This is a genomic window from Labilibaculum sp. (assembly GCF_041595635.1).
Taxonomy (GTDB): Bacteria; Bacteroidota; Bacteroidia; order Bacteroidales; family Marinifilaceae; genus Labilibaculum.
The window spans coordinates 1-115,343 of sequence record NZ_JBFHJW010000002.1 but is presented as its reverse complement, the minus strand read 5'-3'; the positions used below and the strand labels follow the sequence as shown (position 1 = coordinate 115,343).

Sequence of the window (115,343 nt, the reverse complement as noted above, 5' to 3'; positions counted from 1 at the left end):
CAGGATGATTTACTCGAGCAATTAATTCGTTGCGTGAAACAATTGTATTTTTTACAATTTCCATTACTTCATCTTTGTTTTCAGGATGTAAATAATTGTAATTGTAACAATCTGAAATTACCTCAAAACAAAGGTAATCGATATCTTTTTTTAAGCGTCTTCTACTTGCCATATTTAGATGTTTTTATAAATAAGTTGCAATACAGAAAGAATCTGTTATTGGTTAGCAAATATAAGAAAGACTTATTAATAAATAGGAATATTTGATCAATAATAATTAGGACTTTATCCGATATCAATGTTGTGCAAATTCTCTAAGGTTACTCATTAAAAATTTTCGAGCTTGAAAAATACGACTTTTAATTGTACCAATAGGCAAATCTAAATGTTCAGCAATCTCACGATATTTAAATCCATCTAAATACATCTTAAAAGGCTCCCTCATTGAGGTATGCAGTTTATTAAATTCCTCAACTATTTCATTGTAAGTATGTAATGATATAGGATTGTCTCCTCTGCTGTTGGCTATGGCATTTTGATTTTTTGTTTCGTGTAAGATCCATTCCCTCTGCTTCAACTTTCGTCTGTAAGCATTAATAAATATATTTTTCATGATGGTAAAAGTCCAGGCTTTAAGATTGGAATGGGTAAAATTAGCACTATATGTAATCGCTTTTAATAGTGTATCCTGGCATAAATCCATGGCATCCTCCTGATTGGCTGTTAATCGAAGAGCATAAAGCTTCAATTGAGGATTTAAGCTTACTATATTTGTTTTGAATTCAATTGCTGTCATGGTATCTTGTTTTGTGATTGTTTAACAAATTTACCAAAAGACTAAACAAATGTCAAGTCGTAAAATTTTTCAATACATTGAATAAGCTTGTATTCTAAATAACAAAAACTCATTAAAGCATTGCTACAAAGACTTTAATGTATTTTCAATAGATAGAAATAAAATAAGATTTTCAGGTATTTATTTTAATATACTCCTAAAATCAGAAATATTTGATACTAGTTTGAAATTATTAGGAATAGAAAGGTTTTCTTGTTTCAGCTGCGATCCCGTAACGAATAATTTAATTTCATTAAATTCAGTAGCTAAAGATCTTAAATAACCGCTTAAATCGCTTAAGCTAATTGGAGAGATAAAAGAGGTAAATAAGTAATCTGGCTTGTATTCTTCTACCACGTTTTTTAAATCAGTAAGAGGAAGATCTTGGCCAAGGTATAATGTTTTAGCTCCATTTTTTTTCGCTATGTAATTATAAAATAAAATACTAACTTCATGTAATTCTCCCTGTTTTAAGAAAAAGACAATTTTTTTTGAAGAATTGTGCCTTGGGCCGGATACTGAGTCAATGGCGGTAAATAGTTTTTGTCGGATTAAATTGGAAATGAAATGTTCCTGTGCAGGACTTATGGTTCCCACTTGCCACAGAATTCCTATGCGTTGAAAAAAAGGAAAAAGAATTTGAATTGTAGTATTTTCCATTCCTTTCTCTAGTATGCATTTGTTCAAAACGGACTCAAAAAGATTCTCATCAAAATTAATGCTTGCCAATATCAACTTATCAATACTTGTGTTTTTTATATCCATCATCTTAGAAACCTCCAAAACTTTAGTTTCTATATCGATACTTTTCATTTCTGCTAATGTGGAAATTTTTATTCCAGAAGCATTTAGCATTGATATGTTTAGTAGCCTTCTAAGGTCTTGATCGGAATAATAGCGAATATTCGTTTCGGTACGTTGGGGTTCAATAATTGCATACCTTCTCTCCCATATTCGAATTGTATGTGCTTTTATTCCTGTAATTTGTTCAAGATCTTTAATAGAATATCTACTCATTTGTTTATCAGTTAGATGAAAGAGAATAGTGCATAATGCAAAAGTAAATCTAAATAAATTATATAAAACCTGCAGAAAGACTGCAGGTTTTATTGCTTTTTTAGTCTGGTATAAGGACTTTATTAATTACATGAACAACTCCATTCACTCCTTGAACATCAGCTGCAATAATATTTGTGTCATCATTAATTATTACATCTGATCCATCTATAGTAACAACAAGATCTGCGTCAGCATTAAGGGTTTCTACTGTACCCGCAGTAACATCTGTTGATCTTATATTACCCGAAACAACATGGTATAGTAATATATTCTTTAAGTCGTCAGCATCAATGTCATCAATACCAGAAACGCCTAAATCGGTAAATAATTCTTCAAAAGCGGTATCGGTTGGAGCCAAAACAGTAAATGGTCCATCTGCCCTAAGATCATCTTCTAAACCCGCTCTTACTATTGCTGCTGTTACATGAGTAAATGATGGATTTGCAATTCCTAAATCAACCACAGTTGGAGGAACTAATCCTTCATCAATAATATGAATAACTCCGTTTGAAGCCTCAACATCTGGGGTTGTGACATTGCTAGATCCATTAAGTAGGACACCGGATTCTGTATCAATTAATAATTGAATTCCAAAATCAGTTTGGGGAAATAAACTTAGCGTTTCAACATAACCAGAATTTAGATCCGTAGACATTTCTATGCTTCCCAAAACATGATATAGTAATATTTGGGTTCCTTCTCCTTCCGAAAGATCAGAAAAATGGTTTATTCCAAGATTGGAAAACAGGATTTCAAATGCATCATTCGTAGGTGCAAAAACAGTAAATGTTCCATCTGAATCGAGTGTTTCATCCAAATCCATTGAAATGAGGAATTCCATTAGAATAGTAAAATCACTGTTAGCCGAAACGATGTCATAAATTGATTGAGGTTCCTCTTCATCTGAAGGTACAATCACTTTATCAATAACATGAACAACTCCATTTTTACCTTGTACATCAGTAGCTATAACATTGGAACTCCCGTTTAAAACTACACCTGATCCTTCGGTGTCGATATCTAAATCAAAATCTTGGTTTAAAGTAGCTACCGTACCTGTGCTAACATCGGCAGCTCTAACATTTCCCGACACAACATGCGCAAGAAGTATTGGTGACAGGATTTCTGCACTCAAATCATCAATCCCACTAACTCCCAATTCAGTAAAAAGAGTTTCAAAAGCTTCATCAGTAGGTGCAAATACAGTAAAAGGGCCGTCAGCTATGAGGGCATCTACCAAATCTGCTTTTACTACTGCAGCTACTAAATTTTCAAACAAAGAATTTGCAATTGCTATATCAACAACTGTAGGTGGAAGCAGAACCTGATCGATTGTGTGAATCACACCATTGGAAGCCAAAGCATCAGCAGAACTAACATTAGTTGCACCATTCAATTCAACCCCTGAATCTACATTTACTAGAATTTGAATAGAATAATCTCCTGGATCGTAGGTACTCAAACTTTCAACATATGAGTTGGATAAATCTGCAGAAATTGCCTCAAATCCAAGTACATGATACAAAAGTATGGGTGTTAAATCATCAGCACTAAGATCTTCAATACCCGTAATATTTAGTGTCGTAAATAGGGCTTCAAATGCGTCATTTGTAGGAGCAAAAACTGTAAATGGACCGGTTCCATTAAGGGTAGTTACTAAATCAGCTTTGCTAAGAGCTTCCTCTAAAATGGAAAAATCGTCAGTATCTACTACTATATCTACTATGGTTTCTTCCATAGTTTCAATTTGCACATCGTCATCGTCATCATCTTCTTTACAGGCGACTGTAAATACGAAAAGAAAGAGCATGAAAAATACTCCTAAATGTAATTTATAATTCCTGGATTTCATAACATTTGTTTTAATGGTTCAATGAAGAAACAAATGACAATCATTTTTGTTCATCTATTTTTACAAAAAAATAAACACAAATAGGAAACCAAAGGAATATTGCTCTAAATATGGGTTTTTTCAACTAAAACTTCAGGTACTGGATCTAATTTACCTTCACTCACAGCAACAATGGAAGCAACAGTTGCATCACCTGTAACATTTACTACGGTTCTCAGCATATCTAAAGGCCTATCAATACCTAATATTAGTGCCAAACCTTCTACAGGAATTCCAACAGATGTCAAAACAATAATTAACATTACAATACTTCCTCCTGGTACACCTGGAGATCCAATTGAAGCAATAGTAGCAGTTACTACAATAATTAACTGATCGTAAATATCTAAATCGACGCCAAAAACCTGTGCAATAAAAACTGCAGCAATTGCCTGATAACAGCTTGTTCCGTCCATATTTATGGTTACACCTACGGGAAGAACGAAACTAGCCACCTCGTTTGATACTCCTATTTTATTTTCAACACTCTCCATTGTAACAGGGAGCGTTGCAGCACTTGAACTAGTAGAAAATGCTAATAATTGGGCTGGAGAGATCGCTTTATAAAAATTGGAATATTTTATTGGTGTGAAGAATTTTAAAAAGAGTGGATAAATCACAAATATCATGATCAAAAGACCTGAAATTACGGTCAAGGCATATAGCCCTAGAGCTGAAAACAAATCCATATCACCCGAAAAATCAACAATTAATCCAGTAATTAAGGCAAATACACCGTAAGGTGCAAATAGCATAATAAGATCAATTATCTTTAAGATTATTGCATCTATCCCATTAAAAAATTCTCTAACGACTTTAATTTTTTTCTCTTCCAGAATAACCATTGCGATACCAAATAAAATAGCAAAGAAAATAATCTGTAGCATTTTGGAATTATCGGTAGCTGCTTCAAAGAAATTTGAGGGAACTACATCAACAAGAAATTTAAGAGGAGATTCATTCTTAAGTTCAGAGGCAAGATTCTTATTTAAATCAACGGTTGAATTGAATTTTTCTTGCAATTCAAGTTTTTTATGATCGGGAAATGTATTGCCAGGCTCAATAAAATTGACTAGAAATAAACCGAAGCTAACAGCAATAACTGTAGAAATTACATAAAGAGAAATGGTTTTGATACCAATTCGTGAAAGTTTTGAAATATTGGATAAACTAGAAATTCCTTTTACTAATGAGGTGAAAATTAAAGGAACTGCAATTAATTTTAGAAGATTCAAGAAAATAACACCCCAAGGTTTGATCCAATCGTTACTGATCTCAGAGAGGTTAAAATAAACAGCAAACAATCCTGCTAAAATTCCAAGGCCCATTCCTAATAGTATTTTCACATAGAGAGGTGTTTTTTTCCACATAACAAAGCTTTTTTTGGGGTAAGATGCAAATATAATGGATAAGACTAAAAAAACAAAGCCCAAAAGCAAGGGCTTTTGGGCTCAAATAATGTTTTTAAGAAATTAGCAACCACAGCTACCACATCCTCCGTCGCCACAAGAACCTTCTGAGTCGCCACAAGATCCACTACCGCAACTTCCCTGAGGAGCATAAGCAGCTTGTTTTTCTTCATCAGTAGCATCTCTAACTTCGGTAACCTCTCCATTGAAATAAAGAGTATCACCGGCAAGTGGATGATTAAAATCCATTTTAATGATTTCTTCGGACACTTCAAGAACAATTCCGTTCATTCTACGACCAGAATTATCTTGCATAGGTACAACATTTCCAACAGCAATAACTTCAGAATCGAATTCACCATTTACTTCAAAAATATTTTTTGGAAGATCAATTACAGCTTCTTCTGATGCCTGACCATATGCCTCTTCAGTCTCTAATTTGAAATCGAAAGAATCTCCAACTTTAAGACCCATCAATTTTTCTTCAAACTTTTCTAGCATTTGTCCAGCACCACATAAATAAGTAAGTGGAGTTTCAGCAACTGCTTTTTCAATAATTTCTCCCGAAAGATCAGTTTTTAATTCATAAGTAACCGAAACAACTTTATCTTTTGAAATTGTCATAATATCCTCTATTTTTAATAATTATTTGCTTAAAATTAATCCTAATATTAGAATTTTTGTACAAAGAAAGTACATTTATTTATTTATTCAAATAAAAAAAGGAGTTGATAATCTATAATACCCTTTTAGTTATTTGTAGTTCATTGGATTTAAAGCATCTGTACGCCAGTTATATAAAAAGGATTTAACTTTTTCAAAATCATAGGTACTGCCATTCTCCAGGTAACCAGTTGACTGAGTGTGTATCCTTTCTCCATTATCATTCAATACAAGCATTACAGGAAAACCAAAACGTTGAGGATAACCAAGTTCTGCCAAAACATCCAAATTCTTATTTTCCTTGCTATAATTCACTTCAATAAAAACAAAATTATCTTCTAAAAGTTTTGTTAATTCAGCTTCGGCATGCAAATACTTATGCATTTTGATACACCACGGACACCAGTTCCCTCCAACTTGAATAAGTACCTGTTTCCTCTCTTTTTTTGCTTTACTTACTGCATTTGTAATCTGATCTTTTGCATTAAGTGAAGGATCGTAAATTTTTTGTGCTGATAAGGTTAAACTTAATGAAAATAGTAAACCAAATAAAATAATAATTGTTTTTTGTTTCATGATTTTGTTTTAAATGATGGGCAATTTAATTTAAAAAAAAGAAAATAAAGAACAGAAATGCCATGTTAACGAACAAATAACATTTTAAATTACAACTTGCCATATATGTTTTAAAGTATCATGATAAAATCACTGTTTTAAAAGATAAATTATAGTTTTAAGGCTTTTGTAATAGAATCATTATTTTTGATTTTTGTATATTCAATTGTGATTTCTACGGGGTGCTATTTTTGACTACCATATAGTATATTTGAAATTTAAAATGTTTTTTGCCCATTGTTTATTTCGTAATACTATAGGCAACTGTAATTTTATGGCTAATGGGATGCTGAAATGTTTGATTCGATTAGAAAAAAATATAATAGGATCAAGACAGAATACATGCGTTAGTTATTATGCTGTGCAACAAGGATATGTAGTTTTTTATCTTTTAAGATAGTGTAATTATCCCCAACTGCGAATAGTATATGCAAATATAATTAACACCTCTATTCTCTATTAAATTGGGGTGAAGTTCCATTTGCATTCAGAAAGTAAGTAGAGAATATTATCTCTTCTACTGCTTAAAGATTATATTATACTTTCAGAGTAAGTTTTGATTTTATTTGTATCAACACAATAAAATAATGGATCAAAAATTGAATAAATACAAACTGGAATTACAATTTTTAAAAGAATCTGGCAATTTACGGTCTTTAAAAAATATTTCGGCTGGTGACTATAAAGTTAATCTTTCTTCAAATGATTATTTAGGAGTTAGTAAAAAAAACATTCCACGTCCAAAAGGAATTAATTTTGGTTCTGGGTCATCTCGTTTACTTACTGGAAATTTTAAGGAATACGAACAACTAGAAGTAGAGTTGGAAAATTTATATGGTTCTTCTGCCCTATTTTTTAATTCAGGTTACCATGCAAATATTGGAATTTTACCCGCTTTAACGGGAAAAAATGACTTAATCCTTTCGGATAAACTGAATCATGCCAGCATTATTGATGGAATCCGCTTAACAAATGCCGACTACATAAGTTTTAAGCATGTCGATTACGACCATCTAATTGATATTCTAGAAGAAAAGAGAAATGATTACGATCAGATTTTCATTGTTAGTGAATCAATTTTCAGCATGGATGGTGACCAAGCTGACCTGGGAAAACTCATCGAAATTAAAAAGCGATTCGATTGTTTTTTATACATCGACGAAGCCCATGCTTTGGGTGTAAGAGGTTTAAAAGGCCTTGGATTGTCGGAAGAAAAAAAATGCCTTGCGGATATTGATTTACTAGTTGGAACCTTTGGTAAATCGATGAATTCGATTGGAGCCTATGTAATTTGCAATTCAATTATTAAGGAGTTTTTAATTAATAAAATGCGATCCTTAATTTTCACAACAGCATTGCCTCCTATTGTTGTTAGCTGGAACCATATTATGTTGCGTACAATTGTTAAAATGAGACTGGAACGAGAGCATTTGCATTCTATATCCAACCAATTACGAAGTGAATTTAAAAAGCACAATATCAATATAATAGGGGATTCTAATATCATTCCTGTAATTGTTGGAGATAGTCAAAAATGCGTTAATTTGGCTGAGTTTTTACAAAAAAAAGGTTTCTTAGTATTTCCCATAAGACCTCCAGCAGTACCTAAAGACTCAGCTAGATTGCGACTCTCTATTTGTGCACATATGGATTGGGAAGATATTAAAGATCTACCGATACTCATAAGAAATTATTGTGATGAAAACTAAATAAGAAACGTATTGTTGATGCATTGCGAGTGAAGTGACTATGCTCCATTTTATATGTTACGATAATTACCTTTCACCATTTTTTAGTTTCTCAAAATTTGAAGTGCCAAATTTTCGCTGCTTAGTTTTAAATACTCATAAAAAGCCAAATTATCATTTAGGGAATAAACTAGAATTAATCCTGACAATAGTGAATTTATTCTGAATAATTTCTTCACTAATTTTTTGTGCTATTTACAGAAATAAGTTTTAAATGATCTTTTAATTTAGATTCAAACTTAAAAATTGGCGAATTGGTAAATTTTCTATTTTAATGATTTTTTTATGCATTGTGTTTGTTTCCACTTTTTCTAAAACCTAATGAGATTTAAGTCGATCAGAATAAAGTAAGCTTGGCAATGAGCAAGGACTACATAAAATATTCAATTCTCAGACACTTAAAACATTAAAAACAAACATCAAACATACACAAAATCAGTTAATTGTAACAATATGATCCTTTCTTCCAAAAATAATTATCTAGAATAATTGTTTAGTAGCTTTCCCCTTTTTAAAGATTATGCATAGATTTTTGTAAATACAGACTTAAAGATCCTCTTATACTTGTTAATTCGGAGTTTTTTCTCTTTTTTTGTATTCGTTTATTTGTAATGATTCCACATTGCGTAAAATGGTTTTATAAATATTTTTCGTTTTGATGGAACAATAAAATAGAATACATAGAATTAAAATGAAATCACACAAAGTTATTGAAATAAGAAACCTTACTGATTCCACTTATGTGATCAGAATGGAAAAAAACAATTTTACTTTTAAAACAGGACAATACATTACCTTAGGATTTTCTGGAAGTATTGATCGAAGAGAATACTCTATATACAGTTCGGAACAGGATGAATACCTAGAGGTTCTAATTAAAGAAGTAGAAAATGGCTTGGTATCAAAAAAACTAAAAAGATGTAAAAATGGAGATTTTCTGGATGTAGATGGACCATTTGGCCACTTTTCTTTGGAAGACTCAGAAATTGCAAAGAAAAAATTTCTATTTATTGCTACTGGTACAGGTATCTCTCCCATTCATAGTTTTGTAAATAGTCATCCTGAAATGGATTATAAAGTTCTTCATGGAGTACGTTTGCAAGAAGAGGCTTATGAAAAAGAAAGCTATCCAACTGGCAAATATATTTTATGTACTTCTCGGGAAAAAACTGGCGATTTTAAGGGACGCGTTACCGAATATCTTCTTAAAAATCCTATCCCTTCAGATACTGTTTGTTATTTGTGTGGTAATTGCCATATGATTTATGAAGCTTACGATATTCTTGAAAAACAGGGTATTTCACTAGGTCCAATTCACACTGAAGTATACTTTTAAGGAAAAAAAATGAAATATCATCTTGTATCACTAGGTTGCCAAATGAATGCCTCTGACGGTGAAAGAGTTCGCTCAGTGATCGAAAACATGGGCTATCAATGGACAGATAATGAGGACGAAGCAAATCTCATTGGTATTTTGGCATGCTCGGTTCGTCAAAATGCCATCGATAAAGTCTACTGTAAAATTCATAAATGGAATCTTTGGAAAAATAAACGCAACCTAATTACTTTTGTTTCTGGTTGCATTCTTCCATCCGATTTGGATAAATTTCTCAAATTATTTGATATTATCTTTCAAATGAAAGATTTACCCAATCTGCCAGAAATGATTCAACAATATGGAATTACTACGGCTGTTGGTTTACAGCAGGGGTTTGATGCTCATAACGAGAATATCTCTGAATTTTGGAATGTAAAACCAGATTACAGCACTAAATTTGAGGCTTTTGTTCCCATTCAAAATGGCTGTGATAAGTTCTGTTCCTTTTGTGCAGTTCCTTATACGCGAGGAAGAGAAGTATCTCGTCCCTCCGCTGATATTATTCAGGAGGTCAAAAGTTTAGTAAATCGTGGTTTTAAATCCATAACTTTATTAGGTCAAAATGTGAATTCATACGGACTTGATAAAAAAGGAGATGAGATCGACTTTCCAGAATTATTACGGAAAATTGGTCAATTAGGATTAGAGATGAAAAGTGAATTCTGGTTGTATTTTACATCTCCGCATCCACGAGATATGACTGATGAAGTAATAGAGGTAATTGCTCAATATAAATGTCTTGCTAAGCAAATTCATCTTCCTTTGCAATCGGGTGATGAAAAGGTACTTATCCATATGAATCGTAAACATGGCTTAGAAAAGTACAGACAAATTGTTCAAACAATAAAACGTCTAATTCCTGAAGCAACATTATTTACCGATATAATTGTCGGTTTTACTGGTGAAAATGAAGAGCAGTTTGAGAATACTCGGAAAGCAATGAATGAATTCAAGTATAATATGGCATATATTGCCATGTATTCTCCCCGACCTGGAGCTTTAAGTCACCGATGGTTTGATGATATTCCTCGGGATGTAAAAAAAGAAAGACATCATATTTTGACTGAGGATCTAAAAGTTCATTCCAAAAATTACAATTTGAGTATGGTCGATAAATCCTTTCGGGTTTTGGTGAAAAGCCAAGCCAGACACGATGGATATCTTACCGGACTAACCGAAGGAAGAATAAATGTAAGGTTCTTATCGACGAACGAAAGTCTAATTGGTGAATTTGTTGATGTGAAAATAACATCTGCATCTGATTTTTCAGTTGAAGGTGATCTGATAACTTGTAAAGAATATATTTCGTGAAAAAAGTAGCTTTTAAAACTCTAGGTTGTAGACTTAATCAATATGAAACAGATGCTCTGGCCTCACAATTCCAAAACAAAGGATATCAGCTTGTTCCTTTCAGCGAATCAGCAGATGTTTATGTCATAAACTCTTGCACTGTAACACACCAAAGTGATCATAAGTCAAGAAATTTCATCAATCAGGCAAATCGTAGGAACAAAGATTCGGTTCTTGTTGTAACTGGATGCATGGCAAATAATGCCAAAGAAGAATTAGAAAATCAGGATGAAATCAACTATGTTGTTGAGAATGATCAGAAAACTTCTGTTTTTTCATTGGTGGAAGCTCATTTTGATGGTGAAATTATACATCCTTCAAAATTGAATGTTGATCTGTTTTCTTATGGAGCTACTGATAAGGGGTTTCATACCCGAAGCATGATTAAAATACAGGATGGTTGTGATAATTTTTGTACATTCTGTATCATTCCATCCGTGAGAGGTAGAGCTAAAAGTCGCCCCATAAATGATATTCTCACAAATATTCGTGAGGTAATTGCTCAGGGAGCTAAGGAAATTGTTATTACTGGGGTTAATATTGGCAGGTATGAATTTGAAAACTACAAATTTGATGATCTTGTTGAACAAATTCTTGATTTAGAAGGTAATTTTCGATTGCGTATCTCCTCTATAGAGCCTGATGGCTTTGGCGACAAATTTATTAGTTTACTAAAACATCCTAAAATGACTCCACATTTACATCTTTGTTTACAAAGTGGATCAGAGTCAGTTTTACTTCAAATGAGAAGGATGTATACTGCTAAAAAATTCAAGGCTACGGTTGATAAAATTAGAAGTCAAAATCCTGATTTTAATATTACTACAGATGTTATCATAGGTTTTCCTAATGAGCAGAATGAAGACTTTTTAGCAACTTGTGAACTAAGTAAAAAAATTAAGTTTGGCCATATTCATGCCTTTAAATATTCTATTCGAAAAGGAACAAGAGGAGAAAGAATGATTAATCAGGTAAATGAGCAAACTAAAAACAAAAGAAGCGAAATTCTTCGCAATTTATCCGAAGAAATGAAAATTGAATATCGAAAAAGCTTTATTGGGAAACATCAGTCAGTTTTAGTTGAAAAATCTAAAGAAAATATTAATTATGGTTATGGTGAACACTATATTCCTGTAGAGTTTTTAGGTGAAAATATCAAAAGAAACCAATTTTATAAAGTTAAAATAACGGGAGTACAGGATGACCCCGATCCTGCATTAAAAGGTATTTTAATTTCCGAATAAAAATTTTCGTCTGGAATATTTCCTTATCTACAGCAGTTTTCCTCCAAAAAATACAACTTTCTTTTTCTTCATCATCCTTTGCTGTTTTTGCGCATTGTGCTTTAAGAAACAATTTATAAAGTCACCTATTTAGGTGGCTTTTTTTTATGTTAATTTTTTAGCCAGCCAAAAGTCTGTTTGTTCAGAACTAATATGTTACCTATAGTTAGAAGACTAGTTATTTTTCTCGCAATACAATTCATTTCTATTTTGTTATATATGATTAACGATCATAATATCAACTGTCACAAAAAAAATCAATAACGGGAATAAAATCCATAAAATATCTTATTTTTAATTGTATTTAAACAATACTTTACGAAGCACTAGCATCGAACTTTACTTATGAATGAATTATTTATTTGGTTTGGCATTGCATTTTGTTTGTCGCAGTCGGCAATGTTCTCAGGACTTAATTTGGCATTTTTTAGTCTAACTCGTCTTCGGCTCGAAATTGAAGCTGAATCATCGAGTGCTAAGGGAGCCAAACAAGTATTGGCCATGAGAAAAGACTCTAACTTTCTACTGACTACCATTTTATGGGGAAATGTGGCCATAAATGTTTTACTCACTTTGCTATCCGATTCGGTAATGGCAGGTCTGGTTTCCTTTGCTTTTTCAACAGGGATAATTACTTTATTTGGAGAAATTATTCCGCAAGCTTACTTCTCTCGAAACGCTCTTAGAATGGCATCCATCCTATCCTCTGCTTTAAAATTTTATCAATTTCTTCTTTATCCTGTTGCCAAACCCAGTGCTCTTATGTTGGATAGTTGGTTGGGCAAAGAATCGGTGCAATACTTTGCCGAGAGCAACATCAAGTTATTTATTAAAAAACACATGGAAGGTTCGGGTAGTGAGATTGATCATGTAGAAGGAACTGGTGCTATTAATTTTTTTTCTATGGATGATGTTGTTATTACTCAAGAAGGTGAAGCTGTTAATCCATTAAGTATTATAAAATTAAAAACTCAGCTAAATCGTATTGTTTTCCCTAAATTTAGCACTACGACTGAAGATCCTTTTCTGAAATTAATCAATAAATCAGGTGAAAAATGGATTATTTTTACCGATGAAAATGATTTGCCAAAATTGGTTTTAGATGCCGATGGCTTTATTCGAGCTGTACTTTTCTCTTCAGCTAATGCAGATATCAAAAATTACTGCCATGTACCTATCGTACTTACTAATTACTTATCAAATCTTGGAAAAGTAATAATGAAGCTAAAAACAAAAATGGATATTACCTCAGATGATCCATTGGACAAGGATATTGTACTATTCTGGCAGAAAGAAAATAAACGCATCATTACAGGAGCGGATATATTAGGTCGCTTGTTAAAAGGAATTGGAAGTATAAACGATTAAAACGAAAATATGGCTCGATTTATTAAAAAATCTAAACACGAAATAGGTATCTCACCTGATGATCTATTATTTCGAGGAGAGCAAAAAATTGATAAGGTTTTGTTACGCGTTATCGATTTTGATTCGAGAAATATGGAAGAGAATGCTATTGAAACGGTTAACGAAGTATTAAAATATCAAGAAAAAGAAACTGTTACCTGGTTTAATATCGATGGAATTCACAATACTGAAATTATGTCTGAAATTACCAAAGGTTTTCAGTTTGATCCTTTAGTGATGGCAAGTGTAATGAATACTCAATCAAGACCAATGGTTCAAGATTATGATAATTGTATTTACATCTCCATTAAAATGTTGCAGCACGATGATGCAACAGATCTAATTCAGGTTGAGAATTTAAGCTTAATTCTTACTAGTACTGTTCTAATTACATTTCAGGAAAAAAGAGGAGATGTTTTTGAACCTGTTCGCGAAAGAATCAGGAAACACAAAAAACGAATTCGTACATCAGGAACCGATTATTTAGCTTTTGCTCTGCTTGATATTGTCATCGATAATTACATCTATATTATTAGCGTATTGGGTGAAAAAATCGAAAATCTGGAAGAAAATTTATTGGCAGATCCTAAACAATCTATTATTGAAGAAATTAACACTTATAAAAGAGAATTAAATTTTCTTCGGAAAAATGTGAAACCTGCAAAAGAAATGATTCTGAATCTCTCAAAAATGGAATCTGATCTGATCAGTGACTCAACAGATGTACATTTTAGGGAATTATTGGATAATATTAATCAGGCAAGTGAATCCTCGGACAGTTATCGAGAAATTCTCTCCGACCAGCTAAATATATATCATACCACAATTAGTAGTAAGCTGAATGATATCATGAAATTTTTAACTATTTTCTCTGTTATTTTTATTCCTCTTACTTTTATTGCTGGTATATATGGAACTAATTTTGACGTTGTTCCTGAACTCCACTATGAATATAGTTATTTTATTATGTGGATTGTTATGATTTTAGTAGCGATAGGGATGCTCTTTTATTTCCGCAAGCGAAAATGGTTTTAACTACAATCATACTGTACGCAGGTTTGCAATACTAACTTCTCTCCTATTTGAGAGTTGAATTTAGTCTGCAGAGTATAATCTTTTTATAATTAGCCTTTTGCATTCTATTAGAAATGCATTATTTTATTAAAAATAAAAAGCTTCTATGACTTTACCATTGATATTTTATTTTTTTATAAACATATTCCAATGAAAATCGAAATGTACAATGACTAAAATTGTTAATGTTTTCATGCTATTGTTAATTGCATCAATAATAAATAAAGGCTTTACAGGATGTGAGACGCAAAACTTAAAAATTGATAATTCAAGTGTACGTGAACTTGATATTAACAAATATTTAGGCAATTGGTTTGAAATTGCTCGTTACGATAATCGCTTTGAACGTGGACTTGTTGGTGTTAAAGCAAATTATTTGTTGCGTGATGATGGTAAAATAAGTGTGATAAATACTGCATATAAAGATAGTTTGAATGGTGAATACTCACAAGCAATAGGAAAAGCCAAAATTCCTGATCCTGAGAACGAACCTGGGAAATTAAAAGTTTCTTTCTTTTTGTTTTTTTATGGTGATTACTATGTTATGGAATTGGATAAAGATTACCAATGGGCTGTAGTTGGTAGTAGTTCAGATAAATATCTCTGGATTTTAAGCAGAAAGGCACACATGGAAGAAGAACTATACCAGAATTTGCTCTCTCGACTGCAGAAACGAAACTATGATATTTCAAAACTCATAAGAATAGAACAGTACGAATAGCTATAAAATTATTTAAGAGTGTAAATGAATATTTGATGACCTGTTTATTGAGGTATTATGGTTCATTAATCAAAATTTATTCTATTGAAAAGAGTGAATTTTGTATTAACATATTTTTAAAACTTAAATTAAGTTATAATGAATAAAATTACCATCCCTTTTATTAACGGAAAATTTCTTTACTACGCATTTATTGCTGGAGGAAACCAAATACTTAAAAATCAGGCTGCCATAAACAAAATTAATTTTTTTCCTGTTAATGATAAGGATACTGGAACAAATTTAGCATCAACCATTCGTTCGGTAATTGACAATACCACTCCTCATAAATCTTATAAAAAAACAGTAAATAATATTGCTGATGCAGCTTTACTCGGTGCGAGAGGAAATTCAGGAGTAATTTTTGCTCAATTTCTACATGGATTGAGCCGTGAGACCCAAAATCATTCTGTTATTACTTTATTTGAATTTGCTGGTAGTGTAAAAAGATCGATCCCATATATTTACGAAGCTATTGCCAATCCAGTTGAAGGGACAATGCTCACCGTAATTAAGGAATGGTCTCAATTTCTGACCAGTAAAAAAGATTCCGTTCACGATTTTAAAAAGGTAATAATAGATTCATTAGCAGTGCTTGAGAAATCTTTGGCTGAAACCGTTTTCACACTAAAGGTGGTTAATAAATCAGGTTTCGTAGATGCTGGAGCTAAAGGATTTGTTCTGTTTATTAAAGGAATTATTGATTTTGTAAAAGACACAAATATTCGCCATCTGGCGGTAGAATCGCAACAAAACCTCACTCTTATTCATTCCGACGATATGAACAACGAACCAATTCTTCATCGTTTTTGTACCGAAGCAATAATAAAACAGCTTACTATAAGCAAATTGGAACTTCAGAAGATACTGTGTAAAAGTGGTGATTCGGTGGTAATAGCAGGTTCACAAAGCATTTGTCGTATGCATTTACACACAAATTATCCCGCTAAACTTTTTCATGAATTAAAAGACATTGGAACAATTAGTTACCAAAAAGTTGACGATATGCTTCGTCAGCAGCAAGCGATTATTCATCGAAAATGGAACATTGCAATCCTTACCGATTCTACTTGTGATTTGTCAAAAGATTTACTGGATCATTATCAAATTCATATGGTTCCTATTAATTTAAACTTTGGTCAAAACCACTTTTTGGATAAGGTAACGATTCAACCCAATCAGTTTTATGATATGCTGGAAAGTGAAAGTGAGTTTCCTAAAACCTCACAAATTAACGAACAAATTTTTACTAATGTGTATTCACATCTCGCTACTCATTACGATGCCGTTATTGCGCTTCATCTCACTAGTCAGTTTAGTGGTACCTTTTCCAATAGCAAAAAAGCTGCAGCACGTGTTTCTTACGAATTTAATAAACCTATACATGTAATCGACACAAAAAACTTATCGGGAGCTCTTGGCTTAATAGTGCTTAAAGCAGCTCAATATGTCGAATCTGCTAAAAGCTTTGAATCAATTATAAAATCCATTACAAAAGATATAGAAAACACTAAAATATTTGTAAGCGTTAAGGATTTAAAATACATGATTAAAGGTGGCCGGGTTTCCAAACCAAAGGGTTTTATTGCAAATATGTTTGGTTTAAATCCTGTAATTTCGATGGACAAATATGGTAAATCCCTTTTGTTTGGTAAGACATTTAGTCAAAAAGCTAGTTTGAATAAAATCTACAAACACATTAAAAAAATAAGTAAAGGGAAAAAAATTTGGAACTACATTATTCTGCATGCCCACAATCCTGATGGCGCCGTAAATGTAGAAACCGAAATGTTCAAAACAACTGGGATAAAAGCCATTTCGGTGGTCGATATATCTCCAGTAATCGGGATGCATGCTGGTAATGGTTCACTGGCAATAGCATTAATGTATAACTCTTAATTCTATTCGATATGTCGGTACTATTTTTACAGGCTTCGCTCATCATATTCATTCTTGTCACCTTACTTTGGATCTATAGTATTTCCATAAAAAATGTAAGTATTATAGATCTATTTTGGGGATTAGGATTTGTAATAGTTGCTAGTTTTTACTCTCTAATGTGCGAAGAATTAAACGGACGAATAATACTTGTATGGGTTTTAGTAAGTGTCTGGGGATTACGACTTTCAATCTATCTTGCATGGCGAAATATCGGAAAAGGAGAAGATTTTAGGTATCAGGAATTCAGACGAAACTATGGACCCAAACGTTATTGGTGGTTCAGTTATTTTCAGGTTTTTCTGCTGCAAGGAGCATTAATTATGCTGGTATCTCTACCTTTATTAGGAGTTACGGAAAACTCTAAATCAGCCAATATAGGCTTGATCGATTACCTTGGAATTTTAATATGGCTCGTCGGTTTTGCTTTTGAAGCAGGTGGAGATTACCAGCTGGCAGTATTTAAAAAAGATCCCAGAAACAAGGGTAAAGTCCTAACTACAGGATTTTTGAGATATACTCGTCATCCTAATTATTTTGGTGATGCTGCAGTTTGGTGGGCTTATGCTTTATTTAGTATAGCTGCTGGCAGCTATTGGCAAATAATTGGTTCATTATTGATGACAATACTAATTGTTAAAGTTTCTGGTGTAGACTTGCTTGAAAAAAGCTTACAAAATAAGAAGCCATCTTATCAAGAATATATTAACAAAACCAGTTCGTTTATTCCGTGGTTTCCTAAAAAATGATGCAATGGAATATATTACCAATAATATTTGGTTACTACTCTTTGTTAATTGGGGTTTACCATTGGGTTACTATAGAAGTAATTTTCGAAAAATAGTCTATCAAACAGATAATTGGCTGATTAATTTTAAACCCGTTTTTCGAAAAGAATTGAAAGGGCTTTTTGGCAATTTATACCCCAATAATCCCAAGTATAAAAAATATAGAAACTTCTATTTAGTTTATTTATTAATCTATTCATTCTTGCTTATAGCATACTTAAGTATGAATTCAAAATCAAATAGCATGAAGAAACTAGAGCTTGGAGATACAATCCCATCCTTTGAACTCAAGGATCAGAAAGGTAATTTGTTTTCAATTGATTCAATACTAGGGAAAAAAAATCTAGTTATTTATTTTTATCCCAAAGATGATAGTCCTGGCTGCACCAAAGAGGCTTGTTCCTTTCGGGATCAATTGGCAGTATTTTCCGATTCGGATGCTGAAATAATAGGAATAAGTGGACAATCTGTAGAGAGTCATCGGAAATTTGCAGAAAAACATCACCTTAACTACACTTTACTAAGCGATACCAATAATAATGTTCGTAAGCTATTTGGAGTTCCTACTAGTTTATTTGGCTTACTACCTGGTCGGGTTACTTACGTTGTTAATAAAAACGCCAAAGTGATTTTTATGTTTAATTCGCAAATTCAGGCCGGGAAGCATGTGAAGGAAGCGTTACGAATTCTAACGGAATTACCATGAATATTATCTTACAAATAATATTATTGATACTAGGCTACTTACTAGGCTCAATTCCTGTTGGTTTTCTGCTAACTAAATATTACACCGGAAAAAATATTCTTAACTTTGGTAGCGGAAATGTAGGATCTACAAATGTAAAACGAATTGCGGGCAAAAAATTATCTATAATTACTCAAATATTAGATATGATGAAAGGTGCAATACCTGTCTCACTTTACTTTTATTTGAGTGATGTTAGCCAAACAGATGAAGATATTTATGTATACATGCTTGCTATCTCTTGTATAATTGGGCATAATTTTAGTGTTTTTTTAAAATTTAGAGGTGGAAAAGGTGTGAATACCACCTTAGGTGCATCTGTATTAATAGCACCCTTACCTGTGTTCATCTCAGTAGGTATTTATTTTATCGTTAAGTGGCTCTTCCAATATGTATCGCTTGGGTCTATTTTTCTTGCCGTAAGCTTACCCATCAGTGAATTTTTACTTCATAGCAGTAGTTTTATTTTATACTACTTACTCATGTGTAGCCTTTTAATTTTGCTTATGCATCGCTCCAATATAATTCGGCTACTCCACAATCAGGAACTTCCAGGCTAAAGTAAAAATACTGCATTCAACTCAAAAATATTCCTTAACTATCTATTGGCACTTAGAATAAACCTTCCATAACTCCTATTGGTAAATATTTTTCACATAGAATTATGTCTTACACCAAATCTGTGAGAATATATTTACATTGTAAGTTATTTTTATTTAGACAGGTAGAACATCATTCGATCTTACATTATTGTAGAATATATATACTATTTCTACAATAATGCAATTTATTCATCACCACACACACCATAACATACTCATAATCAGAATTAAACACTTTAGGCATTCAATTTGTTTGTTGCAAACTATCTTATTTTGAGTTACAAACTAATAAATGAATTATGAAAGTATTGATACCTGTAGTTGATTGTGAGGATAATAAAAACATAATTTGTGAAAATTTTGATGATGCAAAATACTATTGTACTTATGATAGTTTGAACAAAACCTATGAATGGGAACCTGTTAACTCCTTCGCAAATAAAATTGGCAATATTAGTTTTGCCTTAAAACGTAAAGGTATTTTATCTGTTATTATAAGAAAGATGCCGATAATGGCTGTCCATCTATTCACCGAAATGGGAATTAGCTTGTATCCGGCAGAAGGAAAATATCTGTACTTAAATATTGAATTATTAAACAAGAATAAACTACCTACTCTATCCACTCAAGATGGAAAAAATTCTGAGTCTGAAATTGAAAACTGCAAGAGTGCATGTTCGTCTTGCAATTCGGGATGTTAACAAATTCAAAACTAAATTACTAATACTATAAAAAGTGAAAATATGAGCGCAAGAAAACTAAATTGGAATCGGTGGATGCAAGATGGAGATCAATTTTTAAAGGGAGCAACTCCCAAAGGCAAGAAAAGTTTACTCGGTAATACAATTCGATACAATATGTTATCGATGTCTTTAGAAGGGTACATTATGGCGATGCTTGATTTTCATCAAAACTTACCTGAAAACCATACATATAGCGATCTTATTTATGGCTTGGAAGGAATTATGCCTGTTGATAAAAATCTAAAAGAGCGTATTTTAAAGTACGAGAATATCCAATCGATCTGTTCTTTAGAAAAGTACCACCGTAGTGAACCCAGCGATGATGAGCTGAATGATTTATTTGGTGCCATTCAGGAAATCAGTAAAATGGCACACCAAACTTGTATGGTAAGTGAATAACATTACGAGCGCACACAACATTGTAAATGTCACGAAATGAACTACTAAAACAGAAAAATAATTCTGATTAGTAAGTGATATATTTATGGCTTAGAAAATGCTGAGCAGATAGAGAATTTTGAGGTGCCAACTATAAACAACCAGCAGAAATGCAATAATCTATCTTTAAACAATATCTTTTAAAGTATAAATTTGGCCCTTAAATTCTATATGAGCTCCTTGTTCTTTCCCTAAAAAGGCTTGTACAATTTCTGATTTCATCGACACAAAATAATATTTATTACCGTACAGGGTGTGTTGGCCAAGGGAAGCCATAACATAAAAACGAATTTTATCGCAAATTACCAGAGCCCCCAGACCTACTTTATGAGACTTATTTTCAGGACGCAAGCTATCAATGGCTTTCTTTAATTTTAGATTGTTTTGCATTTGTCTGCCTACTTTCTCCTGTTCGAGGTGTATCATTGCACGTCCGGTTTCATGTTTATCTCCTGCGGTACTTTTACTTTCACTACCTACCGATTCTTTTAAATCTGCCAATGCTTTTTTATTCTCTTCAATTTTAAATGCAATACTCTCACAAGCTAATTGATAGAGTTCCTTTTTTAGCTGTATATGTTCACTCATGTATATTATTATTGCTGAATGGCTAAAAATAGTGATTAGATTCTTATTTTATATTGATCTTCACAAGTAAAATAAGTATTCCATAAAAATCAATTCAAATAACAAAAGCAAATATTAGCTCTTTAGTTTGTGAAATTAGACTCTTAATCTCTAATAACATTTTTTATGCTCCAACATAAATTTTTAGTTAATTGACTTTCTAACAAAAAACGGTTTTATTCTCCTTTTTGGATCAATAAAACCGTTTTATACTATTCTGAAAAATATTTTTACGCCTGATTTTTCAAGCAGCACTGTTTGTATTTTTTACCCGATCCGCATGGACATGGATCATTTCTATTGATCTTTCCATCTTGAGAAATAGGGGAATTTGTTGAAGCAAAAATGTGCTCTAAATTCTCATAATGATTTTTCCACTCCGAATCCCGCATTTCACAAAATGCGCTTCCTTTTTGAAAGTCAATCTCCTTTCCTTCCATTGCATCAATATAATACTGAAGTTCAATGGCAGTATGTTTTCCTTTAAAATTTGGCAATAACTCTTTGAATTTTGCAAGTGTATCTTTTCTCATTAAATCGCCCAATATTCGAATGTAGTGATCTAGCCAATGAAAATTTTCTTTTTCTAAAATGGAATGAATGTGTTCAAATTTTTCCTCTTTTGCATAATACAAAGCTTCGAAACAAAAAAGATAAGGCGTTTTATTCTCTTTTTTTATATTCTCCTCTATGAAATACAATACTTTATCAATAAAGGCATTGGGGTATTTTTTTGCAAGTAGTCCAACCAAATACACCGCTTGTTCATTCATCAAATCCCAATCTTCCTCTGTCGTGAACAGTTCCAGTAAAGGTTCAAAAAGATCTTCAGACAAGTGTTTCTCCGCTACTACAGCATACCATAAAGGAGCTGGCAGCATTACACGGTACTCTTCGGAATAGTAAATTTTACCATTGTAAGCATTTTTCAACGCGAATGCCAATTTTTTAGTTAGTTCTTCACTCTCCTCCTGATTCCTTAAAAAATCAATAGCTTCATAGGGAATTCCTTTTACCTGTGTATCCAGGATTTTATATGCTTGTTCTTTAGATTGTATCATAAGTTCTGTATTATTTTGGCAAAGATATAGAATATTCATTCTTATGGAATAGAAATAGGCTTCTTTACAACAGATATACACATAAAAAAAGCCCTGAATTTGCATTCAGGGCTAAAATCCAAAACTAAAACTAAAATGGATTAATTTTCCACTTTAAAAACTTTCTTTAATATATCATCAAGCAAACACCATTTTGTAATGGATGATTGTAGTAAATTAAGACCTACAAAAGCGGTTAATAACAGCCAATTTATATTTACATAAAAAGCTAATAAAATACTTACTAACACCATTGTGCCTACAATTGCTCTAAAAATTCTTTCTCTCATTTTAAAAATGATTTATAGTTTAAATAAATTTATCAACATCCAGCATATAGGCATGGATCGGACTACAACAATCAATCGTATTATTGAATTCAGAGATTTGATTCATTAGTATCAATGCTTTATCTTCCGATAGAAAAGAAAAAGTTGCTGTTGAATCGTAGTATTCTTTATTGGAAGCAAACCAGTTCGAATTGCCTCCATTTTTATCTGCCTTTTTAGTATATCCTTTCACATCAAATTCACTATAAGCACTAATATTAGCAATCTGATAGATTTTTTTTAAATTATCATAAAAGGAACTCACGCAAAAAATGATTACAACTTTCATAAATTAAGGGCTTTAAATTCGTTTAATACAATTATTCTTTGTCCTCACTAACTATTGTTTCCTGTTCTTTTGTTGCATATTTCTTTTTCTCAGTCATGTAGTAAATTAAAGGAACAATAACCAAGGTTAGAAATGTAGAAGCTATAGATCCTCCCATTAGAGATATGGCTAATCCCTGAAAAATTGGATCGAATAAAATCACCACAGCTCCAATTACTACGGTTCCTGCTGTAAGCAAAATAGGTGTTGTTCGAACAGCGCCTGCTTCAATAACCGCTTCTTTTAACGCTACCCCTTCATCCAAACGAAGATTGATAAAATCAATTAAGAGAATGGCATTCCGGACCATTATTCCAGCAAGGGCAATTAGTCCGATCATTGATGTTGCAGTAAAGAAAGCTCCCAATAGCCAATGACCAATCAAAATTCCAACCAATGATAAAGGAATGGATATCATCATTACAAAAGGTACTTTGAAATTCTGAAACCAACCAATAATCAGCATATAAATTACCAGTAAAACAACTGCAAAAGCGGTTCCTAAATCGCGGAAAACTTCATAGGTTATTTGCCATTCTCCATCCCATTTTAAGCTATAATCGTTTTCAAAAAAAGGTTGCTGGGTGTATTCTTCAGTTAACTGATACCCTTCGGGAACTTCAACATCACTAAGGTTATCAGCTATGTTCATGATCGCATAAACAGGACTTTCTAATTGACCTGCAACATCAGCAGTAACATAAACTACACGTTTCTGATTTTTGCGATAGATGCTTTTATCCTTTATTTTTTCATGTATAGAAACAATATCCCCTAATGGAATTAACTCTCCACTTTGGCTCAAAATATTAATTCTTTTCAAGTCGGATAAGCTACTTCTGTCTTGCTCCTGCAATCTCAAATCAATACCTACCTGGTTGTGTTCCGACTCCTGATATAGTTGGCTAACTTCGTTTCCTTGCAAAGCCATATTTAACGTATATACCACTTGTTGAGTTGAGACTCCTGCCAACATCGCTTTTTCCTTATTCACAGTAAACTGGAATTCGGTTTGATCGTCTTCTACCAACCAATCTACATCGACTACATCATCTGTTTTATTAAATATAGATTTTACCTGAGAGGCAATTTTTTGCTGCTCTTTTTGATCTGGTCCATAAATTTCAGCAACTAGGGTCGACATTACAGGTGGTCCTGGTGGAACTTCAACAACTTTAACATTAGCATTAAATTTTTCACCTATTTTCTGCAGTCCTGGTCTCATCTCTTTAGCAATATCATGACTTTGTTCGTCGCGATCGTTTTTATGGGTTAAATTCACCTGTATATCAGCTACATTTGAACCCCTTCGCAAATCATAATGACGAACCAAGCCATTAAAGTTCATCGGAGCTGCAGTACCTACATAGGATTGATAGTTAACCACATTTTCTTGTTCTGAAATATATGCAGCCAATTCTTTTGTAACCACGGCAGTGCGCTCAAGTGTAGTTCCTTCTGGCATATCAATAATAACCTGAAATTCATTCTTATTATCGAATGGAAGCATTTTAACAGCTACTTGCTTGAAGTAAATCAAAGTTGTAGATGCAAGTAAAAGAAAACTGATAATTCCAATAAATCCCCATCTTTTCCACCTTGATTCGAGCATTGGTAGAATTGTAGCTTTGTACAATTTGTAAACCATGGAATCTTCTAATCGAAAGGCTTTCTCGGTTGAGTCATCTTTTTCCTTGAAGCGCAGCAATCGATAAGCCAAATAAGGAGTAATAGTTAGAGCTACTAAAAGAGAAAATATCATGGCAATGGAGGCACCAATTGGCATAGGACTCATATAAGGTCCCATTAATCCGGAAACGAAAACCATTGGCAAAACTGCTGCGATTACAGTAAATGTTGCCAAAATGGTTGGATTTCCCACCTCGTCGATAGACCGTAATGCCGCTTGCATAAATGGCAATTGCTTCATTTTAAAGTGCCTATGCATATTTTCTGCAATAATTATGGAATCATCGACTACAATTCCAGTTACAAAAACCAAAGCAAACAAGGTGATACGATTCAATGTATAGTCGAGGAAATAGTAGCTAAACATGGTCAAAGCGAAGGTAATTGGTACGGATAGAAACACTACCAAACCACCTCGCCATCCCATGGCCAACATTACCACAAAGGTTACGGCTATTATTGCACCCAACAGATGCATTAGCAATTCAGATACTTTATCTGAAGCAGTTTCACCATAATTCCGAGTCACCTCTACCTGAACATCTGAAGGAATAAGATCCTTTTTTAAAACACTCACTTTGGTTAAAATTTGTTCGGCAACTTTCATGGCATCCGCTCCCCGGCGTTTTGCTATGGAAAGAGTAACCGCAGGGTACTCACCTTTTGAGCTCTCTTTGGCATCATTAATTTGACCATAGCCAAAGCTTACATATTGTGAAGGTATTTCTGGTCCATCTATTACTTGTGCTAATTGTTTTAAATAAATAGGACTGCCTTTGTAAACACCTACAACTAAATTTTCAACATCTTCTGAATTTTCAAGAAAACGCCCCGTTTCTACTAAATATTCGGTATCGTGATTATTAAACGAACCTGAACCAACTTGTTGATTCGCAATTTTAATTTGTTGAGATATGCTTAAAGCATCTATATTGTAGCTGGCCATTTTTTCACGATTCAAGACTACTCGTAGCTGACGTGATCGACCACCAATTACTTTTGTTTCTGAAACATCAGTAACTTTTTCAATTTCGTTATTTACTTCCTGAGCTAACCTTTCTAGCTGAAAATCATCATAGTTTTTACTCCAAAAAGTCAGGCCTAAAACGGGAACATCATCAATAGCACGAGTTTTAATTAGCGGCATAGAAGTACCTTTCGGCATTTGATCCATATGCTTCATAATTTCGTTGTACATTTTCACCAAAGATCTTTCTATATCTTCGCCAACATAAAATTGTACAATAAGCATTGCTTGACCTGGCATAGATGTGGAGTACACATACTCTACACCGGGAATGTTCGCCACCACCTTTTCGAGTGGTTGCATTACTCTGGATTCTATTTCAGAAGGGCTCGCTCCTGGATATCTTAAAAATATATCTGCAATTGGAACATCAATCTGTGGCTCCTCTTCTCTTGGTGTTAAATAAGCACTATACATACCTATTACCATAAAGGCAACCATCAAGAGCGGAGTTAATTTAGAATTTATAAATAGTTTGGCTATGTGGCCTGCAAATCCTGTTTTCATGTGTCTATTTTTTGAATGTAACGACCCGCTGTAATTATTGAATTGTTAATTTAGCTCCATCCCAAATTTTCCCCTGATAGGAAATGATGTATTTTTCACCATCACTTAAGCCTGATAAAACTTCCACCTGATTGCCAATGGTTTTTCCCAATCGAAGCCAACGCAACATTGCTGTTCCACTCTCGCTTACAGTATAGATCCCGGTTAATTGACCTTTATGAACTAAAACTTTTTCAGGTATCATAATCGATGGCATTGCCCCTTTTTCAATCAAAACATTGGCATACATTCCACTAAATAGATTACTTTGTTGCTCCTTACTTGGCTGCAAAACAATTTTAGCCTCGAATTGATTTCCAGTGTATTGCGAAGATGGGTTGACTTCCGATACCAGACCTTTTATTTTCACATCTCCCATAGCACTAATCTGAACAAAAACAGGATCATTCTTTTTGATCTTTCCGATTTCGTTCTCAGGAATTCGAGCCATCACCTTAAATTCACCTTTCTTTTCGATGGCGAGCAATGGCATGCCTGGAGATGCTAAATCTCCTTCATTCATATATTTACGAGTAATTACACCATTATAAGGGGCTTTAATGCTTGTGTAGCGAAGCATTTCATCAACTTCAACTTCCATTGCCTGCACTGCTTCTAATCTGGCTTTTGCCATATTATATTGTGTTGTTATATCGTCCATCTCTTTTTGAGAAGCACTCTTTTGATCGAATAAAACTACATATCGATCGTAATCTTTCTTACTATTCTTGTAGGCTACTTCAGCTTCTATTTGATTCGCTTTTACTTGTGCTTTTTTTGCAAGAATGTCTTTAGCATGAATTTCAACCAAAATTTGACCTTCTTTTACTTTTTGGCCTGTTTCTACATTAATTTTGGCAATTTGTCCCATTAATCGTGTGCTCAAGTTAGAATGAGTTTCCGATTCCAGTTTACCTGAGAAACTTAATAATTCAGCTTTGTTTGTCATTTTAGCGACTCCTACACTAACTATGATATCTGCCTTTTTTGTCTCTTTTGCCTTATTTGCATCTCCACAGGATTCTAATCCTATTATTCCCAATGCAGTAATTGCTATGATTGATAAAATCCTTAATTTCATTTCGTAGATTCTTTAGTATGATTGTTTATTGTAATTCTTTTTCGAGCAGTAATTCCAATTGAAAAACGGCAACATGATAATTGAACAAACTATTGATGTAATCGAGATTCTTTGACATGGAAACCGCTTCTGAATAAAGCAAGTCTGTAGTTTTTTCCAATCCTTGTTTGTATCTATTGCTTCTAATTCTATGTACTTCTTCGGCTTGCTCTTTAGCTAGTTTACTCAATTCAATTTTATCGTATGCTACTTTTAAATTTCGTTTTGCCGATTGAATTTCCATATTGTTTCGAGAAAGATATTCACCAAAGTCCAATTCAGAAATTTTCAATTCAGCTTTTGCTTTCTGTACCTTAGCAATGTTCTTATAACCACTAAACAAATTCCATGATAAACTAGCTCCTATTAGATAGTTATTTGCTGAGGTTCCCAATAGTTGATCATCATTCCATTCGTAAGCACCAAAGGCATTTAAGCGAGGGAGAAACTGCATCTTCTGAGATTTTAACATATTTTCTCTTGCTTCCACACCTTTTTTATAGGCATTTATATCAGAACGATTTTCAATTTTAAATTCCTGATCTATTCCGTTAAGTAAGCTGGGTTTATTCTCTAAATTATCAGTAGGAACAATAGCAACATTAATTTCTAAACCTAGCAAGTAAGCTAAATATTCTCCGGCACTTTTTTGCTGATTACTTGCATCTGCTAACTGATTATCGATTTCCAATACACGAACTTTTGCAGATAATAAATCAGCATCCTTAATAAAACCTTGTTTCAAATTATTTTCGCTCACTTCCAAAGCTGAAAGCGCAGCTTCTTTTGAGGAATGAAGAACTGAGATTGCTTCTTTTGCTAATTCAAGTTGATAGTATGCCTTTTTCACCTCAAATTTTGTATACTTTATGGTCCTTTCCGTTTTGAAATCGACTGCTTTCATTGAAGCATTAGCCGCTTTCCTTCCATATATTCCATCCAAATTAAATAAAGGTTGCTGCACCTCTATTTTGGTGTTAAAATTTCGTGTTTGATCAGGATCGTTTAGTACTGAAGGATTAAAATCTGCCTCAGTTGTAATTTCCTGTTTTAGTTTAAATCCAAAGCTACTTAAGGGATCTGTTGTCGCCACTCCCGTATGAGAAAGACTCACATTTGGTAAAAAAACAGAATTTGTTTGTCTATAGTCTGCTTTTGCGGCGCGGGCTTGCGCTTTCGCTTTGTTAATCTCCCAATTGTTCTCTGATGCTTTCAGTAAAGCTTCTTTCAAACTTAATTTCATTTCTTCAGTTTGTGCTTGCCCATTCACCAAATTGGCTAACAACAATAAAAAAATGAGATAAATTTTAAGGTTTCGCATATTTCCTAATTCTTTAATTTCGGTTCAAATCTAAGCAAGAATATTTATATATCCAAATATCTATATGTATATGGTAGTCATTATTTGTATCTATTAACTTTGATTTTATTTATAGTCATTGAAATTTAGAGAATTAGGCTGTTAAAAACAAGAGGTATTTAAAATAATATGATCCTTGCCCAGGAATAAAAGGATTCAATAAAAAAGGCTTTCCTGATCTGGAAAGCCTTTTTAAATTAGGACTTGTAAGTCTTTTTACTTTGTAATTAATTTACGTAACATATTTAATGCATTTACCGAAGCAACATGAATATTACGTTCTCTATTTGGATACAAATTAAACAACTTAGAAACAACTTCATTTGGACCTGCTACTGCAATCCAAACTGTACCCACTGGTTTTTCTTGCGTTCCTCCATCAGGTCCAGCAATTCCAGATGTAGCAATGGCATAATCCGTAGCTAAAACCTTTTTGGCTCCTAAAGCCATTTGTTCTACAACTTTCTGACTAACGGCTCCGTACTCTTCCAAATCCTGATGTTTTACCTTTAAAAGATTCTCTTTTACTTCATTGGAATAAGCAACTACAGCCCCTTTAAAATAAGCTGAACTCCCAGAATGAGACGTAATTAAATGAGCAATGTTACCACCAGTGCAACTTTCTGCAGTCCCTACTGTTTTAGATTGAGCGCATAAAAGTTTGGCAACAGTTAATTCAATAGGTTCATCATCGTAACCAAATATATTTTCTGGAAGTATATTTCTTAGTTTAATTAACTGTTCCTCAATAATACTTTCCAATTCCTTTTTATCACTACCCGTTGTACTCATCCTCAAACGAACAAGACCAGGAGAAGGTAAATAAGCTAATTTTACGCAAGAGGGCAAATTAGTCTCCCATTCTGATAACATTTCGGCCAATACAGATTCCCCTATCCCATCTGTCATGATCGTTTTGTGCAAAATGATAGGAGTAGAAAAATAGTTCGGTAATTCATTTAAAATCTCGTCTCGCATAATTCCTTTCATTTCGAAGGGAACTCCAGGCATAGAAATAACTATTTTTCCGTCTTTTTCAAACCACATGCAAGGAGCTGTACCATAGTTATTGGGAATTATTTTTGCTCCATTGGGTACCAGTGCTTGATCGCAATTAAAACGATTCATTGGAATTCCCCGTTGTGCCAATCGCTTTTCAACTTTGGCATAGATTAAATCATCCTGAACAAGAGACATTTCAAAGAGATCGCTTAACGTTTTTTTTGTAATGTCGTCATTTGTAGGACCTAATCCACCGGTAATAAGCACCAATGAAACTCTATTCATTGCTTGTTGCAACGAACTTACAATATCTTCTTTTTGATCGGAAATACTGGTAATTTTTCCAACATGAATACCAATATTGTTTAATTCTTTGGCCATCCATGCCGAATTGGTATCTACAATTTGACCAATTAGAATTTCATCGCCAATAGTAATTATTTCTGCTTGCATTGTATTATTTTATTAATTGTAAGGCTTTTAACCTTTGTATTAGACTGGGATGTGAATAGTAAAAAAACACATAAAATGGATGTGGAGTAAGGTTGCTAAGGGAAGTAACCGACAATTTTTTTAAAGCTTCGCCCAAGGCCTGTGCATTATAATTATTTGCTGCATATGCATCTGCCTCATACTCATTCTTCCGCGATAGGGCATTCATACCCAAGGACAAAAAAGTTGATATAGGGCTATATAGCATTCCAAATGCAACGAGTCCGATATGAAAAGATTGAACACGTGCACCTAAGGCTTCGGAAAGTATCGGATTGTCAACTAATAAAGAAAACACATAAAACATTAATCCACTTTGCAATAAGGAAAGAAGCAAGCCACTTCGAGTATGTTTTTTTTGGTAGTGGCCAATTTCATGTGCTAAAACAGCAACAATTTGTTCATTACTTAAATCGGCAATCAATGTATCAAATAAAACGATTCTTTTTTTTGATCCAAGACCGCTAAAATAAGCATTGCCTTTTGTCGATCTTTTCGATCCATCCATTACATAAACATTATCGAGCTTAAAATTTACCTTGTCTGCAAATTTCTGAATATCCGCTTTTAAATCTCCCTCTTCCAAAGGAATTTGCTTATTGAATAATGGCACTAAAAATGAAGAATAAAACATCGTCATAAAAATCATGAATATGGCCATAACCAACCATGCCATCCACCAAAAGTTAGTGGTTGTCTGCAGGTAAATCCAAATGAGTACCGCTACTATTCCACCACCAATTACTATTCCCAATAAAGCTCCTTTTACTTGATCTAAAATAAATGTTTTTACACTCGTTTTGTTGAATCCATATTTTTCTTCAATCACAAATGTAGAATAGTATGAAAATGGTAAGGAAAGCAAATTTGAGAAAAACAGAATAAGGCCAAAAAAAGCCAAGGCAATTGTTATTGGATGTTCGAAATAATCACGAACAAAATCATCAACCCATCCAAAACCTCCAAAATAAATCATAAAAAAGCTAAGAGTAAAGGCGATTGAGGAAGAAAGTAAAGATGGCATAAACTTATCCTTCTGATAGTTTTGCGACTGCTGATATTTTTCTTGATCGTATATATTTTTTACGCTTTCAGGTAAAATTGGCGACCATTTTTTACGGTTTAAAGATTCTAAAAATCGTTCTAAAACAAAATCGAAACTGATGATAACTAATATGACAGTTAATACTACTGTTGCGGTCATTTAAAATGAATTATATTTTTGTAAATACAAAATTAAAAAACCCTGATAGAATAAACTCTTCAGGGTGATATATTTTACATGGAAATTATTATTCTCCAAAAAAGAGGTCTAATTTCTCCTTATTTTTAGTTCTAACCTGGAGTTCCAGTGAATATTTCTCAATTTTCTCATATTCCGCCGGTAATTTTGTTAAGCTATAATAGTTTTTAATTGATTCTTGCAGCCATTTATTTGCCTGCACAAAATCATCTTTAATTTCATAGGCTACAGCCAAATTGTAACATGCCCTTGCTGCTAATTTTAAATTCTTCTCACTTGTCATCTCTGTCCATAAATTAATAGGAGTTTCCCAATTATTTTGATCTAAATAATATTGGGAAATGGACAAACGATCATCTCCTGAAGAAAATAAAAATCGAGATAAGTCTATCCATTCGGGAGCTAAAGAAATTGCGTATTGATTCCCGATTTCATAAGAAACATCTGTAAAAACATCCTTCCTTTTTGGCAATGTATTATCCACCAATTCTTTATAACTCGTGGATGAAACTTCTGAATAAACACTATCAATCAAAAGTTTTTCATCCAAATAAGTTTTTGTTAACGGATCGTATATTCTCCAAACGGCCAAATAATTAACATCAGTAATTCCATAATGCAGAATGTCTTCAAAAACAGTATACTTAGAGTATAATAATATATCTTCTAGACAAACAACTACGTCAGATCCAGTGCTGCTACAAATACTATCAACCTGCTCCCACGGCATAGGAGTGTATTTTCTGTTGCCCGCCATTTCATTTTCACTAAGCTGAATGTATGTAAGAGAATCCATGGCAAAATACTCCGATAAATTCTCCGAAAAACCTTTGTAACAATTGTAAGAGGTAATTGCAGAATAGTTCATTGTATCTTTCACTACAACATCATTTACTAAATAATATTGACTCATAGTATCGCTTTTGAAGCTGAGATTTCGATCGACAAAAGCCATGGTTTTAACATCTGAAGGGACAATTACATTAGGCGCATTAAGTCCTTGAAATTCGTACAATAAAAGCGTTTGGCAAGATGAAAATAAAATTCCAAAAATCGGAATTATCAAGCGTAAATATATTTTCATAGCTATTTATTTTTCGTTATTCTCTATTAAATGCTCAGCCAATATTTTCTCAAGAACCATTCCAAAATTGCCATCATCATTATAGAAATCATAATGAATAGAACATCAATAAAACTCCCATATTTTTCTTCCTCAATCAAGAGTTGATTAGCATATTCATTTTGTCTAATTGCTTGTGCTATTTTAGAAATGTTTACACTTTTAAAAACTTCACCACCAGTTAAATTAGAAATTTGAGAAAGCACTTTTGAATCAGCCTGCAAGTTTCTTGCTTCTACATTGTTAAAGTTAACAATAAATTCTCCTGTTTTTTTGATATTCTTCTCCAAATTTTCTGTTTCGGCAACAAAAGAATATCTACCCTTTGGTAAGTTACTGATTATTAGTTGATATTTACCTTGTTGTTTGTTAAAGGAATAATGAAACGATTTCCCATCCTGATTTGTCAGAACAAGTGAAAGATCAGTATTATTTACCAATTCATAGGTCTGATTATACAATTCTGCATCAATTGCTATTCTATCTCCTTCTAGAATATTTTTTTTGTATGTTACCAACAATTGATCTTTTTCAATTTTTAGTGATAGATATTGAAGCGTTTTATTAATTAGATCATTAAACACTTTAGGAGAATCATCTATTTTTGATAAATGCAATTTCCATCGCCATATTCCCTCCCCAAAAATCCATGCTATCTTTTGATTGTCATAATAAGAAAAAGCGATTTGAGCCTGTTTTGTGGGGGTCGATTTTATTTCTTTATAGCCAAGAATATGGTATTCTGAATTGAATTGGAACTTAGCTAAGGGTGAAAGAAAAGGTGGCAAGGTATTTAAAAGCTCCTGCTGCGATTGTGAAATCTCAAATAAATCAAATGTATTGGCCCAAATAATTGATGATTCTGAAAACAAACCATCATTTTCTATTGTTTCTATTCCTAGTTTTAAATTTGAAAGTGTAGAAAGATCCGAATCTCCTCCAATCAGCATTAATATTGGTATTTTTTTACGCCTAATTTTTTGAAACAAAGCTGAATATGAATTCTGCGAGGAAGGAATTTGTGAAAAAATAAGCAAATCGTATTTTTCCAAGTCAGGCTCTTTATTTTTAAGATTAACCAGATCTAGAGTGAAATTAATATTTTTGTTGATGGCTGATTGAATGGCCGCAATATCAGGATGATACTGATCAAAACAAATAGCTATTTTTCGTTGTGTATCTAATATATCAACTACAAATTCATCTTGATTATTGAATTTGGAGTGTTCTGTTTTATCACATGAAAGAACAACTTTAAACTTTTGCAAACCGGGCTTTTCACTCGCGATAAAATAATCCTTTTCGATAAAAAACGAATTCGTTTTCAATTGAATTTCATCACTGATAAGTAGCTTAGAATCATTGTAAATTTTTAATTGTACTAACTCGTTGGCTAAATTGGTAGCTTTCACTCCAATTCGAATTGGTAATTTACTCCCAAGAAATGCTATTTCATTGGATTTAAGCGAAGAAATCAACACATCTTGAAGTTCTGTAGTATCTCCTAATTGTAAGGTGTGTATGGGAACATTTAAATTTTGTACTGCATATCTTGGCTGCATTCCTTTGTTAAACAAACCATCACTAGCCAGCAAAACTTGCACATTATTTGAATAAGCATAATTATTCTTTAGAAAATCGAAAAGTTCCGAAAAATTGGTATTTGATTCTGAATAATTGAAAAAAGACAATTCCTTTACTTCACTACCAAAGCTTATGTTTCGAACGTCAAAACTAGCTTTTAATTCATCGAGTAATTTTTCTATAATAAAGGGATACTCGTTCTTTAAAAACAATGAATCTTTACCATATAACAATGACTTAGAGTTATCTTGAGCAAAAACCAAAATTGGTCTTTCAATTTTAGTTGATGTGAATTTGAATTTTGGACTAAGCAGTAAAAAAAGAAGAAGAAATATGGATGAAGCACGCAAAACTGCCAACAAATAAATTTTAGGCAAAGCAAGATCCTTATGGTATGGTTTTTTGAAAAAATAGATTCCAAAAGCAAAGAGAAAGGAAATAAATGCGAAAAGAATCGCCCACCATAATGAGTATTCGGTAACCAAGTTGATGTTCAAATTTATAATTTTTAGATTTTTAACAAAGTTATAATGATTGATTTAAATTCAGGAATCTAAAGGCCAAATTCTTAATTCCATAAGCTAATTATAGTTACAATTTCATCTAAAATTAATATTTAAATTTATTTAACACTTGTTTAGACCAATTAACGTGAATGCTGCCTACATTTGTAATGTACAAAAGGAAGAAGTAGTTTTTTCATATATAGATTAAGGTTTAAAGTGAATAGAAAAGTCGGTTGGTTACCGACTTTTTTTGTTATATACTTTCCAGCTATAATGAAAAATAGAGTTTGCAATCTATTTTGGATCAGATATCAAATCCTGGCCTTATAAATTCTCTTGAATCAGGAAATTTTTTTTCAACAAGTGAACGTAATCCTGAGAGTAATAACAATAAAGGTAACATACTATCTTCAGCCTCGGGGAATTCATGCATGAATACGGTCCAGGCCTCAATTGACTTATCGATAGACAATAATGCCACTTTACCCGAAGCAATACTATCATGTTGATAAAACTCATTACCCGTTTCTTCACTTTGTGCTTTACTTCTTAAAGATCGAAATAATTTACTGGGAATAATAAACTGGTACCAGCGAATTATTTCGTAGATGTTAAAAATATCTTGTTCCTCCTTACTCATCTCCTCTTCGTCTGTATAATCTAGTAATTCTTTTAAACTACCACTTCCGACATACAGAAGCCCTTCAAACTCAACAAACCACTTATCTACCATGTCAGAATAAGAATCTGCTTGAGTCATCAGTGAGCTTTTAAAAATCAAATCATCCTTTGCCTCTTCTGCCTTAGAATCAAAATCCTCTGATTTTTCAGGCATTTCCATTCCCAAATCTTTAGCTGCTTGCTTTAATAACTCCATACTTATCTGGAACATCTCGTCGAGATTATCCATAGCCTCTTCGGCTTCAGAATTAGCAGATTCCAAATCAGGAACTCCTTCTTCCATCATTTTATAGTTCAAACAATTATTAGTAAAATCACATCTTTCGCACCAGCCATCACAGTAATTATAAATTCCTGGAATTAAATAAGGATTTTGGATCAAGGCATAAAGCAAATCTTTATTCATAGTTTAATAGAGTTCGGTAATAATTTTCTAAAATCTTAAATTATCAATTTTAGTGGATAAAATGCTATTTTCAGGGGATTAATTGCGATTTTATTTCTACTCTTTATTAACATTACAAGCAAAAAATATGCTACTTAAAAAGCATTTTTCTCTCTAAAAGAAATGAATATTAATATATCGAATATGATGTATTTTGTCTGAATATACAAATCTGAGATATGTATATCGATAATTATTTACTTAAGAGATGGTTCTACTTAAAAAATTAATCGTTTCGAGACAAAAAAGGAAAGGTACCTTTTCAGATACCTCTACTCTTATTTTTTATTCATTATAGTCTATCTTCCCCAGTCAGATTTTTTCACTTTATCCACAAGATATTTTACATTTTCAACTGGAATGGTTGGCAGTAAACCATGTCCTAAATTAAAAATCCATTTGGGATCTTTACGGCCATAATTCAAAAAGTACTCAAATTCCTGATCGATAGCCTGTGGAGTTGCTTCTAAAATACGAGGATCAAAATTACCTTGAATAATCATTTCTTGTCCTACAATGGCTCTAACTTCATGCAATGGCATTTGCCAATCAACACTAACACAATCACATAAATCGTAATTCACCATATTAATTCCTGTCCCCAAACCTTTAGGCAAATAAATGGTTTTCACCCCTGTTTTACGAACAGCAGTTAAGATAGCCTTTACCGACGGTAAAAATACTTCTTTGTACAATTCAACAGGAATTAAACCAGCGTGAGTTTCGAACAGTTGAAATGCTTTGACTCCATGTTCTACTTGCTTAAGAGCATAATGAATACTCATCTCAGTAATCTTGGCAACCACTTTTTTCATCAAAGCTTTGTCTCGGTAAATAGCAGGAACAAAGTCGGGAAAATTCTGATTCCGACTAAATCCCTGATACATATAACAAAGTGTTGTTAATGGACCACCACAAAATCCAATCAATGGAATATTAACTGGTTTGGTATCCAAAATACAATCAATAGCTTTGTAAATATGATCTAGTTTCTCAGGTTTCTCAATTAAAAAAGACAATGGATCCGAAACATCCTTTAAGGCAGTAGCAAAACTTGGACCTTTTCCTTCAAAGCTCAATTCCATTCCCAAAGCTTCAGGAATCACTAATATATCTGAAAAGAGAATAGCGGCATCAACACCCAGATCGTGAATGGGCAATAAAGTAACCTTTGCTGCCAAATCTGGAGTTTCCATCATTTGTTTGAAACCATATTCCTCTCTCAATTTCATGTAGGAAGGAAGTATTCGACCTGCTTGTCTCATGAACCACACAGGAGGTCTCTCCCGTGTAATTCCGTTAATCGTATCTAAAAAAATGGATTGACTCATATGTTAACTATCAATGAATTGTCGTTTAAAATTGAATATCACTTTACTAAGCTCATTCTTTTAAATAAAAATAAATTCTCTTACAATTTACCATTTAAAATATCGGCAACTTCTTTTGCATGATAAGTAATAATAATGTCTGCTCCTGCTCTCCTAATGGAGGTCATGATCTCCATCATTACGCGATTTCCATCAATCCAATCGTTGGCTTCAGCAGCTTTCACCATAGAAAACTCACCACTTACATTATAAGCAACTACTGGAACATTAAATTCATTTTTCACCCTATAAATCACATCAAGGTAACTTAATGCTGGCTTAACCATCACAAGATCGGCACCTTCAGCTATATCCATTTCTACTTCGCGAAGGGCTTCGTCACTATTTCTAGGATCCATTTGATAAGTAGAACGATTTCCGAATTTAGGCGCACTTTCTGCAGCATCTCTAAACGGACCATAAAAACCCGATGCATATTTTGCAGAGTAAGCCATAATAGGCATTTTCTCGAAACAATTCTCGTCAAGGGCTTTTCTCATGTATCCAATACGACCATCCATCATATCGCTAGGTGCAACCATATCAACTCCCGCATGGGCTAATGATACCGCTTGTGCAGCTAGTGTAACCAAAGTCTGATCATTATCAACATCACCATCAACAATAGTTCCACAGTGGCCATGTGTTGTATATTCGCAATTACAAACATCAGCAATAACGAACATTTCGGGATGTGTAGCCTTTATGGCTCTAGTTGCATCCTGAACAATACCATGATCGTGTGTGGCTACGGTTCCGTCTTCATCTTTCGATTCTGGAATACCAAAAAGCATGATCGATTTCACACCCGATTCCAATAATTCACCACATTTTTTCACCAATAAATCAATTGATAACTGATCATTTCCAGGCATGCTTTTTATTGCATTTTTAACATTTTCTCCTGGACATACAAAAAGAGGCATAATTAAATTATCTACAGAAAGTGATGTTTCGGCAACCATATCCCGAACTACTTTGCTGTAACGTAATCTTCTCAATCGTGTCTCTGGAAAAAGAGGTCTTAAATTCATAATGCTTATTTTTTATATCAGATGTGAAATGATTAATGTCTATTTTCTGCCTAAATGGAATCAACAAAAAATAGTATCGATCGCAACACTTCTATGTTAGTAGAAATATATTTTTTTGAATACTAAAAACACAAAACAAACTCGAATCACTAGTCTTCTATTTACATAGATAAATTTAAATATAGAAATTAATTCCTTTGTCTTTGCATTGATTTTTCATTTGAATTGCAAGTTCTTTAGATTTCTCAAGCGATTCATCAACAGAAGTTTCGATTTCTTCAACAATAAATTGATTGGTTTTTAAATCACCCACAATGGCAATCATCGTAAGTACATGATTACTGACAACGGCATGTGCAGCCAGAGGAAACTTGCAACCGCCTTCTATTTCGGCCATAAATTCGCGTTCGGCCAGAATAGCTTGCTCTGTTTCAGGATGGTTTACTCGTTTGATTATTTCGAGGGTTTCAGCATCAGCACTACGACATTCAATTGCTATTGCTCCTTGTCCTATCGCTGGAATGCATAAATCCACATCCAAAAGTAAATTCTCATCAAATTCCTTATTCAAACGGTTCATCCCTGCAGCTGCTAATATAATGGCATCGTATTCACCATCGTGCAACTTTTGAATGCGACTATCAATGTTCCCTCTAATTTCTTTAAACTCTATATCTTCACGAATATTAGCCATTTGTACTCTTCTTCGTGGGCTTCCTGTACCTAAAATAAAACCTTTAGGCATTTCATCGATACCAAGGCCTTCACGAGTTAAAAAAACATCGCGACTATCTTCTCTTTCGGGGAATGCACCTAAACGTAACCCACTAGGTTGAGCGCTTGGCACATCTTTTAAACTGTGCACTGCAATATCGGCTTCATTTGCCAATAAAGCATGTTCCAATTCCTTTACAAACAAACCAGTTCCTCCAAATTCGGTTAAAGAACGATTCAATACACGATCCCCTTTTGTGCTAAATTTCTTGACTTCAAATTCCACATCAGGATTTGCTTTCTGAAGTAATTCAACGGTTTGAATGGTTTGTGTATAGGCTAACAAGCTAGGTCGAGTTGCGACTACTATTTTCTTTTTAGAAGGCATGATTGGTTCTTTTCTAAGGGTGTAACTTCTGAAAGTTAAACTAAAAAAGCCATATAAAACAAGGTTTATATAGCTTTTATCGAAAGCTTACAAAGCTTTACGAATCCATATCTTTAAATATCATTTCCAATGTTTCCATCGGAGTGGATTGTTGTTTGTGATGATCTTTTAGGTGATTGATGCAGGCACGAGCAATTTTATTCACAATATTATTGGTGATATGTTCTACCTTTTTCAACTCATCTTCCGACAATTTATTTTTATGATACTCCAATTCTTTCTTTTGTACTTTGTGCAAATTTTCTTTCAAAGCGACAATAACAGGAGATAAATATTTTACTTCCAACCAGCTATAAAACTCACCAATTGAAGCTTTAATAATCTCTTCAGCCATTGGAATGCATTCTTTTCGTTGCTCTATTGCCCCAGAAATGTGTTTAGATAATTCATCAACAGTTATCACTAAAACATTGTCTAATTTATCAATTTGAGAATCAACATTACGTGGCACCGAAAGATCCAAAATTAGTTTACAACTTTTGTTTCCTTCTAAATTTTCCAACAAAAGTGTTGGTTTAGAAGCTCCTGTAGCAACAATAATAACTTCCGACTTAGCTACTTCTTCACTTAATTTATCAAGCGTTTGATATTTTATATTGAATTTTTTAGCCAGGGTTTCAGCTTTTTCAACCGTTCTATTGATTAAAGTTAAAGAACGATTACTCATATGCTTAACTAAATTTCCACAAGTATCTTTTCCTATATCTCCAGTTCCATACAATAAAAAATTACATGATTCTAATGTTGAAACTTTATCCTTAATGTACTGAACCGCCGCATGAGAAACTGAAGCAGCACCCTTACTAATATCTGTACTATTTTTAATTTTTTTACTAGCCTGAAATGCAAATGAGAAAAGACGATTTAAGAATGGATTCTCCAATCCCATTTCGGAGGATAAATGTACCGCATTTTTAACCTGACCAACAATCTGAAAATCACCAATAATTTGCGAATCGAGGCCTGAGGTAACTTTATATAAGTGATTAATACATTCATTTCCAAACAAAGTATAACCGTTACTGTTAAAATCGTCACGATTCCCTTCGCAATATTTTAAAAACAAGTCAACAACAAAGTCAGATTCACTTGTATGGGCGTATATTTCTGTTCGATTACAAGTTGATAAAACAACCAAACCATCGATTTGATTTTCTTTTGCTTCATTCAAGAGACTTTCCTGTTGTTCGGCGGTTAATGAAAATTTCCCTCGAACATCAAGAGCTGACTTTTTGTAACTTATTCCTAAAACAAATAATTTTTGTAAATTTTCTCGTATTTGTGATGACATAAAACGAAATTTATTTTGAAGCTCACTTAGACTTCTTCTTAAAGTGTTTGTATATTCATTGCCAAAGATAAATGTAATTATTCAGAATTCCTTGTGTTTCCCATACTTTGCGAATGTTTTACCTTTCCTTTTGTGTATCTGCAGATAAGTAATAATCACTATAAAGATTTTAATATCTTTAATGCCATAATGATTAAACTACTTACGCTATACATCATTACTAAAAATATTTAATTGTTTAAATTAAATATTAATTTACTCACCGATATATTTAGATAGAATTGTATGAATAAAACGTTATATAATCGAGATAAGACCATAAGCATTCTGGGTTGTGGATGGCTGGGCTTTCCATTAGCAAACACTCTTACAAAAAATGGTTATTATGTGAAAGGCTCTACTCCTTCTGCTGACAAACTAAAGATTTTAAGTAATGCAGGAATTTCTCCCTTTAAAATTTTTCTGAACCCCGAAATTAATAATGATTTTGATCCTCTCTTTTTTGATTCGGAAATTATCGTGATCAACTTTCCACCACAACGAAGGGACGATATTGAAGAATTTCATTCTGAACAATTTAAATCATTACTAAAGCAATTGAAAAATTCTTCCTTAAAAAAAGTACTTTTTATAAGTTCAACTTCGGTTTATGCTAATTTAAACAGAATTGTTGATGAGAAAGACAATCAAACACCTGATAAAAACAGCGGAAAGGCACTGAGAAAAGTAGAGAATATGCTTTTAAAACAAACAAATTTCCAGACTAGTATAATTCGCTTTGGTGGATTAATTGGCTACGATCGTAAACCTGGCAGATTTTTCTCTCAAATAAAAAATGCAATAGACGGCAGTACGCCAGTAAATTTAATTCATCAAGATGATTGCATTGCTATTATTATGCATCTGATAAGTAATGACTTGTGGGGAAACGTTTATAATGCTTGTTGTCCTGAACATCCAAGTAGAGAAAAATTTTATTTGGAAGCCGCGAAAATTGGAGGTTTCGAAGCACCTAAGTTTGTTAATGGCAAAAGTTCGTTTAAAATAATTAGTTCAGCCAAATTAGAGGCCACAAATTATAAATTCAAATTCACCAATCCGATTGAAGCATTGAATTCTTAAACTCAAAATGAATACTTTAGTACAACTTTCTGTTTGTCAATTTTTTTTCACCATCAGTGGAATGTATTTTTTCAATTTATCTTTTTTTATTAATTTTCCTTAAATTTTTTAAAGAGATTAAAATATTTTATCTCATAAATTAAGATAATCATCCTAAATTTAAACCTTGTAATCAATTAGCTGATAGCTGGTTCGTTGATTTTTAACACTTTAGAATCAACAAAATGTGGCATCTGAAATGATCTATCTATTAATTAAACAAACCATAAAAGACTACGTTGTCTGGAAGAATTCCTATGATCAGTTCTTGGAATACCGGCGAATTGGAGGTGAACTTTCTTGTGAAATCTACCAACCCATTAGTAATCGAGACGAACACATTATTCTTTCGAGATGGAAAAGTGAAGAAAGCGCACTTGAATTTCTAGAATCCCAATCATTTGAAATGATTAAAGAGTTGGAAGAAGAAGAACCTATTTCTATTGAATTTCTACCTCAAAAAGCTGTTTAGTTATTCTTCTCAGATTAAATCTTCAACTCGTACAATTAAATCAGAATTTATACTGCTTATTAATTTTTTAGTAAGAACAGCAAATTCATTAATAAAACTTGATTCAAACACATTTTTTTCAATTTCATCCAAATCATCTTTTATTCCATAAAAATCGCTTTGTAAACCATTAAAATTACGATACAGTTCAATAGCCTGTACTTCGTTTAAACAGCTGGAAAATTGCAAATTTATAGGTGAAAATCTTTTTACTTCTTCAGGGAAAATTTTCACAATTTCTTCTCCAACTACGTTTAGATATGAATTTAAAACATCCATAATAATTTCCAATTCAACTGGCTCTGGCAATCCAATACAATCCTCTATATCGGCACAAAAATTCTGATAATGCGCACTCATTAAGGTAAGGTATTCTTCTATTTTTTCTATTTGGAGAGCATCCACCTTTGGTTGAATTCTGTAAAATTCAATGATCTCCAAATATTTTTCATACTTCTCTGTTATTTTAGGCCTCAACTTGCAATAAATTTAAATTACTCTTCAACTCCTTTTAAGGATAAATATGTTGTTTCAAAAAATTGTGGTCCCAGTTTACTTAAAACATTACTTGCATTTTGAGAATTGCCTTCGATACTTAAAATTGCATATCCTTTCTGTCCTCTGTGTCCTAATTTTAGGTCTATAACATTAATATTTTGAGAAGCTAAAGCAGAAAGTAAAATCAGTAAAATTCCCGAAGTATTGTTATGAATAGATAGAATCATTTGTTTGCTTATTGCGACAGGCAAATTCACACCATCAACTTCGAGCACGTAATTTTTCCCTTTTCGCAAAAGTGGCATTTCCAGATTATCACCAATTCGAATTTCGATAAAACTATCGCCTCCTGTTCCCTTCACAAACTCAACAGCTTCATGAATGGAATCATCATCACCCGAAAGGGTTAAAAACGCAGTTGCAGTACCATCGTTATTTGAATTTAAGTAGGCTGTTTCAACGTTAATTTCCTCTGAGGCGAGTGAATTAAAAATCATCGACAATACTCCAGGTTCATCTTTATGATGAGAAAACAAACCTTTTACTTTTTCTTTTGGATGCTGTGGAATTGAATTGCTAATGGTTATGGATTTATTTCCTTTACGAATACGAATAGCTTCAAATTCTCCTAATGAAGTGGAATTTTTGTGATGCTCGAGAAATGTTCTAAATGTTCCTCCAAATGAAAATTTGGGAATGCGACGTTGTTTGCTATCCTCAAAACGAAGATTTAACATTTCAATTCCTAAATTCATTACTTTATACTCCTCTTCTTTGTAGGATTGATTGCGTAAAGGACGTTTTTCGGGAATGCATTTTGAGAAACTCAAGTAGTGCTTGTAGCCTGCATCATGAGCATATTGAATGCCTGTTTTGTGATGATTTCCAAGATTTTGAATAGTGTGCGTATCGGTTCCAAGCGCAATTGAAATATCGAGTTGTTTGGCTCTTTTTAAAATAGATATATCAGGATAAATACCACAACCTTTGTTGATTCCAGCCAAATTTACATCCAATGCAAGATTGTATTCACTAATCATCTCCAAGAGAAAACGCATTCTACGAGCCAAAAGATGATCGGAATGATCTAATTCTAACAATGGTTTTGGAATTGGTGCAAAAAGTTTAGGCAAATCAATATGACCAACTACCTGAATCATATCCCAGGTAGAATCAACCATTTCGATCATTTCCTCGATATAGCCAAGCCAATAATTTTCCAATCCACCTCTTATTTTTATTAGCTCTTCGGTTTCTTCTATGGATCCATCGTAAGGAATTCCCTCGCGTGAGAAATGCAAGGAACCAACTACATAATCTGCATCTTGAGCTTGAAACACTTTGGAACGGTTCCATTGCATGCCCAAATCAGGGCCTAACCATTCTAATTCAATTCCAAATCTAATGCTAATTTTATCGCTGTATTTAGATTTGAGCTTTTCAATTTGCTTAGGATAGTTAAAGTAGGCATTATCTCCTCGTATGAATTTTACACCCAAACGTTTTTCGGCTGCATATCGATATCTGGTTAGCCTTGGTGTATGTATTATAAATGCAATATTAGGATGCCCTTTTGCAATGGCCAATTCGGTTATTTTATCGAGTTCATCAACTCCATGTTTTACATGATCGTTACCTGTTCCTGTGTGGATTCCATGAGTCTCCCATATAAAGTACTCTGGAGTTTCAATTTTATCTAGTGGCATTTTTATCTATTCTTAGTTAACAGTCTAGTAAAAGTAAACATTTGCACAGAAAATAGAACAAAAAACCTTTTAATAATAAAAAAACCGCCTTCCACAAAGGAGGGCGGTGTGATCAAAGTTCCCACTACAAAACTTCGATCTACCAAACAAGATCTTTATATAGCTAAAATAATTATTGTAGTAGCATGCCACTAATTTGTTTAATACTCACTTCCGATTCTTTGGCATCGTAACGAGCTGCGGATTTGTTATATTGAGCTTCCAACAAATTCTGCTGAGCTTCACGAAATTCTGTAGAAGTGAGCTGCCCAAGTTGATAGTACTCTTTAGATTGTTTAAAATTGAGAGTTGCAGCCTCCAGAGCATCTTCCTGCAAAGACAACATCTTTAAATTATAAGTATAGTTTGCATAGGCATTTACAATATCTCTTTCGAGTTCCAACATTTTATTCTGATATTCCAACTCTGAATTAAGTTTTTCAATTTTCGCATTTGCAATTTCAAGCTTTTTCGTTTTTCCATCAAAAATCGTATAGCTAATTCCTAGTTGTCCGGTTAGCATTCCTTTCGAATTGGTCCCTGAAATATCCTTATCGTAATAGTAATAGGATGAAGATAAATCGACAGACGGTAACTGGCTTTTCTTTGCTTTCTTTACTGATAATTCATCTTCACGCAATTGATTTGCCTGAATTAAGTAATCAGCATTTTCAACCAATGCTTTTTTCTTGAGTTCATCTAATTCGAAAACCTCAAAATCAGAAGCATCAAGAATCAGTTGGATTTCTGTTTCGGCACTTCGTCCCAATAAAACATTCATTTCACGAACCGATTCTTCATAATTTTGTTTTGCTTGCAAGTAACTTGTACTATCCTCGTTAAAATCTACCTTAGAGTTTAACACGTCTAATGAATTAGCACCACCAAACTCAAACTTAGCTTCGATTCGTTGTAAGCGTTCTTTTGAAATCAAAAAGTTCTCCTTAGCCACTTCTTCATTTTCAAAGTCTTCGCTTAGCTGATAGAATCCGTTAATTACATTAGCAATGGTATTCTCGATATTGTATCGAGCTGTTAATAAACCCCGTTCTTTCTGTAGATTTAAAATTTTATAGCTATAGGTACCACCAAATCCATCAAATAAAGTATAGGAGAAATCCATGGTTCCATAAGAGGAAAATTCATCTGAACTGTGTTCACTATATGCTGTATTAGCTGTTCCACTAAGGCTTGGCAATAGTCCAGCATTCCCTTTGGTTGCACTGTTCACACTTGTTTGCGCATCGTTTTTTGCAACTTTTATATCTAAATTATTCTGCAATGCAATTTCAATGGAAGACTCTAGCGTTAGAGCATCCTGAGCCACTACTTCGGCAATAAATGTGAAAAAAATGGCAGTTAATATGATTATTCGATTCTTCATTATCGGTATCTCTTTTTATCTAAAATATATCACTATTTATCGAGTTCTTTAACGGCTGTTTCTACACTCTCTCTTGATGGCATAACTCCCGAAATCAACCATTTAAATTTGCATTTTAAAGAATTTACGCTTACCAATAAAATAGGCAATAGTAACAAATTCAAGAAAGTAGCCAGAGCTAATCCATAAGCCATTGAAATAGCCATAGGAATTACCATTTTGGCTTCGGGTTGATTGGAAACAATTAATGGCGCAATACCTACAATTGTTGTTAGCGAAGTTAAAACGATGGGTCTGAATCGGGAAACACAAGCATCGTAAATGGCAATCATAAAATCTTTACCCGTCCTCAATTGATCATTAAATGTACTAATGAGAACAATTGAATCGTTCACCATGACCCCCATCAGAGCAACCATTCCCAAATACGATGGCATATCTAAAGCAGTATTATGAATCCAATGTCCCCAACCTACACCAATAAATCCAAGAGGGACCAGAGTGAAAATAAGTAAAGTCTGCGAAAAGGATCGAAAAGTAAAAATCACAATAGCAAATAGAAGTACCAGAATAACTGGAGCAATTAGAATTCCAGAGTCTTTTGCTTTTTGCAGATTCTCTTCATGACCTCCGTAACGGAATCGTAAACCTGCATATTTAGCTTTTAACTCGGGTAAAATATGGTCTGAAATTTCGCTGTTAATTACTGACATATTCACTGTTTCGTTGGCGGCATCTGCTTCTACAGTAATTTCTCTCTGCCCGTCTAAATGGTTGATTTGAACCAAATTTCTTTGATAAATTAGATCAGCAACATCTTTTAGGTAAAACTCTCCTCCATCATCGGTTCTGATTCTCATATTTTCAAGATTACCAATTGACGAACGTTCATTTTTCGGGTAGCGAACCCACACTTTCACCACATCAATTCCTCTTTGCAAACGCTGTACTTCTTTCCCATAAAAACCTGCTCTAACCTGGCTTGAAAGACTACTCATGGTTAAACCCAACTTATAAGCACTCTTCTTTAGCTTCAATTTCACTTCGCGCATTCCAAGTTCATCGTTATCCTGGACATTCATCAAGCCTTCCATTTTAGAGAGTCTTTGTTTGAATTCATTTTTTGCCAGATACAGATCCTCCAGGTTACTACTCTGCAAAGATACAGAAACAGCTTTTCCAAAATGACTCTCCTGCGTATAGCTAAGTAGTTGTGCTTGTGGAATTTCACCCACCTTATCTCTTATCAGATTACTGTATTCTGTAGATAAAAAATCTCTTTTCTGTGTTCCCAACAGGTACACCGTTAAGGTTCCTACATTCGAGGCAGTAATATTTAGTTCGGTACTTATAAGCACAGGTTCACCTGTCAGACTTTTATTCTGAAAATCTTTTCCTGCTTCAATCGCTGCATCTTCAATTCGCTGCATATAAAGTAAGGTTTCAGATTCAGGTGTACCAGCGGGCATTTCGAGTTCCACATCTATGTAATCATTATTGTCAACCGAACTATCTCCCGTTCGAATAATTCCTCCTCTTAGTGCACCTATGGTCATAGCAAATAACCCAATTGTAAAACCAACGGTTACCAATTTGTTATTCAAGCAAAATCGAATTAAAGGTTCGTAGGTCCATCTTCTTAAATAGGTAACAGCCTTTAATGATATTTTCTCAATTTTAGATTCTTTTTTATCCGCCCGAAGCGCTTTCGAATGTACTACGTGAGCCGGTAAAATTAGGAATGCTTCAACCAAAGAAAAAACCAAGGCAAAAATCACCACGAAAGCCAGTTCTACAAAAAACTCACCAATAACACCATCAATAAAGAAAAAAGCAGTAAAAGCCACAATAGTTGTAAGTACAGCCGAAAATACGGCAGGCATTACTTCTAAGGTTCCATCAATACCTGCTTGCAGAGCCGATTTCCCTTTTTCGTAGTGCTGAAATATATTTTCACAGATAACAATTCCATCATCCACCAAAATACCAATAACGATAATCATCCCAAACAAAGAAATTCTGTTTAGTGTAAGTCCGTACATTCCTGCGATCATGAACATTCCCATAAACGAAATGGGAATACCAATAGCAACCCAAAAAGAGAGACGATGATTTAGGAAAAGAGACAAAAACAGTAAAACCAGCAAGAAACCTACGATTCCATTATTGGCTAAAATATTTTGCATTACTTTTATTGAGGAAGAATTATCCTGAAGCACATCTAACTTCACCACATCGTGTTCCTTGTTGTATTTTGAAGCGTAATCATTTATGGTTTCGGATATAAAAAGAATATCCTCACGAGAAGTTTGTGTAATGGATATTTTAACGGCAGGATTTCCATTGATATAAATCCGATTCGGCTCTTCGTCCCACTTGTCGTTTACAACAGCCAAATCGCTTAGATAAACAGTCCCTCCATTTTCCTGTGATCGAACTACAATATCTTTAAAACCTTCGGCATAATATTGCTTCTCACGAACACGGATTTTTAACTCTTCGTTCTCTCCGCGAATCGTTCCTCCTGTTTGCTCGATATTTGCAGCAGCCACAGCTGAGTAAATCTCATCGATGCTGATATTGTATGCTTTTAGTGCATCCTCGTTAACGCTCACTTCTATTTCTTCATCGGGGAAACCATACAAATCGACTTGTGAAATACCATTAATTGCACGTAAATCATTTTCGATTGCGCGTGCATAGGTTTTCAAATCCTTTAAATCAATATCACCACTTAAGGCCATAGAAGTGGCTAGAATCGTAAATTCACTTTTAGCCACACTAATATTCTCTACATCAGCTGGAAATGAACTAATTCCATCCACCGCATTTTTCACATCCTGTAGGGCAACATTGGGATCGTATCCTGATTCTAAATCTACCATAATAGAACATGCACTCTCAGTAGATGATGAAGTAACCTTCTCTACTCCGCTAATTCCTTTTAGGTTGTCTTCTATTTTTAGCGCAACACCTTTTTCCACCTCCTCGGGTGAAGCTCCAGGATAAGAAGCTGTAATGGTAAGCATTCCTGGATCAATTTGTGGCATTACCGAAGAATTTAGCGAATACAATCCAAAAATTCCCAGTAAAACAAATACTCCTGCCAGAAGATTCCCCGCAAAAGGGTATTTTACAAAATAATTTATTAATGATCTCATTTCCTTTTATTTCTAATGGTTACCAAACGAATCTAACTATTCGAATAGAATCGTTCAATTTACTGTTCGCGGGTTGTTACCGAAATACCTTTATGCATTCCTGTAGTTTTCAAAACAAGTAATGCGTTATCTTCTAAACCCTCTAGAATTACCGAATCTGTTTTCTTTTGAACTATAACAACTTTTTGTTGGTTAACAATTCCATCAGTTACAGTATAAACATATTCAGAATTCACAAGTAACTTTCGAGGAATTTCTACCCCAACAACTTCTTTTAAAAGCTGTATGTCAGCACTTAGAAACATACCCTCCTTTAAATCGTTGCCTGTAACGGCGATGTACACATCTACCATTTGTGTTTCATCATCAACCTTATTACTAATTCTGCGAACAACTCCCGACCATTTTCCATTAGTAGATTCTGAGTAAAGAGTTACTTTATTTCCCTTTTTAATTCCCGAAAGGTTATTTAAGTCGACACCTACAACTAAATCGTAAGCATTCGTATTGGCAAACTCTCCTAATTTTTGACCAGCAATTACCAATGTTCCTGCTTTAATATCCGATTCAATTACTTCACCTGAAAATGGAGCAACAATTTGATATTTAGAAAGTTCTTTCTCTTGACTTTTTATGGTGTAATAATCGGTATAGATATCTTTCCCGGCCAAATAATACTTTTCCTTTTCATTTTGTGCTGCCGGTATGGGAGCTAGTTCCTTTTCAACATCAAATTCTTTTAAATAGTTTTCCCATGTTGCATAACTTTCAGGATAATCAAACTTCAAATCAGGCAAAATTGTTGCGATTTCATTCATAAAACTACTACGTAACGATAATACTTCAGACCTGAATTCTTCATCATTAAGAGACAGAAGAGTTTCACCTCCTGAAAATCGTACTCCCTCCAAAAATTGTTTTGGGGAAGGCATTAAAATTCCAGTCACCTCGGTATATACATCAACTTTATCGCGGGCTTCCAAATTTCCTACTACTGAAAGCTCTAAATCTATCTTACCGTTTTTTATAGTTTGAACAGGAACAATTATTTCCTTGGCTACTAACTCCCTTTCCTGGGGTGCCTTTTTCATTCCTGCAAATACAAATGCAAGTACTGTTGTTGCAATAATTACAAGAATTCCTAAAAGGATACTTTTTCTTTTCAACATGAGCTTTCAATTTTTAAAATCCTTGCAATAGTAAGCTCTCAGAAAATAAAAAATAAATTTTATCGATGAACAAGCTTTCTTTGTCGATATGATAAGAGAAATTGTAGTTATCTTTGTTTACACAAAAAAAGACAAGTGTTTACAGATAATGCTCACCTATTTATCGAAAATATTGTATTCCAAATAAGTATTTTTTGTTTGTTTGCATCATAAACAATAATTACATGAATTTACAAGAGAGACTACATCAAATCTTTTCTGTTAGATGGATACAACATTTCTCCTTTTGGACTGTTTTCCTTCTTTTAGAATCCGGGCGTTTTGCAAATTTAGATGCAAAACTTATTCCTAAAGAGCTCTTATTGGAAGGAATAAGCCTCTTTTTTATTATTTTTTTAGTTTATCTTAACCTTCGTGTTTTAATACCCAAATATTGGAATACTGGAAATTATAGCAAATATATTCTAAGCATTATTTTTGTTGAAGTAGCTACTATTAGTACTTTGAGCTTTATTCTTTATAAATATCCAGAAGCTGGATTCAAACGATTCACCGACTTGGGTCTTTGGAAAATAATGATGATGAATACTTTTAAAACAAATATTTTTGTTTTATCGAGTTCACTTTTCCATTTTGTTAAGGAATGGATTGCTTTAAAAGATGAAAACCTTAAATATACGGCAAATGCACAAGAACAGTTGGCTGCCGAATTGAGTGTATTAAAAGCTCAGGTCAACCCTCATTTTCTATTCAATACATTGAATAATATTTATTCAATGAGTTTGTACGATTCCGTAAAAACACCGGAAATGATATTAAAACTTTCACAACTGCTCAGCTATATGCTTTACGAATGTAAAGATGAAAGGGTCAGACTTGAAAAAGAAATTCATTTTATTAAAAATTATATTGAATTAGAAGCCGTTCGAGTAGAAGATGTAGCGAAAATTAATTTGCAGATAAAAGGAGAAGATCCAGGACATAAAATTCCGCCTCTTCTATTTATTCCCTTAATAGAGAATGCATTTAAACATGGAATTTCTGAAAAACAAGAAACATCAGAAATCCGAATTAGCATGAAAATAGCGGAACATTCAATAGAAATGGAAATTAATAATCCTTTGGATCCTGTATCGGAAAAATACATGAATAGTAAACACAATGGTTTGGGTATTGAAAATGTGAAAAAGCGTTTGCAACTGTTGTTTCCAAAACAGCATACCTTTAGAATCACTCAAACCGAAAATCAGTACACAACACAACTAAGTCTGTCCGTATGAAAATAAATTGCATAATTGTAGACGATGAAATTCACGCTAGAAAAGTTCTTGAGAAATACATTCAGGATTTGCCTCATATTAATTTAGTGAAATCGTGCAAAAATGCTCTGGAAGCCATGGAAGTGCTCGGAAGCCATTCTATTGATGCGATGTTTCTGGATATTAACATGCCTAAGCTTAGTGGATTAAATTTTTTGGAAAACCTAAAAAATCCACCCATAGTGGTTATTACAACAGCTTATCGTGAATATGCAGTTGATGCTTACGATCTTGATGTAATTGATTACCTTCACAAACCCATTCCTTTCCCTCGTTTTATTAAAGCAATTTCAAAAATTGAAGAAAAATTACAAATAACTGATAAAACGCCTGCTGCCCTTCCTGGAGAAGAAAATAAAACTACCGAAAACTTTATTTTTATTAAATCTGATAAAAAAACAATTAAGCTCAACTTTGAGGATATTAAATACATAGAAGGCTTGGGCGACTACATTAAAATGCATACTGAAACTAAAACCTTAGTAAGTAAGCTAACCGTTAAAAAAATGGAAGAATTACTACCTCAAGATCAATTCATCCGAGTTCATCGATCTTTCATTATTTCTTTAAAACGAATTGATTCTATCGAAGGCAATCAGGTTGAAATTGACAATCAAAAAATTCCTATCGGTCAAATGTATCGACAATCATTCATGGATCTTATCAATAAATTTCTTAAAAAATAAGACTTTAGTCCATTTAGTTTAGAAACTTCCCTCCTCTATCGTTTGCACAAAAAAGTTTGCAATTTTTAACATTTTTTAGTTCGGTTTAAACCGAACTAATCGTATGTTTGTTGCGGAAAAATTTATGGAAATGATGAATCTGACTCAATTAGAAGAACAAAAAAAAATATTGGTAGAACGATTTGGCCTATTTATGGAGAAGCAGGAAAATCTTTCTCCTATTGGTGGTAGAATATTCGCGACTCTTTTCATGAATAAAGAAAAAGGAGTGACATTTGACGATTTAGTTCATTTTTTAAGCGCGAGTAAAAGTACAATCTCGACCAATCTGCAAAATCTCACTAAATCGAATATGATTGTATATCACACCAAACCTGGCGATCGTAAGAAGTACTATACCTTATCTCCGAGTGGATTTTTGGCTCGAATAGAAGAGAAAATTACAGATTACAAAACAGAGCATACCTTGGTTACGCAAATATTGGATCATCAGAAGTTAACCCATGAACTTACGAATGAAAAGGAAGAACAATATGAAGGTAATCAGGAGAATCCCTATTTAGATTATTTATCAAATACAGTCTCAATTTTAGAACAGCTTCGCGATGAGATAAAAGGGAAATGTTCACTTGTTCCTTAAAAAAAGCAAGCTATACTAATTCTTGCAGCAAAGCAGAATATTCAAACACACAAATATTTGTTTGTTATAAACTAAAAAAACTATACACAATAATAAATACATTTATTTTGATCATGAAAAGAAATTTCATTTTAGCAAGTATGATACTTAGCATACTCGCATTATCTTCTTGCAATAATTCACAACATCAGCAAGCAGCGCAAGGTCCAATGCCTTTCCCTGTAGAATCTGCAACGAAGTCGAATGTTACAGTATACAACGAATATGCTGCTAATATAGAAGGGGAACAAAACATCGAGATTCGCGCCAAAGTTGATGGTTTTGTAGATAAGATTTACATTGACGAAGGTGCTGAAGTTAAGAAAGGACAAATGTTATTTAAACTAAGTTCTCAAACTCTAAATCAGCAGGTTAACGCTGCAAAAGCAAATATCGAAGTTGCAAAAGCTCAGCTTGTATCTGCTCAGGTAGAAGTTGACAAAATTACACCACTCGTTCAGAAAAATATTATTAGTGCTGTTCAATTACAAACTGCAGAAAGTAGCTTGAATGCGGCTAAAGCTCAGTTAATTGCATCGCAAGCTAATTATATGAATGCAAAAGAAAATTTAGACTATACTTTTATAAAAAGTCCGGTAGATGGTATTATTGGAAGCATTCCATACAGAATAGGAAGTTTAGTGGGTCGTTCGGAAGCTCAGCCTTTAACAACTGTTTCCAATATCAGTAATGTATATGCCTACTTTACTTTAAACGAGAAGCAATTGCTTCAATTCAATCGACAATTAAACGGGAATAGTATTGCCAGCAAAATTAAGGAATTACCCGAAGTTGAATTAATTCTTGCCGATGGATCTACCTACGATCATAAAGGAAAAATTGAAACGATTAACGGAATGGTGAATCCAAGAACCGGAAGTATTAGCTATCGCGCTATCTTTCCTAATCCTGCCAACCTATTAAGAAGTGGTAGTAGTGGTAAAGTAAAAATGCCTTCTATCGAAAATAATATCATCATGGTTCCTCAAAAAGCTACCTATGAAATGCAAGGAAAGAAATTTGTATATCTGGTTAACAAAGAAAATAAGGTTCAGGCTAAAGAAGTCTCAATTAGCACTTCTATCGATGAAAAATTCATTGTTCAAAATGGCTTAAACGAAGGAGAAACCTTTGTTACCGATGGATTAATAAAACTACGTGAAGGAATGCTTATTCAACCTATGAATCAAAAGCACAGTCCAGAAGGAAACGCAGCCTTTTCTAAAAAATAATCACAATTTACTAATTGATTAATTAACAAGAATATACATGTTAAGAAGATTTATTGAACGGCCGGTATTATCGACTGTAATATCCATTCTCATTGTAATTTTGGGAGTTCTTGGACTCACATCTTTACCCAGAGAGCAGTTTCCTGAAATTGCACCTCCTACAGTTCAAATTACAGCGAACTACCCGGGAGCAAATGCTGAAACCATCCTAAAAAGTGTTGTTGTTCCTATTGAAGAAGCCGTTAATGGTGTTGAGAACATGACTTACATGTCGTCAACTGCGAGTAATGATGGAACAGCCACAATTAGTGTTTATTTTGAACTGGGAACTAATGCAGATATTGCTGCAGTAAACGTTCAGAATAGAGTTGCAACGGTAAACAGCAAGTTGCCACAACAGGTAACTCAATCGGGGGTTACCACTAAAAAAGTTCAAAATAGTGTTTTGATGTTTTTCTCTCTTTTTACTGAGAATGAAGATTACGATGCCATATTTGTTGAAAACTACGCAAGAATAAATCTAATTCCAATGATCAAAAGGATTAACGGAGTTGGCGATGCTAGTGTTTTTGGTTCTAAAGATTATTCCATGCGTATCTGGCTGAAACCTGATAAAATGGCAGCCTACGGCATAACACCGCAGGATGTTGTTAATGCTTTGAATGAGCAAAATCTGGAAGCTTCACCTGGTAAATTTGGAGCAAATTCTGATCAATCGTTCGAATATGTAATTCGTTACAAAGGAAAACTATCTACCAAAACAGAGTACGATAACATCATTTTGCGATCAGAAGGAAACAGTTCGTTTTTGCGCTTAAAAGATGTTGCCAAAATTGAATTAGGTGCCTTTAATTATTCAACACAAAATATCACAAACGGTCATCCATCTGCTGCAGTTGCAATCTATCAAACTTCAGGTTCAAATGCTCAGGATATTATTCGTGAAATTCAAGAATCACTAGAATCGGCGAAAAAGGATTTTCCTAAGGGTATCGACTATGTAATACCGTTTAATACAAATGATTTTCTCGATGCATCTATTAGTAAAGTACTTACAACTCTAATTGAAGCATTTTTATTGGTGTTTTTAGTTGTTTTTCTGTTCTTGCAAGATTTTCGATCAACGCTTATTCCTGCTATTGCAGTGCCTGTAGCAATTGTTGGTACTTTCTTCTTCTTGAATCTGTTTGGCTTCTCCATTAACATGTTAACCTTATTTGCTCTGGTTCTGGCCATTGGTATTGTGGTTGATGATGCGATTGTAGTTGTGGAAGCAGTTCATGCCAAGCTCGATAATGGTGCGAAGAGTGCTAAAAAAGCTACCATATCCGCCATGAGCGAAATTACCGGTGCAATTATCTCAATTACCCTGGTAATGTCGGCGGTGTTTATTCCGGTTTCCTTTTTGAAAGGACCCACAGGAGCATTTTATCAGCAATTTGCAATTACATTGGCAGTAGCTATTGTTATATCAGCAATTAACGCCTTAACCTTAAGTCCGGCTTTGTGTGCCTTGCTATTAAAACCTCACAATCCTAGCGAAGAACACAAAAAAGGTCTGGCAAACCGTTTCTATACCTCCTTTAATACAGGATTCGATGCAATAACCGAACGTTACACTAATTCTGTACGTTTCTTGATTCGCAAAAAATGGTTGTCAGGTCTTATTCTGGTCGTATTTATTGCTTTGGCAGGATGGTTCTTTAAAACAACTCCTACCGGATTTATTCCGAATGAAGATCAGGGGATTATATTCTGTGATATCACCCTACCTCCTGGAAGCACATTAGATAGAACCGCAAAAGTTGCTCAAAAGGTAGAAGACGTAATAAACCAGATTGATGTTGTAAAAGAGAAAATGTTTGTTGTCGGTTTCAGTATGTTGAGTGGCACAAATGGCGGTTCGAAAGCTTTTGCAGTTATCAAATTAAAAGATTGGAAAGAACGAAAAGAAGATCACCAAAAGGTGAAAGCAATTATTGGTCAGCTATTTGGCAGAACTGCAGGAATTAGTGAAGCACGAATTCTTTTCTTCGCTCCTCCTACTGTTCGTGGTTTTGGTAACTCCGATGGATTTGAAATGCGTTTGCAAGACAAATCAAATGGTGAGTTTAGCGATTTAATGGCGAAAAGTGGTCAGTTTCTTGGAGCCTTGAACCAGCGTCCTGAAATTAAATATGCAATTACCTCTTTCAATACCGGATTTCCTCAGTACGAAATGGAAGTAAATGTGGAAAAAGTAAAAGAAGCAGGCATATCAGTAAGCAGTCTGTTTTCAACTTTACAGGGATATTACGGTAGTTGGTATGCTGCCGATTTTAACCGATTCGGAAAGCAATATCGTGTGATGATACAAGCAGCACCAGAAGATCGTGAAACCATCGAATCGATGAACAATGTGTTTATTAAAAATGCTCAAAACGAATTGGTGTCAGTCAGTCAGTTTGTGAACATGAAAAAGGTAAATGGTCCTGATGTTGTAAACCGATTTAACCTATTTAATTCGGCAACAATTAATGGCAATGTAAATCCTGGTTACAGCACTGGTGATGCAATTAAAGCTATTCAAGAAGTTGCTGCACAAACATTACCTTCGAATTATGGATATGAGTTTTCAGGAATGACACGGGAGGAACAAAAAGCAGGAAACCAGGCAATATTGGTTTTTGCCTTGAGTCTGATATTCGTTTACTTCTTGTTAGCTGCACAGTACGAATCGTATGTTCTGCCTTTCTCCATTATTCTATCTCTTCCTATCGGGATATTTGGAGCCATTTTCTTTGTGAAATTAATTGGCTTAGAGAACAATATTTATTTTCAGGTTGCCCTGATCATGCTTATTGGTTTACTGGCAAAAAATGCAATTCTGATTGTCGAATTTGCCTTGCAACGTCGACGTCATGGTATGGAATTGATGCAAGCAGCTGCTGAAGGAGCAAAAGCACGTTTACGTCCTATCTTAATGACTTCATTCGCCTTTATTCTTGGAATAGTTCCCTTGATGTTAGCAAATGGTGCTGGTGCTGTAGGTAACCGCTCTATTGGAACAGGTGCTGTTGGAGGAATGTTAATAGGAACGTTATTTGGAATCTTTATAATTCCTGCCTTCTTTGTGATTTTCCAATCAATCCAGGAGAAAATTACAGGAGCTCCGAAACTAATTGATAATGAATCGGATATTGCTGAATAAAACACGATAAAAATGAAAAATAGAAAAATAATATACGGAATTGTCTCTCTTGCTTTTGCAGCTACGAGTCTTCCATCTTGTTTCGTGGCTAAAAAATATCAACGCCCCGAAATAGAGATTCAAGATCAATATCGAGATGTGAATACAAACGATTCTTCTACATTAGCCGCAATGCCGTGGGAGGAATTGTTTACAGATACGAACCTAACAAGCCTTATTAACGAAGCTCTGGATAACAATCTTGATCTTTTAATGGCTGTTGAACGTGTGAATGCTGCTGAAGCATATTACAAACAAGGAAAAGCTGGTTACTTGCCAACTTTAGCCATCGCGGGAAGCGGACAGCGTGTAGAATATGGAGACAATACACTAAGCGGTGTTTCTAATAGCTACGATGGAGGAATCTATCACCAATATGACTTGTCAGCTAGTGTTACCTGGGAGGCTGATATTTGGGGAAAAATAAGAAGCAATAAAAGAGCTTCTCAGGCTACCTATCTTAAAAGTGAGGCCTCGCGACGTGCGGTTCAGAGTACTCTTGTGGCCACTATGGCATCTGCCTATTTTCAGCTTGTTGCTCTGGATGCTCAAGCTAAAGTTACTAGTCAAACTGTAACCAACCGAAAAGAAGGTCTGGAGACGATGATTAGTTTAAAAAATGCAGGTCGAGTAACCCAAGCTGCAGTTAAACAAACAGAAGCTCAACTGTATACAACAGAAATTCTTCTTATTGATATTAAAGAGAATATTAACCTGTTGGAAAATACCATTTCTTTGCTTTTAGGGAGAAATTCGGGAACTATTAAGAGATCTAGTCTTGATGATCAAGCATTAAATGTAGAATTGTCAACTGGTTTTCCTTCGCAGTTGCTCAGAAATCGTCCGGATGTAATTCTTGCAGAATACAACTTCAGGAATGCTTTCGAGCTTACAAACGTAGCAAAAAGCAGCTTCTACCCTACTTTAAGCATGAGTGCTTCAGGTGGATTTCAGACTTTAGATTTCGACAATTGGTTCAATAGTAATGCGCTAATTAGTAATGCCATTGCTAATTTAACGCAGCCTATCTTCAATAAAAGAAGCATACGTACACAGTACGAAGTTGCTAAAGCGAATCAGGAAGAAGCAAAATACAACTTAAAAAAGGCTTTGCTATCAGCTAGCAAGGAAGTTTCCGACGCTTTGTATAGTTATAAAACACAGCAAGAGCGATACAAAATTCGCCAGAAAGAACTCGATGCATTAAGCAAAGCAGTTGAATATTCTGAGGAATTATTGAATAATGGCTATCAGAATACAACCTATATTGAGGTGTTAACGGCGCGTACCAATGCACTTTCTTCAGAAATCAGTACCATTAATACAAAGTATCAACAATTAAATTCTATTGTTGAACTCTATCTTTCTCTTGGTGGTGGATGGAAATAAAACAATGTAAAGAGATTCCAGAAGCATTTTCATGATCCAGTAAGGACTCTTTATGGTACTACTAACTAACAGCATATTTCTTAAAAAGAAGTATGCTGTTTTTTTGAAAACACAAAGCCTCTTAAAACATCAATAATAAATTTGAAGATCACTAATTCTAGACATTGATTTCTCACACTAATATCTTTGCAATACAATTTAATGAATCAAAAAAAATTGAGTTTGATAAATATATCAAACTCAATTCAATCAATAACTAATTACTATTTCTTATCCCAATTACCTAAATCATACTTCTGTTTACCGATTAATGAAACACTAAAATCGGCATATGTGTTCCAATAAATAATTTTCGCGACATCCTACCAAAAAACAATCGCTCTAATAAGTTATGCTTTCTGGCCAGAATGGCTATCATGCCTATCTCTTTTTCTTCCACATATTTTTCTATGCCTTTCATTTTTTCTTCCATTGGTATAATCGCACAGCTAACATTTGATTCTCCAAGTGTTTTTTTAAGGTATTTTCTCAATATTTCCATTTGATATTCATCCATTTCGTTGTCTTCCCCCAGATCATCGAAATGTACACAATGAATATTCATATCATAAGGTTTTGTTATGTATTTCAGATTAGCAATAGCTTTAAAATCTGCCTTATCGAAATTCGTCGCATACATTATGTTTTCGATCTTTTCAAGATCCACATGTTCTCCCTGATCTGAGAGTATAAGAACAGGAACTTCCGACTCCTCAATTACGTTGGAAACAACACTTCCCAAAAGATTCTTTGTACCCGCAGTTTCCCCTCTGCTACCCATAATTATTAAATCAGGCTGATAGGAATTGCAAATATTTAAAATCTCGGAAGAGACAGTCCCACCACGTAAGACATAGTCAACTTCAATTCCTTCAACTTTCTCTACTTCCAATTTATTGCGCAAATCGTAATACAATTCTTTCAGTTTTGCTTTTGCATTCTTTTCTACTTCTGAGAGCACCTCAACAACAGTAGCATTATAGGTGTAGCTATCTGAAAATGGCACTGTTTCTATTGCAGACGCAAAATAGGTATGGAATAGTAAGATATCGGCATTAAATTTTTTTGCTATACTCATTGCATATTCACAAAGGCGAGGTGAAAAATCCGAAAAATCGACAGGAACCAATATCCGATTCACTTCAATTTTTTGCAATGGAAATGCCTTTTCAAAATCTTCCTGAGCATAACTTAACTCCAATTCCTCAATAATTTGCATGGCTTGTGATAAATCCTGCGCATTAATTCTTACTTTTACACCTCCTCCAACTACAGATTGAATTAAATTGAGATTTTTAAGAAAACATTCTATTCCTTCAGATTCTAAACGAGACTTAAGTAATTGTGCTCGGGAATAGCTATAAGTTGCTAATGTGATTAATTTATCCTTCATGGCTATAAGTTTTAATAGTAGGTAGAGATAAGATACAAAAAAAAGGAATAGTTATCAAGGAGGTACTATACACCTATTCACTTCGATAAGTGTTTATCTGTAATATTAAATTATCGCTTAAGCTTCAATAAATCGCAAGTATTCTTGAAATATCAAAAAAGAATAGTTAATTTTGCGGCTCAATAAAAATCAGTTACTTACTAAGTAATTAATTAAACAATTAAAGTTATGTTGAATCATTATGAAACCGTTTTCATTGTAACTCCCGTTTTATCTGAGGCTCAGGTAAAGGAAGCGGTAGAAAAATTTAAGGCCCTTATCACCGATAATGGTGGTGAGATGGTTAATGAGGAGAACTGGGGACTGCGCAAGCTGGCTTATCCAATTCAGAAAAAAAGCACTGGTTTTTACCAATTGCTTCAATTTGATGCTCCAGGCGATCTAATCGAAAAATTGGAATTAAATTACCGACGTGATGAAAAAGTCATTCGTTTTTTAACTTTCAAACTCGATAAGCACGCTTTTGAGTATTCAATTAAACGAAAAGGAAAACTTAAATCTAAAGAGGAGAAGTAAGCTATGGCACAAAATCAATCAGAAATCAGATATTTGACACCTCCGTCAGTTGAGATTAAAAAGAAAAAGTATTGTCGTTTCAAAAAGAACAAGATTAAATTCATCGATTACAAAGATCCTGAGTTTTTGAAGAAATTTTTGAATGAGCAAGGAAAAATTTTACCTCGTCGTATCACTGGTACATCTTTGAAATATCAAAGAAAGGTAGCTACTGCTGTTAAACGTGCTCGTCACATTGCATTGTTACCATACGTAACTGACATGATGAAATAATCTTTAAATTGGAGGAAACGAAATGGAAGTAATCTTACAACAAGATATTCATAGTTTAGGATATAAGAATGACATCGTAGTTGTGAAAAACGGGTACGGCAGAAATTATTTGATTCCTAAAGGGATAGCTGTTTTGGCAACAGAATCAGCTAAGAAAATGAATGCCGAAAATATGAGACAAAGAGCTCATAAAGAAGAAAAAATTAAGAACGAAGCTTTAGAAGTTGCTAAAAAACTTGAAGGTGTTATTTTGAGTGTAGGTGCTAAAACTAGTACTACCGGTAAAATTTTCGGTTCTGTTAACAACATTCAAATTGCTGAAGCATTAACTGCTCAGGGATTCGAAATTGACAGAAAAGTGATTGCAATTAAAGACGCTGTTAAAGAGATCGGTAAATACACCGCAACTATTAAACTTCATAAAGAAGTTAAAGTTGATATCGAATTTAACGTTGTTTCTGAATAATCGCTTCGATAATAAATTAATTTAAGTTTATAACAGACAAACTTAAAGCTTTTCAAACAAACAGATTAAAACCACTCCGATTAACGCTTGGAGTGGTTTTTTTATTCCTGAGGTTTTCCAAAAACCTGAGTCCAATAATTTCCCACTCTTGCGACTCCCATTTCGGTAAATGCTGAATTCATAATATTAGCACAATGTCCCTCGCTAGTTAACCAGCCAGCCATAACACTTTCTTCGGAAGTATATCCCCAAGCAATATTCTCGGCGGCAGCTAGATAAGAGTAATCAACATCAGCCAATCGATTTGTCAATGCATCACCATTGGAAGATGTATGACTAAAAAAATCATTCTCCATCATATCTTGACTATGAGCCAAAGCAGCAGCCTCTAGTTTTTCATTCGCGACAAGTTCATTTACCGGAGGATAATAAGTACTCCCACAAGTCGTTCCTGTTGTTCTGGCATCATTTACAAGCTCCAATAAAGTTTGAACATCAATATTATTTTCTTGAGTAACATCCTCAAAGTCAATTTCATTACTAAAACAAGAAATCATTAACCCAGGTACTAGGATTAGATAAGTTCTTAAAAACCACTTTTTCATATCAAATTGTTTACGAATAACTATCGAGACATAAGCGTAAGTTTGCTTGAATGAAAAAGATATGTATTTTTCCTCGTAATTTGTCTCTAAATAACTTATTTAGAATGATTGTCTATTTTCTGAGAAAAGCATAATATTATTTTCAACTTAAAGGATTATATGTAATTTTAGGTTATCTAAATGCTTATTTGCATTATATTTATTGTCTATGAGAATATTCTACCTTTTACTTCTATTCATCTCAATTTCCTTTTCTTTCTTTGGTCAAAGAGATAATACTTATCTCCCATCCAAAAGAAATTTTAAGATGAAATACGTTACCTATGACTCCAAAAATCGGAAAGAGTATTCCGAAGTATGGCAGTTAGTTGGTAAATCAAGAACAGGGGAAGGTATACAGTATAATATCGAATCAGAAATTACAACGCGAAAACACAATACTTTCTATCAGTATTTTCGGCTAGTGAGTAACGATTCCATATTTTTTGTTGGTTCAGAACGATATCTTGATCCTATCAAGTTAGATTCTTACCAGAAAATGGTCATCAAAATTTCATCGGATAGTGTTGCTGTTCCTATTCACCCCAAAGCAGGACAAATGTTACCTGAAGCGACCTGTGAGGCTAGTATCTTGCGAGGTACAGGTTCCGTTCTAATGTCGATGAATGTTGTTTTAATGAATAGAAAAGTGGATGGAATTGAAAAATTAAAAACTCCTGCAGGAAACTTTACTTGCTTTAAAATATCAGCAGAAAAATTAACTTATGGAGGAATTTCAAAAAGCAAAACCAAAATTTACGAATGGTATGCTGTTAATGTGGGCTTGGTTCGAATGGAAGAATATAACAGCAAGAGAAAATTAATCTCTTATAAAGTTCTTGAATCCATAGCCGAAGATTTTTTCTTGCCATAAATACTCGAATATCTGCAGATAATACTTTCAATCCCTACATTTTTCTTGAATCAGAAATGAATTTCAAAACTTATTTCATTCCTGCTTTTATTCAATTATTTTTGACTTTTCTTACTAATCATGAAAGCAATTTCTGAATTAGAAAATTTTGAAGCAGCTGTTCTTTGCTGGTTAAAGATTTATTTTGATTTAAAAGAAGAAGTATAAATATGAATAAAAAATCTCAATTTTTGATTGCAGCTCCTTCGAGCGGATCAGGAAAAACTACTATCACTCAAGGATTACTCCGCTACCTTAAAAACAAAGGACTTAACGTTCAACCTTTTAAATGTGGACCTGATTATCTGGACACCAAACATCATACTTGGGCTGCTGGAAATGTATCGATTAATTTAGACACATTTATGAGTAGCAAAGAACATGTCAAGGAGATCTATTCTAAGTACTCCAGCTCGGCTGACGTATCCTTAGTTGAAGGTGTTATGGGCCTATTCGACGGCGCTAAAAAAATGGAGGGAAGTTCAGCTCAAATTGCTGAATTAATTGATATTCCTGTTATTCTGGTTGTAAATGCAAAAGCAACAGCCTACTCTGTAGCTCCTTTGCTTTATGGATTTAAAAATTTTTACTCCGGAATTAATCTTGCTGGAGTTATTTTCAATTTTGTAGGCAGCGAATCACATTATCAGTTCTTAAAGGATGCTTGCGAAGATGTAGGCATTACACCTTTAGGATACGTTCCTAAAAATGAAAACATTCACTTACCTTCCAGACATTTGGGTTTGCAGATTTCCGATTCTTCGGAATACGATGAAGTAATTGAAAAAATTGCAAAACACATTTCAAAAACTGTCGACATTGATGAACTACTGCACCTAACAAAATGTCCAGTTAAAAAAAACAAAACCTACGAAGGTAAAGAACGAGGAAAACTGAAAATTTCTGTTGCCAAGGATGAAGCATTCAACTTCACCTATCATGAAAACTTAACAGCTCTTGAAAAGCTGGGTGAAATTACTTTTTTTTCCCCACTGAAAGATCAACAGCTACCTGCTACCGATCTTTTATACCTTGCAGGAGGTTATCCCGAACTTTACCTTCAAGAATTAAGTGCAAATAAGAACATGCGCGAAGCTATTGATAAGTATTGTTCAAATGGGGGGCGTGTTTTGGCTGAATGCGGGGGAATGATGTACTTGAGCACTAGTATTATTGATTCCGATTCAAATGAATTTCCAATGGTAGGCTATTTGAATCAAAAAGCCAGCATGGAAAACATGAAATTAAAATTGGGGTATCGTAAAATTTGTATCGATAATAAAATCTGTTTTGGGCATGAATTTCATTATTCGAAACTCCTCCATCCAGAAACAGAATTTTCGATTGGTGAGATCTATTCCGCACGTGATAAAAAACAGGATACACTACTCTTTCGAAAAGGCAATACCATTGCTTCTTACATCCATTTTTATTGGGGCGAAAAAAACATTTTGAATATTTTACTTGAAAACACTAGTGAAGGTACGACCAAACAAGTCTGACAGCTTGACCGTAATAACTGTTCCCAAACAAGTTTAGATGATTAAGGATATGATACAGCAGGTAAATGTTTTCGCGGTTATCATATCCTTGTGGTAGTGGTTTTTCTTTCTGATAAGCTCGATAAAAGTCTTCATTAAATCCACCAAAAAGTTTGGTCATAGCCAGATCTGATTCTCTGTGACCATAGTAAACAGCGGGATCAATTAAGCAAGGATTTGAGTCTTTATCGCAAAGAAAGTTACCTCGCCATAAATCGCCATGTAATAGAGAAGGTTTTTCTTCGCTTCCTTCTAATATTTCTTCTATTCTTCCTTCTAAAATCAAAAAACCATTCTTTAATTCGTTTCCAACTAAACCATTTTTTTCTGCTAGTTTGTACTGATAAAGAAGACGCTTATTGTAGTAAAAATCGCACCAATTTTCAGCTTGCATTTTACTAGATTTGTTTATTTGTGGAGTGGCTCCAATGTAGTTATCTTCTTTAAATCCAAATTTGATAGCTGTGTTTTTGTGAAGGTTTGCCATTTGAACTCCAAAACGACGAAAAAAATCCTTATCTAATCTTCCTTCCTCAATAAATTCGAGCAATAATATTTCTGAATCAACATATAAAACATCGGGAACACGTATGCAACCAGTTTTTCGAATTTCATTTAATCCATTCACCTCTTTAGCAAACATATCTTCAGTATAGGCTTCTGTTTTTAAAAAGGCGTATTGGCCACTTTCAAAACGGATTTGATTGGTTGTAGCTATACTACCGCCAACAATAGATTTAAAACCTGTAATTTTTTGTCCAATTACATCCTCTATTCTAGTAAAAACTGCCTCTTGCCTCATTGTAGTTCTTTAAGTAAACCTTCACATGCGTCTTCCAGAATATCAAGTACTAATTCAAATCCTTCATCTCCTCCATAATATGGATCAGGTACTGAATCATAATTTGAATGCCTAGTACAATAGTTGGTCATCAGTTTTAGTTTTTGCAAATCTGTCTTATTTCTGGCCAATGCTCTGAGATCAATTAAATTTTGAGCATCCATTCCAATAATCAGGTCAAAAGCATCAAAATCCTTTTCGGGATCGAACTGCCTAGCAATGCTTTCTAACTTATAATTTCGCTTCGCTGCATGCTTTCTCATACGATTATCAGCCAAATCTCCAATATGCCAGCCAGAAGTTCCAGCTGAATCGCACACCATAGCACTTTCTAATTGATTTATGCTAATATATTCTTTCATAACAGCCTCGGCACTTGGCGAGCGGCAGATATTTCCCAAACAAACAAAAAGTATTTTCTTTTTCACTAATTCTAATTAATTTCTTAGTTTACAAGCAAACAGACAAACCTCTTAAGTGACTATTCAACAAGTAATTACTGATGATCACATCTGTGTAAAAACACAAGCTAAGTTCCAAAAAATATTGTTCCGCTTACTTTTATAGTTTTTAGTTTAAAACATTCTTATTCACTTAAGATACTCGATAAAGTAGAAAAATCAAAATCCATCGATTGCACAATTTTTTATATCGTAAATAACAATTTATTAACAGAAATATTAAGACACCAAACTCCTAATTAGTTTTTTTTTTATAGCTTTGTGAAACAAACTTCAAAAATGGATAGAGAATCATTACATAACACAAACAACAATAAAATCCGAATTTATTCGGATGCATTGGTTATGCACTCCCATATATCTCGAACTCCCATTTATTATCCAGATGCTATTACGATTAAGCATAATAACAATCAAATTTGTTGTTGTTGTTTGTGTAGTTGTTGTTGCTAGGTAAAAAAACCTAGCACAGTAATCAAAACATTACACAAAAGTTCACTTATAGCTAATAAGTTATCTTATGCGTATTCATCATTTTTAAATCAAAAAATCAATGTCTTATTTGTCAAAAGTTATGGAAGAATTGCAAGCTTCCAGGAAAAATTCAGAATACGATATGCCAAGTAGGGATCTTGCTCAGCGATTTGTAGAAGAAGCCATGAACACCCTTTTTCCCATCAGAGCTCGTAGATCTAACAGTAGTTGTGAACAGGAAGCTTTACTATATCAATTGGAATCCTTGCTTAAATTACTACTTCTTCCAGTAAAAGATGAGTTGAATGCACCACTTGAGAAAATCACTCACGACTTTATGAAAACTCTCCCAAAAATCTACAGAGATCTTTTGTTGGATGCAAATGCAATACAAAATTTTGATCCTGCAGCACGCAGTATCGGTGAAGTAATTATTGCTTATCCAGGTTTCTTTGCCATTTTGGTTTATCGCTTGAGTAATGTGCTTTATCATCTTGATGTGCCCATTATTCCGAGGTTAATGAGTGAGTATGCACATACAAAAACAGGTATTGATATTCATGCCGGAGCCACTATCGGAAAATCTTTTTTTATAGATCACGGAACTGGTGTTGTAATTGGAGAATCGGCAATCATTAAAAACAACGTAAAAATCTATCAAGGAGTAACCCTGGGAGCTTTGCAAGTTAAAAAGAGTCTTGCGAAGAAAAAGCGACATCCTACCGTTGAAGACAATGTAATTATTTACTCAAGTGCGACTATTTTAGGAGGAGATACTATTATTGGAAGGAACAGCATTATTGGTGGTAACGTGTGGTTAACTTCTAGTGTAGAATCCGATAGTATTGTATATCACAAACATGAAACCAGGGTTAGAACGAACCTTGATGAAAGCAAAATCATAAATTTTCAAATATAAAAATCATTCACGTATGAAATTAAACAACATTCTAGAAGGAATTGGCAATACTCCTACTGTAAAATTAAACAAGATATTTGGTGCAAACTCTAATGTATGGATGAAACTTGAAAGAACCAATCCAGGAGGTAGTATTAAAGATAGAATTGCTCTTTCGATGGTTGAAACTGCCGAAAAAGACGGATCTCTAAAAAAAGGATCAGTTATCATTGAACCAACATCGGGTAATACTGGAGTTGGATTGGCAATGGTTGCTGCAGTAAAAGGCTACAAAATTATTTTGGTAATGCCAGAATCAATGTCAGTGGAAAGAAGAAGTTTAATGGCGGCTTATGGTGCCGAATTTGTTCTAACCCCACGTGAATTGGGAATGAAAGGAGCAATTCAGAAAGCAGAAGAACTTATTGCCTGTAATAAAGATTCTTGGATGCCTTCTCAATTCGAAAATGAGGCTAACATTGAGATACATAGAACTACAACAGCAAAAGAAATTATCGCTGATTTTCCAAATGGTCTCGATTTTTTGATTACTGGTGTTGGAACTGGAGGGCACATCAGCGGTGTAGCAGAAATATTAAAAGCTAAATTTCCTAAACTACAAGTATTTGCTGTAGAACCAGAATCGTCTCCCGTAATTGCCGGTGGAGCACCTGGCCCTCACCCATTGCAGGGTATTGGAGCAGGATTTATTCCAACTAATTTAAACACCAAAATTTTAGATGGAGCTATTCCTGTAGGAAAAGATGAAGCCTTTGCGAAAGTAAAAGATTTGGCTAGTAAAGAAGGAATTCTTGCTGGTATTTCTACTGGAGCCTCTCTTGCGGCAGTAGAAAAAAAACTTGCTGAAGTAGAAAAAGCAAGTATTCTAACTTTTAACTACGATACCGGAGAACGTTACCTATCGGTAGAGGGATTATTCTAAATAAAAGGCCCCAAATGTTGTATTTAATTCATTTGGGGCTTTTTTTTTACTTCATACAAAGTCTATATTCTTATTCCTAAAACTGTAATATCATCTATTTGCTCGGTTCCATTCATCCAAATTTCCATTGTTTTTTCTAATATGGATTTTTGCTCTTCTACTGGTTTTTCATGGATATCCAAAAGTAGATCTCTGAATTTTCGACTTGTGAATTTTTTATCTTCCACTCCTCCAAATTGATCTGAATAACCATCAGTATACAAATAAAGCATATCGTTTGTTTTCAAATCAATTTTACGACTGCTAAAATCAACCATTCTCTGATGATAAATTCCTATGGGCATTCGATCCGCTTTAAGCATAATTATTTTGCCATTTCGAACTACCAAAAGAGGATTAAAAGCTCCTGAGAAGTGCAATTCACGCTTATCTGTATCCATTACAATAAGTGATATATCCATGCCATCACTTGGAGTGGCGTCCCCATAACTTTGACGAAGAGAAATGATAATGTCCTGTCGAAGCTGATTCAAAATTTCATGAGAAGAAGTTATTCTTTTATGAATAACAATTTCATTGAGCAGGGTAACTCCCAGCATACTCATAAAAGCTCCAGGCACCCCATGACCAGTACAATCAGCTAATGCGAGAACTATTTTATTATCCATTTTAGTTGCCCAATAAAAATCCCCACTAACTATTGCTTTGGGTTTATTTATGATAAAACTTTTATTGAGAATTTTCTCCAGATATTTAACTGGGGGAATTACTGCAGCCTGAATTCTACTTGCATATTTTATGCTATCTGTAATATCTTTATTCGCACTTTCAATCAAATCCCTTTGTTTTTCAATCTCCTCTTTTTGTTTAACCACTTCTTGTGTTCTTTTTAGAACCTTTTCCTCAAGGATTCGATTTTCTTTTTTTAATATTTTTTCTCTGCCTTTAATATAAAATACAATCAGAATTATAAGTAAAACTAATACCAGTAAATAAAACCAAGTTTGTTTCCAAAATGGTGTTTGGATATAAATCCTCAAATTCAAAGGATATTCATTGGTAATACCATCACCATTCGAAGCTTCGAGAAGAAAATCAAAACTACCATCACTTACTCCGTAATAGGTAACTTGCTTATTCGTTGAAAATTGCGTCCAATCTTCATCATAACCATCTAATATGTACCTATACTTAACCAATTCTGGTTCTTTAAAATAGATGCCAACGAATTCGATTTTAATTTTATATCTACCTGGCGATAAGACAATTTTATCGCTTAGTGCAATTTCTTGTTCGTTAATTTGTATGGATTTAATTTTAGGCACAGGAGCTATACTTGCTTTTATTTCCAGGGAAGGATTAAACTTAAGCAAGCCACTATTCATTCCGAACCACAAGTTATTATCCAAATCGACAAAACTCGAATTCACTTGAAATTCATCACTTTTACTAATACCAATGTTCTCTTGCAGAGGTTTAATGAAAAAAGTATCGGCATTAATTCGACTTATTCCACCACGATGTGCTACCCATATTCTATTTTGATTATCAGCGATTAAAGAGTAGCAGTAATCAGATAAAAGACCATCCTTGGAGCTCAAATTAACAATTGAATCTTTTTGATAGAGGAAAACGCCATTTCCTAATGTTCCAACCCAAATACGTCCCTCATTATCTTCATCAATACTACGAATGTTAATAAAATTATTATCGTCTGATAAAAACAAGTTTGTAACTTTTCCATTTTCCAGTAATACCAATGAACTACTAAGAGTCGACATCCATATTCGATCTTTGGAATCGATAAAAATATGATTCACACAATTATGAGGTAAGCCTCCCTTGCTAATTGTATACCAATTCTTTTTTCCTGTAGTTAGGTTGTAATTGCAAGCTCCTTTTTTTGTGGCAATCCAAAGTTGATCGTTTTTCCCATTTATTGAATTAATAGAATTTTCTAATATTCCATCAGCTATAAGTTCGCGTTCAATTCTATTGGTACTGATGTTCAATCGATATAAACCATTCTTTTCTGTACCAATCCATAAATCATTCTCCTTTTGATATAAGGAGGTAATTTTATCGAATGGTAAACCTTGACAACTATCGTAAAATCGAAGTTCTTTATTGTTATCAACACTTTTTCTAAGTAAACCCTTATCGGTTCCGAACCATTCATATTCAGCATTTTTTGATATGGCTGAGATTGTTGATCCATAAGATGCATCGGGAGAATAAAAAGTGTAGGCTGGATCGATCAATCTGCTCAAGCCTTTTCCATAAACACTAATCCAGATATTTCCTTCTGAATCTTCAAAGCAAAGTTTACTGTTGTCACTCTCAAGTCCGTTTTCTGTACTAAAGGTGGTCATAAAATGGTATCCTAGTGAATCTTTTGCAAGTTTATGAACTCCTTGCCCAAAGGTAGAAACCCATAAGTTAAGATTTCTGTCTTCAAATACATTTTGGATGGATTCCATTTGCAATCCACCTCTTACTTTAATTTGGGAAACAGAATAAGCATTTTCCTTTACTGTGAGGTGGTAAATATTTTTGTTTTCACTGAGTATTAAAAAAGCATTGCCACTTCTTTCTTTCACTATTTGATTGATCCTATTTTGGCCTATTTCAGAAATTGTATTTTGAACAACTATCTGATTATCAACCACAGTACAATACTTAACCCCTTCATTAGATCCTAATAAGAGATCTTTTTCGTTGACAAATTGAAATGAGTTAACAGAAAATGGACCTTCTGAAAAAATCAGCGGCTCTATTCTTTTATTTTCGATGACTCTTAATAATCCTTTGCGCTGGTTAGACAACCAAATTTGCCCATTACTATTCTGATGAAGATCGGTGATGCTACTTTTATCTTCTGCCTTGGATCTTACTATATGAAAGCCATTTTTATCCTTAAAAGTTAAGCTTCCGTTCATATGGCCAAACCAATCTGCTCTTGGAGTATTTAAATTGCAAGAAATAAAATTACCTGCAAGAGAATCCATGGTATTATAATTAATGAAATTTGCTCCATCAAAACAGGACAAGCCATCTCCTGTTCCAACCCATAGATAACCTTCTGAGTTTTGACTAATTGAATAAATATAAGCCTGAGGTAAACCATTATCAACTCCATAGTTAATAAAATGATTATTTTGAGCCATAAGGGTTTGACTCAAAATCATTAGAAATATCAATATTTGCAATCTATTTTTATTCAATTTTCTCATTCAATCGAAATATAAACATTTTACTAAAAAATTCTAATCTGCTTTAAAAATCAAAAATCTAATTTTCAATAGGCAGTGTAAAATAAAAACAAGCACCTTCTCCCACAACAGATTCAACACCAATTTCACCTCCAAGTAAATTAACCATACTTTTAGAAATCGCAAGCCCTAGGCCAGCTCCTCTATATAATTTGGTTCTTACTTCTCTATGTTCTTTTCTAAATCGCTCAAAAATTACATTTTTTTCACTTTCTGAAATTCCAATTCCTGTATCTTTCACATAGAATTTAACAAAACCATCTTTCACACTTTCAATGCCAAAGTCTATGCTTCCTTTTTCTGTAAATTTAATTGCATTACTAATTAAATTAGATAGAATTTGTTTAACTCGAAGTGGATCTGAATAGATGACCAAATCGATATCTTTTTCAAGATAATTCAATTGAACCGTAGTATTATTTAATTCAGCCATTTTTTTTGAATGTACCGTGAATAGTTCACTTAAAAATGTATGTGGATTACATTCTATATGTTTTATTTTAAGCAAGCCAGCTTCTATACTGGAAATATCCATAATATCATCTATTAAACTTAATAGATCATCTGTATTCGATCTGAGAATAGATAAATAGCGTTCCTTTGAATTTGTCGGTATTTCCGGTTCCTGAAGCATGGTAGAAAAACCAACTATTGCATTTAAAGGAGTTCGTATTTCATGTGACATATTTGATAGAAAAGCTGTTTTTAATCGATCTGATTCTTCGGCCTTATCCTTTGCTTTTATAAGCTCTTTTTCGGTTCTTTTACGCTCTTTAATCACTTCTTCCTTGGCAATAACTTCTCTGGTTTTATCATCGAGATTTTGAATGAGCTTTCGTTGAATTCTTTTTAAATTTTGTTCTCTAAGAACAATAAAAATATAAATAACAAGCAAAAAGCAGAATAAAGATAAAAGTTGAAACCATTTTTTTTGCCAAATAGGATATTTGATCTTTATTTTAAAATCTAAAACTTGAAGCGACTCTACTCCAATTCCATTTACAGCCTGTAAATGGAATACATAATTGCCAGATGAGAGGTGTTTATACTCAACAGATCTACCATTATCGGGTTTAGACCAGTCGTGCTCATAGCCTTCCAAAAAGTACTGATATTTAATTTTTTCAGGCTCATTCATGCTTATGCCCTTGAATCCAAGCTTAATTTTATATTGTCCTGCTGGAAGTATCAGATCATTTGTGTAATCATATTCTTCTCCATCCACTTGCAAGAAAGAAACTTCAAGACTTGGAGCAACTTCGTTATTTGCCTCTTTCGAAATATCATAAGAGTAAACACCCTGATTGGAACCAAAGTATAATACATTATTACTTCCTTTGGCAGTAGAATTCTTATTAAACTCGGTAGACGAAAGAATACCCGCATTTTTCTGCATTGTATTGATGTAGTAATCTGCAAGTCTTATTTGGCTAATTCCTCCTCGATGTGTTACCCACAATCGCTTTCCATCGCTATTCATCGAATAACAATAATCAGAAAGTAAACCATGTTGATAATTGATATTTAAGGTGGAATCTTCATTCACTAAATAAACTCCATTCCCTTGAGTTCCGACCCAAATGGATCCTTTCGGATCTTCTACCATAGAAGTAATATTTAACAACTTACTTTTGGCTGCTAAGCTAAAATGTATTAATTCATCATTTTTAATATATGATAATGTATTACTAAGAGTTCCTATCCAGATTCGGTTTTGTTGGTCTTTTAAAAGGTAGTTTACTGAATTATGGGGCAAACCTTCCTCCTGCATAGTAAACCACTTTTTATTGTTGGTTTCAGGTGAAAACCTGCACAGTCCCTTTTGTGTAGCAATCCAAACAAACTCATTATCTGTGATAATTGAATTAATTGATTTTTCAAGGTTCCCAAGTCGTAAAAATTGAGCCTTTATTTTTCCCGTCTGATAATTTAAACGAAAGATACCTGATCTTTCGGTACCAATCCATAATTCTTTTCCTTTCCAATCGGAAAGGGCATTTATTTTTTCATTCTCCAAATTACCATTAACATCGTAAACCTTTACTACTTTATTCGAATGCAGATCAACTTTCAACAATTCTTTAGCAGTACCTATCCATTTATATTCATTAACAATGCAAATGGAATGAATCGAGTTACTATATTTTTCTTCATCAAAAGACAAAAAAGAATTTGCCAAAGGTACCAAGCGACTTAATCCTTCGCCGTACTTACCAATCCAAATGTTTCCTTCCCTATCTTCAAAAATAGTTTTAATAGCATTTGTATGTAAGCCATTTTGCTCGTCGTATTTTTCAATTTTAATAGACTTATTATTCGAAAAAATCAATTTTAAAAGTCCACTATTCAGTGATGTTATCCATAAAGAACCACTCTTATCTTCATACAACTTTTGAGCTTTCGATATTTCTTTTGCCTCGGGTATTTTACGAACTGTAAATTTAGACTCGCTCTGTTCCAAACGAAATAATCCATCATTCTCGGTAAGAATGTAAAAACATTCTTTTGATTTGGATTGAAGAATATCAACAATTTTATTTTTTGGAATTTCAGAAATTTCAGAAACTAGTTTAATTCGATTATCAGAGCTAATAGCACACAAACAAAGGCCGTTTGATGTTCCTACCAACAATCGATTATCATCAATAAATTTGAAAGTAAAAACAGGTTGTAATAAGGTATTAGAATATAATTCTGCTTTTGATTTTTCATTTTTAAATTTGATAAATTCCTTATTCTGACTGGCTACCCAAATGTTAGAGTTTACATCTTTTTCGAGATCGACAATACTGCTGTTTGTGTTGCTATAGTAGGTAAAGTTTTTTCCATCGTAAAAACTTACCTTTCCATTTAAATGTCCAAACCACAAACCATTCTTGGTATTAAGGCTTGAAGTAATAAAATTACCGCCTAAAGAGTCTTGTTCCGAAAAATTCTGAAAAGAATATCCATCATACTTAGAAAGGCCATTTCCAGTGCCGATCCATAAATTTCCCAAAGAATCTTGTGAAATTGTATATACATAATTTTGTGCGAGACCATCATCTAACTTAAAATTGATAAAACGATTATCTTGTGCAAAGCCTTGCCATGAAATTAGTAAAATAAGGAAGACTAATAAAATACGATTCATATGTTTCTTTTCCATGTGTGTAATAATTATCAATTCGTCCTTTTATTACTAATTGCCTTCATTTTTATTTTAGGACTATACACAGGAACGCCTCCAATAGGTATCGAAAAGAAAGGTAGCGCTTCGCCATATTGATTTTTAATTGAAATCACAACATTATTATTTTTAATCAAAACCGTACGTTTTTTGATAAATTGAATTTCTAAGGATGAGTTCTTTTCTCGCTCACTAATTGGAAATTTATTCCGGATCCATTGATCCTCACTCGATAAATCACATAACATACCATTTTTTTGAACCGAATTAATTCGAATATATCCATCATTGTCCCAATCGAAATTAGTGATTTCCACCGAAATGGTTTTGTCATCTACAAAAGGGTATATTTGGGAAATATCGTTTATGTCGTTAGAAAGGCGGAATGTATATTCGTAAGTAAAAATATTTCCTCCTTCTACTTCTTTATTCTCATTCGCACTTGTACTCAAAAAAAGCCGATATAGGTTTCCATCATCACCCGACTTGCCATCTATAATTACTTTAAAAACCCTACCTCCAAATTTTTCTATATACTCACCTTCAAAAGGATTAAAAGGGCCAAAAGTATACCAAGCATCATCGTACTTGGGATCATTATCAAAATTCATTGAAGCTAAAAGATTACCACTATCGTAATTACCAATTGGATCAATATTTTGTGCATCTTTATTCGACCAACACTCAAAACCTCCATAAACAGAAAAATTAACCACAGTATTAAAATCTCCCTGCTGTTCATCATTCTTCCCTCCTATTTCTGGATCATATACACGAATATAAACAGGCTCTGTTTGATTTTCAGGAATGAGAAAAAAATAGACTTCACTAAAATCGTCATCACCCCACGAAGTTTCTGCATCAGCACCAAAAGTGACTAAATTTTCAATATTTTCTTCTGCGGCAGGAACCGACTGAGCGTTTATAATCTTTACGTTACAAAGTGCAATACAAAGTAAGAGAGAAAAAAAGTATAGTTTTTGTTGAAGCATCCGTAATTGTTTTTATAAGTTTATTCGTTAATAAGCATAAATTCAAACCTGTTGTCATTTTTTGGATCTAATTTATTTTTAATTTCATAGACTGCCGTTCGTAAACGATATTTTTCAATTCCATGATTAATTAAATAATCGGCAACCGTTTCAGTAGCTTTTGACGCCAAATCAAAGCTTATGTTATTCTCGGAAATTACATGTAAACCAATTTTTAATTCGATAACAGGATTTACAACTAATATTTTTAATAGTTCATTTAATATTGGAGTTACAGATTTAGAAATGCTGTGATCTCCTATATCATTAAAGGGAAATTCAAACTGACTGGACAACAATTGTAATTTATTTTCAATAAGCTTGATCTTCGCATTGTTTTTTTTGTTTATCAGGCTTTGAGTTTGTAAAGCCAGAGCTTTAGCAGGATTACTATTTAAGTCGTCATCCACTTGTACATCCTTATCGGTTACTGATCTAACAAATTGTTTGTTTTTTTCAAAAGATTCTGAAAAAACCAATTGTAAATCCTCCAATCTATTATTTATATTAAGATTTTGTATTACTAGAATTGGTGGAACTACAAAATCTGCTTCCAGTTTTTGTTTGGGTATAAAACGATCATCATCAGTTGTGTTGTTCCCAAATTGGGATGACTCATTTCCTGAATTCATAGATTCCAAGCTATCAGTATTTCTAACTATTTTGATCTTCTTTTCAACACAAGTCTTTTGTTTATACCCAAGGCTATCTTTTTCACTTACAACGCCTAAGGTAATCGTATATTCTCCTTTTTTATGATAGGCATGATTTATCTTAATACCTTCATCAAGCATTCCATCACCAAAGTCCCAATAGTATTTCTCTACATTGAAAAATGGCAAATTTGTTTTAGACGCATCAAAACTTATTTCATTTTTAAGTACAGCTTCATCAACGCAATTGATGTAAGCTTGTTCGTAATCAAGTAGTTCAAATTCATAGTTTGTTTGTTTCATGAACACCTGATCAGTTTGCTTATCGATAATATTTAGCTCTACTCTATAAGTTCCCGGGCCATCAAAGCAATGCTCTGCTTCTTTCCCTCTAACTCTAGTACCATCTCCAAAGATCCATTCGTAGTAGCTTTTTGAAGTATCTACAGGAATGTAATATTCATCATAAAATAGAAAACAATATTCATTTTCCTTGATACTATCGCAATTTGCAAACTGGGGAATTGAGGTATGAAAATCATATATATTATCATTACCCTCTCTGTTGCTAGAAAAATAACCAGTTTCAAAATTAGCATCTGTAATTAAAGCAAAATCATCATACTCCGAATTAATTGGTGCATTAATATGAATAATATTACCCCATTCATCATTCTGTTTACTACTAGAAAATACATCTAATCCACCCATAGTATTGTGACCATTTGATGCAAAGAACAATTCTCCAGAAACTGATATATAGGGAAAACTTTCATTTTTTTCTGTGTTGATTTTACTTCCTAAATTGTGTGGAGAGCTCCAACCTTTATCAAGCTTCATACACACATATAGATCCAAACCACCATAGCCCCCTGGCATATCAGATGCAAAATACAAGAAAGATCCATCCTCACTTAAAGCTGGAGAAGTAAGATTATACTCCATACTATTGAATGCAAAAGGCTCCGGATCACTCCAAAAATCACCTTGTAATTTAGAAGTAAACAATCCCAACTTATTTCTTTCATCTTTAACATCTCTTTTTTTGTTATCAACTTTGGTATTTCTAGAAAAAATAACAAGAGAATCACTACTTTTGAAACTAGCGGGACCATCATTAAAATTTGTCACAAGTTCCTCCGCAAAAATAACTGGACTTTTACCCAAACTATCCCCTTTTGTAGGAATGTAAAACATATTAAATAACTCTTTATCCTGATCTGTGGAATAGGTCACAAAAAGATCAGTTCTTTTGTTCGAACAGAATACAAGTCCTTCCTGACAATAAACAGGAGAATATTCATCATCTTGTTCAGAACAAAAGGATGCTAAACTGACTTCATAATTTGCATTTTGAGCAATTACAAACTGAGAAGAAATCAAGAAAAAAAACACAAATAGTATTCCAATTAAAAACCTAATCATTAATCCTTATATTATGTATTAAAAAGTTCTGGGACTCTGAACTCTAATGGTATATTTAAAATCATATCGAATCATTAGTTCATGTGAGTCAATATTGTTTTGGTTTAGCATACTCGATCCAAAATCTGCTGAATAACCAAAGCTAAATTGCTTATTAACCTGCACTTGCAACATTCCTTTAAACACTTCTTGTTCACTATCATAAGCTGTCCCTATCGAATATTTATCCCTATAAATTACTCTACCTGACAGTATAAAATCCAAATTACTTTCCTTTTGATATTTTACCATTATACTAGGAACCACTTTAAATTCATTCTGTAAATCAAAAGCATAAGTACCACTAGCCACATAAGTATAATTGGAAATTTCATTTCGAACAGTATATTTATCCCTAAGAGAATTATAGGCATAGGATAGCATATAGGGAAGCGAAAATCCAATTTGATATATTTTTGTTGAAAAATAGGCCCCTAAACTAACCTGTGGAATCAAATAAGTAGGTGAATTAGTCTGCAATAAATCATCATAAGAATCGTTGGCCTGCAATTCGGTCCAAGCAGTATTAACCAGTAAAAATCCACCGCCAATACCCATTGCTAAATCGCCTTTTCTCATCCTAATTTTATACGAGTAATTGCCAATAACATTTGTTTCATTACTCACTCCAATTTGATTATTAATAACAAATAAACCCAAGCCCATATTCTGTTTGCGCAAAGGAGAATGAGTAGAAAATGTTAATATTTTAGGAGAGCCTTCTATTCCTACCCACTGATCTTTATAAATAAGATTCGCACTTAATGCATCTCCACTTCCTGCTAGCGCAGGATTTATCGCTATCGGATTGAATATATACTGATTATTTATTTGAGATTCTTGCCCAAACAAATAGAAAGGAATAAGAAAATATAATATAGTAATAAGTGCTTTTCCCATTCTATCGTTTTATAACAATGTATCCTTTAAATACTTTATTTTCATTTGTTCGAAGAACGTAGAAGTACGTATCTGTTGTTAATTTATTTCCATCTCGATCAAGTCCATTCCAATCATTATTATAATTTAAATCCGTATAAATTTCAACTCCATTTCTATTAAAAATAGACAATTCTATTCCATCAAGATTGTCCGAACCTCTAATTACAAAATATTCGTTTTTATCATCCCCATTAGGTGTAATTACCGTAGGAATAAATAATTTATCAACACTTACAATAATTTCATCAGAATCAGTGCAAGATTGATTTGTCTCCGTCCAAATAAAGATATTTTCACCAAGACCTAGTTGATCAATAAAAGTATTGGGCGAATAGGCATCATAAATATAAGCCGATCCACTATCTAAACTCCATTCACCACTTCCCTCTGTCGATAAAACTGCATTTATCTCTATTTGTTCTGCGTATTCCAGACTAATATCCTCACCCGCATCGGCTTTTGGCTGTTGAATAAAAGTAATATCTATGGCATCATTATCGAAACAAATATCATTATTTTCGGTCCATATCAGCTGATAGCTACCATATTCATCTGCAATTGCAGTAGCATTAGCAGAGCTTGCATCTGGAGAGAAACTAATATTTCCATCTCCTGAATTTACTGTCCAGGTGCCTATTCCTGCACTTTCGTTTGCCGAGAGTGTATATTCTAAACCACAAGCGTCACCACCTAAACCTGCATTAGAAACGGGTTGTTCATAAAAAGCAACCTCTACATCATCGTAAGCAGTACAAGAAGCATTCTCTTCTGTCCAACGAAAAGAGTAAGTACCATATTCATCTACTTTTACCGTACCATTCGCAGAATTAGGTGAAAAATCTGCATTTCCACTGCCTGAAATTTTACTCCAACTTCCAACACCAAAATCAGGAACTGCTGATAATGAAAAGCTCAAACCACATGTATTTCCTCCACTTCCAGCATCTGCTATTGGCTCATCATAAAAAGTAACTACTACGTTATCTGAATCTGAACAAGAACCATTGCTTTCGGTCCATTCAAATTCGTAACTTCCATAGGAATCTACAACTACACTCGCCATAGGATCATTACTATTGGGTGAAAAACTAGAATTTCCAAGACCAGATACTTGAGTCCACGTTCCGATTCCTACACTTGCATTTGCACTAAAAGTAAAATCTAAATCACATTCATCACCACCAATTCCTGCATCGGCAATTGGTTGCTCGTAAAAAGTAACTACTACGTTATCTGAATCTGAGCAAGTACCATTGGCTTCGGTCCATTCAAATTCGTAACTTCCATAGGAATCTACAACTACACTCGCCATAGGATCATTACTACTAGGTGAAAAACTAGAATTTCCAGGACCAGATACATGAATCCATGTTCCAGTTCCCACACTTACATTTGCACTAAAGGTGAAATCCAAATCACATTCACTTCCTCCTAATCCGGCATCAGCCGCTGGGGCTGCTGTGATTGTAAGTGTTAGGGTATCGCTCACCGCTGCACAAGATCCATTGCCGGTTACTGTTTTAATTAATTCTACACTTCCTGAACTTTTATCGGTACTGCCAACTGTATAATCTGGATTTTCATCGCTTGCTGCAGAGAAGCTTCCATCTCCCGATGTACTCCATAAAATAGAATCGGCATTGATAGAGCTACTGCCTGAAATGCTGTAAATATCTTCTGTTGAGCAAATCTCTGCATCAGATCCGGCATCAACCGTTGGGGCATCATAAAAATTAACTACTATGGTATCAGAATCTGAGCAAGTACCATTGCTAACTACAACCAAAAATTCATACTCGCCATAAGCGTCAACTTCAACATCAGTACTAAATGCATCTGGAGTCGTAAAAACTGCCGTTCCAGCTTCTGATATCTTCTCCCAAACAGCATCACCCACACTATTATAAGCACTTAAGTTAGTAGCTAAAGAACCACAAATCTCTTTATCGTCCTCAGCAATAGAAAAAGGTGGTTCGTAAAAGTTAACAGTTATGGTAGCACTATCCACACATGTTCCATTACTAACTGTCCACATAAATTCATAAGTCCCATAATCATTAACCTTAACTTCTGACAGAGGATCTAAGGAATTAGAAAATAAAATGGAATCTGCACCAGATACCTGCGACCAAACACCAGTCTCTGATTCTGAAAGAGCAGCGGCATTAAATATATAAATTTTACTACATACATCGCCACCATCGCCTGCATCGGCAGTTGGTTGCTCGTAAAAATTAACAGTTATGGTATCGCTATCCACACAATTACCATTATCAACTGTCCACTCAAATTCATAGGTTCCGTAAACCCCAACTGTTACAGTGGCAGTAGAGTCTGTATTTAAATCGTATGTAATGGTAGGACTTCCTCCGGGACTTGAAATAGTATCCCAAACACCAACTCCTGTCGCATTGAATGTAAAATTCTTACTACATGCATCGCCACCATCTCCTGCATTTGCAGTTCCACTTTCAGAAATGGTCAAAACCATCTCATCACTAACATCAGGACAACCCAATGAATTCCAGCCTGTTTTGGTTAGGATAATAGAATCCATAGTAAAATCTGTAGCTACTAAAGTATAGGTTGGATTTTCTAATGATGAATTATCAAAGCCTCCACCTCCTGTTGTAGACCATCCAACCGATGATGTATTCGTTGAACTAGTTCCAGAGATAGTATAAGTACTTTCTGAGGCGCAAATCTCAGCATCATCTCCTGCATCTACTGTGATACCAACACATTCATCGTAAATAATAATTTCAAAAATGCCACCCGTTGCATTATTGTGATCCCAAACCCGAATCAGCAAATCATCACCTGCTTCTATGTCTTCAATACTAGTAATTTCAAGAGACTCATTATTAGCTAATTCATATTCTGAATCTTCTATCAGTTCTGGAGAACTACAATCACCTTCATAAATTGCAAATCTAACATTATCCATCCATGCATTGTCAGCAGCATCCGAAACGGTTTCTATAAAAAGTTCTCCTGAGGCGGGAACGGTAATAGAAAACCAAACATCTCCGCCTTTGTAATCTTTTATATCACCTTTAGGCACATTGTCACTACCTGTTGTATCGGAAAGGGATGCATATTCACTGGTAAACTGGGAAAAGGAACTTGAAATAGTCAATGATATCGCATCACAAGGATAGTCGTTTTCAGGGCCAACCAACTCTTCTGCAGCGAACATAGCAAAAAATGAGGATTCATTCCTGCTGTAATTATCACTTGCAAGCAATTGGCTATAGGTTGCCATCACAACCAAAGAGAATAACAATAAAAAAAGCACTACAAAAAGTGAAGGTCTTTTCATTCCATTATTAGTTTATATTATTTCTACGAATTTGTATTAAAAATAATGAAAGCATCTAAAATGCATTACATATTCTCCTATACATGTAACTCAAAGAATTATAGCTGATAACCTTATCAAATTTAGCATGTGAAAAACTATAAGCTAACCAATTGTTAAAGAGAAAACTAGCATTATCGGTGATCCTACTTACTCATTCAATATCAATTTACGTATTTGTTAAAGATTGTTTTTTTCTTTTAAAATTAAATAAAACATCCATAATGACAAGTTTTTAAGGAAGTGATATTGAATATAAATATATTAATGGACGCAATGGATTTAATCCCTGCAACCATATTTCATTCTTACATTAGTGAAAGCCTATTTTTCCTTAATGTTTAGAAAGGAAAAACGAATATCATATGTTTATTCCCCCTTAGGCAGTCTGACTCATGAATGATATTTCTCCAGAAAATAGTCTGAACAAAATTCAAATCACATTTTTAATTTAAATTAACCTTCCTTAGCAGCTGTTAACCGTACTTTGATTTACCTTTGAATTGTAGAGATATAATAAGTAGTTTTATTATAAATTGAGATTAGGGTTAATTGAAAAGGATTAGTTGGTTGCTAATCCTTTTTTTATTGAAAAGAAGATTCATACCTTCATTCAATGGATTCATCACAACTAAACTTTATTTACAAAAACATTCCCCGAAAAGATATTCCCTGGATAAGAAGCAATTTACCCAAATGCCTTCTTAAGTTAGTCAATCAGAGAATTATTACTCCATGCAGAATGGCCGATTTAGGTTGTGGCACTGGCAACTATAGTTTGTGTTTCTCCAAACTAGGGTTCGAAATATATGGCTATGACTTTTCGGAGATCGCCATTGAAAAAGCCAAACAATTATTTAAGACTGAAAATAGAACTGCTTATTTTCATATTCTTGATTTATCAAAACCACTGGTATCACCGAAACTAAAATTCAAATTTGCATTTGATTATGAGGTATTGCATCATATTTTCCCCTTGGAACGTATGCAATATGTAAAGAATATTTTCGAGCTCTTAGAAACAGATGGAATTTATTTGTCGGTATGTTTTAGCGAGGATGATACGTGCTTTGGTAGCAAGGATAAGTATCGCATAACACCTCTTGGAACCCTGCTCTATTTTTCATCTGAGAAAGAAATTGAAAAATTAATGTCTCCTCTATTTCATATTCTTGAATTAAAAACCATTTTGGTAAAAGGCAAACCTAAAGCTCACCAAGCAATTTACTGTTTAATGCAAAAAAAATCCTCTAATTAAAAGAGGATTCATTTTTTAAAAGTACTTAGCAAATAATTCATAGAATACTTCTCCTTTCGAAAGACGACCATTGACTAGGCAAATGGTGAAAACCTTCCCTTTGGCACAAAGTTTACCATCCGAAACTCGATAAATATCCTCATGAAAAATCAATTTTATTCCCTCTCGTTCTATGTACAAACGAACCTCAAAATCATCTCCACTAGTTAATGAACTTTTATAGTCAACCTCAACTCTAGAGACCATAGCATCGATTCCTTGCTCGTGTAGAGCCTTAAAATTATTTCCAATGGAACCTAAAAACTCATGTCGTGCATGCTCCAAATAATTCTGATATACCGAATTATTTACTACCCCTTGAATATCGCACTCATAATCGCGCACTTTAAGCTGCAGTGTATAAATATATTTGCTCATTATCCGTTTTTTTTATTAATAAAGTTAGGCAAAAGCACTAAAATAAAAAGACCTGATGGCATTCTGCACCTATCAGGTCTTCTCTTATTTATAAGATTTTAAACAACTATAATTTACCAATCGTGTTTTGGTTCTACATAATCGCTAAAACTGTTTATTCCTAAATCGGATTCGTCTTTTTTACAAAAAGAATAAACAAAAGCAGAAGCCAATCGTGCATTGGTAACCAAAGGCACATTCAAATCGATGGCTGTTCTTCTGATCAAATAATCGTTATTCAATTCTGATTTGCTTAAATTCTTAGGCACATTAATCACCAAATCAACTTTACGATCCCTGATTAAACTTTGAGCTGTAACATCAGCATCTTCATCAGGCCAAGCAACACTTTCAATGGTAATTCCATTCTCTTCAAGAAATTTTGCGGTTCCTCTTGTTCCATACAATTTATGTCCTCTTGCTTCAAGCATTTTTGCACTTTTCAAGAGCTCAATTTTTGAGCGAATAGGACCACTACTAATTAGCACAGCCTTCTTCGGAATTCGATACCCAACTGATAACATGGCTTTTAATATCGCATCGTAATAATCTGCTCCCAAACAACCAACTTCACCTGTTGAGGACATATCAACACCCAAAACAGGATCTGCTTTCGACAATCTTGAAAAAGAAAACTGAGAAGCTTTAATACCAATGTGCTCCAACTCGAACATGGAAGGTAAATTAGTAGGAATATTTACATCCAACATTGCCTGTGTAGCTGTTTCAATAAAATTAAAGTTCATCACTTTAGAAACAAATGGGAAACTTCTACTGGCACGAAGATTACACTCAATCACTTTAATATCATTATCCTTTGCCAATAATTGCATATTGAAAGGTCCAGTAATATTTAGAGATTTTGCAATTTTACCTGCAATTTTACGAATTCTACGAATTGTTTCGAAGTAGAGTTTTTGTGGTGGGAACACCAGCGTAGCATCTCCAGAGTGAACTCCAGCAAATTCTACATGTTCCGAAATAGCATCAATAATAATGTCGCCATTTTTAGCTACACCATCAAATTCAATTTCCTTAGCTTCCTGAATAAATTCACTAACTACAACAGGATACTGCTTGGATACCTGAGCCGCTAAATCAAGGAAATGCCCTAACTCATCTGGATTTGATACCACATTCATGGCAGCACCCGAAAGTACATAACTAGGACGTATTAAAACTGGAAAACCAACCTCGTCAATAAAGTCATTGATTGCTTCTTTGCTAGTTAACTCATTCCATCTTGGTTGATCAATCTTTAAATCATCGAGCATGGCAGAGAACGTTTGTCGATTCTCAGCTCTATCAATAGATTCTGGAGATGTTCCCAACACTTTAACCTCTGCTTTATGCAAGCGCATGGATAAATTTTGTGGAATTTGACCTCCTACCGAAACAATTACGCCTCGAGGTGATTCCAAATCAATAATATCCAAGACTCTTTCAAAAGATAGCTCATCAAAGTACAAACGATCACACACATCGTAGTCGGTACTTACTGTTTCAGGATTGTAATTGATCATTACCGATCGTAAACCTTCCTTGTTTACTGCATTAAGGGCATTTACACTACACCAGTCAAATTCCACCGAAGATCCAATTCGATATGCTCCAGATCCTAAGACAATAACCGACTGATTGTCATTTTCATAAGTGATATCATTTTCATCTCCACTATAAGTCAAATATACATAATTGGTTTGAGCAGGATATTCTGCAGCAAGCGTATCTATTTGCTTAACAACGGGAATAATTCCTTTTTCTTTTCGATATTTTCTTACATCTAAAAGTTCCGATTCCATATCTGTCTTCTCGGATTTCAATACGAAACGAGCTACCTGAAAATCAGAAAAACCATACACTTTTGCTGCCTTAAGTAATGCATCAGGTAATTCCTGTAAAGAATTGTACTTCTGAAGATTCCACTTTAACTTTGTAATGTGTTCTAACTTACTTAGAAACCATTTATCAATAGCAGTAAGATCATGTATTTTATCGATAGAATATCCTTGTTCGAACGCTTGAGCGATAGAGAAAATACGCATGTCGGTTGGGTGAGACAATTCCTGATCAACATCCTCAAATTTGGAATGAACGTTTCCAACAAAACCGTGCATTCCCTGACCAATCATTCGAAGACCTTTTTGAATTGCTTCCTCGAAATTACGACCAATTGCCATTACCTCTCCAACACTCTTCATACTGGAACCAATCTCTTTGGTCACTCCTTCGAATTTATTCAAATCCCAACGAGGAATCTTACAAACCACATAATCCAAAGCTGGTTCGAAACAAGCAGTAGTTGTTTGTGTAACGGTATTTTTTAGTTCATGCAAAGCATATCCCAAACCAAGTTTTGCAGCCACAAAAGCCAATGGGTAACCGGTTGCTTTTGAAGCTAAAGCTGAAGATCTCGACAAACGAGCATTCACCTCAATTACACGGTAATCTTCTGAATTAGGATCGAGAGCATACTGAACATTACACTCACCCACCACACCCATGTGACGAATGATTTTAATAGCCAAAGATCGTAGTTTGTGGTATTCGGAATTAGTTAGTGTTTGCGATGGCGCAATAACAATACTTTCACCAGTATGGATTCCCAGTGGATCGAAATTCTCCATATTACAAACCGTAATACAATTGTCGTAAGCATCACGAACCACCTCGTATTCAACTTCTTTCCAACCTTTTAAAGATTCTTCCACCAAAATTTGGCTTGAATACGACAATGCATTTTCTGCCAATTTTTCCAGTTCTTCCATATTGGAACAGAAACCACTTCCTTGTCCACCTAAGGTAAATGCGGCACGTACAATAATTGGGAAACCCAATTTTTCAGCTGCTTTTAATGCCTCTGGAATCGATTCTACCGCATACGACTGAGGTGTTTTTACATCAATCTTACGTAACTCGTTGGCGAATATCTCTCGGTCTTCAGTTTTAATAATGGTCTCGATTGGAGTTCCCAAAACTTGAAGATTGTATTTCTTTAGTAATCCGGAATTAAAAAGTTCAATTCCACAGTTTAATGCTGTTTGTCCTCCAAAAGCTAAAAGGATTCCATCTGGTTTTTCTTTTAGGATCACTTGCTCTACAAAAAAAGGAGTAACCGGTAAAAAATAAATCTGGTCGGCAACTCCTTTCGAAGTCTGCACCGTTGCAATGTTTGGATTGATTAGTACCGTATAAATTCCTTCCTCCTTCATGGCTTTTAAAGCCTGCGAACCTGAATAGTCAAACTCCCCAGCCTCACCAATTTTCAGTGCTCCAGAACCTAATACCAGTACTTTCTTTATATCTTGCTTCATTTTATTTGCGAATTAAAGGACTTACTTATTGTTTTTGACTTTTATAATCTTCTATCATTTGAATAAAATCATCGAACAGAAATTCTGTATCTGTTGGACCACTGGAAGCTTCAGGGTGAAACTGAGATGCAAAAAATGGTTTGCTAATGTGTTTAATCCCTTCGCAGGTATTATCATTAGCATTCACAAATAAAGGCTGCCATTCCTCTGGCAAACTGTCCATATTTATGGCATAACCATGATTTTGAGAAGTGATAAAACAACGCTTACTGTTTTTCAAAACAACAGGTTGATTATGACTTCTATGTCCGTACTTTAATTTGTAAGTATCTGCTCCTGCAGCCAAGGCCATTAGCTGGGTTCCCAAACAAATTCCCATTATTGGAGTATCTTTTGAAAATGCAGATTTCAGATTTGCAATTGCTTTTACATTTTGTTTTGGATCTCCAGGACCGTTAGAAATGAACAAACCATCGTAATCTTCCTTGGTAAAATCATAATCGTGAGGTACACGAATAACAGTTGTGTCGCGTTTCAACAAACAACGAATGATATTGTTTTTTACACCACAATCGAGCAACAACACTTTATGCTTTCCTTTTCCGTACACGATTTTTTCCGAAACACTTACCTGAGATACCAAATTCTCTAAATTTGGATCTTTCCATTCTGGAACCTGATCTTCAAAAACAATTTTAGCCAGCATACTACCTTGTTCTCGTAGCTTTTTTGTTAATGCACGAGTATCAACACCATAAATTCCTGGAATTTTATGTTGTTTCATCCAATCTCCTAGGCTCAAGCTTGCATTCCAATGACTATAAGCCTCGGTATAATCAGATACAATAAATGCAGAAACCTGAATTTTATCTGATTCGTAAAAACGAAACAATTCATCTTCCTGCATATCACCTGGAACTCCATAGTTACCAATCAATGGAAATGTACTAACTAGAATTTGCCCCTTGTACGAGGGGTCGGTTAAACTTTCCGGGTAACCCGTCATTGCTGTGTTAAATACCATTTCTCCCGCAATGGATTCCTGATAACCAAATGATGTACCGATGTACTCGGATCCATCCTGTAAAATTAATTTAGCTTTTGTCTCTTCTGACATAAAAGTTATATAAAATGGTTAAATATAAATTTCCTTAACTGTTTAGATTCTATTCAATAAATTCATGTAAGCTTCTTTGGTTTTATTGAAATTAAAGCCAACAAAAATTTCATTCATCTTCTCTATAATTTGATCATTGCACAAATTTCCAATACTCCCTTCATGAACATGATTTATGCTGCCTTCGTATTTGAAATTTCCTTCCTCTACAATTTGCCCAATTTTTTTATAGGCATCACGAAAAGGAATACCATCAAGAACCATCTGATTTACTTCTTCTACTGTAAACATGTACTTGTAGCGTTCATCCTTTAGTACGTCCTTGTTAATTTTCACCTCAGTTAACATGATTCTAGTCATTTCCAAACAAGCAATCATTTTATCGAAAGCAGGCATAAAGAATTCCTTTGTTAGTTGATAATCTCTATGATATCCAGAAGGAAGATTGGAAGTTACAGCCTGAATTTGCGCGGGCAACATCTGCAAAGCATTTGCATGAGCACGAATTAATTCAAAAACATCAGGATTTTTTTTGTGTGGCATAATGCTACTTCCAGTTGTCAGCTCGTCAGGAAAACTTAAAAAATTAAAGTTCTGACTGTTATACAAACAAGCATCCATAGCTAATTTTGCTATGGTCATAGCCATATTTGCTAGTGCTGAAAGTACGGTAAATTCCATTTTGCCACGTCCCATTTGAGCATAAACTACATTATAGCTTAAATCTCTAAAGCCTAGTAATTCTGTTGTCATACGTCGGTTCAAAGGAAAAGAAGAACCATAACCTGCACCCGATCCTAATGGATTTTGATTCACTACCTTATATGCAGATTGCAAAACCATTAAATCATCAGTTAAACTTTCGGCATAGGCTCCAAACCACAAACCAAAGGAAGAAGGCATTGCTACTTGCAAATGTGTGTAACCTGGTATTAAAACATCTTTGTACTCATTACTTTTGGCAATTAACTCATCAAAAAGCAAACGTCCTTCGCGAACAATTTCCTCTAATTTATTTCGTGTAAATAGTTTTAAATCCAAGAGAACTTGATCATTTCTTGATCTTCCACTATGAATTTTCTTTCCTATATCGCCTAAAGCAAGAGTTAACTGATATTCTACTTGAGAGTGAACATCTTCGGTTCCATCTTCAATTACAAAATCATTATTTTTTATGGAGGAATAAATTTTTCGTAATTCCTCTTGTATCTTCTTTAATTCTGTTTTTTCCAATAAGCCAATCGATTCGAGCATTTCGATGTGTGCTAACGAACCTAACACATCGAAAGCTGCCAACTGAAGATCCAAATCGCGATCCATACCAACCGTGAATTGTTCAATTTTTTTATTAACCTTTACGCCTTTATCCCAAAGTTTCATAGTAATTCTCTTTAAAGTAGGTGTTTAATTTATGGTTCTATTTCATTCCATATTTTAAATCTCAATAACCTATAGTTTTAAACCATTCAATAAGTTATAATATTTTTCGATTCCTTTTTCGATTTCTTCCAAATAGATAAATTCATCTGCACTATGGGATCTTGCCGAATCTCCTGGTCCCAATTTTAAGCTGGGGAATCCTTTCATAATGGATTGATCCGATGTTGTTGGAGATCCATAATATTTCATTCCTAAATTCAAGCCAGCTTGAATCAAAGGATGCTCCATAGGAATTCCGGATGAATTCATCCGAAATGATCTGGCAACTACCTGACTTTGTAACTTATCTTTAATAATGTCAAAAGCCTTTTCGTTAGAGTAGTGCTCATTGGTTCGAACATCAACCACAAATTTACAAGATGCAGGAACTACGTTGTGTTGAGTTCCTGCATTAATTTGCGTTACACTCATTTTTACAGCACCCAACATCTGCGATTCCTTAGGAAATTGATAGGAATGAAACCATTCAATGTCTTTCATTGCAATACTTATAGCATTTACACCTTCGTTACGAGCTGCATGTCCAGGAACACCAATTGCTTCACAATCCAAAACCATTAAACCTTTTTCGGCTACGGCCATTTCCATTAAAGTTGGTTCACCAACAATTCCCACATCAATTCGACCAATCTCATCCTGAATCAATTCAAAACCTCCAGTTCCTGATATTTCCTCTTCAGACGAAGCTACAAAAACACGATTGTAATTCTGAATTGTCTCATCCAAGGCAAGAAAGCTCGCCATCAAAGATACCAAACATCCTCCAGCATCGTTACTTCCCAAGCCATATAATTTTCCATCTACCACTTCTGGGTTAAATGGATCTTTGGTATATTTTTCAGAAGCTCTAACGGTATCAAGATGCGAATTCATAAGAAGAACTGGTTTTGATGCATCAAAATTTTTGTTGAACACCCAAACGTTATTCCCCTTACGGTGCACCTGATAATCGAAGGCAATCAGTTTCTGTTCCATTAAATCAGCGACCTCTTTTTCCTCCTTACTATACGACCGAATGGAAATTAGCTCTTTAAGTGTATCAACCGCTATTTTCGTGTACTTTTCAATATTCATATCATAAAACTATGCAGTAACAACCTGTGTACCTGATGATAAATTATTTTCCATGGAAACAAAATTTCCAATAAACACCTCTTCTACCCCTTTAGAAAGTGCATAAAATGCATTCTCTGTTTTCGGCAACATTCCTGCGTTAATTTTTCCTTGTTCAACCATGGCAAAACATTTTTCCTCAGACAATACGGGAATTACACTACTATCGTCCTCTGAATTTAGGAGTACACCCAGTTTTTCGAAGCTATAAATCAATTTCACTTTATAAAAACGACTCAACGCTACAGCCACTTCTGTTGCAACCGTATCGGCATTGGTATTAAATAATTGTCCCTCTCCATCATGAGTGATGGGTGCAATTACTAAAACCGAATTACATTCAATCTGTTTGCACAGAGATAATGTATTTACAGCAGTAATATCACCAACAAAACCAAAATCGATCTTTGTATTCTCTCTTTTTTCAGCTCTAATTAAATCCAAATCGGCACCGCACATTCCCATTGCATTTACGCCTCTAGCTTGCAATGCTGCAACAATGTTTTTATTAATTAAGCCTGCGTAAACCATGGTAACCAATTTAAGGTTCTCTGCATCTGTGATCCGTCTTCCATCAATCATTTTGGTTTTAACACCCAATTGACCCGCTAAATCGGAAGCAAGTTTACCTCCGCCATGAACCAATACAATTTTGCCACTCAAATTTGCAAAAGAATCTAAAAAGTCTTTTAATTTTTCAGGATCGTCAATTACATTCCCTCCAACTTTCACTACTGTTAAATCGATCATACTAATACAGTTTTGGTGGTTTCTTGAAATGCTTCGATGAATTGATCTACTTCTTTTTTAGTGATTGAAAGTGGAGGTAGCAAACGAAGTGTTTTGCTTCCTGATGCTCCCGTAAAAATGCCATGCTCCTCTAAAAGTTGTTTTCGTATTGTCGGCATATCTTCAAGGTCGACACCAATCATCAATCCTTTTCCTCGAATTGCTTTTACCGCTTTATTGGTTGCTAATTTCGAAATTAAATAAGCTCCCAATTCACTTGCATTTTCAAGTAATTTTTCTTCATCAATGGTTTCGAGCACCGCCAAGCCAGCAGCACAAGCTAAATGATTTCCTCCAAAAGTAGTTCCTAACATTCCAGGCCAAGCATCTATTTCTGGGGAAATAAGTACACCCGAAATAGGAAATCCATTTCCCATACCTTTTGCTGTTGTTATGATATCTGCTTTAATATTTGCATACTGATGAGCGAAAAACTTCCCTGTTCGCCCGTAACCAGACTGAACCTCGTCTAAGATCAACAAAGCTTTATATTTTTTACACAAACGTTCTGCCGCTTTCAAAAATTCAACCGAAGGTTCTACTACTCCGTTAACACCTTGAATTCCCTCAATAATTATTGCTGCAACGTCACTTGCAGCAAGCTCTTTCTCTAGAGCTAAGGAATCATCCATGGCAATAAAAGCAACTTCGTGTTTTGCATTAAAATTAGATGATAATTTAGGATTATCAGTTATTGCCAAAGCTCCTCCACTTCGTCCATGAAATGAGCCTTTTATCGCTACAACTTTTGATTTTCCACTGTGAAAAGAAGCTATTTTTAATGCATTTTCATTCGCTTCAGCGCCGGAATTGCACAAGAATAGATTGTAATTACCATAGCCACAAATCTGACCCAATTTGTATGCTAATTTCTCTTGAATATCATTTTTTACTGCATTCGAATAAAATCCAATACAATGCAGTTGGTGTTCAATTCTAAAAATATAGTGAGGATGGCAATGTCCAATAGAGATCACTCCATGACCGCCATAAAAATCAAGGTATTTGTTTCCTTTATCGTCAGAAACATAAAGACCTTTTCCGTTCACCAAATTTATTTTGTAAGCATTATATACGTCAAATAATTCCATTTTTTTCTTTCTTTAAAATCCAACTGGTTTTAAGCCCAATCCTACTGTTTCAGGAATCCCGAAAAGTAAGTTCATATTCTGTACTGCCTGCCCCGAAGCTCCTTTTAGTAAATTATCTACCACAGAAATAATCATTAGTTTTCGACCATGCTTTTCCAGATACAAAACACATTTATTTGTGTTTACAACCTGTTTTACATCAGGTACTACGTTTGATATTGAAACAAAAGGATGAGTTTCATAGTAGTTCTTGTACTTTTCAATTGCTTCTTCAATTGACCAATCACAATCGGTATATATTGTTGCCATTATTCCACGGCTAAAGTTCCCTCGTACTGGAATAAAGTTGATCTCTTTATCGAAATTAGTTTGCAACTGCAAAACCGTTTCTGTAATCTCAGCCAAATGCTGATGAGTAAATGCCTTGTAAACAGAAACATTATTGTTTTTCCAACTAAAGTGCGAAGTTGTACTCGGATTTTGACCTGCGCCAGTAGATCCTGTTATTGCATTTACATGAATGTCCGCTTTTAGTTGATTTTCTTGAGCCAAAGGCAACAATCCAAGTTCGATACAAGTAGCAAAACAACCTGGATTTGCAATTTTAGTAGCCTTTTCGATTGTACTTTTATTTACTTCCGGCAAGCCATACACAAATCCTTTTTCATTTGATCTAGGTCTAAAGTCGGTACTTAAATCAATAATTTTCAATCCCTTTGGCAAAATATTTTTTTCTAAAAACAACTTAGTTTTACCGTGTCCAGAGCAAATAAACAGAACATCAACTGATGAGAAATCCGGCTGAGAAAATTGTAAATCTGTGTCGCCTAATAAATCTCTGTGGACATCCGTAATTGGATGTCCATTATGACTTGTACTTTGAACAAAAGTAATATTTGCAAGTGGATGCCAGATTAAAATTCGCAGCAATTCCCCTGCAGTATATCCAGCTCCACCAATAATTCCTATTTTCACCATACTATTCTTGATTTACTGTGTAATAAATCTTCATTGAATTGGCCAAAATATTCGTAAACCCTTTGACATCATCGGCGGTCCATCCTTTACTAGTTTCGCCATATTGACCAAAAAGATCTGTCATTAAATCATTTGGAGAGGTAATTCCTTCTACCATAAAATACTTAGGGCTTAAGTTCAAAATAACAGTACCCGTTACTTTCGACTGAGAATCGACTAAAAAGGTCTCCATATTTCTCATTACAGGCTCTAAATACTGAGCTTCATGCAACAGCATGCCATAAAAATTAGCTATTTGCTCTTTCCAGTGCATTTGCCATTTTGTAAGCGTGTGTTTCTCTAATGTTTCATGCGCTTTAATAATCATCAAAGGGGCTGCAGCTTCGAATGCAACTCTACCTTTGGTTCCAATAATTGTATCACCAATGTGCATATCGCGACCAATACCAAACTGAGAACCTATGGCCTCAATTTTTTTAATGGCTTCAAGTGGAGTTAACTTTTCATCATTTACACTTACTAATTCACCTTTTTCAAAACCTATAATCATTTTTTCTGATTCGGTTTTAACAACTTGCTTAGGATAAGCCTCTTCTGGCAAAGGTAAATTAGAAGACAAAGTTTCTTTTCCTCCAATACTTGTTCCCCAAATTCCTGCATTAATTGAGTATTTCATCTTTTCAAAATTGGCTGTAATTCCATTTTCTTTCAGATAATTAATCTCAGTTTCTCTGCTTAATTCTAAATCTCTTGTGGGGGTAATAATTTCGGCATTAGGAGCCATAATTTTAAAGATCAAATCAAATCGAATTTGATCATTTCCAGCACCTGTACTACCGTGTGCAATATAATCAGCACCAATGGAATGTGCATATTGAGCAATCGCCATAGCTTGGAAAGCTCTTTCTGAACTAACTGACAATGGGTAAGTATTGTTCTTTAGAACATTTCCCATAATCATGTATTTAATACATTTATCGTAGTATTCCTGAGTGATATCAAGTGCTGCATGTTGAATAACGCCCAACTGCTTTGTTCTCTCTTCAATATCTGCTAGTTCTGCATCACTAAAACCACCTGTATTGCCTAGAACTGTGTACACATCCATGTTTAACTCCTTAGATAAATAAAGTGCACAATATGTTGTATCTAAACCTCCGCTATATGCTAATACTACTTTTTTCTTAGTTGATGTCATTATAATGTTCTTTTGTGGTATATAAAATTGTTTATGATTTAATGAAATTGCTTTTCCAATTCTGAATATCTATTTTTTATCCTTTTTAAAAGGATCGTATAGCATACCCGTGCACAAGCACATTTTACGATTGGTACGTTGCAGTATATCGTAATTGATACAACTAGCACAACCTTTCCAAAATGTCTCATCGGTCGTTAACTCTGAAAAGGTAACGGGTCTATAGCCTAATTCCGAATTGATTTTCATAACAGGAAGACTTGTGGTAAGTCCGAATATTTTTGCTTCAGGATAACGCTTTCTGGAAAGTTCAAAAGCTTTGGCTTTAATCATTTTGGCCAAACCAATAGATCGGTATTCCGGATCGACAATAAGTCCTGAATTGGCTACATACTTTCCATGTTCCCAAGTTTCTATATAGCAGAAACCTATTACTTTATCCTTGTCGAAAGCTATGATTGCTTTCCCTTCCTGTATTTTTTGTACAACGTACAAAGGATTTCTTTTTGCAATTCCTGTTCCGCGAATTTTCGCAGCAGCCTCAATCATATCACAAATTTCCTGGGCATATTCATAATGCCTTAAACCTGCACTAATGACACTAATTTCTTGTTCAATCACCATTGATGTATTTATCATTTTATGCTACTATTACTAGATTTCCCAAAAAAGTGCTACAGCTGTTAAGCACAACCACTTGTTATTTAATTGTACAAAAAAGTCCGCTCTGGCGGTCTGATTGTTTTGTTCTCGAAAACATCGTTGTCGAAAATCTAAGGAGTTGAAAAAATTCATTTTTTTTTATTTTAATTACTTGATACAAAAAAAGCCCACCGTGGAATAACGGTAAGCTTATATACTATTTTATATTTCAATTACAGAAATAAAAAGCTCATCCGTCCCTCCCGGGTAACAGTTACTACGCAAATGGCGTCGACTTTCTGTATGGATTATTTGTTTCATTTCTATATAATTAAATTCAAAAAAAAGGCTTACCGATAAAAACGGTAAGCCTTTTAAATATTGTTGCTAATCATTGATTACACGACAATACGACATCAACCGCTTTTCCAAAAGGAGAGCTGTATCTTCGTCGTCGTATGCTATCAAATATGATCATTTGTTTATCGCTTATAAAAATTCAAAAAAAATGCTTTCCGATATGGAAAGCTTGGAAATAATTTATACCAACACTACCCTATCATTTAAGATAAAGATCTATTAAATCGACGTCGAATAAATTGTTTACTTTCCATTGCTATTTTGTTTTGTTGGTTACAAAGATAAATGCAAAAAACAGTAAAAACCTAATAAAACAATCATTTTTTTCAATCAACATGCATTTATAACCTTTGCACAACAAATACCACCTATTATCACTTCCTCTCTAACTCTAAATAACTATACTTCTCTCAAAAAAACTTACAATATCAATTCTTACTACTAAAAATCCCACTTTTGAGTATTTGGAAATCTAAATAATACCTATTTATGATTTTTTAACAATTATAAATCTGTTTTTTCACCAACCATTTATACATTTCGCCGTAGAATTGAACTGTGTACTAAAAATTTAAAGACTTGTAAACATCATGGAATTTAAAAAAATTGTTGGGTTTGTGCTGTTGGGTTTAGCTATCATCACTTTCTTTCTTTACCTCTCTCTTCCTTTTATCATGTCTGGATCGAACAAAATCATTCTTTTTACGGCATCGGTTTACCTTCTTAATAAGGTTTTCTTCTATTCCTCAATTTATATTCTTGGCAAACAGTTTATTTCCAAAATAGGAAAATATCTTCCTAATTGGATTGAAAAGCCACTTTTAAAACTTTTAAAAGTTCAAACTATTTCCAGCAAAAAACAGAATTAAAGAATATAAACATAAACTAAAGTAAAAATCCTAGATTGACCTAAAAAACAATCAATTGTGTTTTTAGTAAGCTTCTGAAATTCACCGAACACAGTGCTATAATATTTATGATTTTTTTTTAGCTTTTCAATCGTTTTCGCTAGTCAAGTTAACAATAACGTTTGCTTTTGTCTTTTTTTTTCGTTTATATTTGTGGCAACGGATTAGACAAGCTAAAAAAAGATATCACCTCGATCTTTGGGTGTTTCTTAAGTTAGGACAACGACTATCGGATTCTTTAGTGTCGTTATGAAATTTATAGAATAGGGGATTTCTATATTTCTCGGTGTTCCTTTTTGTAAAAGATAAAATCATTTCCTGGCTTCGCACTAAAAATTGCCTATGCGAAACCTTAGACCAAAACAGCAGGGTCTGTACGACCCTCAGAATGAACACGACAATTGTGGAATTGGCTTTGTTGCCAATATTAAAGGAAAAAAATCTTTCGAAATCATTTCTCGAGGACTAGAGGTGCTTTGTAATATGGAGCATCGAGGAGCTCGTGGTGCCGATAACGTAAGTGGTGATGGTGCCGGTATTTTAATGCAATTACCTCACACTTTTTACAAGAAAATTGGAATTCAACTTCCAATAGAAGGTAAGTACGGTACTGGTTTAATTTTTTTACCTAAAAATGAACCTGAAGAAAAATTCTGCCTCGAAATTCTTATCCAAATTTTGGAGGAAGAGGGTTTGGAATTTCTTCAATTGAGAGATGTTCCTACAGACACAAACGCTATTGGAGAAATAGCCAAACAATCTGAACCTCTGATTAAACAAATTTTCGTAGGTGGAAATTACGAACAAGATGATTTAGAACGAAGACTATATTTAGCTAGAAAACAAGCTGAAAGTTATATTCGGGCAAGTAAATTGAAAGAGAAAGAGATGTTTTACATTCCTAGTTTATCTTCCAAAGTACTTGTTTATAAAGGAATGTTTGCAAGTGATCAACTAGGTAAATATTATACAGATCTTCGAGATCCACGAATGGAAAGTGCAATCGCTATGGTTCACTCTCGTTTCAGTACAAATACATTTCCATCTTGGGATTTAGCTCAACCATTTCGGATTGTTGCTCACAATGGTGAAATTAACACCATTAAAGGAAATCGTTTATGGATGCAAGCTCGCGAATCTCTATTAAAATCAGAGATGTATGGTGACGACATCAAAAAACTATTCCCTGTTGTTGAACCTAACAAAAGTGATTCAGCATCTTTTGACAATGTTCTAGAGTTTTTATTCCTTACTGGTAGAAGTTTACCTCATGCCTTAAGTATGATGGTTCCTGAGTCTTGGAATGAGAAAAACCCAATTCCAGAAAGCTTAAAAGCATTTTACGAATACCACTCTACTTTTATGGAGCCTTGGGATGGACCTGCTTCTCTGGTTTTTTCTGATGGAAGATACATTGGAGGAACACTAGATAGAAATGGATTGCGTCCTTCACGTTATGTAATCACGCATGATGAAATGATTGTAATGGGATCAGAAGTGGGTATTCAGCATTTCAAACCAGAAGAAATCAAAGAAAAAGGAAGATTGCGCCCGGGTAAACTATTACTTGTCGACACACAGCTTGGAATCATCATTCCTGATGAAGAGGTAAAGTCTCAATTGACTTACCGTAATCCATATCAAAACTGGTTAAAAGAAAACCGATTAGATTTAAAAGCTATTCCTGTTGAAAAAAGGGTTCCTTCAGATATTGGGGATCAATTTTCTATTTGTCAGAAAACTTTTAACTATTGCAAAGAAGACTTTGAAAGAATTCTTCTTCCAATGGCTACTGGCGGTCAAGAACCTGTAGGCTCAATGGGAAATGATGCACCAATACCTGTATTATCACCTAAGCCACAACTATTTTTCAATTACTTCCGTCAATTATTTGCTCAGGTAACCAACCCTCCTATCGATTCTATTCGAGAGAATTTAGTGATGGATTTAACCAATTACATTGGATCGGTTCAAAAGAACCTATTGGAAGAAACAGCACAACACTGTAAATTAATTCGTTTTAAAAGTCCACTGATAACCAACACAGATCTTGGTAAAATCAAAAAACTTAAACACGAAGAATTTAGACATAAATCCATTGACATTCTATTTAAAGCTGCCGAAAATGGTGCTGGTTTAGAAAAAGCTTTGGATGACATTTGCAAACAAGCCGAAGAAGCCGTTGATGAGCAAAAAAATTACATCATACTTACAGATAGAAATATCTCAAGTAAAATGGCTCCTATTCCTGTTTTATTGGCAGTTGCCGCAGTTCATCATCATCTGATTAACAAGAGAAAGAGGATGCAAATTGGACTTGTTGTAGAAACAGGTGAAGCTAGAGAGGTAAATCACATTGCCTTGCTAATTGCCTACGGAGCGAGTGTTATTAATCCATACATGAGCTATGCTGTTATCGACAAATTAGTAAAAGATGGACGAATTAGTCTTGAATACAAAACAGCCCGTAAAAACTATATTAAAGCAGTAAACAAAGGCTTACTTAAAGTGATGTCGAAAATGGGAATTTCTACAATAGGAAGTTATCTGGGAGCCCAAATTTACGAAGCTTTAGGTGTTAGCAAGGAGGTTATTGACAAATATTTTACAGGAACCATTTCGAGAATTGATGGTATTGGTTTAAAAGAAATTTCAGAAGAGGTTTTATGTCATCACAAAAAAGCTTACTCTGAGATTGATCCTTTCGACAATCAAGATTTGTTGATTAACAATGGAAATATTCATTATCGAAAAAATGGAGAACCTCATAGTTGGAATCCTGAAACTATTGGTCTATTGCAATGGGCAACTAGAACTAATAATTACGAAAAATTTAAAGAATACAGTGCAATTGTAAATAAGGAAACAGCTTCGCCTAATTTTCTTAGAGGGTTTTTCGATTATAAGAAAAATCCAATTGATATTAGTGAAGTTGAACCTGTTGAAAGCATCATGAAACGATTTTGTACTGGTGCCATGTCGTATGGCTCCATATCAAAAGAAGCCCATGAAGCTCTTGCAATTGCGATGAATAAAATTGGTGGCAGAAGTAATACAGGCGAAGGTGGCGAAAGTTCTAAACGTTTCTATTCCAATGCAAGAAGTTCAATCAAACAAATCGCATCTGGACGTTTTGGCGTAAACACCGAGTATCTTGTTAATGCAGATGAGCTACAGATAAAAGTTGCGCAGGGAGCAAAACCTGGTGAAGGTGGCCAGTTACCAGGATTTAAGGTAGACAATATTATTGCTAAACTTAGGAATTCAACTCCTGGGATTACTTTAATTTCTCCTCCACCCCATCACGATATTTACTCCATTGAAGATTTAGCACAATTAATTTTCGATTTAAAAAATGTAAATCCACAAGCTTGCATAAGTGTAAAACTGGTTTCTGAAAATGGTGTTGGTACCGTTGCCGCAGGTGTAGCTAAAGCAAATGCTGATCTTATTGTAATTGCTGGTTGCGAAGGTGGAACTGGAGCTAGTCCATTAAGTTCAATTAAAAATACAGGCTTACCTGTAGAATTAGGTCTTGCTGAAGCTCAGCAAACCCTTGTAATGAATGACTTAAGAGGAAGAATTAAATTACAAACAGATGGACAACTAAAAACTGGAAAAGATATTATTTCAATGGCCTTATTAGGAGCTGAGGAATTTGGCTTTGCAACAAGTGCATTGGTAGTATTAGGATGTGTTATGATGAGAAAGTGTCATTTAAACACATGTCCTGTAGGTATTGCTACTCAAAACAAAGAACTTAGAAAGAAATTCTTAGGTCGTTCGGAGTGGGTGATCAATTACTTCCGTTTCTTAGCTGAAGAATGCCGTGAATTAATGGCTGAACTTGGATTCCAAAAATTTGATGATTTAGTGGGGCGTTCTGATCTCCTAATAAAACAGAAAAATATCAATAAATGGAAAGCCAATACAGTTAGCATTGAAAACTTAATTCATTTGCCTAAAACTGATGGACATACTATTTGTGGAGTTAATTCTAAAATAAGGACAATCGGAGAAGTAATAGATCATGATTTAATTAAATTATCAGCCAAAGCCCTTCACGATGGTGAGAAGGTATGGATTGAAAAGAAAATTAATAATACTGATAGAACCACTGGAGCCATGCTTTCGGGTAAGGTTGCCTTAATGAAACCGAATAAGGAACTTCCAGATAATACCATTCATTGCATTTTTAGAGGATCGGCAGGACAAAGTTTTGGTGCATTTCTCGAAAAAGGAATAACATTCCGCTTAATTGGAGATTCTAATGACTATTTCGGTAAAGGCCTATCGGGAGGGAAAATTATAGTTTACCCTTCAGAAAAAAGCAAATTTAAACCCGAAGACCAAATTATCATAGGCAACACAGCACTTTATGGTGCAACTAGCGGATCAACCTACATAAGAGGAATGGCTGGAGAACGTTTTTGTGTTCGTAATTCTGGTGGTAAAGCGGTAGTTGAAGGCGTAGGAGATCATGGCTGCGAATACATGACTGGAGGTAGAGTTGTAATTCTGGGAAAAACAGGAAGAAACTTTGCTGCTGGTATGAGTGGCGGAATTGCTTACGTTCTAAATATGGATGATAAATTAGATTATTTTTGTAATAAGAGCCTTGTATCGCTTGATCCTGTTGAGACTTCACAAGATGTTCATGAACTTCAACAAATGATCCACGAGCACTTGTTACTAACACAGAGTAGTGTAGCCTCAAAAATACTTACTAATTGGGAAGAATACCTTCCTCACTTTGTAAAGGTTATCCCTTACGAATACAAAAAAGTATTGGAAGAGAAAAAACTGAAAAAGATTCACCGAAAATTAAAATTGGCACAATCTCAGACAGAAATTCATGAGTAATTAATGATCGGGAAAGGAAAAATTACCCTTTCCTGGCATTACTACACTATTCATTAATAAACAGAATGATTATGGGAAATCCGAAAGGTTTTTTAGAAATAAAAAGAAAAGAAGCCGGTTATCGTCCGGTAAGAGATAGAGTTGGAGATTTTGGTGAAGTGGAACAAACTTTAAATCTTGAAGACAGAATCGATCAAGCATCCAGATGTATGGATTGTGGTATTCCTTTTTGTCATTGGGCTTGTCCTACTTCCAGTAAAATTCCCGAATGGCAGGATGCGGTTTACCGAGAAAATTGGGAAGAAGCAAGTCAAATATTACACTCCACCAATAGTTTTCCTGAATTTACAGGAAGAATATGCCCAGCTCCTTGCGAAAAATCATGCGTTTTATCCTTACATAATGCACCAGTGACCATTCGCGAGAACGAAGCTGCTGTTATCGAAAAAGCATTTGAATATGGCTATATTAAAGCTCGTCCCCCTAAAGTTCGCACAGGCAAAAAAGTGGCTGTTATAGGTTCTGGACCAGCTGGACTATCTGTTGCCGACCTTCTAAATAAAGCAGGACACAGCGTTACAGTATTTGAAAAAGATGATGCTATTGGAGGACTACTTCGTTACGGAATACCAGATTTTAAACTAGACAAAGGAGTTATTGATCGTCGGTTGGAAATTTTTATTGAAGAAGGGATCGAATTTAGAACCCAGCAAAATGTAGGTGGCGATGTTTCCTTTACCGAACTAGAAGCCGAATACGATGCGATATGCATCGCTATAGGAGCTACAAAACCACGCGATTTGCCTATTAAAGGTAGAGAATTAAATGGTGTCCATTTTGCTATGGATTTTCTGAAGCAACAAAACAAAGTGATTCGTGGTGATGAATTTGAAAAAGATGTAAGAATCTCTGCTAAAGGTAAAAATGTAGTTGTTATTGGTGGCGGTGATACTGGTTCAGATTGTGTTGGAACATCCATCAGACAAAAAGCAAAATCTGTTTTACAAATAGAATTACTGCCAAAACCTCCAGAAGAAAGAATAGAATCAAACCCTTGGCCTTACTGGCCTCAAACACTAAGAACGTCAAGTTCGCATCTAGAAGGTTGTGAAAGAAGATGGTCTCTTACTTCAAAAGAAATTGAAGGGGAAAATGGTGATGTTAAAAGTTTGAAAATATCTCAAATTGAATGGACTAAAGATGAGAATGGACAATTCAAAATGAATGATATTCCAGGAACTGAAGAAACCATTGATGCTGATTTAATTTTGTTAGCAATGGGATTTGTTCATCCGATACATGAGGGCTTAGTTACTGAATTGGGACTTGAACTTGATGCAAGAGGTAATATAAAAACTGATGCTAAAGGGCAAACTTCAAATTCCAAAATATTTTGCTCCGGTGATGCTACAACAGGCGCAAGTCTAGTAGTTCGCGCATTAGATAACGGTAGAAAAACAGCTAAATCCATACATGAATATCTAAAATAGTTAAAAGATACAGTAAGATAAAACACTAGACATAGGCAGTTAAGTGTTAGAGCCGATAGTATAATCTCGACAAAGATAACTATCGGTTCTGTTGTTTATAAAAAAAGGAACACCCATTACGGGCATTCCTTAAACTTCCACTAATCGAATGATTCTACATCTGAAATTTACAACCACACAAATTTCAGTTTTCTTTTAATTTATTCTTAAAAGTAAAATTACATTCAAGTTAATTCTAAATTGTATTTAAAATATTTTAAAAGAAATAATACTCTAAGAAATCATGGATTTAATGAAGAATTAGCCTGAGATACTATGGCACTATTCCCACTACCATATTGAATTACAGAGCTTTCCTGCCAACAACCTTCTTGATATACATCGGCTGAGTTTTCAGAACCAACTTGTAAAATTTCGGAGTAATTACGATTACCATCTTGGGTAACAATTGCATAATTATCATCTCCACCGAACTGAACAATAAGAGATTCGTTATGTTTTCCATCCTGATAAACATCAGCAGCAGAATTAGTCACACCCCATTGTAAAATTCCAGAATAGTTGTGCTTACCATATTGTTCTACAGCTGCAAGATTTCCAGATCCTCCCCATTGATAGGTTTCAATATAGTTTCTATTACCTTCTTGATAAGCATATACTTCATTATCCATTCCACCCAATTGTTGAATATTTGTGAAATTTCTATGTCCTACCTGGTAAACTTCTGCTAAATTACCTTCACCATCAATTTGTTTTATAGTAACCTTATTGTGAAATCCAGCTTGTTCTGAATATGCTTCATTTCCAAATCCTCGAGCTTGAAGAGCTTTTGCATCATTCCAATTGCCATATTGTACCAAACCAACCCAATTAGAGTCTCCACCTAATTGTTTGATATTGGCTGAATTACCATTCCCAATTTGAGCAATACCTGCAAAATTATATTCCCCCTGGTCCTGAACTATATATCCCCAATTCCAATCACCAACTTGTCCAACATAGGCCGAATTCACCTCTCCGCGGAATTGATTCACAATAGCAGTATTAGCATATTCATATTGTTCTATTTCAATAGAATTGCTATCACCACCTCTTTGTGTTGTAAATGCCCAGTTCCAATCTCCATATTGCTCAACAAATGATGAATTAAAACTTCCTCCATGTTGATTCACAATAGCCCAATTGATTGTACCATCTTGAATAACTGCAGCCCAATTAGCATAACCAAAGTACTGAGTAACTGATGCATCATTACTATCCCCATATTGAATAATAGCAGCAAAATCAACAAACCCTTCCTGTTGGTCTACCAAAGCCCTGTTATAAGTCCCTGTCTGATTAATGATCGCATCAGACCAGAAATTATTAACTTGATTCACATAGGACATATTGGATTCTCCATCTTGCATTACATTTGCAATATCCCAAACTGTATTTTGATATACGGATGATAAATTAAACATTCCATATTGTTCAACGTAAGCTTCTGCCCAGTCACTATTAAATTGATTAATAAATGATGTGTTATAATCTCCATTCTGTATTGCAGAAGCAATATTCAAACTATACGATTGATCAATAAGACTGTAATTAAAGGTTCCAACTTGTTCAACTGTTGCGTCTTGATCTGTTCCAACCTGTAAAATCTCAGAAATATTATCCTGAGAAAATGATACACCTGTAGTAAAAACTACAGCGATTAAAATTGACATTAATTTTTTCATGGTTAAATTTTTTGGTTTAAAATGAATACTTAAATGAAGTTTAAAATGTGAATATTTATGGTTGTCGTAAAAATATACACTCCTTCATTTGGATTTGATTTTCTTTATAATTTAATACATTTAAAAGCTAATATGTTTATAATTTATAATAGTTGTATATTAGTGGCTTAAACAAAAATCGAATTAGTACATAAACATGAATAAAAACTTCAATGACCAGAAGTTAAAATCATAATTCCATTTTATTTTCATCTCGAATTGTCAATAATAAATTTACTGAAGTATAATTAGATGATATAGTATATTTACACGAATACCTTTAATTTTACAATCAACAAGGTTAATTCTTAGATTAAATCTAAACAGAGCGAAAATGGAAGGCATTTTTTTAAATTTACTTAAACAAATAATGTTAATCTCGGAGATAAATCATAACACAATATAAATTCGCAGATTAGATATTAATTCAGCAAAAGCATTAGAAAACATCCTAGCTATTCTTAAAACAGTACTATTTATTGATCATTTTAAAATTCAATAATGTCTTTGAGATTTTAGAAGTAAACCCATGAGTAAAAGAGAACTAAAATATTACCTTCAAGATTTGGATAAAAAACACCTTCAAGAACAAATCATAGACCTTTACTCGAGATTTAAAGATGTTAAAGAGTTTTATGATTTTGCTTTTAATCCACAAGAGAACAAACTTCTAGAAGACTGTAAATTTAAAATTTCAAAAGAATACTTTCCCCTATCTTCCCGAAAAGCAAAAATGCGTCGTTCAGTTGCACAAAAGCACATCCGACATTTTAAAAAACTAGGTGTAGAACCCTCTATAATTGCTGATATAATGCTTTTTCATATTGAGATTGCACAAACGTACACACGCAATAAATTTGTAAAACAGGAGGCTTTCTACAAAAGCATGCTAAAGTCCTACGAAGAGGCAATTTCTTATATCCATGAAAATGGAATGAAAGCTGATTTTGAAATTCGCTTAAGGCAAATAGCTGATGAAGCATCAGATCAAAACTGGATTGGCTGGCGTGGTTTTGAACGATTACAAATGTTATAAAATCATAACAAATCTGAAATCACCTCTTTTACAGAGCGAATGCTTTTTACCGATTCGATACTTGGTCCTGCACACCAAACATTAGTGTAACTTGCTTTAAATGCTGATTTCTTAACCTTTTGCATTCCTTTCCAAGCCATAATCATTTTTGCGTATTTTTTAAGAAGAGGGCTATGATGAATTAAGTATTCCAGAAAACTAGCCTTTGTTCCAATTCTTTGAACATAAGGAGTATTTATAACAGTTAAAGCAGAACCCGTTAGCTTTGTCGATTTTACGATGTCTTTCTTTCCGTACTGAATCATGGCTTGCTTGTATTCTTCAGAAACACAGGACTCATGCGTGGCAATAAAAATACTACCTACCGACACTCCTGCTGCTCCCCACTCCATCACCTCTTTCACCTCTTGCCTATTAGTAATGCCTCCTGCAGATATTATTGGCAAATTAATTTTCTGAACCAATTGTAAAATTAAGCGATTTGCAGGCATGTTCCCGCAATGCCCTCCAGCATTCGAATTGACTGCAATTACAGCATCTGCACCCAAGGCTTCCACTTTCTGGGCGTATTTTAAATCAATCACATCGCAAAAAACCTTCGTTTTTCTCTTTCTACAGGCCTCAATTACAGATTTAGGGTTTCCCAAAGAAGTAATAATAAAATCAACCCCCAATTCAAGTAAACATTTAAGCTGATTTTTGTATTTAGGATTGGATTTATTGACAATCAAATTTACTCCGAACGGTTTCGAACTTTCTTTCCGGATTTCCATGATTGCAGCTCTTAACTCCTTATCGGTTCTATAATTATGAGCAGGAATAGCTGCAGTACACCCACATTGCAAGGCAGCAATCACCATTTTGGTGTTGGATATTAAAAACATTGGAGCAAGAAGTATCGAATGCTCAATTCCCAAGAGAGCTTTAAGTGTAGATCGTTTTTTCATCATTAGATTAATTAGCCTAAAAAAGGTACAAAGAAATCATCAAATGAAAATCAAATTTGGTCCACAAAAAAAAGAGACCAAAACTTTCGTCATGATCTCTTTTGTGCGGATGAAGGGACTCGAACCCCCACGCCTCTCGGCACTAGATCCTAAGTCTAGCGCGGCTACCAATTACGCCACATCCGCGTTTCTCTTGATTGCGTTGCAAAGATGTAGGATTTTTTCTTTCCTTGCAAACATTTTCCTAAAAAAAATCACAGGAAAGTTACTATTCATGGGCAATACAGAAATAATCGATTGATTATAAGGACATACTGATTGAAAAGTTTTTTTTAATTTTTTTACCTCTTTTCATTCTGCTTTTACTCACCAATGTGCTCCATTACAAACACCCCAAAACAATCGTGATTATCGTAACTATGCCCTACAATCTGATTATTAGTATTTAAGATGCCTTCCCATGTGTCCAAATGGTATTCAAACGGCTTTTCTACATCTAAAAGCTCAACATTTGTGCCAGTGACTTTTAAATTCAATCCATCGAAACTACCCTCTACATTTTGCTGCACTCGAAAAGGGACTTCATCATCTATTCGTTCTGTGTACACAACTACTCCTGTAATTTTATCCCCTACCTGCGTGAATTCTGCAAATCCTTCATCGGTTCCAAAACCAAAATCTTCTTTAAAAGACCATCTTCCTGTTATTATCTTCATCGCGTAAGCATATTCTAATTAATTAATAAGGGCAAAAGTAATCATTTGGATATTTACACGTCTCAAAGCATGGATTAATTGAGGCTATAATCAATTTTTAATTCCTGAAGTCGAATCTGATTTGAACCTAATCTCCTAATACAAAGTCTCTTTAAATCTTCCAACTCTCCGGCATGCAGCATAAAATTAATATTCCCTTTGCCTAAAGGGATCATAATTTTTCTCTGGTAAGGAGTATCTTTATTGACACTAATCCATTCATCTGCATTAAGTTGATGTAAAAATGTAGCATACTCATGATACTTACTCGCATTCGAAAAATTAATATTCAAATTATTAAATTCCAGATGAATGGCATTGCAGCTATCGCACTTAAAAAGAGTGCCATTTGATGTTCTATTATAAATCATAGTCTTCTTATTTAGAATGAGTATACAAAACTATTTTCAAAAAACGGATTTATCAATCCCAACATATTGGTATTCTTAAAATTTTATATTTCTTTAATTTATTTCGAAGTATAATTCTAAGTGTTCATTGCTAATTCTTTTATCTTTGCAAAACAGTATTCTAAACAGAAGTAAAATCATGATCGATCAATCTACCATATGTGCGATTTCAACAGCCCCAGGAAATGGAGCTATTGCTATTGTGCGCCTATCAGGAGCTGATGCTCTCACTATTTGTGATAAAGTATTTATTGCAGCAAGCAAAAATAAAATTAGCCAGCAAAAAGCCAATACGGTTCATTTTGGGACCATTCAGGATGGCGAAGATATAATCGACGAAGTATTGGTGAGTATTTTTAAAGCTCCTCACTCCTACACGGGAGAAAATAGCATAGAAATCGCCTGCCATGGAGCTCCTTTCATTCAGTATCGCATACTACAAGTCTTACTAAAAAATGGTGCTCGCAGTGCTAATCCTGGAGAATATACTCAAAGAGCTTTTTTAAATGGAAAAATGGATTTATCGCAAGCCGAAGCTGTTGCTGATTTAATTGCTTCGAACTCGGCAGCTGCTCATAAAGTGGCCTTACAGCAAATGCGTGGTGGTTTTTCCAACGAAATTGCCAACTTAAGAAGCAGACTTCTCAATTTCATCTCCTTAATTGAATTAGAACTTGATTTTAGTGAAGAGGATGTTGAGTTTGCCGATCGTACTCAATTAACCAATTTGGTAAATGAAATTCAAGGATTAATCCAAAAGCTTGTCAACTCTTTTGAGCTGGGAAATGTGATTAAAAATGGCGTTCCTGTTGCCATTGTTGGAGATACCAATGTTGGTAAATCAACCCTTCTAAATGCCCTTTTAAATGAGGATAGAGCGATTGTTTCGGATATTGCTGGTACAACTCGCGATGTAATAGAAGATACCATTAACCTTGGTGGAATTACTTTCCGCTTTATAGATACTGCAGGTATTCGAACCACTCTCGACCGAATCGAAAGCATGGGAATTGAGCGAACCTACAGCAAAATGAAACAAGCTCAGATTGTTCTTTTACTGGTAGATGCCGATCGAGATATCAAAGACATTAACGAATCCATTCGGAATGTAAATGAAGCCATAGATAGAGATTCTCAACACCTGATCGTCTGTATCAACAAAATAGATTTAACTCCTGATCCTCAGAATTTAGTAAAAAAGCTAACGGGTTTAACTGCAGAAGATAAGCTCATGTTTATATCGGCCAAGCAAAAAGAAAATATTGATTCGTTAACTGAAGAGCTTCTCAAATCGGTTAACATGGGTAAAATTAGTGAGCAAGATGTAATTGTTACCAATATTCGTCATTTCGAAGCTCTTAAAAATGCATTGGGAAGTATCGATAGAGTGAACAAAGGTTTGGATGATCAAATTCCTACCGATTTTTTAGCTCAGGACATTCGTGAATGCCTTCATTTTCTTGGTGAAATAACTGGTGATATTAGTACCGATGAAGTATTGGGAAATATCTTTAAGAACTTCTGTATCGGCAAATAGAGATTCAAAAAATCAATTAAAACACACCATTTAGCACTATTATTCAAGACATTAAAACCCCTTTAAATAAAGGGGTTTAACTTGTTTTGTCATCAAACACCCAAGAATTGTTAATTTTTGCAACTCATTTGTATCGTCTGCATTTTTTCTTTATCTTGTAAATATACTTTTTGCAAGATAGTGTATTTTTTAGACTATGGTGGACTATGGTATATGTGAGTAGACAAAAATTGGCGAAACTATGAGTAGTAATTTACGAATTAAAAAAATATGTGACTGGTGTGGAAAATCATTTATTGCAAAAACCACTACCACTAAATATTGTTCTCATCTCTGCAATTCCAGAGCCTACAAAGCAATTAAAAAGAAAGAGAAAGTTAAGCAGCATGCGAAAACGAATAGTATTGATATTTCATTACCCTCATTCGATTATTTAAACAGTAAAGAATACCTAAAGATTAACGAGGTTTCAAGCCTGCTTGGTCTGTGCAGACAAACTGTTTACAACCTAATCTATTGTGGGCAATTAAAAGCTTCAAAAATTTCGCCAAGAATAACACTTATAAAACGTAGTGATATTGATGAGATGTTTACTAAGGCTAAATCAAAGCAAATTAATCCTACCGAGCTGGTAAAAAAAGAAATGGAACTTTACTCATTTTCTGAGATTAAAGAAAAATTTAATATCGGCGATACCTGGGCTTATAAGTTAATTAAGGAAAAAAATATTCCTAAAATAAAGCGGAGAGGGAAAACCTATTATAGTAAATCACACATAGACAATCATTTTAAAAATAGAACTACAATTGGTCAAATTGACATAGACGACTGGATAACAATTAAAGAGCTATGCGATGAACTAAATATGAAGGAATCGGGAGCCTACTCCCTGGTTTCCAGAGAAAATATTCCAAAAAAGAGAGAGGGCCATAATATGCTATATTCCCGGAAACATATTTTAATTGCGAAAGGAATACAACAAGATCCCCCTCCTCAATTCTACTCTATAAAAGAGGCTATGTTGAAATTTAATCTTTCCAGAGATAGTCTCTACTCTATCATTAAAAAGCACAGCATATCAAAATTGAAAGCTGGCAAATACATCAAAGTTTCTAAAGCAGAACTTGATAAATTGCTTAATTCCAAAATTTAAATCATCATGACATGCACAAAAGTTACTTTACGAAAAAGGGCGATATCGAAAGGAAGATATTCATTATATCTTGATTACTACCCAGGAATTCGAAATCCAAGTACAATGAAAATGACACGCCGAGAATCTCTTGGTATCTATATTTTTCAAGCACCTAAAAACAGTATTGAGCAATCCTATAATAAGGAAATTCTTCAAAAAGCAGAAGGCATAAGAGCCATTCGGGTGCAATCCTTAATCAATGAAGAATTTGATTTTCTTGACAAACATAAATTAAAGGCTAGTTTCTTAGATTTTTTTTATGATTTAGTCTTGAAGAAAGATCAAAAGTGGCTAATGGTCTATACCCATTTCTCAAATTTTGTGAATAATCAGTGTACGTTTGAAGATGTTACTATTAATTTATGTAGAAGATTCAGGTCTTATCTTTTAAATGCCAACCAACTTAAGCATAAGAACCTGAAAATATCCAGAAATTCATCTGCAAGCTATTTCTCTACATTTAGAGCCTTATTAAAAATTGCCTATAGAGATAAATTAATTCCTGAAAACATTAATGATTTCCTGGAAAAGATAGATTACGAAGATACTAAGAAAGAATACCTCACACTGGAAGAATTAAAACAATTGGCAAATACGCCTTGTAAAATTCCAGTATTAAAATCTGCATCTCTATTTGCTAGTCTCACAGGATTACGAATTAGTGATATTTTAAAATTAGACTGGAGTGAAATTATTTTAGCATCTGATGATGGATATTGCATGAGAATCCGAACGGAAAAAACGGAAACCGAAACAACCTTACCCCTAAGTGAAGAGGCATTAGAATTGTGTGGAACACCTAGCCTAGGTAAGGTTTTTAAAGGTTTGGAAAGAACTATGGTATATCAGCCGTTAAAAAAATGGGTCGCCGATGCTGGCATTACTAAAAACATCACCTTCCATTGTTTCAGACACACCTTTGCTACCCTTCAAATAGCTGCCGGAACAGACATCTATACGGTATCTAAAATGTTGACGCATAAAAATGTATCAACAACTCAAATTTATGCAGATTTAGTAAGTTTTAAAAAACGTGAATCTGCCAATAAAATAAGCCTGAAATAATTTTAATCTAATTAGATCGGATATTATGAAAGAAGAAGAAATTACCTTCGAAAAATTACCCAAAGCTGTGGCTTACCTGATAAAAGAGATGACAGAATTGAGGAGTCTGGTTGAATCTGAAAAAAAGATTGTTCCCAAAGACAGGAAACCTATTGATATTAATACTGCAAGTCAATTGATATTGAAATCGAAGAATACAATCTATGAGTATGTTAGAAAAGGAAAAATCCCCTGTTACAAAGCAGGGCGAAAACTATATTTTTATGAAGACGAACTACTCAATTGGATTGGAAGCTACAAGAAGAAAACTCATGGCGAGCTTATGGAGGAAATTCACAATGAAATGACCTCCAAACGGTCGAGATTCAAAAGGTATTAGACGACACCTTCCCAAGGAGTGCTTGAATAAAATACAGAGAGTTAGGCATTGAGCCTAACTCTTTCTTTAAATGACACTATCCATCAAAAACAAGCCCTTCTATGTAAGATTATTTAGTCAATCTTTTTAACTTTTTATTATAGGATTGCAAATAACTCCTTTTTGTTTTTTCATTTAAAAATGAGGCCACAATTAAGCGTTCTACCTTCTCTGAATTTCCTCTTAATGATTCAACTATTTTATGAATCTGTTTTTCGTTTAATTCAGCTTTTTCTGCAAGAGTATAAAATTGCTTGCCAATTGTTCCCTGAGCAAAACTTTTAGGCAATAGTCCATCCTCCAGTGCAAAATCACTATCCTCAATATGAATTCTGCTATTCAATAAGTCATAGGCTGGACTCAATCGAAAATCTCCCATTGGCGTTTCCAACAATGAGAAGTTTTTCAGGTGAGCATCCCCATTTGAAAAAAGATAGTTAAACATCAAAAGCCTAAACAGTTTAAGCGCTTCAATTTGGTAGGCAGGAACATATTTCTTCATCAAGTCAAATAGATCAAGGTAATTTCCTGTGTATTTGTATTGATCGCCATGTGTCTGAGGCGTTTTTTCTGCCAGAGATGCAAAGTCTTCCTGAGCCCATTTGCCACCATCTTCTTTTACATCAAACCTTTTTGTGATGTATGCCGAATCACCATTCTTAAAGAATACCAGAGCATTTTCAGCGGTCTCAATCCCAAATACCTGACGAGCAATTTGCATGGTCAAATGCTCATTGGCAGGCATTTGATCGGCTCTATTCCCATAGGAAGGTACAGGCTTCAAAATATAAGTTCCTCTCTCTCCCTCTTTTGTCAGGCGAAGTTTGTTTTTCTCAAGTATAACGGAATACTTTTCCTGCACTCCAGAAATGGAGATATGCCTTCTACTGTCATCAAACAAAACATCCGAATCCGTATTACTCGCTGGAGAATCATAGGGCAAAATATGGAATACCTTTTTCCCATTGAAAAGTCTTTTCAAACAGGTTCTGCTATAGGTATCAAAACCTTCAGCCAATGTTCCGGGACAATATTTTATTTCAGGTAAACTCATGTTCAATTCATTTTAATCACTTTTACGGCTCCTATCGTATCTATTCCAGCAGATGCCAGTAACAAGCCAAAATCATCTTTCTTATCAATTCGTTTTGAACTGCATAAGATTTGTCTATTCGCTCCTTCTGGCAGCATATTAAAGAAAAAAGCAGGCAGGTAAGCAGACCGATATTCCTTCTGCTGTTTAGGCAATGTCAAACTAATGGCAGGTTTGGAATTATTCTCCAACCAATAGTCATGGTAACGAAAAGTAAAAGTTCCATCATCGAACTGGCTTAAGATTCCAGCCTCTTCCTCCTTGTATAAAATTCGAGCGCGTCTCATTATTCAAGTTTATTCTTAATCTGTAAAGTAATTTCCAATCCTAAGGCATCTGCCAAATTCACAAGAGTTGCAAGGGTAGGATTTCCTTTTCCACTCTCAAACTGCTTTAAGGTACGAAGTCCAACCCCTGAAATTTCGGCTAATACCTCCTGAGTCACCTTCATAGCATGGCGTCGTTCCTTTATGATTTCTATTAAGTTCTGATAGTGCATTATATTACTCTTTTTTCTGTAAATATATCATTATTTGACATGAAAAATATCTATTTAGGCATTTTATTGCACTTTGTAGTGATTATTGTATGCTTTTCACTAATTCAGAAGTTAATAGTGCCTTTTACTGCACTTTTCAAAGACTAGATATTAGTTATATTCATCGCCTTAATTTCCTTTTCTTCTTTCTGGATTTTAATTGTTTGACATTACTATTTTTCAATTCCTGATGTCTTATTTGTTTACTGAATTCATTTAAGAAGTCTACAAACATTCTGTTATGCCTGGATGTATCCTTATGCTCTATTTGCTTTGGCTTCTCAATTTGCTGTTTTTCTTTCTGATAAAATTTGGGCTGCTCTTTAAATTTTGACAATCGAATGGGGTAACGAATTACCTTCCCATTGCCATCGGTCACCACAACAATATGACCTCTTCCCGATTTACGAATCTCCACATTGAATAATTTCATTCTTTCCTCATACAATTCTTTTGTATTAATGGTCTCCATTTGGTTGATCTGATAAAAAAGGCCCTCCAAACTTTGTTTAATATTCCGACTTCTGGCTGAAAATTTAAATGCTACTTTCTCTGAATTTTTATGGTCCAATTGATGTCTTATCTCTAATTCCTTAATGAAATTCTGAGCCTTCTGCCGCTCATAATTGTCCTTGATTTTCTTACCGGTATATTTGTCGATACGCGTGGATACAATATGAAAATGCATCCGCTCCAAATCTTTGTGCTTGTAGACAAAATAAGTCTGATCGCCATAGCCCATGTATTGCATCAATTGATCCATTTCCTTTCGTATAATCTGATCATTTAATTTCAAGGAATCATCTACAGATGGATTAAAGGAAATGTGAAGGCATTTATTTTTCACTCTGGGATTGAGCTTTTCGATATCAGTCAGTTCTTTTAAACGATGGCTTTTGTCGTAAAAAAAAGGATTGATGGCCTTGGTGTTTCGGCTATGGAAAAATGCAGCCTGCTTCTCCTTCACTTTCTTCTCATTATAAAGGAAAGCATTCTCCGTACTGCTTGTTTGATGAATCACAATGACCATGAAAAGAGCTTCTATTTTTATTCAATTACATCCACATACCTCTGCAAAACGGAAAAACAGTTTCGGAGTTCCTGTAAAATCTGTAGAAATATTTTTCGATCTGAAGACCCAAACTGATACACTTGTTGAGCATTGATATTTTTGGAAATCTGATTGAGATTCACTCCAATTTTATTGAGTTGGTAATCCAGTTTTTTAGTGATCTGAACGAACTCCTCGCTTACCTCTATTTTTCTG

94 protein-coding genes and 1 tRNA gene (1 of these 95 running past the window's edge) are annotated in these 115,343 nt (G+C 34.1%); 37 read left to right on the top strand and 58 right to left on the bottom strand.

Translation table 11 applies throughout. The features are described 5' to 3' along the window. From ABYT26_RS01195 to ABYT26_RS01165, 7 genes are all read right to left on the bottom strand, one after another. A protein-coding gene (locus tag ABYT26_RS01195) for a hypothetical protein (RefSeq protein WP_372751052.1) crosses the window boundary here: on the bottom strand, positions 1-172 show its 5' portion. 116 nt of this gene lie to the left of the window's left edge; 172 of the gene's 288 nt are visible here — the first part of the coding sequence; its start codon is at positions 170-172; the stop codon falls past the left edge of the window. Positions 173-295: 123 nt separating this feature from the next. Then, positions 296-796: an RNA polymerase sigma factor gene (locus tag ABYT26_RS01190; protein WP_372751051.1), complete on the bottom strand. Its 501-nt coding sequence runs from the start codon at positions 794-796 to the stop codon at positions 296-298. A gap of 180 nt (positions 797-976) precedes the next feature. Continuing rightward, on the bottom strand, positions 977-1,852 hold the full coding sequence (locus ABYT26_RS01185; RefSeq protein WP_372751050.1) for a MerR family transcriptional regulator: 876 nt from the start codon (positions 1,850-1,852) through the stop codon (positions 977-979). A gap of 100 nt (positions 1,853-1,952) precedes the next feature. After that, entirely contained in the window at positions 1,953-3,746 is a 1,794-nt protein-coding gene (locus ABYT26_RS01180; protein WP_372751049.1) for a fasciclin domain-containing protein, read from the bottom strand. A 104-nt stretch (positions 3,747-3,850) separates the two neighbouring features. Continuing rightward, positions 3,851-5,155 carry a dicarboxylate/amino acid:cation symporter gene (locus ABYT26_RS01175; RefSeq protein WP_372751048.1) on the bottom strand — a complete coding sequence of 435 codons (1,305 nt, stop codon included), beginning with the start codon at positions 5,153-5,155 and terminating at the stop codon, positions 3,851-3,853. A 102-nt stretch (positions 5,156-5,257) separates the two neighbouring features. Further along, positions 5,258-5,818, bottom strand: coding sequence for a peptidylprolyl isomerase (locus tag ABYT26_RS01170; protein WP_372751047.1), 561 nt, complete (start codon positions 5,816-5,818; stop codon positions 5,258-5,260). Positions 5,819-5,947: 129 nt separating this feature from the next. Then, positions 5,948-6,433 (bottom strand): thioredoxin family protein, encoded by a 486-nt coding sequence (locus ABYT26_RS01165; RefSeq protein WP_372751046.1) that lies wholly within the window; start codon positions 6,431-6,433, stop codon positions 5,948-5,950. A gap of 626 nt (positions 6,434-7,059) precedes the next feature. On the opposite strand from ABYT26_RS01165, the gene ABYT26_RS01160 reads away from it, so the two are divergent. The 13 genes from ABYT26_RS01160 to ABYT26_RS01100 all read left to right on the top strand — a co-directional run bounded on the left by ABYT26_RS01160 (position 7,060) and on the right by ABYT26_RS01100 (position 20,687). Then, positions 7,060-8,181, top strand: a complete 1,122-nt coding sequence (locus ABYT26_RS01160) for an aminotransferase class I/II-fold pyridoxal phosphate-dependent enzyme (RefSeq protein WP_372751045.1) — start codon at positions 7,060-7,062, stop codon at positions 8,179-8,181. A gap of 730 nt (positions 8,182-8,911) precedes the next feature. Then, positions 8,912-9,556, top strand: a complete 645-nt coding sequence (locus tag ABYT26_RS01155) for a ferredoxin--NADP reductase (RefSeq protein WP_372751044.1) — start codon at positions 8,912-8,914, stop codon at positions 9,554-9,556. Between the two features lie 9 nt (positions 9,557-9,565). Next, the gene (gene miaB / locus ABYT26_RS01150) at positions 9,566-10,909 is read left to right on the top strand and encodes a tRNA (N6-isopentenyl adenosine(37)-C2)-methylthiotransferase MiaB (protein ID WP_372751043.1); all 1,344 of its coding nucleotides are present in this window, start codon (positions 9,566-9,568) and stop codon (positions 10,907-10,909) included. Next, positions 10,906-12,192 (top strand): tRNA (N(6)-L-threonylcarbamoyladenosine(37)-C(2))-methylthiotransferase MtaB, encoded by a 1,287-nt coding sequence (mtaB, locus tag ABYT26_RS01145; protein WP_372751042.1) that lies wholly within the window; start codon positions 10,906-10,908, stop codon positions 12,190-12,192. The genes miaB and mtaB overlap by 4 nt, the downstream gene beginning before the upstream one ends. A gap of 384 nt (positions 12,193-12,576) precedes the next feature. Continuing rightward, positions 12,577-13,599 (top strand): DUF21 domain-containing protein, encoded by a 1,023-nt coding sequence (locus ABYT26_RS01140; RefSeq protein WP_372751041.1) that lies wholly within the window; start codon positions 12,577-12,579, stop codon positions 13,597-13,599. A 9-nt stretch (positions 13,600-13,608) separates the two neighbouring features. After that, positions 13,609-14,673: a magnesium/cobalt transporter CorA gene (gene corA, locus ABYT26_RS01135; RefSeq protein WP_372751040.1), complete on the top strand. Its 1,065-nt coding sequence runs from the start codon at positions 13,609-13,611 to the stop codon at positions 14,671-14,673. 208 nt (positions 14,674-14,881) lie between these two features. Beyond that, positions 14,882-15,433 (top strand): lipocalin family protein, encoded by a 552-nt coding sequence (locus tag ABYT26_RS01130; protein WP_372751039.1) that lies wholly within the window; start codon positions 14,882-14,884, stop codon positions 15,431-15,433. A 138-nt stretch (positions 15,434-15,571) separates the two neighbouring features. Then, a complete protein-coding gene (locus ABYT26_RS01125) occupies positions 15,572-17,371 on the top strand; it encodes a DegV family protein (RefSeq protein ID WP_372751038.1) in 1,800 nt (599 codons plus the stop codon). An 11-nt stretch (positions 17,372-17,382) separates the two neighbouring features. Then, complete coding sequence (locus tag ABYT26_RS01120) at positions 17,383-18,159, top strand: DUF1295 domain-containing protein (protein WP_372751037.1); 777 nt, start codon at positions 17,383-17,385, stop codon at positions 18,157-18,159. A 283-nt stretch (positions 18,160-18,442) separates the two neighbouring features. Further along, positions 18,443-18,904, top strand: a complete 462-nt coding sequence (locus tag ABYT26_RS01115; RefSeq protein ID WP_372751036.1) for a peroxiredoxin — start codon at positions 18,443-18,445, stop codon at positions 18,902-18,904. Beyond that, positions 18,901-19,503, top strand: coding sequence for a glycerol-3-phosphate 1-O-acyltransferase PlsY (gene plsY, locus ABYT26_RS01110; protein ID WP_372751035.1), 603 nt, complete (start codon positions 18,901-18,903; stop codon positions 19,501-19,503). The genes ABYT26_RS01115 and plsY overlap by 4 nt, the downstream gene beginning before the upstream one ends. Before the next feature lie 341 nt (positions 19,504-19,844). Continuing rightward, positions 19,845-20,246 carry a hypothetical protein gene (locus tag ABYT26_RS01105; RefSeq protein ID WP_372751034.1) on the top strand — a complete coding sequence of 134 codons (402 nt, stop codon included), beginning with the start codon at positions 19,845-19,847 and terminating at the stop codon, positions 20,244-20,246. A 42-nt stretch (positions 20,247-20,288) separates the two neighbouring features. After that, entirely contained in the window at positions 20,289-20,687 is a 399-nt protein-coding gene (locus ABYT26_RS01100) for a hypothetical protein (protein ID WP_372751033.1), read from the top strand. 165 nt (positions 20,688-20,852) lie between these two features. On the opposite strand, the gene ABYT26_RS01095 is transcribed toward ABYT26_RS01100, so the two are convergent. The 16 genes from ABYT26_RS01095 to hemA all read right to left on the bottom strand — a co-directional run bounded on the left by ABYT26_RS01095 (position 20,853) and on the right by hemA (position 40,785). Next, on the bottom strand, positions 20,853-21,314 hold the full coding sequence (locus ABYT26_RS01095) for a hypothetical protein (protein ID WP_372751032.1): 462 nt from the start codon (positions 21,312-21,314) through the stop codon (positions 20,853-20,855). Between the two features lie 269 nt (positions 21,315-21,583). After that, on the bottom strand, positions 21,584-22,414 hold the full coding sequence (locus ABYT26_RS01090; protein WP_372751031.1) for a YecA family protein: 831 nt from the start codon (positions 22,412-22,414) through the stop codon (positions 21,584-21,586). Between the two features lie 140 nt (positions 22,415-22,554). Beyond that, positions 22,555-22,743, bottom strand: coding sequence for a DUF2892 domain-containing protein (locus ABYT26_RS01085; protein ID WP_372751030.1), 189 nt, complete (start codon positions 22,741-22,743; stop codon positions 22,555-22,557). Between the two features lie 19 nt (positions 22,744-22,762). After that, positions 22,763-23,071 carry a hypothetical protein gene (locus ABYT26_RS01080; RefSeq protein WP_372751029.1) on the bottom strand — a complete coding sequence of 103 codons (309 nt, stop codon included), beginning with the start codon at positions 23,069-23,071 and terminating at the stop codon, positions 22,763-22,765. A 31-nt stretch (positions 23,072-23,102) separates the two neighbouring features. Further along, a complete protein-coding gene (locus ABYT26_RS01075) occupies positions 23,103-26,333 on the bottom strand; it encodes an efflux RND transporter permease subunit (RefSeq protein WP_372751028.1) in 3,231 nt (1,076 codons plus the stop codon). Positions 26,334-26,367: 34 nt separating this feature from the next. Beyond that, on the bottom strand, positions 26,368-27,453 hold the full coding sequence (locus ABYT26_RS01070) for an efflux RND transporter periplasmic adaptor subunit (RefSeq protein ID WP_372751027.1): 1,086 nt from the start codon (positions 27,451-27,453) through the stop codon (positions 26,368-26,370). A gap of 25 nt (positions 27,454-27,478) precedes the next feature. Then, a complete protein-coding gene (locus ABYT26_RS01065) occupies positions 27,479-28,813 on the bottom strand; it encodes a TolC family protein (RefSeq protein WP_372751026.1) in 1,335 nt (444 codons plus the stop codon). A 255-nt stretch (positions 28,814-29,068) separates the two neighbouring features. Beyond that, on the bottom strand, positions 29,069-30,307 hold the full coding sequence (locus ABYT26_RS01060) for a competence/damage-inducible protein A (protein WP_372751025.1): 1,239 nt from the start codon (positions 30,305-30,307) through the stop codon (positions 29,069-29,071). A gap of 4 nt (positions 30,308-30,311) precedes the next feature. Continuing rightward, positions 30,312-31,550, bottom strand: a complete 1,239-nt coding sequence (locus ABYT26_RS01055) for a M48 family metallopeptidase (protein ID WP_372751024.1) — start codon at positions 31,548-31,550, stop codon at positions 30,312-30,314. Between the two features lie 88 nt (positions 31,551-31,638). Beyond that, the gene (locus ABYT26_RS01050; RefSeq protein ID WP_372751023.1) at positions 31,639-32,673 is read right to left on the bottom strand and encodes a DUF6340 family protein; all 1,035 of its coding nucleotides are present in this window, start codon (positions 32,671-32,673) and stop codon (positions 31,639-31,641) included. Positions 32,674-32,699: 26 nt separating this feature from the next. After that, positions 32,700-34,793, bottom strand: coding sequence for a hypothetical protein (locus ABYT26_RS01045; protein ID WP_372751022.1), 2,094 nt, complete (start codon positions 34,791-34,793; stop codon positions 32,700-32,702). A gap of 313 nt (positions 34,794-35,106) precedes the next feature. Then, positions 35,107-35,889, bottom strand: coding sequence for a hypothetical protein (locus ABYT26_RS01040; RefSeq protein ID WP_372751021.1), 783 nt, complete (start codon positions 35,887-35,889; stop codon positions 35,107-35,109). Between the two features lie 338 nt (positions 35,890-36,227). After that, positions 36,228-37,259: a uroporphyrinogen decarboxylase gene (gene hemE, locus ABYT26_RS01035; RefSeq protein ID WP_372751020.1), complete on the bottom strand. Its 1,032-nt coding sequence runs from the start codon at positions 37,257-37,259 to the stop codon at positions 36,228-36,230. Positions 37,260-37,339: 80 nt separating this feature from the next. Further along, positions 37,340-38,332 (bottom strand): porphobilinogen synthase, encoded by a 993-nt coding sequence (gene hemB, locus ABYT26_RS01030; protein WP_372751019.1) that lies wholly within the window; start codon positions 38,330-38,332, stop codon positions 37,340-37,342. 175 nt (positions 38,333-38,507) lie between these two features. Next, the gene (hemC, locus tag ABYT26_RS01025; RefSeq protein ID WP_372751018.1) at positions 38,508-39,434 is read right to left on the bottom strand and encodes a hydroxymethylbilane synthase; all 927 of its coding nucleotides are present in this window, start codon (positions 39,432-39,434) and stop codon (positions 38,508-38,510) included. A 97-nt stretch (positions 39,435-39,531) separates the two neighbouring features. After that, complete coding sequence (hemA, locus tag ABYT26_RS01020; RefSeq protein WP_372751017.1) at positions 39,532-40,785, bottom strand: glutamyl-tRNA reductase; 1,254 nt, start codon at positions 40,783-40,785, stop codon at positions 39,532-39,534. Between the two features lie 285 nt (positions 40,786-41,070). On the opposite strand from hemA, the gene ABYT26_RS01015 reads away from it, so the two are divergent. Further along, a complete protein-coding gene (locus ABYT26_RS01015) occupies positions 41,071-41,907 on the top strand; it encodes a hypothetical protein (protein WP_372751016.1) in 837 nt (278 codons plus the stop codon). 238 nt (positions 41,908-42,145) lie between these two features. Then, entirely contained in the window at positions 42,146-42,418 is a 273-nt protein-coding gene (locus tag ABYT26_RS01010; RefSeq protein WP_372751015.1) for a hypothetical protein, read from the top strand. 9 nt (positions 42,419-42,427) lie between these two features. Here ABYT26_RS01010 and ABYT26_RS01005 read toward each other — a convergent pair whose 3' ends face one another. The 5 genes from ABYT26_RS01005 to ABYT26_RS00985 all read right to left on the bottom strand — a co-directional run bounded on the left by ABYT26_RS01005 (position 42,428) and on the right by ABYT26_RS00985 (position 50,414). Further along, positions 42,428-42,934 carry a hypothetical protein gene (locus ABYT26_RS01005; protein WP_372751014.1) on the bottom strand — a complete coding sequence of 169 codons (507 nt, stop codon included), beginning with the start codon at positions 42,932-42,934 and terminating at the stop codon, positions 42,428-42,430. A 17-nt stretch (positions 42,935-42,951) separates the two neighbouring features. Next, positions 42,952-44,661 (bottom strand): histidinol-phosphatase HisJ family protein, encoded by a 1,710-nt coding sequence (locus tag ABYT26_RS01000; protein ID WP_372751013.1) that lies wholly within the window; start codon positions 44,659-44,661, stop codon positions 42,952-42,954. Positions 44,662-44,833: 172 nt separating this feature from the next. Further along, on the bottom strand, positions 44,834-46,084 hold the full coding sequence (locus ABYT26_RS00995; protein ID WP_372751012.1) for a TolC family protein: 1,251 nt from the start codon (positions 46,082-46,084) through the stop codon (positions 44,834-44,836). Positions 46,085-46,116: 32 nt separating this feature from the next. Beyond that, complete coding sequence (locus ABYT26_RS00990; protein ID WP_372751011.1) at positions 46,117-49,245, bottom strand: efflux RND transporter permease subunit; 3,129 nt, start codon at positions 49,243-49,245, stop codon at positions 46,117-46,119. Positions 49,246-49,304: 59 nt separating this feature from the next. Next, the gene (locus ABYT26_RS00985; RefSeq protein ID WP_372751010.1) at positions 49,305-50,414 is read right to left on the bottom strand and encodes an efflux RND transporter periplasmic adaptor subunit; all 1,110 of its coding nucleotides are present in this window, start codon (positions 50,412-50,414) and stop codon (positions 49,305-49,307) included. 224 nt (positions 50,415-50,638) lie between these two features. On the opposite strand from ABYT26_RS00985, the gene ABYT26_RS00980 reads away from it, so the two are divergent. The 6 genes from ABYT26_RS00980 (at position 50,639) to ABYT26_RS00955 (ending at position 58,948) form a co-directional block, all read left to right on the top strand. Continuing rightward, the gene (locus ABYT26_RS00980) at positions 50,639-51,694 is read left to right on the top strand and encodes a sensor histidine kinase (protein ID WP_372751009.1); all 1,056 of its coding nucleotides are present in this window, start codon (positions 50,639-50,641) and stop codon (positions 51,692-51,694) included. Continuing rightward, positions 51,691-52,419 (top strand): LytR/AlgR family response regulator transcription factor, encoded by a 729-nt coding sequence (locus ABYT26_RS00975; RefSeq protein WP_372751008.1) that lies wholly within the window; start codon positions 51,691-51,693, stop codon positions 52,417-52,419. The genes ABYT26_RS00980 and ABYT26_RS00975 overlap by 4 nt, the downstream gene beginning before the upstream one ends. A gap of 130 nt (positions 52,420-52,549) precedes the next feature. After that, positions 52,550-53,059 carry a GbsR/MarR family transcriptional regulator gene (locus ABYT26_RS00970; RefSeq protein ID WP_372751007.1) on the top strand — a complete coding sequence of 170 codons (510 nt, stop codon included), beginning with the start codon at positions 52,550-52,552 and terminating at the stop codon, positions 53,057-53,059. A 113-nt stretch (positions 53,060-53,172) separates the two neighbouring features. Beyond that, positions 53,173-54,330: an efflux RND transporter periplasmic adaptor subunit gene (locus tag ABYT26_RS00965; protein ID WP_372751006.1), complete on the top strand. Its 1,158-nt coding sequence runs from the start codon at positions 53,173-53,175 to the stop codon at positions 54,328-54,330. A 37-nt stretch (positions 54,331-54,367) separates the two neighbouring features. Then, positions 54,368-57,520, top strand: a complete 3,153-nt coding sequence (locus ABYT26_RS00960) for an efflux RND transporter permease subunit (RefSeq protein WP_372751005.1) — start codon at positions 54,368-54,370, stop codon at positions 57,518-57,520. 12 nt (positions 57,521-57,532) lie between these two features. Continuing rightward, complete coding sequence (locus ABYT26_RS00955) at positions 57,533-58,948, top strand: TolC family protein (RefSeq protein ID WP_372751004.1); 1,416 nt, start codon at positions 57,533-57,535, stop codon at positions 58,946-58,948. 307 nt (positions 58,949-59,255) lie between these two features. Here the strand turns inward: ABYT26_RS00955 and ABYT26_RS00950 are convergent, their stop codons facing one another. Further along, a complete protein-coding gene (locus ABYT26_RS00950; protein WP_372751003.1) occupies positions 59,256-60,380 on the bottom strand; it encodes a universal stress protein in 1,125 nt (374 codons plus the stop codon). A 228-nt stretch (positions 60,381-60,608) separates the two neighbouring features. Here ABYT26_RS00950 and rpsF point away from each other — a divergent pair, with 228 nt between their 5' ends. From rpsF to rplI, 3 genes are read left to right on the top strand one after another with little or no spacing between them, the layout of a single operon-like run. Beyond that, entirely contained in the window at positions 60,609-60,956 is a 348-nt protein-coding gene (gene rpsF / locus ABYT26_RS00945; RefSeq protein WP_372751002.1) for a 30S ribosomal protein S6, read from the top strand. A 3-nt stretch (positions 60,957-60,959) separates the two neighbouring features. Next, a complete protein-coding gene (gene rpsR / locus ABYT26_RS00940) occupies positions 60,960-61,229 on the top strand; it encodes a 30S ribosomal protein S18 (RefSeq protein ID WP_101263476.1) in 270 nt (89 codons plus the stop codon). Positions 61,230-61,251: 22 nt separating this feature from the next. Further along, entirely contained in the window at positions 61,252-61,695 is a 444-nt protein-coding gene (rplI, locus tag ABYT26_RS00935) for a 50S ribosomal protein L9 (RefSeq protein ID WP_372751001.1), read from the top strand. A gap of 101 nt (positions 61,696-61,796) precedes the next feature. On the opposite strand, the gene ABYT26_RS00930 is transcribed toward rplI, so the two are convergent. Further along, a complete protein-coding gene (locus tag ABYT26_RS00930; protein WP_372751000.1) occupies positions 61,797-62,300 on the bottom strand; it encodes a CAP domain-containing protein in 504 nt (167 codons plus the stop codon). Positions 62,301-62,607: 307 nt separating this feature from the next. Between ABYT26_RS00930 and ABYT26_RS00925 the strand changes: the two genes are divergently transcribed. Continuing rightward, on the top strand, positions 62,608-63,213 hold the full coding sequence (locus ABYT26_RS00925) for a hypothetical protein (RefSeq protein ID WP_372750999.1): 606 nt from the start codon (positions 62,608-62,610) through the stop codon (positions 63,211-63,213). Positions 63,214-63,422: 209 nt separating this feature from the next. Then, positions 63,423-64,754 carry a cobyrinate a,c-diamide synthase gene (locus tag ABYT26_RS00920; RefSeq protein WP_372750998.1) on the top strand — a complete coding sequence of 444 codons (1,332 nt, stop codon included), beginning with the start codon at positions 63,423-63,425 and terminating at the stop codon, positions 64,752-64,754. Here the strand turns inward: ABYT26_RS00920 and ABYT26_RS00915 are convergent. Next, entirely contained in the window at positions 64,726-65,595 is an 870-nt protein-coding gene (locus ABYT26_RS00915) for a fructosamine kinase family protein (RefSeq protein ID WP_372750997.1), read from the bottom strand. The genes ABYT26_RS00920 and ABYT26_RS00915 overlap by 29 nt on opposite strands. Then, the gene (locus ABYT26_RS00910; protein WP_372750996.1) at positions 65,592-66,062 is read right to left on the bottom strand and encodes a low molecular weight protein-tyrosine-phosphatase; all 471 of its coding nucleotides are present in this window, start codon (positions 66,060-66,062) and stop codon (positions 65,592-65,594) included. The genes ABYT26_RS00915 and ABYT26_RS00910 overlap by 4 nt, the downstream gene beginning before the upstream one ends. A 586-nt stretch (positions 66,063-66,648) precedes the next feature. Here ABYT26_RS00910 and ABYT26_RS00905 point away from each other — a divergent pair. After that, entirely contained in the window at positions 66,649-67,488 is an 840-nt protein-coding gene (locus tag ABYT26_RS00905) for a serine O-acetyltransferase (protein WP_372750995.1), read from the top strand. Positions 67,489-67,501: 13 nt separating this feature from the next. Next, entirely contained in the window at positions 67,502-68,410 is a 909-nt protein-coding gene (gene cysK / locus ABYT26_RS00900) for a cysteine synthase A (protein WP_372750994.1), read from the top strand. Between the two features lie 62 nt (positions 68,411-68,472). Here the strand turns inward: cysK and ABYT26_RS00895 are convergent, their stop codons facing one another. The 6 genes from ABYT26_RS00895 to ABYT26_RS00870 all read right to left on the bottom strand — a co-directional run bounded on the left by ABYT26_RS00895 (position 68,473) and on the right by ABYT26_RS00870 (position 82,263). Continuing rightward, entirely contained in the window at positions 68,473-71,577 is a 3,105-nt protein-coding gene (locus tag ABYT26_RS00895; protein WP_372750993.1) for a two-component regulator propeller domain-containing protein, read from the bottom strand. 124 nt (positions 71,578-71,701) lie between these two features. Then, positions 71,702-74,830, bottom strand: a complete 3,129-nt coding sequence (locus ABYT26_RS00890; RefSeq protein WP_372750992.1) for a two-component regulator propeller domain-containing protein — start codon at positions 74,828-74,830, stop codon at positions 71,702-71,704. A gap of 14 nt (positions 74,831-74,844) precedes the next feature. After that, positions 74,845-75,843, bottom strand: a complete 999-nt coding sequence (locus ABYT26_RS00885; RefSeq protein WP_372750991.1) for a hypothetical protein — start codon at positions 75,841-75,843, stop codon at positions 74,845-74,847. 20 nt (positions 75,844-75,863) lie between these two features. Then, positions 75,864-77,732, bottom strand: a complete 1,869-nt coding sequence (locus tag ABYT26_RS00880; protein ID WP_372750990.1) for a PKD domain-containing protein — start codon at positions 77,730-77,732, stop codon at positions 75,864-75,866. 246 nt (positions 77,733-77,978) lie between these two features. Further along, the gene (locus tag ABYT26_RS00875; RefSeq protein WP_372750989.1) at positions 77,979-78,899 is read right to left on the bottom strand and encodes a PorP/SprF family type IX secretion system membrane protein; all 921 of its coding nucleotides are present in this window, start codon (positions 78,897-78,899) and stop codon (positions 77,979-77,981) included. 1 nt (position 78,900) lies between these two features. Beyond that, the gene (locus ABYT26_RS00870) at positions 78,901-82,263 is read right to left on the bottom strand and encodes a gliding motility-associated C-terminal domain-containing protein (protein WP_372750988.1); all 3,363 of its coding nucleotides are present in this window, start codon (positions 82,261-82,263) and stop codon (positions 78,901-78,903) included. Between the two features lie 655 nt (positions 82,264-82,918). Between ABYT26_RS00870 and ABYT26_RS00865 the strand changes: the two genes are divergently transcribed. Further along, positions 82,919-83,560, top strand: a complete 642-nt coding sequence (locus tag ABYT26_RS00865; protein ID WP_372750987.1) for a class I SAM-dependent methyltransferase — start codon at positions 82,919-82,921, stop codon at positions 83,558-83,560. A gap of 15 nt (positions 83,561-83,575) precedes the next feature. Here the strand turns inward: ABYT26_RS00865 and ABYT26_RS00860 are convergent, their stop codons facing one another. The 10 genes from ABYT26_RS00860 to ABYT26_RS00815 all read right to left on the bottom strand — a co-directional run bounded on the left by ABYT26_RS00860 (position 83,576) and on the right by ABYT26_RS00815 (position 95,695). Then, on the bottom strand, positions 83,576-83,977 hold the full coding sequence (locus ABYT26_RS00860) for an acyl-CoA thioesterase (protein WP_372750986.1): 402 nt from the start codon (positions 83,975-83,977) through the stop codon (positions 83,576-83,578). 113 nt (positions 83,978-84,090) lie between these two features. Next, positions 84,091-87,330, bottom strand: a complete 3,240-nt coding sequence (gene carB, locus ABYT26_RS00855; RefSeq protein ID WP_372750985.1) for a carbamoyl-phosphate synthase (glutamine-hydrolyzing) large subunit — start codon at positions 87,328-87,330, stop codon at positions 84,091-84,093. Positions 87,331-87,355: 25 nt separating this feature from the next. After that, positions 87,356-88,447: a glutamine-hydrolyzing carbamoyl-phosphate synthase small subunit gene (gene carA / locus ABYT26_RS00850; protein WP_372750984.1), complete on the bottom strand. Its 1,092-nt coding sequence runs from the start codon at positions 88,445-88,447 to the stop codon at positions 87,356-87,358. 42 nt (positions 88,448-88,489) lie between these two features. Beyond that, complete coding sequence (gene argH, locus ABYT26_RS00845; protein WP_372750983.1) at positions 88,490-89,827, bottom strand: argininosuccinate lyase; 1,338 nt, start codon at positions 89,825-89,827, stop codon at positions 88,490-88,492. 69 nt (positions 89,828-89,896) lie between these two features. Further along, entirely contained in the window at positions 89,897-90,961 is a 1,065-nt protein-coding gene (locus ABYT26_RS00840) for a M20 family metallo-hydrolase (protein ID WP_372750982.1), read from the bottom strand. A gap of 9 nt (positions 90,962-90,970) precedes the next feature. After that, on the bottom strand, positions 90,971-91,750 hold the full coding sequence (gene argB / locus ABYT26_RS00835; RefSeq protein WP_372750981.1) for an acetylglutamate kinase: 780 nt from the start codon (positions 91,748-91,750) through the stop codon (positions 90,971-90,973). Further along, on the bottom strand, positions 91,747-92,880 hold the full coding sequence (locus ABYT26_RS00830) for an aspartate aminotransferase family protein (protein ID WP_372750980.1): 1,134 nt from the start codon (positions 92,878-92,880) through the stop codon (positions 91,747-91,749). The genes argB and ABYT26_RS00830 overlap by 4 nt, the downstream gene beginning before the upstream one ends. Before the next feature lie 12 nt (positions 92,881-92,892). After that, a complete protein-coding gene (argC, locus tag ABYT26_RS00825; RefSeq protein ID WP_372750979.1) occupies positions 92,893-93,858 on the bottom strand; it encodes an N-acetyl-gamma-glutamyl-phosphate reductase in 966 nt (321 codons plus the stop codon). Position 93,859: 1 nt separating this feature from the next. After that, a complete protein-coding gene (locus ABYT26_RS00820) occupies positions 93,860-95,056 on the bottom strand; it encodes an argininosuccinate synthase (RefSeq protein WP_372750978.1) in 1,197 nt (398 codons plus the stop codon). Between the two features lie 69 nt (positions 95,057-95,125). Further along, positions 95,126-95,695: a GNAT family N-acetyltransferase gene (locus ABYT26_RS00815; RefSeq protein WP_372750977.1), complete on the bottom strand. Its 570-nt coding sequence runs from the start codon at positions 95,693-95,695 to the stop codon at positions 95,126-95,128. Between the two features lie 953 nt (positions 95,696-96,648). On the opposite strand from ABYT26_RS00815, the gene ABYT26_RS00810 reads away from it, so the two are divergent. The 3 genes from ABYT26_RS00810 to ABYT26_RS00800 all read left to right on the top strand — a co-directional run bounded on the left by ABYT26_RS00810 (position 96,649) and on the right by ABYT26_RS00800 (position 103,319). Then, a complete protein-coding gene (locus ABYT26_RS00810; RefSeq protein ID WP_372750976.1) occupies positions 96,649-96,927 on the top strand; it encodes a hypothetical protein in 279 nt (92 codons plus the stop codon). A gap of 381 nt (positions 96,928-97,308) precedes the next feature. Continuing rightward, positions 97,309-101,829 carry a glutamate synthase large subunit gene (gltB, locus tag ABYT26_RS00805; RefSeq protein ID WP_372750975.1) on the top strand — a complete coding sequence of 1,507 codons (4,521 nt, stop codon included), beginning with the start codon at positions 97,309-97,311 and terminating at the stop codon, positions 101,827-101,829. A 71-nt stretch (positions 101,830-101,900) separates the two neighbouring features. Next, complete coding sequence (locus ABYT26_RS00800; protein ID WP_372750974.1) at positions 101,901-103,319, top strand: glutamate synthase subunit beta; 1,419 nt, start codon at positions 101,901-101,903, stop codon at positions 103,317-103,319. A 281-nt stretch (positions 103,320-103,600) separates the two neighbouring features. Here the strand turns inward: ABYT26_RS00800 and ABYT26_RS00795 are convergent, their stop codons facing one another. Then, positions 103,601-105,043, bottom strand: a complete 1,443-nt coding sequence (locus ABYT26_RS00795) for a hypothetical protein (RefSeq protein ID WP_372750973.1) — start codon at positions 105,041-105,043, stop codon at positions 103,601-103,603. 568 nt (positions 105,044-105,611) lie between these two features. Here ABYT26_RS00795 and ABYT26_RS00790 point away from each other — a divergent pair. Further along, positions 105,612-106,118 (top strand): DUF6155 family protein, encoded by a 507-nt coding sequence (locus ABYT26_RS00790; protein ID WP_372750972.1) that lies wholly within the window; start codon positions 105,612-105,614, stop codon positions 106,116-106,118. Between the two features lie 2 nt (positions 106,119-106,120). Here the strand turns inward: ABYT26_RS00790 and ABYT26_RS00785 are convergent, their stop codons facing one another. The 4 genes from ABYT26_RS00785 to ABYT26_RS00770 all read right to left on the bottom strand — a co-directional run bounded on the left by ABYT26_RS00785 (position 106,121) and on the right by ABYT26_RS00770 (position 108,191). Continuing rightward, entirely contained in the window at positions 106,121-107,065 is a 945-nt protein-coding gene (locus ABYT26_RS00785) for an NAD(P)H-dependent flavin oxidoreductase (RefSeq protein ID WP_372750971.1), read from the bottom strand. A gap of 104 nt (positions 107,066-107,169) precedes the next feature. Further along, positions 107,170-107,251, bottom strand: a tRNA-Leu gene (locus tag ABYT26_RS00780). A gap of 176 nt (positions 107,252-107,427) precedes the next feature. Next, complete coding sequence (locus tag ABYT26_RS00775) at positions 107,428-107,781, bottom strand: hypothetical protein (protein WP_372750970.1); 354 nt, start codon at positions 107,779-107,781, stop codon at positions 107,428-107,430. A gap of 74 nt (positions 107,782-107,855) precedes the next feature. Continuing rightward, a complete protein-coding gene (locus ABYT26_RS00770) occupies positions 107,856-108,191 on the bottom strand; it encodes a DUF6686 family protein (protein WP_372750969.1) in 336 nt (111 codons plus the stop codon). 178 nt (positions 108,192-108,369) lie between these two features. On the opposite strand from ABYT26_RS00770, the gene mnmE reads away from it, so the two are divergent. The 4 genes from mnmE (at position 108,370) to ABYT26_RS00750 (ending at position 112,406) form a co-directional block, all read left to right on the top strand. Further along, positions 108,370-109,767, top strand: a complete 1,398-nt coding sequence (mnmE, locus tag ABYT26_RS00765) for a tRNA uridine-5-carboxymethylaminomethyl(34) synthesis GTPase MnmE (RefSeq protein WP_372750968.1) — start codon at positions 108,370-108,372, stop codon at positions 109,765-109,767. A 241-nt stretch (positions 109,768-110,008) separates the two neighbouring features. Further along, positions 110,009-110,920: a helix-turn-helix domain-containing protein gene (locus ABYT26_RS00760; RefSeq protein WP_372750967.1), complete on the top strand. Its 912-nt coding sequence runs from the start codon at positions 110,009-110,011 to the stop codon at positions 110,918-110,920. Between the two features lie 6 nt (positions 110,921-110,926). Further along, positions 110,927-112,027, top strand: a complete 1,101-nt coding sequence (locus ABYT26_RS00755; RefSeq protein WP_372750966.1) for a tyrosine-type recombinase/integrase — start codon at positions 110,927-110,929, stop codon at positions 112,025-112,027. A 25-nt stretch (positions 112,028-112,052) separates the two neighbouring features. After that, entirely contained in the window at positions 112,053-112,406 is a 354-nt protein-coding gene (locus ABYT26_RS00750) for a helix-turn-helix domain-containing protein (protein ID WP_372750965.1), read from the top strand. A gap of 109 nt (positions 112,407-112,515) precedes the next feature. Here ABYT26_RS00750 and ABYT26_RS00745 read toward each other — a convergent pair whose 3' ends face one another. From ABYT26_RS00745 to ABYT26_RS00725, 5 genes are all read right to left on the bottom strand, one after another. Then, positions 112,516-113,499 carry a type II toxin-antitoxin system HipA family toxin gene (locus ABYT26_RS00745; RefSeq protein WP_372750964.1) on the bottom strand — a complete coding sequence of 328 codons (984 nt, stop codon included), beginning with the start codon at positions 113,497-113,499 and terminating at the stop codon, positions 112,516-112,518. A gap of 2 nt (positions 113,500-113,501) precedes the next feature. After that, positions 113,502-113,825: a HipA N-terminal domain-containing protein gene (locus ABYT26_RS00740; RefSeq protein ID WP_372750963.1), complete on the bottom strand. Its 324-nt coding sequence runs from the start codon at positions 113,823-113,825 to the stop codon at positions 113,502-113,504. Then, on the bottom strand, positions 113,825-114,037 hold the full coding sequence (locus ABYT26_RS00735) for a helix-turn-helix domain-containing protein (RefSeq protein ID WP_372750962.1): 213 nt from the start codon (positions 114,035-114,037) through the stop codon (positions 113,825-113,827). The genes ABYT26_RS00740 and ABYT26_RS00735 overlap by 1 nt, the downstream gene beginning before the upstream one ends. A 160-nt stretch (positions 114,038-114,197) precedes the next feature. Next, positions 114,198-115,106: a relaxase/mobilization nuclease domain-containing protein gene (locus ABYT26_RS00730; protein ID WP_372750960.1), complete on the bottom strand. Its 909-nt coding sequence runs from the start codon at positions 115,104-115,106 to the stop codon at positions 114,198-114,200. Positions 115,107-115,123: 17 nt separating this feature from the next. After that, on the bottom strand, positions 115,124-115,343 hold a 220-nt coding region (locus ABYT26_RS00725; RefSeq protein WP_372750959.1), incomplete at its 5' end, for a hypothetical protein.

Bases quoted from the DNA above. Each gene is read 5' to 3' on its own strand.
- ABYT26_RS01190 (WP_372751051.1), bottom strand. From the start codon at position 796: ATGACAGCAATTGAATTCAAAACAAATATAGTAAGCTTAAATCCTCAA.
- ABYT26_RS01185 (WP_372751050.1), bottom strand. From the start codon at position 1,852: ATGAGTAGATATTCTATTAAAGATCTTGAACAAATTACAGGAATAAAA.
- ABYT26_RS01180 (WP_372751049.1), bottom strand. From the start codon at position 3,746: ATGAAATCCAGGAATTATAAATTACATTTAGGAGTATTTTTCATGCTC.
- ABYT26_RS01175 (WP_372751048.1), bottom strand. From the start codon at position 5,155: ATGTGGAAAAAAACACCTCTCTATGTGAAAATACTATTAGGAATGGGC.
- ABYT26_RS01170 (WP_372751047.1), bottom strand. From the start codon at position 5,818: ATGACAATTTCAAAAGATAAAGTTGTTTCGGTTACTTATGAATTAAAA.
- ABYT26_RS01165 (WP_372751046.1), bottom strand. From the start codon at position 6,433: ATGAAACAAAAAACAATTATTATTTTATTTGGTTTACTATTTTCATTA.
- ABYT26_RS01160 (WP_372751045.1), top strand. From the start codon at position 7,060: ATGGATCAAAAATTGAATAAATACAAACTGGAATTACAATTTTTAAAA.
- ABYT26_RS01155 (WP_372751044.1), top strand. From the start codon at position 8,912: ATGAAATCACACAAAGTTATTGAAATAAGAAACCTTACTGATTCCACT.
- miaB (WP_372751043.1), top strand. From the start codon at position 9,566: ATGAAATATCATCTTGTATCACTAGGTTGCCAAATGAATGCCTCTGAC.
- ABYT26_RS01140 (WP_372751041.1), top strand. From the start codon at position 12,577: ATGAATGAATTATTTATTTGGTTTGGCATTGCATTTTGTTTGTCGCAG.
- corA (WP_372751040.1), top strand. From the start codon at position 13,609: ATGGCTCGATTTATTAAAAAATCTAAACACGAAATAGGTATCTCACCT.
- ABYT26_RS01130 (WP_372751039.1), top strand. From the start codon at position 14,882: ATGACTAAAATTGTTAATGTTTTCATGCTATTGTTAATTGCATCAATA.
- ABYT26_RS01125 (WP_372751038.1), top strand. From the start codon at position 15,572: ATGAATAAAATTACCATCCCTTTTATTAACGGAAAATTTCTTTACTAC.
- ABYT26_RS01120 (WP_372751037.1), top strand. From the start codon at position 17,383: ATGTCGGTACTATTTTTACAGGCTTCGCTCATCATATTCATTCTTGTC.
- ABYT26_RS01115 (WP_372751036.1), top strand. From the start codon at position 18,443: ATGAAGAAACTAGAGCTTGGAGATACAATCCCATCCTTTGAACTCAAG.
- plsY (WP_372751035.1), top strand. From the start codon at position 18,901: ATGAATATTATCTTACAAATAATATTATTGATACTAGGCTACTTACTA.
- ABYT26_RS01105 (WP_372751034.1), top strand. From the start codon at position 19,845: ATGAAAGTATTGATACCTGTAGTTGATTGTGAGGATAATAAAAACATA.
- ABYT26_RS01100 (WP_372751033.1), top strand. From the start codon at position 20,289: ATGAGCGCAAGAAAACTAAATTGGAATCGGTGGATGCAAGATGGAGAT.
- ABYT26_RS01095 (WP_372751032.1), bottom strand. From the start codon at position 21,314: ATGAGTGAACATATACAGCTAAAAAAGGAACTCTATCAATTAGCTTGT.
- ABYT26_RS01090 (WP_372751031.1), bottom strand. From the start codon at position 22,414: ATGATACAATCTAAAGAACAAGCATATAAAATCCTGGATACACAGGTA.
- ABYT26_RS01085 (WP_372751030.1), bottom strand. From the start codon at position 22,743: ATGAGAGAAAGAATTTTTAGAGCAATTGTAGGCACAATGGTGTTAGTA.
- ABYT26_RS01080 (WP_372751029.1), bottom strand. From the start codon at position 23,071: ATGAAAGTTGTAATCATTTTTTGCGTGAGTTCCTTTTATGATAATTTA.
- ABYT26_RS01075 (WP_372751028.1), bottom strand. From the start codon at position 26,333: ATGAAAACAGGATTTGCAGGCCACATAGCCAAACTATTTATAAATTCT.
- ABYT26_RS01070 (WP_372751027.1), bottom strand. From the start codon at position 27,453: ATGAAATTAAGGATTTTATCAATCATAGCAATTACTGCATTGGGAATA.
- ABYT26_RS01065 (WP_372751026.1), bottom strand. From the start codon at position 28,813: ATGCGAAACCTTAAAATTTATCTCATTTTTTTATTGTTGTTAGCCAAT.
- ABYT26_RS01060 (WP_372751025.1), bottom strand. From the start codon at position 30,307: ATGCAAGCAGAAATAATTACTATTGGCGATGAAATTCTAATTGGTCAA.
- ABYT26_RS01055 (WP_372751024.1), bottom strand. From the start codon at position 31,550: ATGACCGCAACAGTAGTATTAACTGTCATATTAGTTATCATCAGTTTC.
- ABYT26_RS01050 (WP_372751023.1), bottom strand. From the start codon at position 32,673: ATGAAAATATATTTACGCTTGATAATTCCGATTTTTGGAATTTTATTT.
- ABYT26_RS01040 (WP_372751021.1), bottom strand. From the start codon at position 35,889: ATGAATAAAGATTTGCTTTATGCCTTGATCCAAAATCCTTATTTAATT.
- hemE (WP_372751020.1), bottom strand. From the start codon at position 37,259: ATGAGTCAATCCATTTTTTTAGATACGATTAACGGAATTACACGGGAG.
- hemB (WP_372751019.1), bottom strand. From the start codon at position 38,332: ATGAATTTAAGACCTCTTTTTCCAGAGACACGATTGAGAAGATTACGT.
- hemC (WP_372751018.1), bottom strand. From the start codon at position 39,434: ATGCCTTCTAAAAAGAAAATAGTAGTCGCAACTCGACCTAGCTTGTTA.
- hemA (WP_372751017.1), bottom strand. From the start codon at position 40,785: ATGTCATCACAAATACGAGAAAATTTACAAAAATTATTTGTTTTAGGA.
- ABYT26_RS01015 (WP_372751016.1), top strand. From the start codon at position 41,071: ATGAATAAAACGTTATATAATCGAGATAAGACCATAAGCATTCTGGGT.
- ABYT26_RS01010 (WP_372751015.1), top strand. From the start codon at position 42,146: ATGATCTATCTATTAATTAAACAAACCATAAAAGACTACGTTGTCTGG.
- ABYT26_RS01000 (WP_372751013.1), bottom strand. From the start codon at position 44,661: ATGCCACTAGATAAAATTGAAACTCCAGAGTACTTTATATGGGAGACT.
- ABYT26_RS00995 (WP_372751012.1), bottom strand. From the start codon at position 46,084: ATGAAGAATCGAATAATCATATTAACTGCCATTTTTTTCACATTTATT.
- ABYT26_RS00990 (WP_372751011.1), bottom strand. From the start codon at position 49,245: ATGAGATCATTAATAAATTATTTTGTAAAATACCCTTTTGCGGGGAAT.
- ABYT26_RS00985 (WP_372751010.1), bottom strand. From the start codon at position 50,414: ATGTTGAAAAGAAAAAGTATCCTTTTAGGAATTCTTGTAATTATTGCA.
- ABYT26_RS00980 (WP_372751009.1), top strand. From the start codon at position 50,639: ATGAATTTACAAGAGAGACTACATCAAATCTTTTCTGTTAGATGGATA.
- ABYT26_RS00975 (WP_372751008.1), top strand. From the start codon at position 51,691: ATGAAAATAAATTGCATAATTGTAGACGATGAAATTCACGCTAGAAAA.
- ABYT26_RS00970 (WP_372751007.1), top strand. From the start codon at position 52,550: ATGATGAATCTGACTCAATTAGAAGAACAAAAAAAAATATTGGTAGAA.
- ABYT26_RS00965 (WP_372751006.1), top strand. From the start codon at position 53,173: ATGAAAAGAAATTTCATTTTAGCAAGTATGATACTTAGCATACTCGCA.
- ABYT26_RS00960 (WP_372751005.1), top strand. From the start codon at position 54,368: ATGTTAAGAAGATTTATTGAACGGCCGGTATTATCGACTGTAATATCC.
- ABYT26_RS00955 (WP_372751004.1), top strand. From the start codon at position 57,533: ATGAAAAATAGAAAAATAATATACGGAATTGTCTCTCTTGCTTTTGCA.
- ABYT26_RS00950 (WP_372751003.1), bottom strand. From the start codon at position 60,380: ATGAAGGATAAATTAATCACATTAGCAACTTATAGCTATTCCCGAGCA.
- rpsF (WP_372751002.1), top strand. From the start codon at position 60,609: ATGTTGAATCATTATGAAACCGTTTTCATTGTAACTCCCGTTTTATCT.
- rpsR (WP_101263476.1), top strand. From the start codon at position 60,960: ATGGCACAAAATCAATCAGAAATCAGATATTTGACACCTCCGTCAGTT.
- rplI (WP_372751001.1), top strand. From the start codon at position 61,252: ATGGAAGTAATCTTACAACAAGATATTCATAGTTTAGGATATAAGAAT.
- ABYT26_RS00930 (WP_372751000.1), bottom strand. From the start codon at position 62,300: ATGAAAAAGTGGTTTTTAAGAACTTATCTAATCCTAGTACCTGGGTTA.
- ABYT26_RS00925 (WP_372750999.1), top strand. From the start codon at position 62,608: ATGAAATACGTTACCTATGACTCCAAAAATCGGAAAGAGTATTCCGAA.
- ABYT26_RS00920 (WP_372750998.1), top strand. From the start codon at position 63,423: ATGAATAAAAAATCTCAATTTTTGATTGCAGCTCCTTCGAGCGGATCA.
- ABYT26_RS00915 (WP_372750997.1), bottom strand. From the start codon at position 65,595: ATGAGGCAAGAGGCAGTTTTTACTAGAATAGAGGATGTAATTGGACAA.
- ABYT26_RS00905 (WP_372750995.1), top strand. From the start codon at position 66,649: ATGTCTTATTTGTCAAAAGTTATGGAAGAATTGCAAGCTTCCAGGAAA.
- cysK (WP_372750994.1), top strand. From the start codon at position 67,502: ATGAAATTAAACAACATTCTAGAAGGAATTGGCAATACTCCTACTGTA.
- ABYT26_RS00895 (WP_372750993.1), bottom strand. From the start codon at position 71,577: ATGGCTCAAAATAATCATTTTATTAACTATGGAGTTGATAATGGTTTA.
- ABYT26_RS00890 (WP_372750992.1), bottom strand. From the start codon at position 74,830: ATGGAAAAGAAACATATGAATCGTATTTTATTAGTCTTCCTTATTTTA.
- ABYT26_RS00885 (WP_372750991.1), bottom strand. From the start codon at position 75,843: ATGCTTCAACAAAAACTATACTTTTTTTCTCTCTTACTTTGTATTGCA.
- ABYT26_RS00880 (WP_372750990.1), bottom strand. From the start codon at position 77,732: ATGTTTTACATTCCTACAAAAGGGGATAGTTTGGGTAAAAGTCCAGTT.
- ABYT26_RS00875 (WP_372750989.1), bottom strand. From the start codon at position 78,899: ATGGGAAAAGCACTTATTACTATATTATATTTTCTTATTCCTTTCTAT.
- ABYT26_RS00870 (WP_372750988.1), bottom strand. From the start codon at position 82,263: ATGAAAAGACCTTCACTTTTTGTAGTGCTTTTTTTATTGTTATTCTCT.
- ABYT26_RS00865 (WP_372750987.1), top strand. From the start codon at position 82,919: ATGGATTCATCACAACTAAACTTTATTTACAAAAACATTCCCCGAAAA.
- ABYT26_RS00860 (WP_372750986.1), bottom strand. From the start codon at position 83,977: ATGAGCAAATATATTTATACACTGCAGCTTAAAGTGCGCGATTATGAG.
- carB (WP_372750985.1), bottom strand. From the start codon at position 87,330: ATGAAGCAAGATATAAAGAAAGTACTGGTATTAGGTTCTGGAGCACTG.
- carA (WP_372750984.1), bottom strand. From the start codon at position 88,447: ATGTCAGAAGAGACAAAAGCTAAATTAATTTTACAGGATGGATCCGAG.
- argH (WP_372750983.1), bottom strand. From the start codon at position 89,827: ATGAAACTTTGGGATAAAGGCGTAAAGGTTAATAAAAAAATTGAACAA.
- ABYT26_RS00840 (WP_372750982.1), bottom strand. From the start codon at position 90,961: ATGAATATTGAAAAGTACACGAAAATAGCGGTTGATACACTTAAAGAG.
- argB (WP_372750981.1), bottom strand. From the start codon at position 91,750: ATGATCGATTTAACAGTAGTGAAAGTTGGAGGGAATGTAATTGACGAT.
- ABYT26_RS00830 (WP_372750980.1), bottom strand. From the start codon at position 92,880: ATGGAATTATTTGACGTATATAATGCTTACAAAATAAATTTGGTGAAC.
- argC (WP_372750979.1), bottom strand. From the start codon at position 93,858: ATGGTGAAAATAGGAATTATTGGTGGAGCTGGATATACTGCAGGGGAA.
- ABYT26_RS00820 (WP_372750978.1), bottom strand. From the start codon at position 95,056: ATGACATCAACTAAGAAAAAAGTAGTATTAGCATATAGCGGAGGTTTA.
- ABYT26_RS00815 (WP_372750977.1), bottom strand. From the start codon at position 95,695: ATGATAAATACATCAATGGTGATTGAACAAGAAATTAGTGTCATTAGT.
- ABYT26_RS00810 (WP_372750976.1), top strand. From the start codon at position 96,649: ATGGAATTTAAAAAAATTGTTGGGTTTGTGCTGTTGGGTTTAGCTATC.
- gltB (WP_372750975.1), top strand. From the start codon at position 97,309: ATGCGAAACCTTAGACCAAAACAGCAGGGTCTGTACGACCCTCAGAAT.
- ABYT26_RS00800 (WP_372750974.1), top strand. From the start codon at position 101,901: ATGGGAAATCCGAAAGGTTTTTTAGAAATAAAAAGAAAAGAAGCCGGT.
- ABYT26_RS00795 (WP_372750973.1), bottom strand. From the start codon at position 105,043: ATGAAAAAATTAATGTCAATTTTAATCGCTGTAGTTTTTACTACAGGT.
- ABYT26_RS00790 (WP_372750972.1), top strand. From the start codon at position 105,612: ATGAGTAAAAGAGAACTAAAATATTACCTTCAAGATTTGGATAAAAAA.
- ABYT26_RS00785 (WP_372750971.1), bottom strand. From the start codon at position 107,065: ATGAAAAAACGATCTACACTTAAAGCTCTCTTGGGAATTGAGCATTCG.
- ABYT26_RS00775 (WP_372750970.1), bottom strand. From the start codon at position 107,781: ATGAAGATAATAACAGGAAGATGGTCTTTTAAAGAAGATTTTGGTTTT.
- ABYT26_RS00770 (WP_372750969.1), bottom strand. From the start codon at position 108,191: ATGATTTATAATAGAACATCAAATGGCACTCTTTTTAAGTGCGATAGC.
- mnmE (WP_372750968.1), top strand. From the start codon at position 108,370: ATGATCGATCAATCTACCATATGTGCGATTTCAACAGCCCCAGGAAAT.
- ABYT26_RS00760 (WP_372750967.1), top strand. From the start codon at position 110,009: ATGAGTAGTAATTTACGAATTAAAAAAATATGTGACTGGTGTGGAAAA.
- ABYT26_RS00755 (WP_372750966.1), top strand. From the start codon at position 110,927: ATGACATGCACAAAAGTTACTTTACGAAAAAGGGCGATATCGAAAGGA.
- ABYT26_RS00750 (WP_372750965.1), top strand. From the start codon at position 112,053: ATGAAAGAAGAAGAAATTACCTTCGAAAAATTACCCAAAGCTGTGGCT.
- ABYT26_RS00745 (WP_372750964.1), bottom strand. From the start codon at position 113,499: ATGAGTTTACCTGAAATAAAATATTGTCCCGGAACATTGGCTGAAGGT.
- ABYT26_RS00740 (WP_372750963.1), bottom strand. From the start codon at position 113,825: ATGAGACGCGCTCGAATTTTATACAAGGAGGAAGAGGCTGGAATCTTA.
- ABYT26_RS00735 (WP_372750962.1), bottom strand. From the start codon at position 114,037: ATGCACTATCAGAACTTAATAGAAATCATAAAGGAACGACGCCATGCT.
- ABYT26_RS00730 (WP_372750960.1), bottom strand. From the start codon at position 115,106: ATGGTCATTGTGATTCATCAAACAAGCAGTACGGAGAATGCTTTCCTT.